Raw genomic sequence first — 110,467 nt, 5'->3', positions numbered from 1 at the left:
GCAGGAGGCTGCCGCAGCCTGGGCGCTGATCCTTCGATCCTTGGCGGACGGCGATGAACTGGAGCAGGCTGCGGCAAGCCATGCCCACAGCTTCGGGGCCGAGACGCGTGACGCCATTCTGCGCGGGCTGCAGACGCCCGCCGATAGCCGCCCCGAGACGACCGAACAGCTCGGTGGCGGCTGGATCGCCGAGGAGGCATTGTCCATCGCCATTCATGCCTGCCGGTGCGCCAGGGATCTGGAACACGGGCTGGCCGTCGCCGTCACCCATTCCGGCGACAGCGACAGCACCGGTGCGATCGCGGGCAACGCGCTCGGCCTGATGTTCCCGGGGCAGGCCCGGTCACACAGATGGGCCGCACAGGTGGAGTGCCAAGACCTGATCGAGCGCTTGGCGGCGGATCTGGCCTTGGCTATCTCCGGCCAGATGGATGATCTGGTGACACGTTACCCTGGAGCCTGAAGAATGGATGACAATTGCACGTCAATCGATGCGCCGCGCAGCCTCAAGAACCCGACCGCCATCGCCGCCCGCCGCGCGATGCTGGACCGTCCACAGATCGCTCCGCTGAGGGACTATGCAGCATGGCTCCGCGCTGAACATCTTGGAACCGTCCCCGAGTTCGACCCCATGGACGGCGGCACCAACGCGAGGTTGCTCTTCCTGATGGAAAAGCCCGGCCCGATGACCGATGACCGGGCGAGGACCGGAAAGACCGGCTCGGGCTTCATCTCCCGTGACAATGATGATCCTACCGCCGAGGCCATCTTCAACTTCATGCGCCAAGCCGGTATCGCGCGTGAGGAAACGGTTCTGTGGAACGTCATCCCTTGGTGGAACGGGTCGCGCAAGATCACGCCGCCGGAGATGAACGCAGGTCTTCGACAGTTGGACGCGCTCATGAATCTGTTGCCCAAACTGACAACCGTCATTGCAGTTGGCCGTCGGGCTGCACGGGCCAAAGCTCTCGTCGAAAAGCACCGCCTTGCATTCTACTGCTCTGCACACCCCTCCCCGATCAACCGTGCCGCGCGCCCAAAGTTTTGGAGCGCCATCCCAGACATTTGGGCAGAGGCGGCGGCTCGGCGATGAAGAGGAACCTTCCTCACTGTTCCCGGCCCGAGGACGAAGCCGCTCGCGCGGCAGTGGCGCGTGTTGTTGAGGTCGCGCGCTGATCTGACCGTCTTGCATTTGGGAATGGGCGATCCTGCCTGACGATTGGGGCCTTCTCAATCATCAGACAGGAGGTTCCCATGACAGAGGAGAGAGTATCCCCGTTGCGGCAGCGGATGATCGAAGACATGCGCATCCGTGGGATGGGCGACAAGGCACAGAAGTCGCACATCCGGGCAATCAGGGATTTCGCGGGTTTTCTCGGGCGGTCACCCGATACGGCGACGCCGGAGGATCTGCGCGCCTATCAGCTCCACATGACCAACACCGGGGTCACGCCATCGACGTTCAACGTGCGGATCGTGGCGCTTCGGTTCTTTTTCGGCATGACCTGCGGGCGGGAGGAGATGAAGCGCTACATGCAATTCCGCACCGAACCGCGGAAGTTGCCCGTGGTGTTCAGCGTCGAGGAAGTGTCCGACATCCTGATGGCGGCGCCGGGGCCAGGCCTGAAGTATCGCGCCGCGCTCAGCATTTCCTATGGCGCAGGGCTCCGAGCCGCCGAGGTCTGCAACCTCAAGCTCGGCGACATCGACAGTGATCGAATGCTGATCCATGTCGAGCAGGGCAAGGGCCAGAAGGACCGCAAGGTGATGCTGTCGCCAGGCCTGCTGAACCTTCTGCGCGACTGGTGGCGCGAGGCCCGGCCGGAGGGTTGGCTGTTCCCCGGCAAGCCCAAGATCAACCCGATCTCGCCGCGCCAACTGAACCGCGCCTTCACCTCGGCCAAGCATATGGCCGGGGTCAAGAAGCCCGCCACCTTGCACACGTTGCGCCACAGCTTCGCGACGCATCTGCTCGAAGCCAACACCGATGTGCGCGTGATCCAAGTGCTGCTCGGGCATGCCAAGCTGACGACCACCGCCCGATACACTCATGTGGCGACCAAGACGATCCGTGACACCGTCAGTCCCTACGAGATGCTGGCCAAGTTGCAGGACCAGACCGTGAAGCGAAGCCTGGAGTGATCGGGCGCCGGGGTGTCCCGGCCATTGCTGGAACTGGCTGACATCTTCCGTGCCCATGGCCCTGCGTGGCGGCAGGCCAATGCGGGGCATGTCAGCCTGACCCAGCTGAAGGTGATGTCAGCGATCGAGGCCTGCCGGACCGAGGCACTCGGTGGGCATGTGGCCGGTTGTGCCAACTGTGGCCACCACCACATCGCCTACAACTCCTGCAAGAACCGGCATTGCCCGAAGTGCCAGGGGCCAGCGGCACGGGACTGGATGGCCGCGCGCGCCGAGGATCTCCTGCCGGTGGAATACTTCCACGTCGTCTTCACCCTGCCGGCTGAGATCGCGCAGATCGCGTTCTGGAACAAGAAGGCCATCTACGGGCTGCTGTTCAAGGCATCTGCGGAAACGGTCATGACCATCGCTGCCGACCCCAGGCGTCTCGGCGCAAGGGTCGGCATGACCAGCGTGCTGCACAGCTGGGGATCGGCGCTGACCCATCATCCCCATATCCACATGATCCTCCCGGGCGGCGGCTTGTCGCCGGATGGCACCAGATGGGTCGCCTGCCGCCCCGGGTTCTTCCTGCATGTGCGGGTTCTGTCGCGGCTGTTCCGACGCCTGTTTCTGGAGGGGCTGAGGGATCTGCACCGGGCCGGTCAGTTGGCCTTCTTCGGCGATCTGGCTGAACTGGCCAGCGCGGACACCTTCAGAGCTTGGCTCGCCCCATTCCGCAAATCCGAATGGGTGGTCTATGCCAAACCGCCCTTCGGCGGACCCAAGGCCGTGCTGGCCTATCTGAGCCGATACACGCACAGGGTCGCGATCTCCAACACCCGCTTGGTCAGCGCGGATGCCGATACCGTGGCGTTCCGCTGGAAGGATTATAGGATCAAGCGCGGCGACCGCTCGAGGGTGATGCGGCTGGCCACGTCAGAGTTCATCCGCCGGTTCCTGATCCACGTCCTGCCCGATGGTTTCCATCGCATCCGGCATTTCGGCCTGCTCGCCAGTTCGACCCGCAAGGCCAACATCACCAAGATCCGTGCCTTGCTCTGCGTCCAGCAGTCTGAACCGCCTGCCGTTCCAGAGCCAGAGCTTGAGATCCCCCCGCTCACCCTGCGCGCACCATGCCCCTGTTGCGGCGGTCCCATGCGGATCATCGAGATCTTCAGGCGGGGACAGAAACCGATATCGCGTGCACCACCCAGGGAGCAGGCAGCATGACATATCGCCCGTCATCCGTCACGAAACAGCACCGGCTACACTCCGCAGACCCGGTCCGAACAGCGCGTGCTCGTCTACTTCCAACCCGGCAGAGGGCGGCAGTATGTCCAGAGCACACCGCCTTGTTGGGAGCATCCGCCGGGTTTGAGACCGTATCTGGCGCCTGCCTCGCCATTAGCAGCGCCCAGAATACAGCCGCCGCCGCAACCGTTCGAGCATTTTCCCCATAGCCTGATCCAAGACCCCCGCGGCTTCCACCTTGGGAGGTTTCCCAACGCGGGTCGTGGTCGCGCCAATGAACAGCGTTCCAACGCGACCCGCATCGGAAAACCTTCACCATAGCGGACACTCGAGCAGCTCGTGCACAACGTCCGCTTCTGTGCTAACTGCCGTTTCGCAAACCTTAGCATGCGTCACCTCGTTGTGCCGCCGAGCACCAAACGATCGACGTTTTGCCTTCTTTTTCATTGCGCTGACGAATTCACCGTGCTTGGCTCGTACTGGTTTCAACACAATCAATTGAGCTAACGCTGACCCGCCATGCAAACACATGATCCCGCAAGACAGATAAGCTTCATCCAACAAGCTTTATCGCAGAACCGCAAACCGGTCGGCTTCTTCATCGGTGCAGGGTGTCCGCTCTCAGTACGGGTTGAGACGCAAGTAGACGGAAAGGCGGTTAATAACGCACTGATCCCAGACGTCAGCGGGCTCACGACAATCATCGCAGAGCAAATGACCAAAGATCCCGTGCTCGCCGACTCGTGGCTCCTTCTGACTAACGCGGTAAAAGACGACGGTCAGGACAATGAGAACATCGAGCTGCTTTTGAGCAGAATACGCCAGTTGCACGGTGTCGCAGGTAGGGGAAAGGTCAGGGATTTGTCTGCCGATGAGCTGATCACACTGGACGAGAAAATATGCAGCGTGATTTCCGATCAGGTCAACCGCGAGCTCCCGACAAGGAACACGGCGTATCACGACCTTGCCGTCTGGACCCGATCAGTGAATCGCGCCCAACCCGTCCACCTGTTCACCACGAACTACGACCTGTTGCTTGAACAGGCGATGGAGGAGAGCTCTGCGCCGTACTTCGACGGCTTCATAGGGTCCCGGCGTGCCTTCTTCGATCTTGGCGCCGTAGAGGACGAGGGACTGCTCCCCGCCCGGTGGACACGCCTCTGGAAGGTCCATGGGTCATTGAACTGGCGGCTCGACAAAGGCTCTGTGGTCAGAACTACCGACAAACTCGGGGGCTCCTACCTGATCTATCCATCGCACCTCAAGTACGATCAGAGCCGCAAGATGCCCTACCTGGCGATGCTCGATCGCCTGAAGTCTTTCCTCCTCAAGCCTTCTGCGGTGCTCTTCATCTGCGGGTACTCATTCGCCGACGACCACATCAACGACGTCATCATGAGGAGCCTCGAGACGAATGCGACGGCCCATGTCTTCGCGTTCATGCACGGCGAACTCGGCGACGACAAATATGCGAAGGCCCGCGAATGCGCCTTTGCCACCCCGAACCTGAGCATGATCGGTTTCGACAGCGCGATCGTGGGTCGTATCTCCGGCGTCTGGCGACCTGAGCCAATTGAGGGCATGGTGCTGCCGCAGAACGTTTTCGTCACCGACAACACCACCGCGTCAGTCAAACTTGGCGATTTTGCCGTCGTTGGTAGTCTGTTGCGCAGCCTTGCGGGCACTCAGGAGCAGACCGATGACGCGTAGCGGACCTGGCGACGCCACGGTCATCGGGGCCGTTCAGGACGTGAGCGGCACGTCCGTTAGCGTCACTTTGCGTGCGGACCGGTTCTCAGGGCTGAGCTTCGTCGACGGCCAAGGTTATCGAATTGGCCAGATAGGCAGCTTCGTAAAGATTCCTGTCGGCTACGTCGACCTGTTCGGGATCGTTTCGCAAGTCGGTGCCAGCGCAGTCCCGGAAAATCAGGTCAAGGCAATGCCCAATGGACAGCGCTGGATGACGGTGCAGCTCATCGGCGAAGGATATCGTACAGGGCGTTTCCAGCGCGGCATTTCGCAGTACCCGACCATCGACGATGAGGTGCACTTGGTCTCTGAGATGGACCTGCAGGCCATCTATGGACGTTCAGGTGCTCAGAACCACTTCGTGCGCGTTGGCCACGTCGCTGGCAGCGAGTCGATCGATGCTTTGGTCGACATCAACAAGCTCATCACGCGGCATTCGGCTATCGTCGGAACCACTGGATCGGGCAAGTCGACCACCGTGGCAGGCTTGCTCAACATACTCTCAGATGGAGCTCGCTTTCCTTCCGCCCGCATCGTCGTGCTAGATTTGCATGGCGAGTATTCACGCGCCCTAGGGGATCGGGCGGCCGTGTACAAGGTCAACCCTGACCCTCACCGCATCACCGAGAGCAGACTTTGCATCCCATTCTGGGCGTTGAGCTTTGATGAGATGCTGCGCGTCACTTTCGGCCCCCTTCCGGCGGACGGGAAAGCGCGTAACATGATCCTCGAAAAAGTCATCGAGGCGAAGGCTCAGACGCTGACGGCCAATCCCGTACAGGGCGTCACGCCGGACACGGTTGGGGCGGACAGCCCGGTGCCGTTCTCACTGAACAAGCTCTGGCACGAGCTTTATTGCACAGAGTTCGGCACCTATTATTCGAACCAAGGGAGCCATGTGGATCGCGCGAACTGGGCATATGAGCTCGACGCAGCGGGCAACCCACTTTTAGGGGACGCTGACGCGGGCATTCCACCGAGGTTCAAGAAGGTGAAGAACGCCGCAAAAGATACGGAGAAGATCCAGTACATCCCTGACGGCCTGAACCTCAGGAGCCAACTTGAATCTCTCGGCTCCAAGCTCAGGGTCTCACGCTATGACTTCCTGCTGCGCGCAGGAGATTGGCACCCAAATCAGGACGGCGCAGTCGCACAGGATCTGGCGGCGTTGATGCTGAGCTGGCTTGGCAGCGATAAGCCAGTCACGATCCTCGACCTCTCGGGCGTACCGTCTACCATGACGAACGACATCATCGGCGTCGTGCTGCGCGTCCTGTACGATGGTCTCTTTTGGGCGCGCAACCAATCGGAGGGCGGTAGGGAGAGGCCCCTGCTGGTCGTGATGGAGGAGGCCCACACCTACCTCAACGACAACTTCGATAGTGCCGCCTCCATCGTGACCCAGCGGATCGTGAAGGAAGGCCGGAAATATGGCATTGGCGCGATGATCGTTAGCCAGCGCCCATCAGAGATCAACCCTACCATCCTGTCTCAATGTGGAACGTTCTTCGCAATGCGATTGAGCAATGCCTCCGACCGTTCTCATGTGACTGGCGCACTGTCTGATAATCTGGACGGATTGACCAACATGCTCCCAATTCTTCGGACGGGAGAAGCCATCGTGTTGGGGGAAGCTGTGGGGCTGCCCATGAGGACGATGATCCAGGCGCCGCCGAAGGACCGCAGGCCGGACAGTCAGGACCCTATCGTGTGCGACGAACTCGCGCCCGAGGAATCCCTCACACCTGGAGGCTGGAACATCGCTCGGCCGGAAAATCCAGATTACTCGCCCTTTGTGGAGACCTGGCTCTCCCAGAATCCCGTTCTTGCCAAAAGACCCAAACAAGGAGAATAGACATGGCTTGGGAAGAGTTTCCTCAATTCGACTCGTCCAACATACAGGCGATCCGTTACGATCCCGACCAGATGCTGCTTGAGGTCACCTTCAAGAATGGTGGAATCTACGAGTACTTTGACGTCGATGCGCGAGTGATCGAGGAATTCAAGGCGTCCGACACCATGGGCGGCTTCCTAGCAAAGCGCATCAAGGGCCACTACCGCTACAGCAAAGTTTGAGCATGGGCATAGTCAGCTTGGATCAGAAGGCGGGAAGGGTTCAAATCTCGTCCTTCGAGGTCGAGAACAAGATACTCTTCGAATTCTTCAATCGGGTTGGCACCGCCGACCGCGACGACCAGCTCCATCGGGCTCTCTACATCGGTGTGCTCGCGCTGATGGAGGATCGGCTATCTACCTTCCTGGCTCGAACCAGCAACGAACTCGGTACCGAGCTCGAGAGCCTCAAGATGATCTTCGACATGAAGAAGGAGCTCTTCTATCGCTCATCGGTAAAAGGCGTTCTCGCCGAGGAGGACATCGCCGAATTCTTGGTGGAGTTCCTCGAAAAGCAACGACTGCCAGATCGCGTTGAGCTGACCGGCGATACCGCCGGAAAGCTGCATCGCAACAAGACCGGTGACATCGTCTGTCATTTGAACGGCGTTGGCGGCAAACGCATCGCCATCGAATGTAAGTTCGACAAGGGCATTCGGCTCGGTGATATCCAGACCAAGGACGTGTTCACGAGAAAATCCGACACCGCATGGAGCCAGCTCCTCGAGGCTCAGGCCAATCGGGATGGCAGCGCCGGCATTATCGTGTTTGATCTTTCTCTGGTAGACAACTCCATCCTGAACGCGATCCAGGACGTGCGGTTTCTTCCCGCGGTTGGATTCGTGGCCATCATCGACTCGCAAAAGGGCGACTACAAGAACCTTGCGATCGCCTACACGCTGGCTCGGGACCTCGCGCTGAACACCAAGGAAGTTTCACTCGATTCCGATGTGTTGAACGTGATCGTCAACCGGATCATCAAGGATCTGGTGGACATCGCATCGATCAAGGCATTGGTCCATGCCAACATCGAAAATAGCAAGAAGATCCTCGCCCAGATCGAGAAGAGCATGATGCTGATGGAATTCAGTCAGCGCTATCTGGCGAAATTCCTATCGGACGGAACGCTGTCTAAGCAGGATCTGCTCGACTTTTATGCGGGGGAGGAACTGAAGGACCGCTTCCGTTTGATCGAGCGGGAGATAAGTGATCTGGCGCAGTAGACCGGAAGCCAAGCCACAGGAGATCCCACCGACCAAGCGGTCGCAAATTGCCGTAAATCGGTGGCCTTTTCGGGTTAGACGCGCTCTTAGTCGTATTTGCAGGTTTTATCGAAAGCTTCACCAGTAGTGGAAACGCGGTCGACGCCACGAACCAGCCCTTCGAACCTATTGTCGCGACCGTCCGCTTTCCGCCCGACCTGCTGGTTGATCGCGCAATTCATAGACCATCGTTTCGTCCTCACAGACGATGGCGCGCGTCGAGGTCGCGCGCGTCGTTGTGATGATCCAGCATGGCGCGAAAATATTCGTGGCGGTCGCCACGCCGATCCGGATCGAACCGGGCACGGGGATTGATCTTACTGGACGCCGCACGGATCACGGTCCGGTGGCTGGCGCTGACCGGGACATTCAGGCGGCAATAGGCGGAAAAGCTGTGCATGACTGTTCTCCGTTATAGGGTGATGCCGGCTTTCAGATTGCCGTCCCGGTCGAGTCAGCCTTGTGCTCCGGCGCAAAGGATGCAGATGCAGGTGCCTGCCGGATCGCCGGGCAGGATGATCGGGGCGAGATAGGCCATCGGATTAACGCTGCCGCATTTGCGGCAGGTCAGGTTGGCGAGGGGAAGGGGGCCGCTCAGGCGGCCACCTCCTGTTCGCTGAGGTCAGCTGGCGCGCTGCGCATCAGCCAATCGGCGGCTTTCTGTGCCTCGGTCGCGGCCTTGAAGATGAACCGCTTCTCGGATTTCAACGCCCGCAACCAGCTTTCGACATAGGCTGCCGTCTGCCCGAAATCCGGTGTCACGCCGATCTGCGCGCAGACCATGGCGCTGCCGATTTCGGCCACCAGTTCCTCGAACGCCCGATCCGTGCGTCCATTGAACCGGGTGAAACGATCCAGCCGATGCACCGCGCCAGCGGCGTGACAGGCTTCATGCGCCAGCGTGGCATAATATCCGGCTGCGTCATGAAACGTCGCGACGGGCGGCATGTGAATGAAATCGCCCGCCACATCATAGAAGGCTTCGGGTCGCTCGCTTGTGCGCCGCTCGATGCCGGTCGCATCAAAGAAGGCGTCAAGTGCCGGATCGGTTTCGGTGCCGAGATCGCGCGGGGCCTCGATGGGCTTGGCCTGAAAGTCTTCGGGCAAGCCGTCGATTTGGTCAGCATTGAAGACGCGATAGGCTTTGGCATAGCTGATGGTCTTTTCTTCGCCGGTCTCGGCATCAGTGCGATCAACGGTGCCATACTTCACGACCGTTGCGGATTTCTCGCCCTTGCGGACCTGCGCGCCTGCCTCCTGCGCCTGACGATAGGTAAACCAATGGGCGCTGCGATAGCCCTGTTCAGCGGCCCGCGCCCAGAGCATCAGGATATTGATACCACGATAAAACTCGCCGGTGCTGCGGCGGGGAAAGGGAATGCCGCCCTGATCGCCGGTCCATGGCTTCCGCCAGACCGGGGTGCCATCCTCGATGCTGGCAATGATCTGGTCTGTGACATGCTGGTAAACATCGAACTGGGCCATCATGCGCCCTCCTGAACGGGGCGCTCCACGGCGCTGACGTCGATGCCGCAATCGTCGCAGGTCGTATCGTCAAAGACGTTGGAGAGTTTCCACTCTTGCGTCTCGACATTCCAGCTGGCGCAGGTGTCGGCCAGAATGTTCTGGCCTCCGCAATGCGGGCAATGAATGGTGATGGGGTGATCGGGTTCACGCGCGGGCATGGTCGGCCTCCACGGTAAACACGACGGTTTCGCCTTCGACGCGATAGTCGATCTTGCGCAGCAGCACCTGTTCCAGTGCCTCACGCGGGACGCCGGGATAGGTTGCGGCGATCACGTCCAGCAGCTGCGGGCGGTCGTCCTCGAAATAGTAGCCGTTGATCGCCCATGCGATCAGGCCGGGGCTGTGAACGAGGGGGGATGATCCCAAGCGATAAGTATCAGCCATGTGTGGCCTCCTTTTTGCGACGGTCCCGCCTTGATCTTTGCCGTGGTCGGGGTGCCCATCATGGGGCGGGGTTTCGGGCGAGGACGCGGGAACCGCGCGCCTCTCCTGAAACCCTGCCTCCCGGCGAGGGCAGGAGGGGGACCCGATCAAGGGTCGGCGGTAGGGGCGAGGGGAGGGGGATCACCCGGCCTGCACGGAGCGCGCAGCGCGAAGGAAGGCTGGGGATACCCCTCGCCCCGTAAAGCCGACGCGCCCTTGATCGGGGGAACCGGCGGTTCCCGACACCGGCCGCGGCAACGCGGCCAAAAGCAAAAGCCTGGGCGTTCGGCTTCGTCCGAATCCCCCGGCTGGCGTGGCCCGCGATATACGGGCCTCCATCGATCTTGCTGGCCGCAGGCTGCCCGCGTGAGCGACTGGATGGAACGGCAAAGGGGCGGCTTGCGCCGCCCCTGCCGTTCACTCCTGGTCGTCGTCCCGTTTCGGGAAGGCGACCATATCGACGGCGGGGAACATGTTGTGGCGTACCTGAATGGAGGTGATGTCGCCGGCGGCGTTGCGGTTGATGAAGAGGACACCGCAGCTGTCCCAGAAGTTCTTGCCGTCTTTCTCGCCGGTTTTCACGCGGAGCTTCATGCTTTCGTTGGCCATTTGGTTTTCCTTTCCTGCTTGGCGTTTCGATGAAATTTCCGGGACGGGGCAGGAAGAGCGCCGGTCAATGAGGAATTTGTCTTCCGCGCGGAATGGCCGAGAGGCCAGGGGAAATTCGTCGTTGAAGGCCGCAGGCCGTCCGGCGCGCTGCCCTGTCATATTTCATCGATGAGAAACGCACCCGCCGGAAAGGACCGGGTTGGCCATGACAGCAAGCGACCGCGCAACCCGCGAGCGAGAAACACGGCAAGAACGGGACCGGCTACCCGTCTACGGTTCAACCGCAATGCTGCCGGGGTGACTGCCCCCCGACAGCGACAGCCACGACCTGTTCCCCCACGAGATGTCTTGGCGCGTCCGTACAGACGGACCGGGATTGGCAGCGGCGGTGACAGCTGCCCGATGATCCGGTTGGGAACGCGACGGCTGAAAGCCAGCCCGCGTCAGCGGCCCTGACCCGAATGGGCCGAGACGAGCGGGGCAGGGCGCCCCGGACCGACGGGCGAGGATCTGGCTGGGGACGAGACAGACCGCAGGCGCCGGAGCCGGGCGCATCGCCCTGACTGGCTTGGGTCCGGCTTGAGCCGGACTAGGACGCGGTGCCCGCCTACGGGCAGACGCCTGAATTCATTTTTGACGAAAGCAGTCTATATTCTCGATATCATCACCTGTTCACGCATCTCATTTTTGGGCATCGCCAATGAAACATGACACCCGCCCACCGTTCCGCTCCTTGCGCGATGTGGTGCTGAAAGAGCTACAGGGCAAGAAATCCCTCTTGTGCTGGAATGACGACACGAGCTTTGCCCAGGAGACGCTGGACGGCATTCTCGATGGCGAAGCCTATATTCTGGACCGATACGCACATGCGTATCTCCGGGATCTGGCGATGAATTTGACGGTCGAGGATTACTTCCTGTCGATCGCCAATACCCGAATGCCATTTCCCTCGGTGTGGGTGGAAGCCATATTCGATTTTCCAGAGGATCATGGCGAGATCACCTACGGTGCCCTGGTGACGGATCAGGGCGACGGCATAAAGGTTTTCCAGATGCAGCTGCTTCACAAAAACAGGCCCTGGTTGCCCACCTATTGCGGAACTGAGGTGGTGTTTCATCGCGACGGCAATGTGTCCTGCAGCAAGACGCCGATGTCGAAGCTCTATGAGCGAATGGCCGAGGTCGAAGGCATCTCACCGGATGACCATATGAATAGCGAGATCGAAAAGGCCCTGCGGATCGGGGGAGTTTTTGCGGTGCTCTGTGCTGCCCTGGCACGACCGAAGATTCTTGACCGCGATGCGCCACGACCTTTGCGGAAGAGTGAGGCCAAGGCATTCGCGGCCGCGAACCGCAGGGCGCCTCGCTTCGCACCGTCTATCATCCGACTGTCAAAGGCTGGGCGGGCGGAAAGAGACGCTAACGAGGCTGGCGTAGCGGCGGGATATTCGGCCAAAACAGCCCATTGGGTCAGGGGCCATCTGTTTCTGGCCCGCAACGGAAGGCTGACCTGGCGCCGCGCGCATGTGCGTGGCGGCGGTGATCCGATGGAACGCGTGCATTACGTCACCGAATGATACCGAATGATAAGGATACCACAGCCATGACCCTGCCCATGGAAGGCGGGTTGATCGCGGAAACCAGCGACGGCAGTGAAATCCATCTTGCGGCAGGCGAGGGCCAGCGCGTTTTTCACGCGCTGGCCACGCTGGCGCAGACGCCGGTTGGTGCGCATATCACGATCCGTGCGCTACGCACGTCAGACGGCGAAGAGCTCTGGCGCTCGCAGGTAACAGAGCAACGCTGATGGCCGCTTCCGCAAAACCCGCCGACCAGATGGCCGGCCCCCGCAAGCTGGGCCCCTATCCTGATCGGGACCTCGATTGCCAGGAAAGCCTGGAGACGAGGTTTCTCGCGCTGGTCGACCAGGCGGAAGCGGCGGGATGGGTCAGGATCGAGATCTATGATGCGCTGATCGAGCTTATCGAAAACCATGCCATTGGCGATCACACGCTGGAGGCGGACATGGATGCGGTCCAGCGAGCTATTCGCGACCGGCGCTGACGCGCCGGCGGCGCGTCTCGGCGCGAAGCGCACCGGCCTGGCCAGTCCCCGGCACATAGCCGGGGCCGGTCAGGGCAACTGACGGCACACTGGCAAAAAAGACCCCGCGCGAGGCGGGGCCAGTTGAACCTTCGTCGCAGAAGGAAAGAGGTCGGCGGGCGCTTTACTCTTGGGTCTAATCCCTCTCGCGCCCGTGTGGGTCGATGATCCAGCCCGTACCATCGCGCCGGATAGTGGCGGTTGCACCATGTTGCCGAATGAACGCCCGATCCGCCTCAGCGCCGCGCGCATCGTGCAGATCGGCGGCGCGGTGGCCGCTCGGGCGCTTGCACCAGGCGCCAGTACCGGCGCGGCAGGTTGGGCAGGGCACGGCCAGCACCGGATGGCGCCATGTGGTGAAATCCACCGCAGGGGCATCGCCAAAGCTGTCCCAGATCGCCTGCGCCAGCACGCGGTCGGCGCTTGGTATCGGTGAAGGGGTGGCGGGTCGATCTGATGAAGCACATGGCTCAGTATCCATCAGGATATTTGGTGGCCAGCGCCTCGATCTCGGCCTTGATGCGGCGCAGATCGGCGATTTCCACCTGGTCGCCAGCCGCTTCGGCGCGATCCAGATCGACGGCAAGGCATGAGAGATTGGCGGCGCGGGTCGCGTCAGGGCATCCGAGGGCATGGCCGACGCGGTATCCGCCCCCGCAGCAGCAGGACAGCCCGTGCCATGCCTTTTCTTTGAGGTAGTCACTCTGCTTGAAATCATTGGTCATAGATCGATCCTCCATGATGGGCCGGGGCGCGCGTCCCAAGCGCGCCCCGCCTCGCTCACTCCATGCCCTCGGGCAGCCACGCGGCAATCCGGGCCTCCTGCGCCTCGCTCACGCCATGGGCCTTGCGGGTGGCGGGGTCCGCGAACAGCTTTTCCAGTTTCTCGGCCTTCTCGCCCTTTTTCAGCTTGGCGAAGGTGGTGGCGGTCGGGTGTTCTTCCTTCAGGTCCAGCAGATCGCGCCACAGATCATTGAGATAGGGGCCTCCGACGCGGCTGAAGAAATTTGCTGCCGTGGGGGTCCAGACCTCGCGGATCGCGGGCTTGGTGTCCTTGTCGACCAGTGCGCGCAGTTCATCAGAACCGCCGCGATAACGGGCCGCAAGGAAGCGGGCGAGTTCTCCGCGAATGTGATCCTCGCCCCTCTTGCGGAAGGCGCGGAAGGATTTGGCAAGGTCCTTGGCGTGCATGTCGGGCGGGGTGCCGGTGGTCAGGCGTTCGTCCAGGCCATAGCCTTCCGCAGCCGTGGTGGGCCAGTTCGGCACGTCCTCGGTCGAAAGCCCAAGCGGGTTGCGCCATTGCAGATCATGGCTCAACTGATAGGCCAGCAGGGCGATCAGCAGGTCGGGATCACGCAAGACGGCGTGTTGCCGTGCACCGGCGGCGATCCGGTTCAGATCGTCGCGCAAGGCATTGCTGATGGGCGATTTCGGCGCGGCATCGGCGGCGCTGCCGCTCTGCCCGCGCGTGGCGGCATGGCCGGTCAGAACCTCTGCCGCGATGGCGGCTTCGCGATCCTCGGACCGGACAAAGGCGGCTTGCACGGTCAGTTGTCCGTCGCGGGCCACGAAGATGAACAGGCCAGCGTGTTCGCGCTGCGTGTCGGTGAAATCACCGTCACAGATCGCTTGGAGCGCATCCAGTTCGGCCTGACCGGCCTCGTCCAGTGCATCGACCTCCGCCAGTTCGGCCAATTCATCGTAGCGGCTGGCCTGTTTCTCGGTCAGGTCGCCCTCGACGCGATAGATGCGGTCCAGCTTTGACGTGACCTCATAGGAAATATACTGATCGTCGCTCGTCTCGACCCATTTCCAGCCATTTCCGAGCATTTCGGCGTCCATGGCCAGTTTTTCGGCGAAGAGCCGGTCCAGCAGACCGGCATCGGACAGAAAAACGTCGTCTGCGAAAAGATCGCGGGTCAGTTCACCGCCCGCGCCCTCATAGGCATCCAGCCCGACATAGACGACGCGACGATCAGATTTGCCGATGGCTTCCGGCTGCAACATCTGTTTCAGCCGCGCGACGGAATAGTCCTCGCCGCGCACCCGGTCCAGAACCTCCAAGGCAAGCGCCTCGCTCTGGGCCACGGTGAAGCATTCAGCAGCACCAAGGGTCAGTTCTCCGGCTTTCAGCGCATCCAGCACGGGAACGGGCAGGGCGGCAAGCGCAAGGCGGCGATAGACATGCTTTTCCGTCTGACCGAACACGCGGGCGATGGCCGGGACGGTGCTGCCGCTTTCGGCCATCCGGCCATAGGCGCGGATTTCATCGGCGGGGTGCAGGGCCTCGCGGGCAGTGTTTTCGATGCTGGCCCATGCCCGCGCCGTCGCTTCATCCGGCGCGATCCGCACTGGGATTTCCGCCAGCCCGATAGACGCCATGTCCTCCGGCGACAATTCCGTCATGGCCAGCAGGCGACGGCCCCCGGCGACGATGCCGACCTTGCCGTCCTCATCCAGATGCCCGGCCAGGTTCTGGATCAGACCGGCGACCTTGAAGCTTTCGGCCAGCAGGCGCAGGCCATCCCAATCGGCGCCGTTCCGGGTGCGCGGGTTCATTGGCGAGAGATAGAGGTGATCCAGCGGGAAATACTGGATCGGGGCTTTGTCGATAGCACTCTGTTTCATGCTGTATATCCTTGTTTGCGACATTGGTTTTGTGGTATCGGTGCCCCGGCCCGTATGGGCCGAGGCGAGGGGGTCACATGACCCCGTGCTGGATCAGGAAGGCGCGGCCGATCTTCGCGGAATGTCCGCCCTTCCTGATGAGCGCCCACGCTTCGGTGATGCGCTGTTCAAGCCATTGGTTCGTTCCTCTCACCTCCTTTCACGCTGTGATGGTCGGGGGGGACGTTGGCCGTCCCTTCCCCTTTGGCCCGCTCGACAGGCCAGCCCCGGCCCGACCGGAGCGGATCGGGCCGATCCGATTACCACCAACAGGAATAGGCGACGGCGTGGCCCTCGCTGATTTCAGCTTTGGCCCATGCACAGAACGCGAGGTCCTGATCGTGATAGGCGTCCGCCTGTTCCTCTTGCGCTTGGTGGCCGTAGAAAAATCCGCCGTGACAGACGGGCAGGGCCTTCTCGCGGATGGCGGTTTCCAGCGTTGTCAGGTCCGCTTCGGTCAGCCGCAACTCACCGCAATTGAGGTTGTCGGAATGAAGTCCGGTGCGGGCGGTGTAGAGGGCTTCCATCCACGTTTGCAGCCGGGAATGCTTGCGCCACGTGAACTGCGGCACATGGCCACCCTCTGCGGCATTTTCCTCGGAAATGCTGTAGGCGTATTGGTCCAGACCCATGGTCATTTTCCTTTTTGCGACGGTCCCGCCTTGGTCTCTGCCGTGGTCGGGATGCCCATAATCGGGCGGGGTTTCAGAAGAGGACGCGGAACGCGCGCCTCTCCTGAAACCTTGCCTCCCGGCGAGGGCGGGAAGGGGGCCCGGCAACTTGAAAATCCAGTCGACAAGGGGGTGGTGCGGCCCGCAGGCGCAGCCGAGGACACGGCCCCGCAGGCGGCGCAGCATTTTCTGGTTGACGGGGAAACCGGCGGTTTCCAGACGGCCGCGCCCTGGCGCGGCCAAACAAGGGCCAGGGCGTTCGGCTTGTCCGAATCCCCCGGCTGTCGCGGCCCGCGACACACGGGCCTCCTGATCCTTGGATGGTGCAGCTTGCCCACAGGCTGACGCTAAATCCCTGGCGTCTCGCTGTCAGCCTGCAAGGCCCTCGGCGCTGCGCTCCGGGCTGGACAACCTGTCGGCACCGCTGCGCCCGCGACAGGGATTGATGCGTGAATGGGCCGAGATGCGCGTAGCGGGGTCTAACTGGGTGAGCCCCGCCAAACTCAGCATTGTAAAAAAATTGTGAGGTACTCTTGATGCCGTTGGGGCCGTTTCCCAGTTCGATGCTGCCGACGCTGCCAGAGCGGGCCGGCATGATCAAGGAGCGCTGCTTCTTGGCGCTCCTCCTACCCATATTGCTCAATGCAAGGAGGATATGACGATGAGAACCGCATACGATTTTTCGCCGCTCTATCGGTCGAGCATTGGTTTCGACCGCGTCTTCAATCTGCTGGACGATGCAAGCAAGGTAACGACTGTCGACAACTGGCCACCTTACGACATCGCGAAACTGGGTGATGACGACTATCGCATCACGGTCGCGGTTGCCGGCTTCACCCAAAGTGATCTGTCGATGACGCAAGAGCAAAACCTGCTCATGGTCAGTGGCCAGAAGTCCGAGGAGGCAGAGGGCGAGTATCTTCATCGTGGCATCGCCGGGCGCGCATTTGAGCGTCGTTTCCAACTGGCCGACCACGTGAAGGTCACTGCTGCGACGCTGAAGGACGGCTTGCTGACAATCGAGCTCAGGCGCGAGATCCCCGAAGAGATGAAGCCGCGCCAGATCGAGATTGCCGGTGAGAAGTCCGCGCCAAAAATCGAACGCTCGACTGTCGAAGCCAAGGCCGAGCAAGAGGCCGCCTGATCAATTCATGACGGCAATCTGAATGGCGGGTCGGGGTCTTGTCCGGCCCGCCAGGGATCAACCATCGGACTGCGTCCCGACGGATTATTCGACGCATCGATAACGACAAGCGACCCTTATTGCATAGGGAATTACGGGCTCAGCCCTTCTCGAAGAACCCCGGATGGTCTTGTTGCACGCCGTAGGTCACGAACGAGCTGATCCGACCGATCCATGCGAAGGGGCGAATGCCCGTCAGCATCGAAGCCGGTGACTATGAGTCCTGGTTGTCGGGCGATCCGGATCAAGCCTCTGCGCTGATCCGAAGTTTCCCGGCCGACAGGATGCGGATCGTTCTGCAAGGAGTCGAGGAAAAGGCGGATCGCGGCTCAGTCATTTGATTGTGCCGCAAGCCCATCATCTCAAAATCGTGTGACGGTCGCGCGGCTGACCGCCAGCCGCTTCGCGATCTTGGAAATGGAGTCGCCCGCTGCCAATGCGGCCCGCGCGTCCTCTTCGGCCTTAAAGCATTGCGCGAAAAGGTGGATACCGGCTTTTCGCATAAAGCAATGCGACAACAAGGATCTACAGCGTCGCACCGATTCAGGTTTGGACCGCGACACTGTAGGTGAAAGGGCGCGAGGGCTGACCTGCCAACGGGGCATCTGGACGGGCGCTGACCCTCAGGCCGCGTCGCGAGGATCGTGACCATTGGGCTTGCCGTAGAGACCAATGTAGGCATCCCCCCACTCCTTCAGGGCGAGCAGGATCGGCTCCATTGTCCGGCCCAGATCGGACAGCGAATATTCCACCTTCGGCGGCACCTGGGCATAAACCTTGCGCGTGATTAGCCCGTCCTGCTCCATCTCGCGCAACTGGTTGGTCAGCATGCGCGGGGTGCAGGTCACGCGGTTCGCGCCCCTCCAAACATCGAGCAGCATTAAGCACTGCGGGCACAAAGGCGCAATTGGACCGAAACTGGATAATATTCGTTGCAGAATCTTGTTGTCACCGGCTATCCGCCCGCCGGCAACGCCGGCATGTCATCATCTTGTGCGGACCAGATCCAGGCTGGATAGACGCCTTCGCCCGCGATCTCGACCAGATCGCGTTCAAGTTCGGGTTCGATTGCCTGCGACGGGCAATAGAGCGCGGTCGGTGGTGAGGTGTCGAGCAACAAGGCGTTGGCGATCGGGGCGTCCTGGCGCATGTTGTAGCGCAGGCTCTTGGAGAAATGGCGGTCGCGCATCCCCTCGATCAGGCGCAACTCGCGATCATGATCGAAGGGAATCCATTGCGCGGTGACGGGCATGACGGCGATCAGCCGGATTTCGGCGTAATTTTCGCGCATGTTGAAGGTGGCGATGACGATGGAATGGGCGCCCTCGACGGCTTCGACATCGCGGATCTTGTCGCCGGCGATCTTGTCGAACCGGGCACACAGTTCCTCGTCCATGAAGAAGACCATGTCGGGCAGGTGCTTGAACCGAATCCTCCGGCCATATTGGGACGGCTCCATGTCCTTCAACTCGGCCACAAGCACGCCAATGGGCATCGGCTTGCCCTTGACGGCTTGCAGGTGATGCAGGAAGCGCCGCCGGGCAGCAGCCAGCTCTTCTTTTTTCTCGACGGAAAACATGGGCGGCACGAACAGGACCGAGGACAGCGGCATGGATTTCGCACTGGTGCGCTCGGCCGCGGCGGTCAGTTCGCGATGAACTATCCACCAGGACCGGCGCGCATAGGCGGGGCGCCACATCGTTAGGCCGGCGGCATCCCAGAGAAAATGCAGCACGCCAAGCAGTCCCAGCTTGCTCGGGCTGGCCTCGGCCACAGTGGGTTCGTGATCACCGGCATCCGGTGCGACGTCCCGCCGGCCACGGACCGATAGGGGAAAATCCAGCTTGAGGGTGGTTTCGCCGCTGTCATCGGTGGCGCTGGCCTTGCCCTCGACCTGGCCGAAACCTGATAGCTCAGGCGGCATGGCGAAGCTGTCGCAAGATGGATCATGAGCATGGCCGGTGCCGGGCATCCGCTTCAGATAGTATTTACCCTGGATCTTGGCGACATACATGAGCGGCGATGCAGCCGAGCAGAGGCAGGCAGGTCGGGATTTGTTCTGATGCGCGGCGCCGAGGATGCTTTGCCAGTCAGGCGATCCGGCATCGAAGGTATCAGCACCGAGCTGATAGCGGCTGGCGGGGACGGCAATATCGGCTGAACGCATAAAGATTACCTGTCGAGAATCACTGACCTCGGGAATTGCAGAAATCTATCCTGATGTGTATATATCTATCATACAATAGAGGATATACACATGGCAATCCTGATCAGAGGAGACGAGATCGACGCATTGGTCGAGAAATACTGCGCCATGACGGGCCAGAGCAACAAGAGCGAGGCGGTGCGCCGCGCGCTGGCAGCACAGATCGAGGCGCTGGCGGCCAAGGAAAGCCTTGCAGACCGCGTTACGAAGATCCAGCGGCAGGCGGCTGACGGCGGGTTTGTCGCGGCGAAAAACTCCGACAAGGCGTTCATGGATGAGATGTGGGGCGAGGACTGATGTTTCTCGATGCCAGCGCGGTGGTCGCAGTGCTGCTGCGGGAATCGGACGGCAACGCGCTCCTGAAAGCAATGGAGGCCGCACGCGGCAAACTGCGGTTCTCGCCGGTGGTGCGGATGGAGGCGGTGCTGGCGCTGGTGCGCGCGCGGATCGAGACGCGCGGCAAGGGGCCGGCCTCTGCCGCCGACTATGCCGATGCGACCGGGCTGGTCGATCAGCTGCTGGAAGCCCTTGAAGCGCAGGAAATGCCGATCACCAGCGAGATCGGCAGGGAGGCGATTACCGCGCTGGCGATCTACGGCAAGCAGGTCGGCCATCCAGCCCAGCTGAACATGGGCGATGCGCTGTCCTATGCCTGCGCGAAGGCCGAACAGGTTCCGCTGCTCTATAAGGGGCGTGATTTCAGCGAAACGGATCTGGCATAGTAACATAGATGGGGTTGCTTATGACAAATACCGCTCCAGTGATCATCTCGCTGTCTGCGCTTGGAGTTACGGGGGTAGCGCTCTGGGGACAGATACAAAGCTCATCCGAGACGAACGAAAGAGAGCAGCTTGTGGCGCAAATCAACGCATGCGTGGCTTTATCACAGCATCACTATAGCCTACCCGTTGGAAACGACGGCGGACCATGGGCAGACAAAACAAGGGCACTGGCTATTTGCCTTTCCAGCCCGGACCCATCTGCCTGCCGACTCGAAGTTAATCAGGCTGATGATAAGGATCTGTGCTGACGATCAATGGATCAGCAGCTGAAATAATGTGCGCCAAAGAAAAGGCCGCCCGAGGGCGGCCCAAGTGAACCTTCGTCGCAGAAGGAAACCCTGAAAAGCGGGATCAATGATCCCCTTTCGTTCTTGTGCAGAATAGGCGCCGCAGCGACCTGCGTCAATCGCATTGCCAGACGGTGTGAGCCTGGGCTGGCGCGGTGCTGCGCAGCAGCTCGCGTGTCCGGGCGCGGGCCTCTTCTTCGGCCTCAGCCGCACGGCGGGCGGCGTCCTTCTGCTTTGCGAACGGATCGCCGTGAAGGCCGTAGAACACTGGCGCAGCCGCCGTATAAGCCTGCTCGAACACGTCCAGCGAAAGGCTGCTGCCGTTGATGACGCGCCCGGCAATGCCGCGCGTGCTGATCTGGATAAAGGCCATGTGGAAGGTGCTGCGGGACAACTCCATAGCTTCCACCCAGATATGCCGTGCCGGATCGAAGCCCTGGCTTTCCAGCGCATCGGCCAGCGCCAGCACCATGCCGCCGGCACCGGCTGCGGGTTCGGACACGGTGATGAAGCCCTGCGCCTCGATCTGTTCACGGGCATCCCCAAGGCTCATTTCGGCCATCAGGCGGCTGACCTCATAGGGCGTGAAAAACTGCCCGAGGCCGGCATCAAGCGCACCGATCTCGGCCGCCACCTGGCCGATGAAGTCGATGCCGCCGCCGGCAATGGCTTCGATGGCGAGGGCCATCATTTCGGGCATCCGGCGCACATCGTCCTTCTTCGGGAACCTGCCGACACAAGCCAAATAGGCCGCTTCGAGCCGGTCCCGCTGATCGGCAAAGGGCGAGGCGCGCTTGGCCAGCGCGCAATAGGCCATTTCGCAGAACAGGCGAAAGATCTCGGTGCGGGTTTTCGAGCGGTCGAATTGATCGAGGGCGCGCAGGAATGCACTCACGGCGGGATGGGCCATGTCAAAATCCTCATGGGGATGGGGCAGGGTGCCGCGCCGTCAGGCGCGGCGCGGGGACATCACTGGTCGCGCGATGCGCTCAGGGCCAGCATGATCGCGGTCCTGTTGGCGGCCACATCATTGCGGATCTGATCATAGGGCTTCGACCAATCGACCGGCGTTTGCAGAAGGGCGTCCATGATCGCGAAAGCACCTTTCCGGGTGCGGCGATCGCCGCCCCGTCCGCTGCCGATGCTCATGCCGGATGCGACATGAACGACCTGCCAGCGTTTGTGCTGCTTAAAAACGCCAAGCCCCGACCGGCAATAGGCGGTCACGGTCTGGTCGCCATAGAGGCTGTTCGGGATGGTGATCATCTGTTGTGCATGGGTCATGGAATTGATCCTTGAATGTCAGAGGATGCAGGTGCCGCCGCGCCACGCGGCGCGGCGCTGCCGGGTCAGATGCGGGTCCAATCGCGGGACATGATGTTGCTGATGGAATAGCGACCGCCGGTTTCGGTGCTGATGAACACCGTCCGGCTGCTGCGCCCCCATTTTTCCTTTGCGACGCGGAAGGTCTGCAACTCGGCCCCGTCTGAAAACCGCAAGGCTGTCGTCAGGCGGATCAGGTCGCCGGCTTTCAGTCGCCGATTGCTGCGTGCGGCATGGTCGCGGCAGCGCTGCCGCCAAGTGAGGGCAAATTCGGCACTGGTCGGTGACAGCAGGTCCAGCAGCTTCGCCGGAGCCTCGGCGTGATTGGGGCCGCTGGTTTCGTCCATGTCCTTATAGCCCCACTCGCCCTTGCTGGTCGTGGTCAGGAACACTGCGGCGAAGGTATAGCCGCCCGTGGCATCGGTCTCGAAATGCCCGGTAGGGTCGCGACCGCTGTCCAGCCGGCCGGCGGCAGGTTCAGCGCGGACCGCCGCATACCAGACCGATCCCTTGCGGCTGATCAGGACGGGAAAACCCCGCCCTTTCTCGCTGTCCCAGGTGCAGAGCCGGGCGATTTCATCGCGGATGCAGGACGGGGTGTCGGGATAGATGAGCCAGCCCATATCAGCCCCTCCGCGCGTTGAGGGCGAACAGGATCAGGTCGCGCAGTTCTTCCAGCGGATGCGCGTCGGCGTAATCGATGCGCGAGTTTGGGTCATCCTGATCAGGGATTTCATCCAGAATGCGCTGTGCCAGCAGGTCGACAAGATCGGGCAGGCGGGTATTGGCATAGGCATGGGACAGGTCGCGGTATTCGACCAACTCGCCGGTCAGGTCCACGATCCGGGCGAGGGTTTCACCGATTTCGCCCCAAGGGGCATCATGGACAATCTGCCATTCCTCGGCGTCCCGGTGAAACCCATAGACCGACCAGAAATCATGCTCGCCGGGATCGCAGACCTCGGCGCTGCCACCCATGTCGCGGACGGGCGACACGCGAAAGCCGGTGAAATCAAAAATGGTCGTGCCGCGCGGCATCCCATTGAAATTCTGCGCCAGCGCGGCTTGGTCAATCTGTTGACCAGCGCGGCGATACTGAACGGCGCTGATCCATTTGCCAGCATCCGCTGCTTTCGCGCGCAGATCATCCAGCGTGAAGGTGCCGAGATATTCGCCGGTCACATCAAACGCGGCCCAGAGATTGAGCCAGCGACCATCATTGCGGGTCAGGCCATCAAAATTGTGAAACATGGTAGATTTCCTTTTTTGCGACGGTCCCGCCTTGGTCTTTGCCGTGGTCGGGGTGCCCATCATCGGGCGGGGTTTCTGGCGAGGACGCGGGAACCGCGCGCCTCTCCTGAAACCCTGCCTCCCGGCGAGGGCAGGAGGGGGACCCGATCAGGGGTCGGCCGCAGGGGCGAGGGGAGGGGGATCACCCGGCCTGCACGGAGCGCGCAGCGCGAAGGAAGGCCGGGGACACCCCTCGCCCCGTCAAGCCGACGCGCCCTTGAACGGGGGAACCGGCGGTTCCCATGACGGCCGCGGAAAGCGGCCCAGCAATAAGCCGGGGCGTTCGGCTTCGTCCGAATCCCCCGGCGGTCGCGGCCCGCAAGAAGCGGGCCTCCATCGATCTTCCGGGCTGTATGGAAAAGCTTGTTCCGCGATCAGAAGTTGCCGATGATCATCCGATGCTCAGCTGGGCGGTTCCCGACTAACCAGATATCGACCACTCGACCCCCAATATGACCGAGCAGAGCGAAGGGGCGACGATGCGGGGGATGTGGAAGATCATGGCGGACAAAGTTGCGCTCGATGACTCACCCCGTGCAATCGCACAGAAATTCTCCGTGCGCGATTCCGGCTCACAAGTCACGAGCGCCAGCCTGAAGGAAATCCTGTCAGATTCGCTCAGCGGCGGCCTTGGCGGACCCGAGATCAGTGGATCGTCGGCCGGGTGATTGGTCTCGCCTCGCGCATCTGCCGCCGGGCCCGGCTGCAGGACAGGACCGCCTCATGGATCTCGGTTTCCATGATCCGGGTCAGGTCGCGCATATGCCTGAATGTTGCCTCGAGTTCGTTGCGGTCACCGGCCGAGGGATCACGTGCCACAAGGTCCGAGATGCCGGCCATCATCGCGCGCAGTTCGCCCAGATGCCCGACAGCCTCATGGGCGCGCTCAGGCAGATCGATGGCATCCTGCCCGTTGAAGATCCCCTCGACAAACCCATCCAGCTCCTCACGGCGCACGCGGGCAAACTGGCCCAGATTTGCAGCAGTGGCGTCAGGTGGCAGCCGGGTGAGCCGAAACGGCTGGCTGCGCTTCTGATGTCGGGTCAGGTCGTTCCACAATCCCTGCACCAAAACGTCAAGGAGCTCGTTGAGCTCGTCCATGCTCTCGAAGCTGGGGAGCACACCGCCCCACAATCCCTTGATGACCGGCAAGGGCGAAACCGACATCGCCGGCGTGGCGATGCTGCCGAGAAATCGCGTGCGCACTTCGTGAAACGGCACCGGGCATGCATGCCTTTGCAGCACGGCCCGAGCGACCTTCTCCAATGCTACCTTGGCACTCGTCTTCATGGCGGCCCCGAACAGTTCGGTGAAACCCGTCGCCGGGCGACGGCGGATCACCAATTGATAGGCGCGCACCTGCCAGAATCGCAATGCCGGAATCACGCGCAACCCCGCCCGGCAGATTGATTATGTTCCTGTTATGTTCTATGCTCGATAGCAAGCCAATCAGGGAGTATCGTCGTGGAGACCACAAGCTTCGCCCTGCCCGCCACGCCCCGGCAGATTGCCTATGCGCGCTCCTTGGCACTGCGGAACCAGACCCTCCTTCCTTGGGAGGTCCAGCAAGACCGCCGGACCATCAGCGCATGGATCGAGGCCCAGGCCGGGCGGAAGGCTGTCCCCCGGGACAATCGGCCATCCTCGAAGCAGGTTGCCTTTGCCGAGCGCCTCGCCCGGATCAAGCAACGTGCCGTTCCTCACGAATGCTTCCGCGACAAGGGGCTGATGTCGAAATGGATCGACGGAAACAAGTGACCCTCGTCGTGGCCTTCTGTGCCCGTCCCGACGGACGAGACCCGCTGATCGAGGCGGGTCGCGTGATGCGAATGGCGCCCGGCGCAATCATCAGCCGGCCGAATCCATCCTGCGGCACCGATTCAGGAAAGTCATTGGACGCGGCGTCAGTGCCGCAGGCAATCTGCCGCCATGCATGATTCTGTCCATCTGACCCGCTGTGATCCGCTGTGCAACATGGCACGGTTCTACCGGCTGGAGATCGCCCCCGATCTCTTCGGCGGAGCGGTTCTGCTGCGCCAATGGGGCCGGATCGGGACCGAGGGCCAGGGCCGGCGCGACTGGTATTCCGAAGCCGGGGCCGCCCGCGCTGCCTGCGATGGCTGGATCAGGCGCAAATGCGCCCGTGGCTATCAGGCCGGTGGTATGTGACGGCCTCACGCCTTTGCCGACGGGCCGCAGTCCTGATCGAGCTTCCATCGCCTGAGCGCCGTGAGACTTCCCCGCAGGTTCAGTTGCCCACGCTGTGCGCTGCGGGTCAGGACCCGCAGCATGGCACCGGGCTTTCGCACCGGATTGGCGGTGCGGAAGCGATTGGCATCGACGATCAGCACGACCAAGGCCGCGGCGAGATTGCCCATGGTTTCGGCTGCCTCCTCCCAGGCAGAGGGATGAATGCCGAGATCGGGCAGGATCGCGATCGCCGCCCTGATGAACGCCAGCTCGGTCAGCATGCCATCCCCTCGGTCAGCCATATCGAGGCAGAGCCGCATGTCTTCAGAGGCCATCCGGTAGAGCTGGTCGGCACTGAAGGCTTCGGGGGCTTCGGGCCTGCAGCGGGTTTCTGGAGGCGACGCCCGTCTGACGGTGCGGCTTTCTGCGGCCGGCGCGTGATCCGCAAGGCCGCTCATGGTTCTCCGCCGTGCCTCGGGCAGCCGTCTGGCACTCGAGCCGCCAGAAGAGACAGATATCTTTAGGATTGTCTTTTGTATCGCCGGAACCCCGGCTTCCGCCACGCCGGAAGATTCTGCGCGACATGCCTGCGCTTCGGAGAGCCTGTCGCAGGCAACCTGGATCTCCTGCAGATGGGCCTCGAGGCCGGCGATCGTCCGAAACGACGCGTAGCGCCGTGGCCAGCTGGCATAGGATCTGAGCGCCTCGGTCACGGCCGGATGCTTCGGGTCCGTTTCGAGCATCTCCTCGACCCTGCGCCGCAGATCGCGCTTCAGGGCCGAACATTCGAGGCGCAGGGCCTGGAACCGGCGCCCTTCCGCCCGCCGCAAGGCATCGATCTCCATCAGCTCAGCGACCCGGCCGATGAGCGGGGCAAGGTTGAGGCCAAGACGGCGGCCGCTCGCGAGTTCAACTCCGGACCGGTGGCCATCGGCGGCGGTATCGATTTTTAGAAGCCCAATGGCTTCCAGCTGGCGCTCATGGGCGCGCAGCGCGCGATCGGTGATGCCGAGTTCGGCGGCCAGATCCTGTTGCGCGCGAAAGCACACCGGATCGCGGCCGGGATCGGTCCAGTCCTTGACGGCGGTCGAGCGCATCATTCGCAGAAGAGCCTCACGGCGGGCAAAGCCAATGCCAAAGGCGCGGCAGGCATGGCGCTCGATCAATTCGACCAGGTGGTTGAAGCTCAGGGCGTCCGGCAAGACCGGCCGAGATGCTCTGGCTGTGGCGGTGTCTGCGTCGCTGATGATCATCTTGCTGCTCCCGTCAGGATCAGGCGCAGGAGGACCGGGCAGATCTTCTCTGGTCGCGCGGGCGCGTTCTGCTTGATCTGCGTGTCGGGAGGGGCTACACTAAACCCTGTCGTCTATGCTTTTCAGGTTTGCACACCTGATTGCGTGATCCCCCCCGCCGGGTTCCCCGCGCGGGGGTTTCATTTTTCGGGCTCTGGTTGGTGCTCTCGCTCTGTTCTGTCTCTTCTGTGCCGTGAAGGTTTCGGCAGCATGGGGGCAGGAAGTGCAGATCCTGCAGCTTGGGACTGCTGCCGTGTCTAATAGCGAACCACCTCGAAGCCATGCGTGCCGAAGCTGTCGGTCCATTCGACGCCAACCCCGCGATAGCGGCCAGCCGCCATGCAGGGCCAATCGGGGTGCAGGTTGGTGTCGAGCCAGGCCGGCGCAGCGGTGATGCTGAACCCCGCCCAACTGAAATCACCTTGCTGATCATAGCTCCCGAGCCGGGTCCTGGCCTTCTGCCGGTGGCAGACATCGCGTTCGCCGTTGCTGGTCGTGCCGGCAAAGGCGTACCAGTCGATGTCATAGACCTTGATCGACCGAACGACATCGAAAGCCGGGTCGGCAATGTCGACATCGGCGGCCGGGCTGCCGGCGATATTGACTGCGAGGTCCCGCGCAAGTCGGCCCTCCGGCATCTCGATCTGCGCAGGAAGGGCTGTTGCGGCAATCGACCAGATGCGATCAGCCGGTGATTGCGACCCGAAACTTGCCCGCATCGGGCAACGCCAGATCTGCAGGGGTGGCTCAATGGGCCAGGGGGTGATCCGACGGACAAACTCTGCGCGGGCGGCCGTGCATTCGACTGAGCCGGGCCAACCCCCTGACAGGCACAGCAGGATGGCGCAATCGATCGGATAGGCGTCCACCTTGCTGGGTCCGACCGCCGGCACAAGACCTGCCGCGATCACCGCGGCCAAACCATATCCTCTCCGCGAAACCATGTTTCTATTCCTCTCATTGGCCTGAAGTTCTTCTCGCGACCTCCAGACGGTGCAGGAAATTCTGGTAAGCACCTGTCCGGCGCTGTGCGAGCAGGAACGCCTCGTGCCGGCTTCGGTCCATGCAGTCGAAGTACGTCGTTATCTCTTTGAAATAGATTTCGAACTCCTCCTCGATGATCTCGGCATATTCGACCAGAAGATCATCCGATTCAGGCACGATCGGGTGGTCCGGCGGGATGCAGATTTCGACCGCAAGACAACTTGCCGGCAGCACGATGCAGATCGCGCCAAGGGCAAACGTCGAAAGATGTCTTCGGCACGCGACGGTGGTCGTCGTCACGGGATCGCGGCGTTCGGTCGACTTTCCTGAATCTGGATGTTGATCATGAAGTGCTTCCTCTCAGCGTCTTGGATTCAATATTGCAGTATTGCTGCGTATCTGCAATATTGAATCTTGCTGAGGCGGTGCTGGGCTGGCTGCTGACAGTTGCGGTGGCGCCTTGTCCCACATGACCTGCAATGATCCATCGTTCCAGAGATAGAGCCAGCCTTCGGCTGTCGGTGTGGAGATCCGTTGAACAGGGTTCGCGAAAAGGCGCTTCTCTGTCATCACCATAACCTCTGGTTGCAAATACCAGAGGGCATAATCGAACTGGTTGTGAAAGCCGAAAATCAGACATGTGCCTTTTCGGACAATCCATTCGGGCAGTTCAGAGATAGTTCCGGGCAACCGCAAGCGCGACAGCCTGCGTCCGTGTCTTCGCATTGAGTTTGGCGCATGCCTTCACCGCGCGCTGCTTGACCGTCGATTCCGAGATGCCGAGGGTCTCTGCGGTCTCGGCCTGCCCGAGACCATCGCGAAAACACCGCAGCACATCGATTTCGCCATCCGTGAGCGAAGCCCGGTTTACGACGAGGTCGTTCCAGAGGGAGAACTTGGCTTGGGTGGTGAGGATTTCATCGTCCCGGAACTCACGGTCGGCGCGCGATATCGTCAGAAATGACCGTTTCCGAGCCACCTTTCGCGAGATCGCGACTCCGTAGTTGAGGCCGAACTTCCGCGCTTCCGGCATCACCCCCCGCATGTCGGGGATTTTCACCTCCGACCAACGGATCGCGCCCTCGTTGAGCATCGTCCAGGCCGCGATCGGGTCACCAAAGAAATAGTTGCGCTCTTCATAGATCTTTCGCCAGCCGTCCGGATAGCCGTTGTGCAGGTGCTCAGGACCCCTGTAGGTCAAGTTGAAGCCCATGATCCAGCCCGACGGTGCCAGCTCGTTCAGCTTTGCAACCTCAGCGTCAAAGCTTGGAATAAGGTCATGGAGCATCGCAATCTCCCGGAATATGCCCAAACGGTATGTCTTATCGGACTAACTGAAAAGTCATTTCTGCAGTTTTGCTAGAGACAACCTACGATGTTGTCGTTTAGAAAGGCAATCAACTGCAGGAAAACATCGGTGGCGCCATGAGCTTGACGAGAATCCTGACCGAAGCGGAGTTCACCAAAGACATGGTGGAGACCATGCTCGAGTATTTTGACCAGTATGCAGTCGATGGTGTCCTCCGCGTGGAGGTTACGAATCGCGGGCTTTGGTTGCCAAATCCTATCGTACCCGGTCGGCAGTTCCTCGGCCTGGCACGACTACCAGACGAGTTGAGGCACTAAATCCTGGGCATGCACCTGCGACCGATCAATGCTGATACCACCTCGGAGGTGCGTATTGAGGTGATTACCCTCCCCGGGGATCTGGCCCGGTACCATTTGGTCGCAGCCTTCTTGCGCATGCGGAAAAAGGTCTTCGTCGACCAGAAAGCCTGGCGCCTTCATCATGCCGAAGACATTGAATTCGAACAGTATGATACCTTCGACACGACCTATGTGATCGCCCATCAGAACGGTCGGGTCGTGGGTGGCGCGAGGCTGAAGCGCACAGACCGTAGCCATGGCTGGGGTTCGGTCGTCTACAGCTACATGATCCGGGATGCCTATCTGGGGCTGCTGCCCGGACTTCCACAAGATTTGTGCAGCAACAACCCTCCCATGGACGACAGGACCTGGGAACTTACCAGGTTGATTGCCGATCCCACACTCGGCATCGTCGAGGCGATCCTTGAGGTTGCGAACGCCTATCTGTTCGCGGTTGGCGCGGGAAAATGCCTCTTTCTCGGATCCCCCGCTTTCATGCGGATGGCGACCAGGCTCGGTTGGTCGCCGATGCGGCTCGGTGAGGTCGTCCAGAACGAAAGTGGCCGGTTCATTGCCTTCGGTTGCGACGTCATTACGCCGGCCGAGGCAAGGGCCGGCAAAACGAGAGATTCTGACAAGGTCCGTCAAAGCTAACTACTGCTGATGGTTGTAGAAAATTGCTCGTGCGCATCGGCGAGTCCTTTCTTGGCAAATCTCTGCAAGTCTCCTAGTTTTCCTCAAAAGGCACCAAGATGTGCTGGGAACTGAAACTAGGGCCTTGCATTTCTGCAGTTTTGCGTTGAAACTGCAGAAATGCGGGCGGTGAGAGGCTGACCCGTGACCGACAACCACACAAAGCTTGGTGGCGCACCCTATGCGGTCAGTGAAAGCGGAATCAGACAGCTCCTCGGCGAAGGATGGCGGCTGGAAGCCGAATGCATCGAATCAGCCGCCGAACGACATTCAAACATCTTCGGGCGTTGGGCGGTTCGAATCGTCGCGCCAGACGAGTCGATTGCCCGCTATCTCACAACGACACGCAACATCATGGAAATGCGTCTTTTCAAGACGACCAATGGGCTTATCTCGTTCATGGACGGCCTCGGCGTGGCTGGCCCAAGAGTACCCATGCGAAAAGGCGAGATCTTCGTCCAGAACCTTTCCGGGCCGGAAGCAGAGTAGAGAAGCGCCTGCGCTGCCCAAGCGGACCCGCTGTTTCGGTCTGCTCCTGGTTGCGGTGGTCGTCTCGTCCTTTTTTGTCTTGCCGGCCAAGGGCAAAGCCGACGTCATCCGCTTCGGCGCCACGACCGAGGGCGCGGCAACCTCGATCGACCCCCGCCAGCGTGCGGTTTATCGCTACGATCGGCGCGGCGAACTGATCCCGCCGCCGGAACCGGAAGGCGCGTCTCCGGACGAACTGGCGCCGTCGGGCAGATCCACGTCCGGCCAGATGAACTTCACCGCGGGAGAGATCCCGGTCGGCAGCTACCCGACGGCGCTGGAGGGGGTGCGGGCGACGGCGGCGCGCTACCAGAACCACCCTGCGATCACGGCGGCCGGCTTGAGCCGCGGCGAATGGATGGCGCTGTTCCAGGCGATGATCTGGCAGGAATCGCGCTTCAATCCGGGGGCGGTGAGCTCCAAGGGGGCGCGGGGCCTGGCGCAGCTGATGCCCGGCACCGCGGCGCGGCTTGGGGTCAACCCGCGCGACCCGATGCAGAATCTCGATGGCGGGGCGCGCTATCTGCTCACCCAGCTTGGCACCTTCCGCTCTCCGATGCTGGCGCTGGCGGCCTATAACGCCGGCCCCGGCGCCGTGCACAAATATGGCGGTGTGCCGCCCTACCCGGAAACCCGGACCTATGTGCGGCGCATCCTGTCCCATCACGCAAGGCTGATAGGGTCCCGATGAGGGGGTGGCACATCTGATACCGGCCAGGGCGGTCCAAGGTGTGGGGACCGGTCCGCCCCGGCCTTCGATCCACGAAACCAGAAAGGAATCGCAGATGCGAATTCTTATCACGACGCCCTGCGCAGAGACAAAGGCCGCCATCCGGTCCCGGTGGAGATCGGGGAGCGGGGTAAAAGCCCTGGTCCTGGCCATCCTGCTCCTCGCGGCCAACCACGCCCTGGCCCAGACAAGCGGCAGCGGGGGCGGCGTGCAATTCTCGAAGATCGACACGCTCGGCACCAGCTTTCTGACCTGGCTCAAGGGCAATCCGATCACGCTCTTCTTCACCGTGGCACTGATCGTGACCGGGCTTCTGGCGGCCTTCAACCGCATCAGCTGGATGTGGGTGCTGATGATCTGCATCGGCGCCTTCTTTGCCTTCGGCGCGACCAATATCGTCAACCAGCTGAAAGCGGTGTTCACCTGATGAGCGAGCGCACTCCGGTCATTCTCGGCCTTTCGCGGCAGGCCAGCCTCGCCGGCCTGCCCATGCCCTATACGCTGGCGGTCGGGGCGCTGGTGATGCTGCCCTTCATCTGGTTCAAATGGATGCCCTGGCTCATGACGGGCCTCATCTGGTACCCGGCCGCCCGCATCGCCACGATCATCAACCCCCATGGCCACCGGGTCCTGGCCGTCATCCTTCGGCGCACGCCGCCGCGCCTGGCTGCACGGCGGGCGAAGCGGGTGCGGCGCCATGTTTAATGCCCGCGACCTGAACGAGCTGAGCGAACGGGCCCGCGCAGTCCTGCCGGCCGACCTGAAGCTCTATCGGCACCTGCCCTATGTGCTGGAGATCGATGACGAGACGATCCGCACCCGCGAGAACGGGCTGCTGATGGCGCTGGAGGTGACCGGGATCGACGGCACCACCAGTTCGGATGGCGATATCCACGAGCTGCGGCGGGCCTTCGCCCATGTCCTCGACGGGCTCGACGAGCGTTTCACCATCTATCTCCACCGGATGATGCGCCCGGCCGCCCTCGGGCTGACGCCGATCCGCGGCGAGGGCTTTGCGGCGGATGTCGATCGGGCCTGGCAGGCGCATCTCGAGCGCAGGAACCTGCACGAGTTCGTGCTGGTGCTGACGGTCGTCCGCAACCAGGTGCGGCCCTTGCGGGTGCCGCTCTTCGGGACGGCCGCCAGCCGTCTCTTCGACAAGAATACCGCCCGGCGGCTGCACGAGCTGCGCGAGGTCGTGTCGATCATCGAGACCAGCCTTGCGGTCGGTACCCGCCGCCTGAAGATCGGCGATGGCAGCCTGCTGGGCTTCCTCGCGGCCATCAACACCGCGGTTTTGCGCAAGGACTATCGCGGCGCGCGCACCCTGATCGCCGAAGATCTGTCCCATATCGCCCTGGCCTTAGATCCGGCCCGAGGCACGATGACGGTCGAGGAAGGCTTCGACCGGCCGCGATACGCGGCGACGCTGGCGATCTGGAAATACAGCGAGACAACCTGGCCGGGCATGCTCGATGCGCTCGACACGTCCATTGATACGGTGATCTGCCATTCCTTCACCCCGGTCGCCAATCACAGGATATCCGGGCGGGTGAAGCGCCGGGTCAACCAGATCCGCGCCGCCGGCGACCTGGTGCCGACGATCGAGGCACAGCTGCTGCAGGCGGCCGATGATGTGGAGACCGGGAAACTCGGGATCGGCGCGCATCAACTCTCGATCACGATCTTCGCGGACAGCCAGGCGGAACTGGACGCCCGCGTCGCCCATATCCGCGGCATCGCCGAGCGGATGAAGGTGACGCTGACGCGCACCATGCGCGCCCAGGAGGCCACCTTCTTTGCCCAGCATCCGGGCAACCAAGACTATCAGTGCTTTGAGATGGCCGTCAGCACGGTGACCTTTGCCGATATGGCGTCTCTGCATATGGAGGATGCCGGCACGCCAGCCTCCGGCCTGCCCTGGCAGACGCCGATCACGGTGCTGGAGACGGCGGGCGGGTCTGCCCATCGCTTCAGCTGGCACCGGCCCGGCAAACCGGCGCCTGCCGATCCGACGCTTGGCCATACGCTGGTCCTCGGTCCCTCCGATGCCGGCAAGTCGACGACAATGGCGTTCCTCGCCAGCCAGGCGATGCGGGCCGGCATCCGTCTCATCCTCTTTGACAAGGATAAGGCCCTGCGCCCGGTGGTGACCGCGCTTGGCGGCTCCTATGCCGTGATCCTTGCCGGCCAGCCGACCGGGCTGAGCCCGCTTCTGACCGAAACCGGCCCGCGCGGCGAGGCCTGGCAGATGGACTGGCTCTCCACCCTGGTCGAGCGGGGCGGTGCGCCGCTGACGCCGCAGCAATCCGAGGCGCTGAAATCCGCCATCCGGCAGAACGGGCAGGCCCCGGCCGAGCTTCGCGACTTCCGGCATTTCCAGGACCTGATCGGCGATGTGAATGATGGCCGCAACCTGGCCATGCGGATCGGCGAATGGGGACCGGCGGGCCGCTATGCCTGGGTCTTCGGCGCGGCCGAGCGACCGATTGTCGATTTCGAGGAGGCGGGGACCGTGCTCGGGATTGACCTGACGGAAATCCTCGACCTGCCGGTCGAGCGCATGGCGGTGCTGAGCTATATCTTCCGCCGTCTCGACCTCATGTTCGAGGATCACCGGCCAACCCTGGTGCTGATCGACGAGGCCAGCCGGGTGATGGACGACGCGTATTTCTCGCGGCGGGTGCCGAAATGGCTGCCGACGGTGCGCAAGCAGAACGTGGTGATGGTCCTGATGACGCAGTTCCCGAGCCAGATCCGGGACAGCAAGGCCAAATCGATCCTCGAGGGCCTGCCGAACCGGATGCTGTTTCCGAACAGCCGGGCGACGGAACGGGATTATGACGGGTACAACCTCACCGAGAACCAGCTGAGCTTCCTGCTCAGCGGATCGCGCGGCGCGCGCGAGGTGCTCTGGGCCGGCCCGACCGGCGCGACGGTGCTCAATGCCGATCTCTCCGCCCTCGGCCCGCTGCTGGCAGCGCTTGGCAGCGATGCGGCGGCGAAACAGGCCTTTGGCGAGGATTACGCAACGAGACCGATGTTCTGGAGGAGGGATTAGATGAGGACGGCGATGATCCTGCTCATGGCCACCCTGCCGCTCCTGGCAGGTTGCGGCGAGACGCCGATCAGGAAGAGCAATTGCTGGACCAGCATGACGCTTCTTGCCGCGGGTGATTGCGATTTCCGCCATGTTCCTGCGGTGGAGTGATCTGCGGCTCGGGCGGGCCGGCCGCCTCGCGCTGGCGGCCGGCCTGGCTGCGGCACCGCTTGCGGTGCTGGCCCAGGGCGTGCCGGATATCGACGCCAGGGGCCTGCTCGCGATCCTTCTCCAGCGTGACACCGGGCGCGAGACGCGGGCCGCCGAGGCCGGAGAGACCGCGCGGCAGGCGGCGCTCCTGGCGCGGGAAGCGGAACAGCTGGCGGCACTCGAGGACACGCTGGACCTGCTGACCGGCACCAGCGCGTTTATTCCGGGCCTGGAAGAGGGTGGCGGCGCAGGCAGCGCCGATGCGGCCTCGAGGGTCTATGCCATCGACGACAACAACCCCTATGCCGACCGGATCATGGGCGATGCGCCGGTGACGATCGAGCAGATGATCGCGGAGACGGCGATCCGGTTCGGCGGGCATCCGGCGCTTGGCCGGGCGGGCATCAACGCAGTGGAGTTCCGCTGCTGGTTCCAGGCGCTGGTGAAGCAGGAATCGAATTTCTCCATCGGCGCGAAGAGCCCGAAAGCGGCTTTCGGGCTGACCCAGATCATTCCCGGCACGGCGCGATATCTGGGCATCTATCCGGCCTATTACGACGATCCGCGGCTGCAGCTCGAGGGCGGGGCCCGTTACCTGCTGGAACAGCTGGGCAGGTTTGGCCGGATGGAGCTGGCCTTGGCCGCCTATAATGCCGGCCCCGGCGCCGTCCAGAAATACAATGGCATCCCGCCTTACAGGGAAACCCAGGATTATGTGCAGAAGATCAGCGGCACCTACAGCCGCTACGCCGCGCGCATGGGCGGGGCTGCCGATGCCCTCGGCACACTCGATCCCAGGGACCTGGCGATTGCCGAGGCCTCGAACCTCTCGGATGCCGGGACGCATTACGCCGTCTCCAGCATGGAGACGATGCGGGCCTCTGCCACGCGGCTGCGCTCGATCCTGAGCCAGCTCGAGGCCACCGGCTCGGTCAAGGAGGCGATGGATCTGAACAGCTATGCGCGGGGCGAGGTCGCGCGGATGGGCATGATCCTGATCCGGCTGCGGGCCACGCGGCAAAAGATCGAGGCGGCGCGGAACGCGCTGCTGGTCCAGGCCTATCTCGAGGATGAGCGCTATCTGCAGGTGAGGGTGGAACCATGAGTTTGACGAGGATGGCAGGCGGGCTGGCCATGCTGTCGATCACGGCCCTCCTGGCCGCGCCGAGTGCGGTCGGCCAGGGCGTGCCGACGATCGATGTGACCAGTATCGCGAAACTGCAGGAGATGATCGCCGAGCAGAAGCTTCAGCTGCGCGAACAGATCGCGCAGAATGTGAAGCTGGACGAACAGACGCTGAAACTGGTCGAGCAGATCAGGACGCTGGACGCCCAGCTTGATGCGCTCCGCGATGGCTTGACGCTGGCTGATCTCGGCCTCGATCCCGCCAGCTTCCTCCGCGACATCCTGCCCGGGTTCTCGGACCTGTCGAGATCGCTCGAGGCGGCCAGGGCCGGCAACTGGTCCGGGGTGCTGGCCAATGCCAGCCAGATCGGCGGCAGCAGTGTCAGCGGCTATGTGGACAAGACCTTCAAGCAATCCGGCATCGCGCGCAGCGATGTGGATGCGCTGGCGGAGAGCGAGGACCCGTCGGCGGCGCGGATCGGCAACCAGGCCAATCTCGGCGCCTTCCTGTCGGTCGCGGCGGAAAGTTCGTCGCAGGCGGCCCGAGAAAGCCTGACGCGGATGGACGGGTTCATGCAGCAGATCGGCGATACCGGGAACCTGAAAGAGGCCATCGATCTGAACACCCGGGTGACCGGGGAGCTCGGCATCGCGCTGGCCAATATCTGGGCGATGGAGGCGGTGCAGACGGTGAGCCTCGGCGAGGCCGGGATCATGGATGCCGCGACCGCCGCCGAAGAAGAGAAATACCTGACCATCAAGCTGCCGGAGGATTGAGATGAAGAAACGCATGATCCTGGGCGGAACCGCGCTCCTTGCCCTCCTGGCCGCGATGGCGGTGGCGCAGATGCGACCGGGCGAGGACCCCGCGCCCGATGGCCTGGTGGCTGGGGAAATGGCGACTGGGGGAGTGGCGACTGGGGCGCCCGTGACCGCGGCCGAGGACAATCCCTTTGCCGGGCTGGACGAGATGTTCAACGAGCCCGGCCCCGATCTCGGCATGACGGAGGAGCAAGTGCAGGCCGAAGACGATTACCTGCGCATCACCCCGCCGGCGGGTGAGACCGGCGATGTGCCCGAGGCGCTGACCGAGAACGTGCCTTACGAGACCTGCGAGAAGGTGCCGGAAGTCAGGTCAGCCGAATATGAGGCAAGCAACGCGGAGGCGAGTGCCACCCGCATGATCTATAGCTACGTGTTGATGCGACACACGCTGGACAGTCGTGACTGCAGCTGTGCGGGCAAGGTCGCGCCCTTCGACGAAGTTCGAAAGATCAAGGAGCAGATCGCCGCCGAACATGGTGCCGACTGGAATCGCGCCAAGTTCGGCAACGACTTCTTCAGCCAGTCGCGCAGATTGCGCGATCAGGTCGAGGCCATGTGCGGGGGCAAGTTCTGATGGGCATTGTCACCGACATCCTGACCACCATCGACACCAGCGTCATGACTGCCGGCGAGCGGTTTTTTGAAAGCACCGCCGCGGGCATGTTGCCGGTCATGACCATCGCGACCACCATCCTGCTTATCCTGGTCGGCATGAACATGGCGCTCGGGGTCTACCAGATGACGGCGCGGGACTCGCTCCAGCTCACGGTGCGGATCGTCATGGTCTATCTCTTCGCTTTCAGCTGGTCGAGCTTCGGCACGATCTATGACGCCTTCGCCACTGCCAGCGGCGACATGGCCATGCGCTTCTTCGACATTGCCGCGACCACCGGGGAACGCAACACCTATGAGGCGATGGACAGGTTTGCCTCCCAGATGGCGGATACGGCCGATGGTGTGGCCAAGTCGCAGGGCTCGATCTTGCGGGGTGTGCTCGGCGCCTTCTTCTTCGCATTGTTGGCGCTGCTGATGGGCATCTATGTCCTCATCGTCGGCTTTGCCAAGATCATGCTGGCCTTCCTGATCGGCATCGCCCCGATCGCCATGGTGGCAACCCTCTTCGAGCGGACGAAGAACATGTTCGAGGCCTGGCTCAGCAGCTTCGTCGGCTACCTGATCTACCCGATTGCCGCCTCGGCCGTGATCGCCACCATCGTTGCCGTGGCCCAAGAGCAGTTTCAGCCGCAGGAGAATGTGGACACGATCAGCCAGATCATCGGCTTTCTGGTGATCGTCTTCGTCGGCATCTTTGCCCTGAAGGCCATCCCCTCGGCGGCATCGAACATCACCGGGCATTTCCACCTGGCCAATATCACGCCACAGGCGCTGCGCCTCGGACAGGGCGGGCTCGGGGTCGCGGCGCGGAACCTGCCCGGCAGCTCGACGATCCGCGATGCGGCGACCATCGCCAGCGCGATCCGCACGGGCAGCCCCGATGATCCGAGGCTGCAGGCCCAGAGGCGCGACCGCGAGCTGCGCGAGCGCGGTGCGGCGATCCGGCAGAAGTTCAACGACATCCGCCTGCTGCGCGGCGGCAAGGACTGAGCAGAGCGGGCCCAAGTGCCAGCTTCAGGAGGTGAGGGAATGACAGACCGACTGCCTGAACAAAGGACGATTCTCGAGAGCGAGCTGATCTTCGGGGCCAGGCGCAGCCTGCGCACGGCCTGGGGGGTGGCGGGTTTCACCAGCCTGATCGCACTCGGTGAGCTGACCGCCCTGGTCATGCTGCTGCCGCTGAAGGAGACCCAGGCCTACCTGACCATCGTGGATCGCGACACCGGCATTGCCGAACGCGCGGTCGCGATCGAGAAGGCGACGATCGAACAGGCCGACGCGGTCAAGCAGAGCCTCGTCTTCAATTACGTCATGGATCGCGAGACCTATGACGCCAATGACAATGAACGGCGCATCCTCAAGGTCTATCGCCAGTCGGCGGGCCTCGCGCAGCAGGGGCTTCGCGCGCTCTGGACCGAGGGCAATGCCGATTATCCACCCGATCTTTACGGGACGACGGGCAAGATCTCGATCGAGGTGTTGAGCGTCAACCCGATCGACGAGGACACGGTGCAGCTGCGCTTCACCAAGACCCTGACCCGTCCCGGCGAGGATGACCGGATCGGCAATTTCTACGCCACCGTCACCTGGCAGTTCGTGCCGACCCAGCAATCGGCGGTCGAACTGGTCTGGGAAAACCCCTTCGGCTTCACGGTGACGGATTACCGGGTGAGTGCCGAATCTCTCGAAGCCCAGCAGGAAGGAGGCAACTGATGCTGAACCCGATCCATGGCGCGGCCGCGCTGGTGGCAGCCCTGGCCCTGCCGGGCCTCGCCCAGGCCGAAGCGCGACCACAATCGGGAGCGCGCGATCATCGCGTGACCTATGCCACCTACCAGGAGGGGCAGGTCTATACGGTCGCGACCCGCCTGCGCAACGTCACCCTGATCGAGCTTGGCGCCGGCGAGCGCATCCAGTCCATCGCCATCGGTGACAGCGAAAGCTTCCAGGTCGACAAGCTGGAAGGCGCCAATGTCTTCACCGTGAAGCCGGTGATCCAGGGCGCCGCGACCAATATGACCGTTGAGACCAACCGGCGCTTCTATTTTGTGAACCTGGTCGAGACCGGCTTCGGCACGCCCAACTGGTCGGTGAAATTCACCGTGCCGGGCGAGGGCGGTGGCCCGCGCGCGGCGGGTGCCGCTGCGAGGGTGGCGGCCGCGACCCTGCCGCCGATGCGCTATGCGGTCACGCGCAGGGTGAATGGCGCCACATTCGCGCCGACCGGCGTCTCCGATGACGGCAACAGGACGTATTTCCAGATCCCGCCCGGCGCGCCGATGCCGAGCGTCTTCCGGGTCGATGGCAAGGGGCTCGAATATGCGGTGAACAGCACGACGAAGGGCACCGTCATCACCGTGGCCGGCCGCTCGGAACGCTGGGTGCTGCGTTACGGCGATCATTCTGTCTGCGTGACCGGCAGGGTCGCGCGGGCCGGGTCGTGAGGAGGCCACGATGGCGAAGGGGAGCGATGAGAGCGGCATCGAGGAACGGTTGCAGCGCCTTCAGCGCAAGCCCGGACGGATGAACCGCTGGAAGCCCTGGGCGATCGGCGCCGGCACCTTCACCGCCGGGGCGGCGCTCGCCAGCTATGCCTTCCTGAGCGCAACCGATGCGCCGCCGCAAGGGACGTCGCTGAACCTGCCCACCTCGCAGGTGACAGACTTCCAGGACGGCAGTGGCCTCGATGGCTTCACCATCACCCGGCCGCGTCCCGAGCCGCCGGTGCCGGAAGCCCCGGCCCCGCGAAGGGAAACAGTGGAAGTGGTCGACCAGGCCCGGATCGACGACCTGGCGGCCGAACTTGAAGGGCTGCAGCTGAAGCTGACCGAGGGCGAGACCGCCCGCGACGCGCTTCTGGCCGAACTGGACGAGATGAAGGGCGATGCGGCGCTGAAGGAGGAGGCGCTGGCCGAGGCCGAGCGCGCAAACCTGCGGCTGCAATCGCAGCTCGAGACCCAGGACCAGCTCTTCGGCCAGGAGGAGGCCGCGGCCGCGCTGGCCGCAGAGCGCCGGGCGGCCTACGAGGCTCGTCGGGCGGAAGAGGAAGCCCGCCGGCAGGCCCAGATCGCCTCGCCCATGGTGGCCTGGCGCGCCAGCGGCAGCTCTGCGGCAACGGCGGGCGGCGAGTCCCTGGGTGATGGGGTCCTGGGTGATGGGGCCGGCGATAACTTCCTCCGGGCCGGGGCGAACACGGCACGGGTGAGCCAGAGCGAGGTCATCGGCAGCCCGTCCAACACCATCATCCAGGGCACGCTGATCGAGGCGACGCTGGAAACCGCGATCAACAGCCAGTTGCCCGGCAATGTCGCGGCCAATGTCAGCTATGATGTCTGGTCCATGGACATGAGCCAGGTGCTGATCCCCCGCGGCTCGAAGCTCTATGGCCGCTATGATGCGCAGATCGAGCGCGGACAGCGCCGGGTGATGATTGCCTGGGACCGGCTGGTGACCTCGGACGGCCAATCGGTGCAGCTCGAAGGCTATGGCACGGACCGGATCGGCCGGGCCGGTATGACCGGCAAGGTCAACAACCACACGCTGGCCCGCTTCGGATCGGCCGCGGCGGTGTCGATCATCGGCGCGCTTCCGGAGATTGCCGTCGCCAGGATCGAGGAGAAGGACGGCAGCGAGACCACGCGCGATACGGTCGAGAATATCGGCCAGGGTGCCTCTGATGCCCTCGATAAGGTCATGGCGGACTATCTCGACATTCCGGCGACGATCTCGGTCGATCAGGGCGCCGTGGTCATGGTCCGGGTCAATGCCGATCTCGAGATGTTCTGATGGCCGGCTATCTCGATCATTACCTGCAGCGCCTCGATCGGGTCCTGGGCGATCCCCGGGTGATCGAGCTGGCGATCAATGGCGATGCCGGCCTCTGGGTCGAGAAAGCCGGCGCCGCCCATATGAGCCGCTGCGACGGGATCAGCATGAGCCCGTCCGATGTGACCGACCTGGCCCGGCAGATCGCCAATGCCGCGGAGCAGCCGCTGACGGCGGCCTCGCCGATGATCTCGACCACCGTCCCCTATGGCGGGGCGACGTTGCGGGTGCAGGCGATCATTGCCCCGGCAGCCTTCGGCGGCACGGTGCTCTCCGTCAGGGTCTTCCGCCAGCGCCGGCCCTCCGAGGAACCGAAGAGATTCGGCTTCCTCCGCCCGCAGGGGATCTCGCTCGAAACCGAACGGCTGGCGAAGATCGACAAGATTCAGTGCCTCGCGGCCGGTCTCGGCCTGGGCGGCGATGCCGATGCGCTCCTCAAAGCCTGCGTCGATCTGAAGCTGAACCTCATCCTCTCCGGCCCGACCTCGGCCGGCAAGACCGAACTCGCACGCCGGCTGATCTGGATGATCCCCGATACCGAACGGCTGGTGCTGATCGAGGATTCGGCCGAGGCCCTGCCGCATCAGCCAAACCATGTCAGCCTGATCGCCGCGCGCGATGACGCCTCACCACGCGCGGCCGACAAGCTTCTTCAGGCCACCCTGCGGCTGCGGCCCGACAGGATCATCCTGGGCGAGGTGCGCGGCGGCGAAGCCGCCACCTTCCTCGGTGCGATCAATACCGGCCATGAGGGCAGCTTCACCACGCTGCATGCGGCCAGCGGCCGCAAGGCCATGGACAAGATGGCGCTCCTGGTCATGAACACCGGCACCCAGCTGAGCTACCGCGAGATCCTGCGCTACCTGCGCGGCTCGATCGATGCGGTGATCCAGACCGGCCGCGACGGAGAAACCCGCGGCATCATGGAAGTCTATGTCCCGGCGCTGGACCAGGACCTTCTCCGATGAGCACCGATCACCCTTCCTTTCCCCGGCAACAAAAAGGAGCATTGCCATGACACAGGCCTATTACCGCATCACCGTCCCCGTCGAGGGCAGCGACGGCAAGACCCGCTTCCGCCCGGTCGGAACCCTATTTGCGCAACGCGAGGACGCCAAAAGCGCCTTCAAGATCAAGCTCGACTTCCCCGTAGGCGCCACGGAACTCGTGGTCTTCGATCCAAAACAGGTCAGCGACGACAATCCCGTTGAGTGAAAATGCCGGGGGGCTGGCGCAAGTGGCCCCCTGAGCAACTGCGACGAGAGCCCCACGCGATTGCAGGAGGCCGATGACGGGAGCGCGACGGCGCCATCAGGTGTCGCGTCTCTCGGGCGGGGGGGTGGTCTTGCGGCGCTCGAGTTCGCGCTCTGCGCCGCAACCTGATGTGAAGGAGTGACAGATGGACAAGGAGACCGAAGACCTGGCCCGGCGTCAGCGGGAGGCATTGGCCGAGGGGCGTGCGGCGGAAGTGGCAGGGGAGCCTGTCATCTACATTCATGGTCGCCCTTACGCGGACCCTGCCAATGGCCCCTCCGCATTCAGCGCAGGGGCGCGCCCGACGGCAAGCCCCGCGGCGCGCGATGCCGACGATGAGCGCCTGAGGGACATCCAGACCGACAATGCATCGATGATGATGACGCTGGTTGAATGCACCGCCGAAAACATGGCCTTCATCCGCGAGAATCTCTCGCAGCTGGCCGAACCGGATCGCGGGGCCATCGCGGCGGCATATGGCCGGATCGTCGCCGAGGCCGCCAGGGACCATCGGCACAGCGTTGCTCCAAGGACGCATGATCTGGACATGGATCTGTAGGAGGCAGGCCTGTGAACCGGACCTTGATCGCCCTGCTGCTCAGTATCATCAGCGGTGTTATCATCGGCCTGATGCTTGGGGGCATGTGGGTCCAGCATCAACTCGGGGCCAATGCCGCCTCCGCCGACATGTTCATCCTCGTGAAGCAGTTTCCGGGCTTGGCACGCGGCATGACGCAGCCTTGGCTGACGGGCTATCAAATTGCCGCGGCGGGCCTGGTCGCGACCGTACTGTTCACACTGGCCCTGTCCTTCACCGAGACGCTGACCCAATACGGCAAGGCGCATTTCCAGTCTTCGGCCGAGATCAGGAAGAACGGTCTCCTGCAAAAGATCGGTGGCGGCCTGGTCTTTGCCCGGCTCAGGCCCCACAGCATCCTCGGCCGCATCCTCGGCAGGTCACGGTTCATCGCCTCGGGTTGGGACAAGTTCCCGCATTGCCTGGTTGTCGCGCCGACGCGGGCCGGCAAGGGTGTCGGCTATGTCATTCCGAACACGCTCTTGTTTCCCGGCAGCTGCGTCATCCTCGATGTGAAGGGGGAGATCTTCGAGGCCACCTCCCGCCACCGCCAGCGCCAAGGTGACGAAATCTTCTACTTCGCGCCCTTCGACTTCGAGCATGCCTCGCATCGCTACAACCCGCTCGAACGCATCGCCGCGCTGGCCAACCCTGATCAGCAGTTCACCGAGCTGAGCAAGCTGGCCAGCTATTTCCTGACCACCAGCGAGAAGGGCGGGGCGGCGGATTTTATCGTGGGCGCAAGGGAGCTGTTCGTCGCCGGCGGAATGCTGGCGATCGAGCGCGGAACGCCCTCCATCGGCGAGATCACCCGCATCCTTTTCGGCGGCGCCGACAAATCTGAGGTCTACCTGGCCCGGGCCGACGAGCTGCGTCACCGCCAGGCCCGGTCGACCTTCGTCGATTTCAGCGGCTATGCCGATCGCACGCTCTCCTCCTATATCTCGGTCCTGAAGGGCGCCGGCCTCGGGCTCTGGCTGAACCCGCAGGTCGACCGTGTCACCAGCGCCAGCGATGTCAGCTGGCAGCGCATCCGCATGAAACCGCAGACGGTCTATATCGTCGTCAACAGCGACGATATCGTCACCCTCGCGCCGCTGATGCGGCTGCTCTTCGGCGAGTTGATCGCCACCTTGCGGTCGTCCCTGCCGAACCAGAAAACCGAGCCCTGGCCGGTGCAGATCATCCTCGACGAGTTCGACCAGCTGGGCCGGATGCCGATCGTCGTGCAATCGCTGAAGCAGCTGGCCGGCCATGGCGGGCGTGTCTCGATCATCACCCAATCCATTCCCGGTCTCGACACCCTTTATGGCGAGAATGACCGACTGTCGCTCGAATCCGGCGCTGGCATGAAGTTCTTCATCAGCCCGAACGAGAAAAAGACCGCCGCCGAGGTTTCCGAGGCCCTGGGCAAGACGACCCGGCTCTCGGTCAGCGACAGCCTGTCCTCCGACGGGTACGGCTGGCGGCGGCGGTCGCTGTCTCGCCGGAACGAGGAGCGGCCGCTGATGAGCCCGGACGAGGTCCGGAAGCTGGATGCCTCCAGGGTCATCCTGATTCCCGAGCGCCAGAACCCGATCCTGGCCGATCGTATCGTCTATTACCGGGACCGGTACTTCTCGAAGATCATGGCAGCACAGGCTGGGCCGCTGCCCTATCCCGGTGAGCGGCATCAGATCAGGTCGATGCGTGCCGCGATCGAGAAACTGCAAGTCCAGGTGGCGCAGTTCCGGCCGCTGGCCTATGCGCCGCCGGCGGGTATCACCGCAAAAGCAATCATCGCCGAGGTCGAGGCTGCACGACCTGCGATGACGGACGCGGCGGTGCGGGAATCCCTGCGTCCCTCGGACAAGGAGGTCATCGGGAAGGCATCGGATTTCCGGAAGAAGATAAAGGCGAAGCTTCCTGACGCGTGACGTTTGTGCGCACAAACCCGACCTGCGGCATCGCGCTATCCTCGTAATCAGCCGGAGATGAACAGCATCCAATCTCGGCCCAAAGCCGCCGTTCGACCTCGCCCCAGGCTGTCTGGCCCCATCGCTCTTGTGCAGGCGACGCCCGCCTGGGAAAGCGATGCTGTTGAAAGCCAGGCCGCCCTCACACGTCGCTAGTCCTGCCGTTCCCTTGTGCTCACTTGCGTCAGGCGCGTTAGCTGCAGGCACCGCTTATCACGCAGCTTCGATCGCAGGCGCGATTGCCCGGGAAGCCCAAGCTGCCAGCGTTTCGCAGTCTGGTGGCAGGCGGCTGGCCAGTCCTCCGGCAAACTCCTCGAAGCTGGCGAGGTTCAAGCCATTCACGCCGACGATCACGGGTATCCCCAGTGCCAGTGCCTCGGCGATAACCGCGCGAAAGCCGCGACCTTCGGCTTCATGTTTGCCGAATTTGTTGATTATCAGAACATCTGCGCCACCCGCGAGGCTGGCTGCAACCAACCCGACAGCTGTTTCCAATGCGGTGGGGTCAAGCCTGCAACCGCGTGCAGACGGGCCGAGGTCCTGACTTATACGCAGAACTGGGCCATCTGGCAGAACCTGGACATCCATGTCGCAGGGGCCGGAGTCTGCCCGCTCGGAATTGATCTGGACGGTGCCGCAACATCTGAGACCACACGCGCCAAGATCGGCGGCGAGTTTGTGGAGAATGAGGTCGGTATCACCCCGGCCGGGCGCCATCGTGTAGGCAAGGTTCATCTTGGTAGTCCTCAGTTTGGGCAGAAGGGCTGGAATTCGACCAATGCCCCAGCGGGAAGAATGTCAGCATCGGCGGGTAGGTAGATCAGGCCAGACGCCATGGAGAGGCCCGCCACACGAGAGGAATGCGTCTCCGGCTCAAAGCCTACGACTTCCCGTCCGTGCGGATCAAAACCGGTGCAATACGCGGGGCGAACCTCGCAACGCCCTGGATTGCGGGTGATGTCCTGTGAGATGACGACAAGCCTGCGTGCGACGCCGTGGCCAATCTCGCCAGTCATGCGCCTGACCAGCGCCTCGCCGAACAGATGCCAGGTGATGAAGGCAGACAGCGGGTTGCCGGGAAGGCCAAGCCACAGGGCCCCCCGGACCTGCCCGAACGAGACCGGTTTGCCCGGTTTGATTGCGACACCACTGAAGATGATATCGGCCCCCATGGCGGTGAGGGCAGGCTTCACATGATCCTCTTCGCCAACCGAAATCCCGCCCGTGGTGATCAGCAGGTCAGCGATTTCCGCCAGTTCGGCGATCTGCAGGAACAGCCCATCCCGGCTGTCGAGACCCGTTTCAACGGCGACCAGATCGATGTCCGGTCGCATCAGGGCCGCGCGCAGCATTGGCGTGTTCACGTCCCAGATCTGCGCCGCCGACCGGTCTGCGCCCGCTTGCCGGATTTCATCTCCGGTCACCAGAAGTGCTACGCGCAGGGGTCTGCGGACGCGCACCTGTGCCGCCCCGGCTGCGGCACAGACCGCGATTTCGCGGGTGCCGAGGCGTCTCCCCTTTTTCAGGACGAGGGCGCCCGCAGCCATCTCGCTGCCCGCGCGGCGGATGTTCAGGCCAGGCGGCGGGCGGTGGTCGATGCGGATGGTTGTTCCGGTCCGCTGGACGTCTTCCTGCATTACAACCGCATCCGCGCCGACCGGGATCGGGGCGCCGGTGAAGATGCGACTGGCCTGCAGGCCTGACAGCGGCGCGGCCGTCTGCCCGGCTGGAATGCGCGCGGCGACCGGCACGTCCCACGGTCCCTGACCGGTCAAGGCAGACGTTGCGACCGCATAGCCGTCCATCGCGGAATTGTCGAAGGGCGGTGTGGGTAGAAGCGCTGTGACAGGATCAGCAAGGATGCGGCCAAGGGCGTGATCGGTCGCAAGAAGCTCGGTTCCCGTGACCGCAGTCGTCCGGTCGCGGATCAGCGCCAGGGCGTCATCGACGCTGAGGAGGGCTTTGGCCGTGTCGCGCCGGTCGCAGCCACAGCCCGACGTGCCGATGGGTTGCAGGATGGTCATTCCGCTGCCTCCTCTTTGAAATGGCCCGGCCCGATAGTGCAGTCCAGATCGCGCAGGCGGCCGTCCTTCAGGCCGTAGATCAGGCCATGGATGCGGACATTCGCGCCGCGCCGCCGCGCCCGCTGCAGGATCGGCGTCTCGCAGACGCGGCGGACACCTTCGACCACGTTGAATTCGGCCAGACGGTCCCGTCGGCCTTCCAGGTCCGGCTCGCGGCCCAGATCGACGGCATAGGCCCGCGCCAACCGCCGGATCGGTTCAAGCCAGTGGTCCACCAGACCATGCGGCAGGTCCTCGGTCGCGGCCTTGATCCCGCCGCAGCCGTAGTGGCCACAGACGATGATTTCCCGCACTTTCAGCGCCTCGACCGCGAATTCCAGCGCCGACAGAAGGTTCATATCCGACGAGTGGACGATGTTGGCCACGTTTCGATGGACAAACACCTCGCCCGGATCAAGGCCCGCGACTACGTTGGCCGGAACCCGGCTGTCCGAACAGCCGATCCAGAAGAATTCGGGCGCCTGCAAGGCTGCAAGACGGGTGAAATAGCCCGGTTCCTGCGCCTGCCGCTTGGCCGACCAGTCCCGGTTACGCTGCAGAACATCATTCAGCATTCGGGGTCTCCGAAAGTTGGGTCAGCCCCCGTCGCGCCCGCATATGTGCGGACAGCCTTGCCAGATCGGCCCGGGTCAGCCGGGCGCGGGCGATGGGCAGCAGGATCGCATTTTCGGCGACAAGATGACGGCGCACATGCCCCGCGAAGCTCGTCAGCATCGCACGCCCCTCGGCCGAAAGATCGGACCCGGCATCAAGGCAGTCGGCAAGCGTTGCCCGAACGTCGGGCAAGAGGCGCAGAGCTTCATTCTGATCGATCCTGATCCGGTTGATTGCGCTTTCGATGCAGTCCTCGGCCGTGCAGCGTTTCGCAAGAAGCGGAAACAGATCCTCGGCCTCATCGCGGAGATGCACATTCAGCTCTTCGTTCAGAAAGCGCAGCACGGTCAGCGCGGACAGTCGGTCGAGGTGCGCGGCCAGTGCAATTGCGTCAATCACCGCGCAAATCTGGCGTTCGCGCAGATGATCTTCGCTGATGAAGTCGAGAGGCCGACCAAGAAGGCCGGGATGCGTGGGCGCATCCCCGCTGCCGCGTCGCACTGGCTCTGCCGTCTTCATGATGCGCCCTTTCGCGTGGCTCAGATCGGGGCGAGGCTTGCGCCGGTAATCGTCGCCCCTTTGGCAAGCGTCTCGACGAATCCCCGTGATGCGCGCGCCCAGGCGGCCTTTTCCAATGCCTGTGCGATCTTTGGACGGACCGTTTCATAGGGCAGAACCTGCCCCTGGGCGGTGGCGTTCAGGCGGATGATGTGCCAGCCGTGCCGCGACAGGACCGGGGCGGGTGTCATGCCGCCTTCGGTCAGGGTGCGCAGCGCCAACTCGAATTCGGGCACGGTATCGCCGGGGCCAAGCTGGCCAAGATGCCCGCCCGCTGCCTTTGATCCGCAATCGCTTTCGCGGGCGGCGGAGGCAAAGCCTTTGGCGTCGCCCTTCAGCCGCGCAAGGATAGCCTGCGCGCGGGCGCCTGCCAAGGCAGACTCGGCGTCGTCACGCGGATCGCAGGCGCACAGGATGTGCGAAACGTCCCACAACGGGGCCGAGCGATAGCGGCCAGGGTCGCGCGCCCATTCGGCGCGGATGGCTTCCTCCGTCACTGGAGCGATGGACAGCGCGTCGTCCAGAAGCGCGCGGATCAGTGCCTCATCTTCGGTCTCGACCCGGCCGGGGGACAGCTCTTCCGGGTCCGGCTGCAGTCCGCGCGCCCGAGCCTCTTGCAAGAGAAGGGTTCGGATCGCCAGTGCCTGCGCCGCCTTGCGCCAGGATATGCCGGGCTTGTCCTTGGGCGCGCTGTGGTTCTGGGCCTCGGCAGCAATCGCCGCCGAGGGGATGGTTTCGCCGTTCACGGTGACATCAGGGAAAAGGGCGATGTTCATGGCAGTTACTCCGCCGGAGTGGTGGCTGAAGGGCCGGGCTTGGCCTGCCGTGCGTCAAAGGCACGGCGGCGTTCTTCCAGCGGGCGGCGGCGGCGCGACCGCACGATCTGATAGCCGGGCCGCGTCAGAAGATAGCGGAAGGGCGCGGCGAAACCGGACCAGATATGAACCAGCCGGGTGAAGGGAAACAGCATGGTGATGATCAGGCCAAGGAAGATGTGCAGCTTGAACAGCCAGTGCACGTCGACCACGGTGACCCAGGCGTTCACGTTCCAGGTGACCACGCTTTGCGACCATTCCATGAAGCGGATCATCTCGGCGCCGTCCATGTGTTGCAGCGACTGGGTGATGGTCAGAAGGCCAATGGCCAGCTGCAGCCAGATCAGCAGCAGGATCAGGATGTCCAACGTGGTCGAGGTGGCGCGGATGCGCGGGTCGGTCAGGCGGCGGTGGATCAGCATCGTGCCGCCGATCAGCGCGGCAAGGCCCGCCGGCCCGCCGATCAGCACGGCCAGCCATTGCTTCAGCCCGTAGGGTACGCCAAGCGCATCCAGCACCCAGACCGGGGTGAAAAGACCGACAAGGTGGCCAAAGAACACCGTCAGGATGCCGACATGGAACAGGATCGAGCCCCAGATCAGTTGCTTCTTGCGCAAAAGCTGGCTGGAGGAGCTTTTCCAGGTGAAGGGGTCGCGTTCATAGCGCGCGATGGAGCCGACAAGGAACACGGTCAGCGCGACATAGGGCATGACCCCGAAGATGACGAAGTTGATGTCGAAATCGCCGAACATGTCATGCGCTCCTGTTCAGGGGGGTGGGGGCTGGCTTGTCCATGGTGGCCAGCATGTCGCGGACCTGCGGGCAGCCAGCGTTTGGGTCGGGCCCGAAGGTCACTTCGGTTTCCTCCCACACCGCATCCAGCGCGGTGAGATCGGTCGGATCGTCGTCGGCCTGCGCCAGCATTCCCGCCACGGCTTCGACATCGGCCTGTCCGCCTGCAAGCTGGGAAAGAGCGGCGAACGCGGCGTCATATCCGCTTTCGCGCCGGACCAGCCGGGTTGCGAGAGCGTCAAGGATATGCGCCGCGTCCGCCAAGGTTTCCTGCGCTTCGGCGAAGGGACGCGTCGACAGGAATTCCAGCAGCACCGGCAGGTGGTCGGGCAGTTCCGTGGTGGCAGGCTCAAAACCCGCCGCCCGGTAGGTTTCGATCAGGCTGACCATCGCACCGCCCCGGTCCCGGCTTTCGCCGTGGACATGTTCGAAGAGGTTCAATGACAGCGTGCGTGAGCGGTCGAACAGCATGACATAGCTTTCCTGCACGTCGAACAGGTCACCCTGTCCGAGGTTGCTGGTCAGCCGTTGCAGCGCGGCGCGGGTTGCAGGTGTCAGCCGGGGATCGGCGGCGAGGATGGCCCCGATTTCCGGCATAGCCTCCTGCAGTTCCGCCGTCGGATAGCTGAGGATCAGTGACAGTGCCTTGAGTGTGCGGTCCATCAGAATGACTCCAGCGGAAGGGCGAAGGACTTCTTCTTGCCGCCGAACAGGCTGGTCTTGCCGGTGTCGCCCGAGGAACAGCCGTTACCGTCGGTAAAGCCGCAGCCGCCCCGGATGTCGGCCCCCGCTTCGTTCTGTTCGCGGTGCGCGGTGGGGATGGCGAAGCGGTCCTCGTAGTCGGCGATGGCCATGATCTTGTACATGTCCTCGATCATCCGGCCCGACATGCCGACGCGGGCCGCGATGCCTTCGTCGCGGACGCCGTCCACCGTCAGCGCCCGCATGTAGAGGCGCATGGCTGACATGCGCTCCAGCGCGTGAACGATGGGTTCTTCGTCGCCTGCAGTAAGCATGTTGGCCAGATACTGCACGGGAATACGCAAGCTGCGCACATCGGGCATCTGGTCGCTCATCGCGATCTGACCCGCTTGTGCTGCGTTTTGGATCGGCGACAGCGGCGGGATGTACCAGACCATCGGCAGGGTGCGGTATTCGGGATGCAGCGGGAAGGCGACCTTCCATTCCATCGCCATTTTCCAGATCGGGCTGACCTTGGCGGATTCGATCCAGTCCTCCGGCACGCCATCACGGCGGGCGGCGGCGATCACTTCGGGATCGTTCGGGTCCAGGAACACGTCAAGCTGAGCGCCATAAAGGTCGGTCTCTCGTTCGCTGCTGGCAGCCGCCTCGATCTTGTCGGCGTCGTAAAGGATGACGCCCAGATAGCGGATGCGCCCGACGCAGGTTTCCGAACAGACGGTGGGCTGGCCGGACTCAATCCGCGGATAGCAGAAGGTGCATTTCTCGGATTTGCCGGATTCCCAGTTGTAATAGACCTTCTTGTAGGGGCAGCCGGTGATGCACATCCGCCAGCCCCGGCACTTTTCCTGGTCGATCAGCACGATGCCGTCTTCCTCGCGCTTGTAGATCGCGCCCGAGGGGCACGAAGCGGCGCAGGTCGGGTTCAGGCAGTGTTCGCACAGCCTGGGCAGATACATCATGAAGGTATTCTCATACTCTCCATAGATCTGCTTCTGGATGTTCTCGAAGTTGTAATCCTTGGACCGTTTCGAGAATTCGCCGCCCAGGATTTCCTCCCAGTTCGGGCCCTTTTCGATCTTCTCCATCCTTCCGCCCGTGATCTTGGAGCGGGGGCGCGCGGTGGGGAAGGCGTTCATGTCGGGCGCGGATTTCAGGTGGTCATAGTCGAAATCGAACGGCTCATAGTAGTCGTCGATTTCCGGCATCGAGGGGTTGGCGAAGATGTTCGCCAGAATCCGCCATTTCGAGCCCTGCTTGGGGTGCAACTTGCCCGATTTCGACCGCGACCACCCGCCGTTCCAACGCTTCTGGTTTTCCCAGTCGGTCGGATAGCCGGTGCCGGGCTTGGTTTCGACGTTGTTGAACCAGGCGTATTCAACGCCTTCGCGGCTGGTCCAGACGTTCTTGCAGGTGACGGAACAGGTGTGACAGCCGATGCACTTGTCCAGGTTCAGAACTTTGCCGATTTGCGCGCGAACTTTCATTCCGCTGCCTCCACATTGCGGGTTGCGGGCGTATCCAGCCAGTCAACTTTCTTCATTTTCCGCACGATCACGAACTCGTCGCGGTTGCTGCCGACGGTGCCGTAGTAGTTGAACCCGTAGGACAATTGCGCATAGCCGCCGATCATGTGGGTGGGCTTCAGCGTTGTGCGCGTGACCGAGTTGTGGATGCCGCCGCGATTGCCGGTCTTTTCCGAACCGGGCGTGTTCACGATCTTTTCCTGCGCGTGGTACATGAACAGCGTGCCCTGCTTGATGCGCTGGGACACCACCACCCGCGCGGTCAGGGCGCCGTTGATGTTGTAGGCCTCGACCCAGTCGTTATCGACAAGGCCCGCTTTTTGGGCGTCGATCTCGGACATCCAGACCACCGGGCCGCCCCTGTTCAGCGTTAGCATCAGAAGGTTGTCGGTATAGGTCGAGTGGATGCCCCATTTCTGGTGCGGCGTGATGAAGTTCAGCACCACATGCGGATTGCCCTCGGCCGCATCATTGTTGACGGCCTTGGTGATGGTCTTCAGGTCCACCGGCGGGCGATAGCTGACGAAACCTTCGCCAAAGGCCCGCATCCAGAGGTGATCCTGATAAAGCTGCTGGCGGCCGGTCAGGGTGCGCCACGGGATCAGTTCGTGGACGTTGGTGTAGCCCGCGTTGTAGCAGACCGTTTCCGATTCAATCCCCGACCAGGTGGGACTGGAGATAATCTTGCGCGGTTGCGCCGCGATATCGCGGAAGCGGATCTTGGTATGATGCGCGCCTTCGGCCAGGTGGGCATGGTGGCGGCCGGTGGGTTTTTCCAGCTCTTCCCACGCCTTGACGGCCACTTCGCCGTTGGTTTCGGGGGCCAGCATCAGGATCATTTCCGCCGCCTGAATGGCGGTATCCAGCTTGGCGAGACCATGCGACACGCCCTCATCCTGCACCACGCCATTCAGATCGCGCAGCAGGCCAACCTCGACCTTGGTATCCCAGTTGATCCCCTTGCCGCCGTTGCCGAGTTTTTCCAGCAAGGGCCCGACCGAGGTGAACTTCTTGTAGAGGTTCGGATAATCCCGTTCGACCGCGATATAATTGGGCGCGGTCTTGCCGGGGATCAGGTCACATTCGCCCTTCTTCCAGTCGCGGACATGCGCCTGCGCCAACTCGCCGGGGGTGTCGTGCAGCAGGGGAAGCTGGACGATGTCGGTCTCAACCCCCAGCACTTCCGGGGCGACTTCGCTGAACTTCTTCGCGATGGACTTGAAGATTTCCCAGTCGGATTTCGACTCGTAGGCCGGGTCCACCGCCGCCTGCAGCGGGTGGATGAAGGGGTGCATGTCGGACGTGTTCAGGTCGTCCTTTTCGTACCAGCTGGCCGTCGGCAGCACGATGTCGGAATAGACGCAGGTGGTGGACATCCGGAAGTCGATGGTCACCAGAAGGTCAAGTTTGCCCTTCGGCGCCTCGTCATGCCAGACGGCCTCGACCGGCTTGGCATGGCCTTCCTCGCCCAGATCCTTGCCCATCACGCCGTGATCGGTGCCCAGAAGGTGCTTGAGGAAGTATTCGTGCCCTTTGCCGCTGGACCCCAGCAGGTTTGACCGCCAGACAAACAGGTTGCGCGGCCAATTCTCCGGGGCGTCCGGGTCTTCGCAGGACATCTGCAGACGCCCCGCCTTCAATTCTTCGGCCACATAGGCCGGAATGGCCTTGCCTGCGGCCTTGGCCGCTTTCGACACCTCCAGCGGGTTGGTCTTCAGCTGCGGCGCAGACGGCAGCCAGCCCATCCGTTCGGCGCGGATGTTGTAGTCGATCAGGGAGATATCCCAGTCGCCCTTGGGCGCGGTCGGCGACAGGATTTCGCCCGCGCGGAGCGTCTCATAGCGCCACTGGTCGGTATGGGCATACCAGGCTGAGGTCGAGTTCATGTGCCGGGGTGGGCGGTTCCAGTCCAGCGCGAAGGCCAGAGGTGCCCAGCCGGTCTGCGGGCGCAGCTTCTCCTGCCCCACATAATGCGACCAGCCGCCGCCTTCCTGACCGATGCAACCGCACATCACCAGCATGTTGATGATGCCGCGATAGTTCATGTCCATGTGGTACCAGTGGTTCAGACCGGCCCCGAGGATGACCATCGACTTGCCATGGGTTTTTTCGGCATTGCCCGCAAATTCCCGCGCCACGGCGATGATCTTTTCCCGGTCGACTCCGGTGATCTTTTCGGCCCAGGCGGGGGTATAGGGGCTGTCGTCGTTGAAGTCCTTGGACACCCATTTGCCGCCAAGGCCACGGTCCAGCCCGTAGTTGGCGCAGAAGAGGTCGAACACCGTGGCGACCAGCGCCGTCTGACCGTCAGCCAGCGTGACGCGGCGGGCAGGGATCTTGCGGGTCAGCACCTCCGGATGGTCGCATTTCACGAAATCGCCGGTTGCGACGCCGCCGAAATAGGGGAAGTCGACGCCGACAACCTCGTCGTGATGCTCGTCCAGGATCTGGCTGAGCCGCAGGTTCGCCTCGGCCCCCTTGGCGCGCTGTTCAAGGTTCCACTTGCCTTCCTCGCCCCAGCGGAAACCGATGGAGCCGTTGGGGGCGACGATCTGGCCCGAAGCCTCGTCATAAGCGACTGTCTTCCAGTCGGGGTTGTTGGTTTCGCCCAACTGACCCGCGAAATCCTCGGCGCGCAGCATGCGGCCGGGGACAAGGTGGCCGTCGCGGTCTTCCAGCCGGACCAGCATCGGCATGTCGGTGTATTTGCGGGCGTAGTCCTCGAAATACTCGGCCTGCCGATCCAGGTGATATTCGCGCAGGATCACATGGCCCATTGCCATCGCCAGCGCCGCATCGGTGCCCGCCTGCGGGTTCAACCAGATGTCGCCGAACTTGGCGGCCTCGGAATAATCCGGGCTGACCACGGCGGACTTGGTGCCGCGATAGCGGACCTCGGTATAGAAATGCGCATCCGGCGTGCGGGTCTGCGGCACGTTCGAGCCCCAGAGCATCAGGAACCCGGCGTTGTACCAGTCAGCCGATTCCGGCACGTCGGTCTGTTCGCCCCAGGTTTGCGGGCTGGCGGGCGGCAAGTCGCAATACCAGTCGTAGAACGACATGCAGGTGCCGCCGAGCAGCGAAAGATACCGCGATCCGGCAGCATAGCTGACCATCGACATCGCGGGGATCGGCGAGAAGCCGAACACCCGGTCCGGGCCATGGGTCTTGGCGGTATAGGCATTGGCTGCGGCGATGATCTCGGTCGCCTCGTCCCAGGTGGCGCGCACAAAACCACCCTTGCCGCGCGTCTTGGTATAGCTGGCGCGCAATTTGGGATCATTCTGGATCGCGGCCCAGGCGGCCACCGGAGCCATGGTGGGCCGCATCTTGCGCCAGGCGCGCATCAGCGCGCCCCGGATCAGCGGGTTCTTCACCCGGTTGGCGGAATAGAGATACCAGCTGTAGGACGCCCCCCGCGCGCAGCCGCGCGGTTCGTGGTTCGGCAGGCCCGCCCGGGTGCGGGGATAGTCGGTCTGCTGGGTTTCCCACGTCACGATGCCGGATTTGACGTAGATCTTCCACGAACAGGACCCGGTGCAGTTCACCCCATGGGTTGACCGCACGATCTTGTCGTGCCGCCAGCGGTTCCGATAGGTGTCCTCCCAGTCGCGGTTTTCCCGCGTGGTTTGACCCCAGCCATCCGAGAACTGTTCCAACTCCTTGCTTTGGAAGAAGTTTAGTCTGTCGAGAAGGTGGCTCATCTTGGCGTCCTTTCGTTATTCTGCGGGATGGGCAGCGGCGCCCGAAGAGGCACGGCCGCGCTCGATATCGTGGAGAAGCCCGCCGGGGCGCGTGTAGACGACCCAGGTGATGGCAAGGCAGACGACGTAGAAGGCCAGGAACAGCCACAGCGCGCCGATCGGGCTGCCGGTCATGGCGATGGACGAGCCATAGGCCTTGGGGATGAAGAACCCGCCATAGGCCCCGATGGCGCTGGTGAAGGCGACGATACCGCCCGATTCCATCGCGATCTGTCGGGCGCGGTCTGCCCCGGCCAGCTGCGGCATCAGGCGCGGCACTTCGCGGCCCATGATCACCGGGATCATCTGGAAGGTCGACGCATTGCCGACCCCGGTGAAGAAGAACAGCGCCATGAACCCGGCGAAGAACCCGGCAAAGCTGCCCGCCTGCAGCGACAGGATCACACCAAGGACCGAGGCGATCATGCCGACGAAGACCCAGAAGGTGACCCGCCCGCCGCCGAACTTGTCAGACACCCAGCCCGTACCCGCGCGGGACAGCGCACCGACAAGGGGACCGAGGAAGACGTATTGCAGGGCGTTGATGTCCGGAAAGGCGATCCGGCTCAGCAGCGGAAAGCCAGCCGAATAACCGATGAAGCTGCCGAAGGTGCCGATATAGAGGACGCACATCAGCCAGTTGTGGGTGCGTCCGAAGATCACCGATTGCTGGGCAAAGCTGGCCTTGGCGTCGGCGATGTCATTCATCCCGACCCATGCCGCGATGGTCGAGATCAGGATGAACGGCACCCAGATGAACCCTGCGTTCTGCATCCAGAGCTCGCCACCTTCGGTCAGGGCTTGCGGTGCCCCTCCCATCGCTCCGAAGACGCCCACGGAGATGACCAGCGGCACCAGGAACTGCATGACGCTGACGCCAAGGTTGCCAAGGCCTGCGTTCAGCGCCAGGGCGTTGCCCTTTTCGGCCTTGGGGAAGAAGTAGCCGATGTTGGCCATGGAGGAGGCAAAGTTGGCCCCGCCAAGCCCGCACAGCAGCGCCAGCACCAGGAAGATGAAGTAGGGGGTCTCCGGGTTCTGCACCGCATAGCCGATCCCGATGGCAGGCAGCATCAGTGAGGCGGTGGACAGCGTCGTCCAAAGCCTGCCGCCAAAGATCGGCACCATGAAGCCGTAGAAGATCCGCAGTGTCGCGCCTGACAGGGCGGGCAGGGCCGCCAGCCAGAACAGTTGCTCGGGCGTGAAGGCAAAGCCGATCAGCGGCAGCTTGGCTACGACCATCGACCAGACCATCCAGACCGAGAAGGCCAGCAGCAGCGCCGGGATCGAGATCCAGAGGTTGCGACGGGCAATGCTGCGGCCCTTATCGGCCCAGAACGCGGGTTCTTCGGGACGCCAATCCTCCAGCACGCGGGGCATGGTGGTGCGGTCCGGGTGGTGGATGGCCTGCATTTCCGGCAGTTGCGGCAGGCTGTCCAAGGCCTCGCCATGGGCGGCACGTTCCATCGCGCGGACCGACAGGTGCATCCAGGTCAGGGCCAGGGCGACCAGCACGAACAGCAGGGCAAAGCACGAGGTGTAGATGCCGGTCAGGTCCAGAAGCGCGCCGAAGGCGATGGGCAGAACAAAGCCGCCAAGCCCGCCGATCATGCCGACAAGACCCCCGACTGCGCCGACATGGTTGGGGTAGTAGACCGGGATGTGCTTGAAGACCGCCGCCTTGCCGAGGCTCATGAAGAAGCCAAGCGCGAACAGGGTGGCGATGAAGGGCCACAGGCCCATGCTGGTCGAAAAGGCGATCGGGCCGTCCTTGCCCTGGATGATGTAATCCGTTGGCGGATAGGAGAGCATGAACAGGAACAGCATGGAAAAGCCGAAGGTCCAGTACATGACCGACCGCGCGCCGAACTTGTCCGAGAGGTGCCCGCCATAAGCGCGGAACAGGCTGGCCGACAGGCTGAAGGACGCGGCCGCCATACCCGCCGTGCGCACATCGACGCCGTAGACGTCGATCAGATAGTGCGGCAGCCACAACGCCAGCGCCACGAAGGCACCGAAGACGAAGAAGTAGTACAGCGAGAAACGCCACACCTGCAGATTCTTCAGCGGCGCGAACTGCTGGGCAAATCCAGGAGCCTTGGCACCGGATTTGCGACGCTCCACCAGCGCGGGGTCGTCCTTGGCAAAGACGAAGAAGATCACGCCCATCAGGGCAAGTGCCGCGGCCCAGGTGTTGGCCACACCCTGCCAGCCATAGGCGACCATCACGAAGGGGGCGACGAACTTGGTCACCGCCGCGCCGATATTGCCCGCGCCGAAGATGCCCAGGGCCGTGCCCTGATGGCCCGCGTCATACCAGCGGCTGACATAGGCCACGCCGATGATGAAGGACCCGCCGGCAAGACCCACGCCCAGTGCTGCGACCAGATACATGACGTAGCTGTCGGCGAAGGTCAGCGCCCAGGTGGCCAAAGCCGCAAGGATCATCTGCGCCGAGAACACTAGCCGTCCGCCGTATTTCTCGGTCCAGACGCCGAGGAAAATGCGGGTCAGTGACCCTGTCAGGATCGGCGTGGCGACCAGCAGGCCGAACTGGGTGTCGTTCAAGCCCAGCTCGCCCTTGATGGCGACGCCGATGATGGAAAAGATCGTCCAGACCGCGAAACAGGCGGTGAAGGCTATGGTGCTCAGGCCCAGAGCGCGGTTCTGATCGGCGCGCGAGGCAGTGGCGTGGGACTGCATGGCAGGGGCCTCCGGCGGAATGGCGTGGTCACCCCGAGGCGGGGATTGGCACCAGACCTGCGGGCAAGGCGGCCCAAAGAGTTTGATCTAGATCAAATCACACAAAATATGCTGAAAAATAAATGAGTTATCGTAAATTATCATCTGCGCGCGCAGGCTTGGTCAAGTACAATTCTGCGCTGGTCAATTCATCTCTTGACAAATATCAAGCGCCGAATGGATGCTGGCGTCGTTCGACAGGGGAGTGCAGCCATGCCAGAACAGCATTACCCCGAAGTTCGGGCACTTGGCCTGTTTTCAGGAATGACCGATGAGAATTTCTTTGCGCTGATGCGCGGCGCCTATGTGCAGAACTTTCCCCCGCATATCGAACTGATCAGCGAGGGCGAACCCAGCGACTTCCTGCACGTCGTTCTGTCCGGCTCGGTCGATCTGTTCTCGACCTGGAACGGCCGCGACACCAGTCTTGCGACCGTGCGGCCCGTTTCGACCTTTATCCTGGCAGCAACGATCAAGAACGCGCCCTATCTGATGTCGGCCAGAACGCTGGAAAAAAGCCGGATCGTCCTGATCCCCAGCCAGGACGTGCGGGCCGTCTTCGACGTCGACGGCAGTTTTGCCCGCGCGATCGTGACAGAGCTGGCGCAGTGCTATCGGTCGGTCATCAAGGCTCAGAAGGACTTGAAGCTTCGGACCTCGCTGGAACGGCTGGCAAACTATCTGCTGCGCTATCAAAAGCGCGCCGGTGGGGCTGCCGCGTTCGATCTGGATTTCGAAAAGCGGCGGCTGGCTTCCGTGCTGGGCATGACGCCCGAGAATCTGAGCCGCGCCTTCAAGGGGTTGCAACCATACGGCGTCACGGTCGAGGGCACGCGCATTGCGATTGGCGATCAGGCCGATCTGGAGAGGTTCGCAAGACCCAATCCCTTAATCGACGACCATTCGACCTGATGGTCACGGCAAGGGGCTGACCCCGAAGAGTAACGGGTGCGCGGCGATCAGCAGCAGATAAAGGGCCAAACCCGTCACAAGGCGCAGCAGCGGCAACGGCAGGGGTGCCGCGCCTTTGACCTTTGCGGCCAAAGCGTCCCAATCCTTGCCCATCTCGCGCCGTTTGCGACGGTCGATCAGGCGTCGCCCAAGAAGTGCGAAACCGGTGAAAGTGCCGAACAGGATCACATGCGCAAGGTCACCGTTCGGCACGACATGGACCGTCCCCCACAGCGCCAGCGCGAGAAGCAGCGGATGGCGGTTCAGGCGCACGATCCCCGGACGGGCCGGATCGAACGTCTCGTTCCGGGCTCCGCCAAAGGAAAACGGATTGGGGCGCGCGATGGCCAGTGACAGGATCAGGCAGACCGGCAGCATGACGACAAGGGGGACAAGATACTGCCAGGGGGCCCAGGTCCACAGCGGCACATAGGGCGCCCGGCCCGCGGCCGCGATCAACCAGCCCAGGACGGCAAGCGACAGTGCCGAATAGGCCAGCGTGAAACCGCGTCGGCCGAGGGCCCGCTGAAGGTGCGGGCGCACGGCCGGTCGCAGCGGTAGCGAGTGGGTCAGGAAGAACGCCGCAAACGCTGCCGTGAATTCCAGCCAGTCCATGGCGTTCCTCAGATGCGCTTTGCAGCAGGCAGGCGCAGAAGCAGGCGGCCATAAAGCACCGCAAATCCCGCAAAAGACAGGATCCACGCCATGCCCGCAACCATGTGCAGGACCGACGCTTGGTTCGGCCAGATCCCTGCGGCAAACCGGGCCAGCACCGCCACGACCAGCGCCGCATAGACAAGGACCGTACCGGGCCCGGCGGTCAGGGTCTGTCCGGTGTGGCCAAGCGTGGCCCGGGTCATCACGGCCAGCGTCATCAGTCCAGCCGCACCGCCCATCCAAAGGTGCTGCGCTGCCGCCATGCCAATCAGGCCGGGGGCAAGGATCTCTGCACCCAGTGCCAGGGCGCCGAGCGGCAGGAAAGCATAGCCAAGGTGCAAGACCGCGACCAAGGGTTCGGCCAGCGTCCGGTCCCCAGCCCAGCGCGCCAACCGGACGGCGTGCAGCGTCCCCGCCGTCAGCAGCAGCGCGCCGGTCACCAGGTGATCTGGCAAGACGACCCAGGCCAGAAGAGCGGTCAGCAGGGTCAGAAGCGCTGCCTTGTCGAACCTTTGCATCGGCGGCACGGGCAGCCGCCCCGGCCCGCGCTTGACCAGCCAGTTGCGCGTGAAGGACGGAACGATCCGCCCCCCGATCACCGCAATCATCATGACCATCGCGCCAAGCCCGATCTTCAGACCGTAGCCTTGCGCGGCATAGTCTCCACGCGCGGCCTCGAGATGGAAGATGCCGTTGCCAAGGGTCAGCACGCCCAGCATTGCCAGCACGATCAGGTTGCGCCAGTTCCTGCCCGCCACGATCTCGCGCCCGATCACGGCGGCAAGCGCAACCGGCATCGCAAGGTCGGCCAGCGCCACGGCAATGGGCGGCAGGTAAAGCGATGCCGCAACCGCCAACCGCCCGATCAGCCACAGCGTGAACAGGGCACCGAGCGGCCAGCCGACTATCGGCAACCTGCCGGTCCAGTTCGGAACCGCTGTCAGCAAGAACCCCGCGATGACGGCAGCCACATAACCGAACAGAAATTCGTGCGCATGCCAGGACACCGGGTCAAAGGCGGTCGGCAGGGTCAGATGCCCCGACAGCATCGGCACCCACAGGGCCATCGCCAGAGCGGCCCAGACGCCAGCGCCGAAAAAGAAGGGGCGAAACCCGTAGGTCAGGAGGGCCGGCCCACGCCAGGCGCGCATCTGTTCGGCAGAGCTGGTCATGGGTCCTCGCGCTGAAACTGAACGCCCGCTTCGGTCAGGATGACATCCAGCGGAATGTCGTGAGGCTGGGGAAAGATGGTGGACAGCTGCGCCGCCTGCAATCCGATCCCGATGGTAAATGGTCGTGGCGCCAGCCTGGCCAGGGTGCGGTCGAAATACCCGCCGCCATAGCCCAGCCGGAACCCGGCGCTGTCCCACCCGACGACGGGTGCCAGCGCCACATCGGGTGCAAGTCGGTCAGCCTCGGGTGGGGGCACGGGTATGTTCCAGTTCCCCCGGATCATGTGCAACCCGGGATGCCAGCGACGAAAGACCAGCGGGCTGGCCCGCACTTCCACCACCGGCAGCGCGATGATGACGCCTGCCTCGTGCTGTTCGGCCATCAGTCCGCGCAGATCGGGTTCACCCTTGATCGGCCAATAAGCAGACAGGACCATCCCCGCCGCGCCGTCGAACCTGTCCGACAGGACCTGCCGAAGCTGCTGCGCCAATGCGGCACCTGCGGCCTGCCGGTTAACCACAGAAAGCGCGTCCCGTTCAGCCCGCAGGCGGATTCGTTCGGCCCGTCGCCAGCGCGCCACGTCGCGGGCCTGTTCGGGGTTTGTTGCCAGCGGGTCAAAGTAGTCGGGCGCGATCTCGGCAGCCAGACAGGGTGGCGAGGCATAGCGGACCGGATCAGGCATCGGCACGCCCGGCGGGTTCGAACGGCGGAAACAGCACCTCGTTTTCCAGCCGCATATGTTCGGTCAGGTCGTCGATGAAGTCGGCCAGACCTTCATAGAGCCGCGTCCAGGTGCCGCAGGCCCCGTCGGGCAGGGTCAGGTTGCCAGTCCGGCGCCGGATCTCGGCCACTTCGCGGTCATGCCCGGCGTGATCCGCCCGCATCACCGCAATCGGCGCCTCGATTCCCGGCATCCCGCCGCGGCGGATGGCGGGAAAGAGGATCAGCTCTTCCTTCTTCATGTGGATTTCCATCTCGCCAATCATCTGCTGCAAAAGTACCGAGAGGCCATCTGGCACACCGTCATCGCCGAAATGCACATCCTCGACCCGCTCGGCCATGGCAGCCAGCATCGGCAACTGCTCGCGATGGCGCGCGTGATAGCGCGTCTCGATATAGTGGGTCAGGGCTGCGGCGTCGTTGATCGGGACGGTTGTCATCGTGATGCTCCTGTCATCAGAACAGCTTGGGTGGCGCGGCCGGGCAACCTTGGGCGGATACAACCGCGATATGCAGGGAATGGGCTATCCGTTCGGCGCGCTCCATCACATGGGCCGCGCCTGCCGGAGTGCAGGTCTCCTCTGCCGTGGCGCGGAACAGCGCCAGCCACCGGTCGAAATGTGCGGCGTCGATGGGCAGGGGAGTGTGCGCTGGCACCGGGCGGCCATGATACTGACCAGTCATCAGCGCGACCGATGACCAGAATGCGACCATACGTTCCAGATGCGGGGTCCAGTCGGTGATCCTTGTGGCAAAGATCGGTCCCAGCATCTGATCGGCGCGGACCCTGCTGTAAAAGCGGTGCACAAGCTTGCGCAGCACCGCCTCATCCAGCCCGGTTTCCGCCATCAGCGCGGCCGTCATCCCCGGGCGTGCTGAAATGGAATTTTCTAGTGGAGCGACCGTTTCCATCTGAGTCTCCGTCTTGCGGTTTGGAATAGACCTGCTAATAGGTATTGTAAATACCAATTCAAGGATGCTCACCGGCATGCGCCTGACCTCGTTCACCGACTTCGGCCTTCGGATGTTGATGCGCATGGCGGGCGATCCCGCACGGGCGTTTTCCACCTCTGAGCTGGCCGAGGATCTTGGGCTGTCACGCAACCATCTGGCCAAGATCATGCAGCATCTGTCTCGCGCCGGGTTCATCGACACCCGGCGTGGTGGCGGTGGTGGTGCCGTGCTTGCGCGACCGGCGGCAGATATCCGTCTGGGCGACATCGTGTGCCTGCTTGAGGAAGGTCAGCCGCTGGTCGAGTGCTTTGGGGCCGGGACAGGAACCTGTTCGATCGACGGGCGATGCGGCCTGAAGCCCCGTCTCAGGTCGGCGGAAGTGGCGTTTCTGGACGATCTGAACCGGTCGACCCTGGCCGATATCGCGCTGGCACCGCAAAGTCCACTTGGCTTGGTGGGTCAGCCGTGAACCGGATCGAACGCGATGGTGAGGGCTTCGTCATTCCGGCTGTCCTCCTGGCTGAAGCCTTCAGGATGACCGAGGACGATGTGCGCCTTGCGATGCGCGAGGGCACTCTCACCTCACTTTGCGAAGCGGGGGAGGGCGAAGATGCGGGGCGCTGGCGGCTGACGTTTCGTCATGCTGGCCGGGCCTGCAGGTTCACCCTTGATGGGGCGGGCGCGATCCTTTCCACGTCGCGCTTTCCCGTGCGGTCACCCCCTCGCGCTTCGGCCTAAGTTTGGTCCGCTGATCTCTGCAAGCTTTTCCACAGTCGGATTGACTCTTGCGCATGCTTTAGTTAGTATTCACTCACTTACTATTTCAGGAAACCCCATGCGCAAATCGGCAGACCTTCGCAAGGCCCAGATCGTCGCGGTGATCCTTGATCTTGCCGACCGGATCGGACCGGACCGGGTGACGACAGGCGCCGTCGCGGCAGAAGTCGGGGTAACACAGGCTGCCATCTTCCGGCATTTTCCGACCAAGGCCGAGATGTGGGTGGCTGTTGCCGATCATGTAGCGGGCCTGCTCACGGCGGCCTGGGCCGAAGCACTGAAAGAAGCCAACCCGCCGGTCGAACGCCTGAAGGCGTTGGTTGGTGCGCAACTGGACCAGATCACGGCGCACCCCGCGTTGCCCATGCTCTTGTTCTCGCGCGAACTGAACGTCGAAAACGCCGCCTTGCGTGCAGCGTTCCGGGATCGTCTGGCTGCGCTGCACGGACTGTTGATGCAAGAAGTCATCGCAGGCCAACGGGACAACGCTCTGCTCAAGGATGTTGCTGCCGGGGATGTGGCCGTACTTCTGACGTCCCTCATTCAGGGATTGGCGATCCGTTGGTCGCTGGGCGCGCGGGATTTCGTCCTGCGCGACGAAGGACTGCGCCTTCTGGCTGTCCAACTTCGGCTGCTAGGAGTGAGAGGGGGCTGAGTGATGCAAAAGGCATGGTACATCGGGGCTGTGGCAGTATTGGCCATCGGGGCAGGCGTTCTGTTCATGACAGAGCGGCCGCTGACCGTGACGGTCGTGGAGCCTGAACCTGACGTGGCCCTGCGCATCTACGGCCTTGGCACCGTTGAGGCGCGGGTGCTGACGCGGGTTGGCTTTGAAGTCAGCGCCACGCTTCTCTCCCTCTCGGCCGACGCGGGCGACCGCGTTGCCAAGGGGCAAATCCTCGGCGCATTGCACCAGGGCGAACAGGAAGCGCGCGTTGCCCGCGCCCACGCCGCTGTTGCGGCCAGCCATGCCAACCAGGCCAAGGCAGAGGCTTCCGTTGTCCGCGCAAGGGCCATTCTGGCGCAGCGTGAGACAGCAAATCTGCGTCTGCTGGAACTGAGCCGTCAGGAAGCCGCAAGTCTTCAGCGCGCCGAAGAGGCCCAGCGAGACGAGGATGTGGCCCGGGCCGACGTGGCCGTGGCCGAGGCCGAGCGCGACGTGATCCGCGCACAGGCAGTGGACGCCGCCGCCGCCCTTCAACTTGAAGAGACACTGCTGGCGCATCACCGGCTTTTTGCGCCCTTTGACGCAGTCATCGTTGCCCGCCACGCTGAAACGGGGGCCGTGGTCCGGGCGGGCGATCCGATCTTTACCCTCATCGATCCCGCCACCATCTGGATACAGGCCTACATCGACGAAGAGCGCGCAGGTCAGCTTGCCCTGGGCCAGCCCGGCACCATTCGCCTGCGGTCGCAGCCCGCTGGCGAATTTCACGGCACCATTGCCCGCATCGGTCTTGAAAGCGACCGGGTGAACGAAGAACGCCGGGTCTTGCTGACCTGCGCCGATTGCCCGGCCGAAATGTTTCTGGGTGAACAGGCCGAGGTGCGCATTCTGACTGGCACACGGGCCAGCGCCTTGATGGTGCCCGAAGTGGCGATTTCCGGTTTTGATGGTTTTCAGGGCCAAGTCTGGACGGTGCAGGACGGGCGGCTGGTGCGCGCAGAGTTGACGTTCGGCGCACGCGATGACCGTGGCCGGATCGAGGTGACGGGCGGCCTGCCCGAAGGCGCGCAGATCGTGGCGAACCCGCCGCAGGGCGCGGACGAGGGACGGCTGGCCCGGATCGGGGATACGCCATGAACCTTGCCATCCGCGACATCCGGCACGGTCTGTTCCGCTTTGTCCTGACCTGCTTTGGTCTTGGGCTACTGATGACGGTCGTGCTGGCGATGATCGGCATCTACAACGGGCTGGTGGCCGACGCGTTGGCCGTCGTGAAGGCCCCCGCAGCCGATGTCTGGGTGGTCGAGGCGGGCACGCAAGGCCCGTTTGCCGAGGCCTCAAGCATCCCTGCGGACACGCGGGACGCCGTCGCCCGCATGCCCGGCGTGGCCGAGGCGGGTGCCATCACCTTCCAGACCATCGAGGCCGCCCATGCGGGCCGGACCTTGCGGCTTTACGTCATCGGCTTTGAACCCGGCCGTCCCGGTGGACCGCAGCGCATTGCCGAAGGGCGCGGATTTGGTAGCAGCCATTTCGAATTGATCGCCGACCGCAAGACCGGGCTGGTGATCGGCGACCGGATCCGCCTTGGCCGCGACCGGTTTACCGTCGTGGGTCTGGTGGAAAATGCGATGAACTCGGGCGGGGACCCGGCGGTCTATGTGACCCTTGCCGACGCCATTGCGTTGCAGACCGCACTGGACCCTGCCGCCGCGCGCGTGCAGGCCGCACGGGGCGCGGGTGGTGCCCGCCTGCCCACCGTGGCCGCCGTGATCGCGGTGCTGGAACCGGGCGCGGATGTCGCATTGCTGACCGCGACCGTGCGGCAATGGAAGCACCTTTCCGCCCTCAGCCAGGCCGAACAAGAGAATCTGCTGCTTGCTTCGGTCGTGGACAGGGCACGGCGCCAGATCGGCCTGTTCCTTGCGATCCTGCTGTCAGTCAGCGCGGTGGTGATCGCCCTCATCATCTACACGATGACAATGGAGAAGCTGAAACAGATCGCCACGCTCAAGCTGATCGGCGCGCCGGACCGCACCATCATCGGGCTGATCGTGCAGCAGGCCCTGATCCTTGGCGCATCTGGACTTGGCATCGGGCTGGCGCTGATCCTGCTGGTCAAGGACAACTTCCCCCGCCGCGTGGTGCTGGAGCCATTCAACGCGCTGGTGCTGACTGGAATCATCCTTGTGGTCTGCATCGTTGCATCGGGCCTTGGCGTGCGCGCGGCGATGAAGGTCGACCCTGCCACCGCTCTGGGAGGCTAAGGCCATGACCCGGGGCGATGTTCTGGTAACGGTGCAGGGCGTGGCAAAGCACTACGGCTCGGGCGAAACCCGCGTCGACGCCCTGCGCGCCGTCGACCTGCAAGTTCGCGCGGGCGAGGTGATAGCACTTCTGGGCCCTTCCGGCTCGGGTAAAACCACGCTTCTCAACATCATCGGCTGCATCCTTGCCCCGTCAGCGGGCCAGGTGGAACTGGACGGTGACCCGGTGTTTGACGGCAAATGGCTGCGCAGCGACCTGCGGCGGCTGCGACTGGACAAGATCGGCTTCATCTTTCAGGCGCACAACCTCTTGCCCTTCCTGACCGCCGAAGAAAATGTCTCCGTCGTGCTCGACCTTGCCGGCTGGCCTGCCGCCAAGGGCCGCGCCCGTGCGCGTGAGTTGCTTGACTACCTCGAAGTCGGACATCGCGCATCGGTGAAGCCAGCACTTCTGTCGGGAGGAGAAGCGCAGCGTGTGGCCATAGCACGCGCCCTGGCCAACCGACCACGGATCATCCTTGCAGATGAGCCGACCGCTGCCCTGGACAGCGGGCGCGCGCAGCTTGTTATGGACCTCTTGCGCAAGCTCGCGACCGAACAGGAAGCCTGCATTATCGCCGTCACCCATGACGAAAAGATCTTCGACCGCTTCGACCGCCTGATCCACCTGCGCGATGGTCGCCTCGTGGACAGCTGAACAAAGGAGAAGGCCATGTCACCCCGCACCCGTTCTGTCACTGCTGCCGCCATAGTTGCCTTCATTTTCGGGCTTTTGACGATCTTCTCCGGCGGGCGCGCCCTCTTTGGGGGGGCCGACATGGGCGCTGTCGTGCCCTTGGTGCTGTGGTTCAACTTCCTCGCCGGGTTCGCCTATGTCGTCGCAGGTCTTGGCCTTTGGTATCGCGCAAGCTGGGCGACCAGCCTTTCGATCGTCATCGCCTTGGCAACCGCAGCCGTCTTCGCCACCTTCCTCTGGAAGGTCTGGAGCGGGACACCATACGAAGCGCGGACCATGGGTGCCATGGGGCTTCGCCTTGCCACTTGGGTGGCAATCTCGATCGTCGCTGTCAGAGGCGGTCAGGCGCGCTGACGTTAAGCGACTTTGCGTCCTGTTGACGAGTGGCGGAGCCAGAGGCGCATCAGACGCAAGCCACCGTGCTGTCAATCATCTTGGGCGTGGGGAATCAGTTTGTATCGTTCATCGCCTCCATGGTCGCTTCCGATAGCCCGGCTTGTGCACAGAATCGAAAGCAGCAGTGGCAGCGAAGGTCAGCTTTCCGCCCGATCTGCATGAAGCCCGCGAGAAAACTTACCTTCAAACGACCCATCGTTGTCGACACAGGTCATGCTCATGCGGCGAAGGGATTCCTGATCGTGATCCTGTCGGCCACCCTGAACCCGTCCTGCATGTCCTCGGAAAGCACGGTGTCGCATCCCGCCATCAGCCCGGCCGCGACGATCATCGCGTCATAGACAGACAGCGCGTGCTTCCGCGCCAGGGCGATGCCCAGATCATGCGTCTCATAGGTCAGCGGCTCGACGGTCACGAACTCACGGAGCATGAGTAGAAATTCATCGCTCTGCGCCCAGCTCATCCTGAACTTCCGCCGCGTGACATTCGCAATCTCGTTCAACACCTGCACACTGACGGTTCCGCCGCCGCGCAGCAGCCCTTCGGCGATGTCGGCCTTGGCACGGTCTTCAGAGAGCAGGTAAAGCAGGACGTTCGTGTCGAAGAACCTACCTGGCATTCGCCTCGTTCCGGTCGAACCGATAGCCCTTGGGCATCAATCCGCGAAACTCGCGCAGGCGAGCCAGGATTTCTTCGGGATCGCGGTGGCGATGAACCTGAAAATGCCCGGCATCGGCCGCGGTGATCTCGATCTCGTCACCTGCCTTCAGCCCGAGCTCCTGGACCATCCGCGCAGGCAGGCGGACGGCCAGAGAATTGCCCCATTTCGCGATCTGCATATGTTTGGCCCCGCCTTGAATGATACACATAACCAGTAATGTATATCTTGCTGCCCGGCGGTTCAATCGGTGATGCGACTACAACTCGTGCCCGTGATCCTTGCCGCGGGAGCGATGCTGCTCACCGGCCTCCTGCTCGGCCATCTTCTCCTTGGCCTGCCGGGATTGGGCGAGGGTCATGCCGACCGACTGATGGGCTTCGCCCGCCGCCACCACGGCCCGCGCGATCGCCCGCCGCTGCGCGGCGTCCGGGAAATCGACGGCCAGGGCATTGGTGTCACCCGCCGCGATCCGCGCCAGGACAGGCGCGCCATAGCGGTCACGGAAATCGGCGCCGAAACGCGCCGCGTGCTCGTCATTCTGGAACTCGACCTTGCCATGCTGGGCATGCGCCTCGGCCATGGCGGACAGCGTGCGGGTGAGCTTGTCGCTCGATACCTCCTGCTCGATCGGTACCGCGCGGGAAATGACACGCGCCGCCGCCGCATAGAAGGTATCGACCAGATCGGCCGCCCTGCCCCGCCCGTCCTCGGAAGCGAGATCGATCTTCTTCGCGTCGGCTACAGCCAGGATATCGGCCTTGATCCACGCGCGCTCCTGCCAGGCATTCGCGGCCCCGGTCTCCATCCGGGAATGGATCACGCTCGGATTGATCCCAGCCTTCTCTGCGGCTGCGCCGATCTGCGCGGCCATCTCCTGCGTGCCATCCGGCCCGATGACCTTCTGCTTGTCCTGGACAGCGATGCGATCCCCGTCCATCTGCGCCTGATAGACCGGCATGCGCGGGGCATGGTGCATCAGCTGCGCGCCGCGATTGTCGCCCAGATCGCGTACGATCTCCGAGGCGATGCCGTAAAGCTCTTCACGCAATTCACGCCGCTCCTGCACGGGCAGGCGCGAAATGTCCCTCTCGCTCTCGTCCAGCCAGGTCCCGAAGGCAGTGGCCAGATCGCCGCGGTTGCGGATGGTATCGAGGTCCATGACGATCTCCTGATTGCGGTGATGGATGATGCCGCCCTGCTCCAGCAACCTGGCCGCGGCTTCGATTTTTTTGGCCAGGTCCTCATCGCTGATGAGTGTCGCCAGGACGGCGAGACTGCGCAGCACCTCGATATTGCGCTGGATCTGGTCGAGCGCATCGCTGAGCGCCCTGCCCTGCCGGCGGTTCTCGATCGGCGCCCTGCCCTCGCGCGCCGCCCGCTCGATCTCGGCGCGCGTCGGCCCATAGGTCAGGATGCCGCGATCCAGACGGCTGCTCTTGTCCAGAAACAACCCGTGCTCGCCGGCGATCTCGACCAGCCGCTCCTTCATGAAGTCCAGGTTGAAGACATGGTCCTTCGCCATGAAGAACCAGTCGCCATGCTCCAGGCCCCGGTTGTTCACCACGACATGGACATGCTTGTTGACCCGATCGGTATGCAGGGCCGCGACATAGGCCCATTCCTCACCGTCCGAATGCAGCCCGGACTGGAACAGCTCCATGCACCATTCCTCCACCACCGGACGGGCGCGCTCGGCGCTGACATCGACGGGGAAGGAGACCAAGAGATGCGTGGTCTGGCCGTTCTTCGGATCACCGGTCCATTCATCCGACCACTGATCGACGATGGCCCTGCGCTGATCGCCGTCCAGCGTCCGCTCGGACGGATCCAGATCGGCCATGTTGCCGAAGACCGCCGCCGCCTTGGAAAACAGGTAATCCAGCTGATTGCCAAGCTGCTTGCCGGTATGGGTGCCACCATTGTGGATCTTCTTCAGCACCACCGCATTCGAGCCCTGGGCGACGCGCCACAGACCCGCCGCCCGCCCGGAAACCTTCGGCCTCGGCGTCATGAACCGGTCGAACGCGCGCGCAACCTCGGCCTGCTGGCGCGCCAGCAGCGCCGCCCCGCCCTGCCAGATCGGAAACTCGATCTCGCCGATCAGCGCCTCGGCCAGCCCGACGGAGGTCATGCCTCACCCTCAACAAAGGCCTTGAACAGCCGCACCCCGCGCCGGCGCTGCTCGGCAACCACCGCCTGAAGGAAAGTCCGCACCCTCGGCATGGTCAGCCGCAGATCGTCCAGGGCCCGCATCTCGCCCTTCGCCAGCTTGATCTTCCGTGTGTTCGCAGCGAAGGCGATCTGGTTGATGTTCACCCCGATCTTGTGCAGCTCATGCTTGATCGCCTGCAGCTCCGCCGCCTGTTCGGGCGGAAATTCCAGCATCCCGACGCTCGACCGCAGCAGGCTGCGCAACACGTCCGACCTGCTGTCCGTGCCGAGCACGTCCTTCAGCCGGTCCAGCTGCTGCACTTCCTCCGGGGACAGGCGCACCGCCACGGCGCTGCCATAGGTCGTAGTGGCCTCGGACTGACGCAGCTTGAGGGCCTTTTCCGTCTTGATCGCGTCCCGTTCAGCCCCGACAGCATCGGCCACCGTCGAAACAGCCCCGCCCGCCTTCACCTGGCGGATCGTCTCCGCCTTCTGCTCTCTCGTCAGCGATCTACGCGCCATCAGAGCCCTCCCGGCAATGGCAATCGGATGGTCTGTAAACATTCGGCATTTCCTGCCACTTCCCCCTATGTGCCAGGGTAACCCAGGATCGCCCTGAAAACAACCCAGAGTTGACGCCGGAGGCGACATGACACGCGGCGATCACAGGGATGCTCGGTGCGGCACATGGGGTCCGTTTGCTTCGCTGAAAAACAGCGCCGGCAGGCCGGCACCGCTGCAGGCGCCAACCTGGCGCCGTCGCCTGTGACCGGATGAACCCTGGGGTGATCTGCAACTTGCCGTGGGAAGCCCGTCAGTCGATTGCCGATCGCGCTGTTACCATCCGGGCCGTCACACAAGGCCTGTAGGAAAGGCTGGCGTTCCCGGTCGGCTGGCACTGCTGCCAGTCCTCCCAAAAACGGCACAGAGGCCCCTGCCCTTCGGCCAGCATCGATACGGATGGAACCGGAACCATGACAGACCCAGGCCATGACAGAGGATCGTGCGCCTGCGGCGCAGGATGATCGGACAGGAGAGTGGAAGGGGCGTTGCCCCTCGCCGCAGCAAGGGCAATCGACAGAACCGGGTCCTCGCCGCTGACGCGGCTGCGGGCCGCACCACTTCCATCGATTGCCCTTGCCCCAGCTACCCTCAGTCTCGGCGACGGCCAGACCCCGAAAACGAATGTTTTCGGGGCTGTCCCCATTGCGGAGTGCCCCTTACCGGTGGAGAGGAAAATGGCCGATGCTGCTGGACGGGATTGCGAAGAGATGAGCCCGGGACTGCGCCTGTCGCGTGTGGCGGACCTGATCGATGCGATCCATGCCTGCCATCCTGACGATGCCGAGCAGATTCTGTCGGTCATCCTGGAGGAATGGCAGACCGGGGCGCCCATGCCGCCCTTCCTTGACGCCATGAGCGATGCAGAGTTCTGGGCCCATGCCGCGACCTTCGAGGAGCTGCGCGCTGTCTTCCTGGCCGCAGGACAGAAGCTGGCGCGGTACCCGCTCGGGCCGCAGGGCCGGATGCGCATGATCCGGAGATTGATGGATGGTCTGAGTGATGACGAACGGCAGGAGATCATGGGCCCGGGCTCGGCAGAACGCGATCAGGAATGAAGGCGTTCTGAGTTACGAAGCCGGGATGTGCGCGCAAGGTTTCGTTCGCGGAGGGCCTGCTGTCAACTGCAGATCCGTCGGTAGAGATCGGCGAAAGCCACCCCCTGATCCGGTTGCCCCGGCGACGGCCCAGGGCCAGGAGACGCGCATTGCAGCGCCGACCTGAACATCGGTTCGATATTTGCTGAGAATCAGGCGGTGGCCCGCATCGCTGCTCCTATCAGAGCCCGTCGCGGCCACCGCCTTTCCTTCCGCCCAGTTCCCGCCAGCGGCACTTCGCCGGACGGGAAACACTCTTGCGCATCTTCAGGCCCTTCCAGACGGGGTGGATCAGAAAAGCCCCTGCGCAAGACCCAATGTCGACACGGCGCTGGTGGTGACATTCGCAATGCGTTGGTGCCGATTGATTGGCTCTGGACGTCCCAACTGTGCTCCCGATGCCGTGTCGGCGCGAGAAGCCGGTTTGTCACCTCCGGCTACAATTATGCATCACGGCTGCCCCGTTCCTGCTCCAGTCTTACGGCGATTGCGCGATCGATAGCGCGCCGGGCAGCGGGCCTCTCGATCGCCGACGGCACCATCGCTGGTCACAGCCTTGTGCCTGCCACCTCGGGCCGACATTCGGACAGCTTGTCGGCGGGCGTATGTTCCCATTATGTTCCAGCCATGCCGTCGATACCCTCAACCAACAGATTCGCCAACCGCTCGATCCGCGACTGTGCCCGCGACCATATGCTCATGGTGATGCGCTGCGATCGCTGCGGCCGGACGGTGAACTATTGGGCCGAGGATCTGGCGAAGGTCATCGATGACCCGTTTCACGAAGCGCATGTGCCGCCCTGGGGCTGCGGCCAGTGCCGGACGATCGACTATATGTCGATCCACTGGCACTTGCCGAGCGCCCAAGAGCTGGCGGCAGGCTTGACCGTTCGCAGGCCGGTCAGGCAGGTTGTCAAATGGATCTGGCGCGATGAAAGGGTCTGACGATCTGCAATCTGTATAACAACGGCACCACGCAGGAAATGATGCGCCGGCTCTTCCCCGGCGTGACGGACCGTGCCGGAAATCTGCAGCCGGGCCGGGTCTATCCCGACCAGCCCGGTGCGATCGTCCGGCATGATGGCGACGGGTTCGAGCTGGTCACAGCGCGGTGGGGTCTGCCCTCGCCGAAATTCGCCCTGAAGACGGAACGCGACCCCGGCGTGACCAATATCCGCAATCTTGGATCGCCGCATTGGCGCCGCTGGCTCGGTCGGGACAATCGCTGCCTGGTCCCGCTGAGCGCCTTCGCCGAGCCCCGCGGCAAGGGGAAGGGCAACCAGTGGTTTGCCGCCACGAACAACCAGCCAATGTTCTTTGCCGGCATCGAGATCCGCGACTGGACCTCCGTCCGCAAGGTGAAGGACGGCGAGACCACGGATGATCTCTATGCCTTCCTGACTTGCGAACCGAATGCCGAGGTCCGGGCGATCCATCCCAAGGCAATGCCGGTGATCCTGACCCAGCCCGACGACTGGACGGCCTGGATGAACGGGGCTCCCGCTTCGGAGCTTCAACGGCCCCTGCCCGACGGATCCCTTGCATTGCTGGACGAGGCCGAGCTGACCTGACCGGATAGACGACTGGCCCTGACTACCTCAGCAACGCCCCCGGCACGGCGAGCCTGCGCGATCGACAGCGCCATGACATCCGGCAACCTGGCCATCACAAACATCTCCGGCGGCGCGGATCAGTCTGGAATTGATCTCGACGAAACCGAGGAGCGAGAGACAAAAAGGTCATGGGTGTCGGTTCCAGAGAAGCCGCCTTTATCGGCGATCGCGAAGCCCGCCCGATCGCAACCTGGACTGCAGCGGGAGCGCGACGTGAAGCGCATTGGATCCCTAGCAACCAGTCAACCCCAGGTGCTTCCGAAAGGTCGAGAACGCATCGGAAAATTCATCCCCGGAATCATCCACAGAAACTGGGGATAAGTCTCGCCGCCCAAAAGACACCGCTCGAGGCGGGGCAGGGATGAACAGTGCCGCAGTCTTCAGCGCAGCAGTTCCACCCGTTCCTCATTCGTCATTTCACCGAGGAGGCGGCGCATGAGGCGCATGCGTCCCCGTGCGCCAAGCCGGCGCGCGCTCAGGCGCGCGCCGCTGGCGAAGAAATAGGCCGTCAGTTCCGGCAATGTCGCAAAGGCTGCCCAGGCTTCCGCCTCCTCCTCGATGGCCCTCAGAGCGGGCAGCGGCGGGCCCGCGCCCATCTCGGCCAGAATCCCCGACAGGATGAATTCCGCATCGGCGCGGTTGCAGGCCGCGATGGCATCGAACAGGGCCTGCCTGCGTTCCAGGCGCGTTGGATCGGGGCCGGCCATGAGCTGACCCTCAGGGCCGGATCCGCGCCGGCAGGTCGCGCCCATGGTGGTGGTGATGGAGCCTGGCGCGACCATCGTCATGGCGGTCACCGCGCCGGGCCGGATCGAACCGGGCGCAAAGATTGATCCTCATGACGGCCGCCCGGATCACGGCGCCGCCGCCGGATGAGATCAGAACCTTGAGGCGGGAATATCGGGCAAGGATGGGCATGATTGCTCTCCCATGGGGCCGCCTAGGTGGCGGCCCTGTTGCTGGTTTCGGGGATTTCGGCGGGGGCGGTGCGCATCAGCCAGTCGGCGGCTTTCTGCGCCTCGGTCGCGGCCTTGAAGATGAACCGCTTCTCGGACTTCAATGCTCGCAACCAGCTTTCCACATAGGCCGCCGTCTGCCCGAACTCCGGTGTCACCCCGATCTGTGCGCAGACCATGGCACCGCCGATCTCGGCCACCAGTTCCTCGAAGGCCCGATCCGCCCGCCCGTTGAAGCGGCTGAACCGGTCCAGCCGATGCGCCGCGCCCGTGCCGTGGCAGCTCTCATGGGCGAGCGTGGAATAAAATCCGGCGGCATCATGAAAGGTCCCGACCGGCGGCATGTGGATGAAATCGCCCGCCACATCATAGAAGGCTTCCGGTCGGTCGCTGCTGCGGCGTTCAATGCCGGTGGCATCAAAGAAGGCTTCAAGCGCCGGGTCGGTCTCGGTGCCAAACTCGCGAGGCGCCTCGGCGGGCTTGCCCTGAAATTCTTCGGGCAAGCCGTCGATCTGATCGGCATTGAAAACGCGATAGGCTTTGGCATAGCCGAAGGTTTTTTCTTCGCCGGTCTCGGCATCCTCTTGTTCAAAGGTGCCGTATTTGACGACCGTGGCGGATGTCTCGCCCTTGCGGACCTGCGCGCCGGCCTCCTGCGCCTGCCGATAGGTGAACCAATGGGCGCTGCGATAGCCATGTTCAGCCGCCAGTGCCCAGAGCATCAGGATGTTGATGCCGCGATAAAACTCGCCGGTGCTGCGGCGAGGGAAGGGGATACCTCCTTGATCGCCGGTCCATGGCTTTCGCCAAACCGGGGTGCCAGCCTCGATGCTGGCCATGATCTGGTCGGTGACATGCTGGTAAACATCAAAGCTGGCCATCATGCGCCCGCCTGAACGGGGCGCTCGACGGCGAACACGACGGTTTCGCCCTCGACGCGATAGTCGATCTTGCGCAGCAGCAGCTGTTCCAGTGCCTCACGCGGGACACCGGGATAGGTCGCGGCGATCACGTCCAGCAGCTGCGGACGATCTTCCTCGAAATGATAGCCATTCAACGCCCATGCGATCAGGCCGGGGGTATGAACGAGAGGGGAGGATCCCAAGCGATAGTCAGCCATGTGTGGCCTCCTTTGCGACGGGCGGCGAGGTCCTTTCCCCTTTCCGCCGATGGGCGGACCTTCCTGCTCTGCTTTTCTCGAAAGGCCCATGCCTTTCGGAAAGCAGGAGCGGGAAGGGCATCGCCCTGCCCGCGGCCCTGGGGCTGACTGTCACGGGGTCGGGAAGGCGGGGTGGTGCGGCCCGCAGCGCGGCACGCGCGAGGACACGGCCCGCCTGGACGACGACGCGCGGCTGGCGCGGCGCTTGCCCCTTGACCGGCAGAGGCAGGGATGCGTGGCGGACGAAACAAAGAGATATGGCGTCGGGTCGGGGGTGAGCCGGGCTTGCCCGGTCGATCCCCCGGCACGGCCACCGATCATCCTGGGCCGCAAAAGCGGGCCTCCATCGATCTTCCTGGCCGCAGGCCGTCGCGTAAGCGACTGGATGGAACGGTAAAGGGGCGGCTTGCGCCGCCCCTGTCGTTCACTCCTGGTCGTCGTCCCGTTTCGGGAATGCATGCGCGGTCTTTGCCTCGCTGTCGGCGCGCGTCGGATCCATCGGCTTTAACAGGCTCGGCGGCTGGATCAGCTATCGCGCGGCGAAGGCTGCGCAGAACCAGATCATCCGCACCGCGTCTATTGAGATCGCGCGCATACAGAAGCAGCATATCGTCGTCGCGCTGCATCCCGGCACGGTCAAGACAACGCTGACCCGCGACTATGCCGCGCGCCATCCGACGATCTCGCCTCGGCAATCCGCCGAAGCCCTGTTGGCCGTGATCGACCGCCTGACGCCCGACGACAACGGCAGTTTCTGGGACTGGAAGGGCGAGCGCGTCGAATGGTAAGCTCCACGCCCCAGATCCTTCAGCCGCCTCGCGACCATCGCCCGCGCAAGAGATAGCGTGCGGCCAGCGCCGCGATCCCCAGAGCGGCCAGCAGCGCGACATGGCGATACTCGGCGCACCAATTGACGGCGACGATGCCGATCAGCGCCCAGCAGACGGCGATGGAATAGGTGAACATGGTAGGCCGGCGCGACTGCACCCAGAACGCGACCGCCAGCACGGCAAGGATCAGCAGGATCGCGGCCGGACCCGCCGACATGATGCCATAGCCGCTGAGCAGAACGGCAATCGCGACGCCCGTCGCTGCGGTCAGCCAACCGGCATATAAGCCGACCGGACCGACCTGCCAGAACGGCTGCCCGTGGCCCGCGTGCAAAAAGGAGATGATTGCTGCCACAGCCATCACGATGATCATCACCGTCGCCAGAGTGGGCGAGGCATTCGCGGCAGCGATCCAGAACGTGCCAACGAACAGGCTGATCAACAACGGCATGCGCATCGCTTGCCAGTCAGGATTATCAGATGCCTTCCAAAGACCCCAGGCGCTGCCTGCGATCAGCCACAGATAGATCAGCCCCCAGATCGAAAAGGCCCATCCGGCTGGCTGCACCGGCCAGCGCTCCTGCACTACGGGAAACTGCTCCGGCGTGAAGCCGTTGAAACTGTCACTGGCTAGTGGCGACAGCGCAAAAAGGATCGCGAAAAGCAGCGTCAGATGCGGCAGGTATCGGGTCATCATCTTACAAGTCTCTTGGTCAGGCGCAGTGCCAGCCCATAGGGCAGCGCGCGTAGAAGTTTCAGGGGCAGCGTCAGACGGCGCGGAAAATGCACCTCGAATCCGCCTTTATTGAGGCCGTTCATAATGGCCTCAGCGGCGGCGGCGGGTTGCATCAGCGCGGGCATGTCGAAATCGTTCTTCTGCGTCAGCCGCGTATCGACAAAGCCCGGACTGATCAGGCGGACATCAACATCATTGGCAAGTTCGGCCCGCAGGCTTTCCGCCAGATTGATAACACCCGCCTTGGTCGCGGAATACATCTGGCCCTGCGGCAGACCAAAAAAGCCCGCAACTGATCCGGTCAGGGCAAGCTGCCCGCCCTGACGCAGCAGCGGCACGGCGGCGCGGGCGAAGTTAAAACTGCCGGTCAGGTTCACGTTGACGATCCGTGCCGACTGATCAGGGTCCAGTTCCATCACCTTCCCGGGGTCATAAAGCGCGGCCAGCGTGATCGCCCGGTCCAGCTTGCCGCCATCGATGATCGCTTTCGCGACCGTATCTAGGCTGTCGCGGTCGGTCACGTCGCAAGGCAGGACCTCTGCCCCGCCCAGTTCCTGCGCTAGATCGGCCAATTTGTCTGCGGACCGCGCTGAAAGGATCACATCCGCGCCCCGCGCCGCCCAAAGATGGGTCAGCACCGCGCCAATCCCGTCCGAAGCCCCCATGATCCAGATCCGTTCGCTCATATCTCGCCCTTTCTGTGCAGGAAGATCAAAGCCGTGACTGCGACCCCACGCAGAACCAGCGGCAGCGCGGCGTAGAGAAGCAGCAGCGCCTGCAAGGAATGCGTGTCGTTCACCTGTGCCGGACGAAAGCCCGCCAGTTGCAACAGCGCCAGCGCAACCGCGCCCGCCAGCGCCAGCGCGAGTTTCGTCAAAAAGCCAAGCGCGGCATACGCGCGGGTCGCGGCGGCTTGCGTCGATGTGGCCTCGATCCGGTCCGAAAGGATGGCGGGCGGCAGGACCAGATCGGCGCCGAAACAGAAGCCGGTGGCAAGGCAGATGGCGAAAAAGGCGGCGACATCGCCCGGGCCCAGCATCATTGCAAATGCGAAGCCCGCCATCGACAGGATCAGTGCCGCCGACCAGACCGGCACCCCTCCTATACAACCGGCCAGCCAACCGGCCACAGCCGCGCCGGGCAAGGCGGTGGCGAAATAGGTTAGCAGAAAGGCACCCGCCAGCGCCTCGGCCCCCAGCACGTCCCGCACCAGCATCAGGATCAGGGCGGCGGGGAAGGCCGCCGACAGCAGCACCAGCGCAGCCACGGCATAGAAGGGCATCAGGGCGTGCCAGTCCGGCCGCGCATCGGGCGGAACGGCGATCTGCAATCGGACCGAGGCCAGCCATCCGCGAAAGATCGGCAGCGCTATCAGCAACGCAACCGCCAGCACCGCGGCCAAGGCCAGCAACGCCGCCTGACGCCCGATCAGCTGCTGCAATGCCGAGGGTAGCACCACCGCAAGGATAAGGCCGACCAATCCGAACCCTTCTCGCGCGGCGCTGATCCGCGATTTCTGGTCCGGTTCGCGCCGCCACAGGCCGCCAAGCGTCATCAGGTTGACCGAGATCAAGCTGTGCCCAAGACTTGCCAGAGCCATCGCCAGAGAGAACCAGATCAGCACCGGCAGCGCGGGCGGCGCGAACAATGCTGCGCCCCCGCAGGCCAGCAGAGCCGCGCCTGTGATGATCAGCCCGCCCCTTGAATGGGGCCAGCGGTCGCCAGCCCAGCCCGCCACCGAGTCCACCACCGCATCGAAAAGTCGCAGCCAGAACAGCGCCAGCCCAAGCACGGCCAGCGGCACGCCCCTTTCGGTTGCGAAAAAGTCAGGCGCGTGTATGTAAAGCGGCAAGCCGCCGAAGGCTAGGGGCAAGGCCAGCACACCATAAGCCGCCACTTCGCGACGGCTTGGGGCGATCTCAGGCATGGGCCAGCCGATACTGCATCACATCGGTCCGGCCGACCGCGAAGGACGCAATGCAGGCGGCCAGATAAAAGCGCCAGATGCGGATGAAGGCCTCGTCAAAACCCATCGCCTGCACATCGGCCCGCTTTGCGTCGAACTGATCCAGCCAATGCGACAGCGTGCGGGCATAATCGCGGCCAAAGCCGAACATGTCATCGACCCGCAGCCCGGCGCGTTCGGCCTCGGCCCGGAACCGCGTGGGCGAGGGCAGCATGCCGCCGGGAAAGATGAAGCTGCGCACCATGTCGCCGCCTTTGCGATAGCGGTCGAAATAACGGTCAGCGACGGTAATCGTCTGGATCATCGCGCGCCCCTGCCGCGTCAGCGCCTCAGCCAGCTTGCCAAAATAGACGGGCCAGAACCTCTCGCCCACGGCCTCGAACATCTCGATGGACACGATGTGATCGAAGCGGTCCTTTTCGTCTCGGTAATCCTGAAGCGCGATCTCGGCCCCCGGACCCAGACGGACGCGGGCAAAGGCGGCCTGCTCGGTCGAAAGCGTCAGCCCCTTCGGCGCGAAATCGCCACGCTGAAGCACGCGTTCGGCGAAGCCGCCCCAGCCGCAGCCGATTTCCAGCAAACGGCCCGATCCGCCAGCCAGCCCCTCGATGATGCGGTCGTATTTCCTGCGCTGCGCCATCGCCAGATCGTCGCCTTCGGCAAAGATTGCCGAGGAATAGGTCATCGTTTCATCCAGCCACAGCGCATAGAAGTCATTCCCCAGATCGTAGTGGGCCGCGATATTCCGCCGAGAGCCCGTCCGCGTATTGCGGTTCAGCAGGTACAGCAGCCGCATCGCCAATGCCTGAAGGGGCTTGCCATAGATGTAGCGGTCAAGCGCATGCTCGTTCCTCAGCCCCAGGGTCAGCAGCGCTGTCATATCTGGCGTATTGCACCAGCCGTCGCGATAGGCCTCGGTCAGGCCGATATCGCCCTTTGCAGCAAGCGCCGGCACCATGCGCCAGTCGTGGATCGTCAGCGCCGCCGCCGGTCCCGGCTGGTCGCCCGCGAAAATGCGGGTCGCGCCGTCGGGCGTTGTCAGGCGCAACTTGCCAAAACGGATGCCGTCAAGGCTGCGCAGGAATTCCGATCTGATCCGATCTTCAAACATCCGGTCTCTCTTTCGTCGCTTCTGAGTGGCGTATCTCAAGCTGTGTGGGTTTGGTGCGATAGCGCACACCGCACAAAAACAACTTCACCGCCTGCCAGTGGATCAGCCCGGTCACGCGCAGTGGCTGAAACGCATGGCGCAAAGCGGCGCGGCGCAGGGACGCGGCGGTCAGCGCGCGCGCCTTGCCGGTCATCGAGGTTTGAAGACGCAGATTGCCATCCTTGCCGAACCAATCGACCCAGGCGCCGAACCGAACTGGACCGGAATCGAAGCGAAAGACATAATGCCCCTCGCGCGGCAGAAAGGGCGAGACGTGAAACAGCTTTTCGCCGGACAGCCGATCGCCCGGTTCGATCACGCGATTATTCGCATGACGACAAAGATACAGATGGCTTTCGCCGAAGGTGTTCGACACCTCGGCCAGCACCGCCCGCAAGCCGAGATCATCCCGCGCCAGCCAGAAGCTGACCGGGTTGAAGCCGTGAAGCAAACCGCGCGGCATCGTGACCAAGGCGGTCCGGCAATTTGCCAGACCGACCGGCGCCAACTGCGACTGGATGAAGTCGGTCAGCGGGCTGCCATCGCGAGCACCGTGATCGAGCCGTCGCAACCGCCAGAGCCCCAGTATGTCAGGTCGCAACGGCAGGCGACCGGCCTCCAGCGAGTCAACCGGCAGCGCCGCGTAAAGCGAGCGATAACGGAACTGCCGCGCGACATCGCCCGCCCGTGCGTGCCAGATCGCGGCGTCGATCAGCGCGCCATCCCACAGATCGGCCATCACGCGGCCACCTGCTTCGGCGTGGCCCAAGGGTCGGGGCAGAGCGGCCATTCGATCCCCATCGACTGCGCGACGCGCAGGGCCGACAGCAAGCCATCTTCGTGAAAGCCGTAACGCGTCCATGCACCGGCATAGTGAACACCTCCGCGTCCCTGTATCTCGCTCAGCCGGGCCTGCGCGGCAATCGCTGCCGCGTCGAATTGCGGATGGGCGAAGCTGGCCTCGTCATGGACGTGATCCGGCTCGATTTCGGGATTCAGTGTCACGATCAGCGGGCGGGGCGTGTCGAGGTTCTGTAGCCGGTTCATCCAGTAGGACAGGCTGATCGGCTGGTCCGTGGCGGGGGTCGCCCCCCGCGTTACATAGTTCCACGACGCCCAGACCGCACGCCGTCGCGGCATCAGCCGGGGATCGGAATGCAGCACCATCCGGTTCGCCTGCGTTCGCAGGGCACCAAGTATCGCGGTTTCATCCCTGTTGGCATCTTCCAACATTGCCAAAGCCTGCGGCGCATGTGTCGCAAAGACAACCCTGTCGAAACGCTCCTCTCCGCGCGGGCTGGCGATGCTGATGCCACCGCCATCGCGCCGCACGGCATGGACCGGGCTGTACAGCCGGACATCGCCTGAAACCCGTTCAAGGATCCTGTCGACAAATACCTGCGATCCACCCTTCACCGTCAGCCATTCCGGCTGGCCATTCACCGACAAAAGCCCGTGATTGTCGAAAAACCGCACGAAGGCGCTTGCCGGGAAATGCATCATTCCGGCAGTTGGCGTCGACCAGATCGCGCCCGAGATGGGCAGCAGGAAACGGTCGCGGAACTCATCACCCAAACGCAACGCGCTTATCAGATCCCCGATGCTGCCCTCATGCGCAGAATGGGCAGGTGCCTGGCGAAAAAAGCGCAGGATATCGCGGATCAGCCGCCAATGCGCGACATCCATCAGACAGGCCGGCCGCGCGAACATCGCGCGGATCGAAAACGTGCCGTATTCGTATCGCCCACCTGCGAAGCTGGCCGAGAATGACATGTCGCTTGGCCCCAGCGGGACACCAAGCTTTTCCATCAGCGGCACGAACAGCGGATAAGTTCGGCGATTGCAGACGATAAACCCGGTATCGACATCCACACCTTCCGCCCGAACGGTGCGCGCATGGCCACCGGGACGCGGCTCTTTCTCGAACAAGGTGATGTCGTGATGCGGATCAAGCAGCCATGCGGCCCCCAGACCCGAGATTCCGCTGCCAATGATCGCGATCCGCAAGCGCTTCAGTTGGTTCACCATCACCCCGTGACATCTCGTGTAAAATCCGGGCGCAGCATCGCTGTCGCCCGGATAAGTCGAACGCCTTGCGACGATCACATCGCAGGCAGAAGCACGCCGTCGATAACATGCACCACGCCGTTGCCGGCCTGCAGGTCCGCAGCCGTGACGGTCACGCTGTCGTTGATCTTCACCATATCACCGTCCAGCGTCAGGTTCAGGCTGCAGTTGCCCATGGTCGTGACGGGATGGGTGCCGCCATCATCGGCAATCATCTGGGCCACATCGGCAGCCAGCGCTTTCGCCTCGACCACATGGCAGCCAAGGATCTGGACCAGCTTGTCCCGGTTTTCGGGCATCAACGCTTCTTCAAGCGCGCCCTCCGGCAGGGCCGCGAAGGCCGCATCGGTGGGCGCAAAGACAGTGAACGGGCCTTCGCCCATCAGAGCCTCGCCCATTTCGGCAGCGACAACGGCCTGTTCCAGGGTGGTGTGGTCTGCAGACTCCATCACAATATCGGCGACGGTTGTCGGCATATCCTGAGCAACGGCGGCCGTGGCCGCCAGAGCAAACGCGGTGGTCACAGCAAAATTCAAGACTTTCATTCCATCCTCCTGTGGTTGGTAGTGAAGAGACGAGGCTTAAATGACTCTTGTTGCACAGCTCACGCTTTCGTGAAAATCGAGAACGACTTGCGGCGTTCAATGTGCTGTTGCAACCTCAAAGACAGCTAACCGGAGCCATCGATGACTTCAGATGCAGCAGAGCTTCAGGAACTGCTCGCTCGCGTCGCCCTGCGGGACCGGGCTGCGTTTCGGCAGCTTTACCAAATCGCCTCACCGAAACTTTTCGGGATCTGTCTACGTATCTTGAAGGATCAGGCAGAGGCGGAAGATGTGTTGCAGGAGGTGTTCATAAAGATCTGGCACAACGCCGATCGTTATGCCTCGCAGGTGGCAAGTCCGCAGGCATGGATGAACGCCGTCACGCGCAATCTGGCAATCGACAACCTAAGGCGGCGCAGGCCCAGTGGCGGTGATCTGGACGCGGCAGAACGACTTGCGGAAGACAGCCCCGGCCCCGAGGATGCGGCTGTGCTGCGATCCGAGGGCCGAAGGATCGAAGCCTGCCTTGCAGAGCTGGAGCCAAGCCGAGCCGAAGCATTGCGCCTCGCCTATGTCGAAGGCGAAAGCTATCTGGAACTGGCCGAACGCTTCGGTGCGCCCCTGAACACCATCAGAAGCTGGCTTCGGCGCAGCCTGATCAAGCTAAGGGAGTGTCTGACCAGATGACCGATGACGCCCCGGAACTTGATCCCCACGACATTGCCACGGCTGGCGAATATGTCCTTGGAACCCTGCCCCTTGCCGAGCGCGAAGCGTTCCAGCGCCGCCTGCTAAGCGAACCGACCCTTGCCACCGAGGTCGCCAGATGGCAGACGCATTTCGACCCGATCGCGGATGAGGTCCGACCGGTCAGCCCGCCCGCCAAGGTGTGGAATGAGGTCGAACGGCGGCTGTTCCCCGACCCATCCCCGCCTGCAAGCTCTGTCAGGTTCTGGCAATGGCTTTCCATTGGTTCTGTTCTTGCATCAATGGCGCTGCTTGCCCTGCTGTGGCTGGGGCAGCCGGGTCCTGACGCCGAACCGCAGCTTTGGGTTTCGGAAATGGTATCAGCCGACAACAGCGTTCGCCTGACCGCGCTCTATGACGAAACCGATGGCGAGATGCGGGTCTCGGTCGCGGGGCAGCCGCCCGCTGCGGGCCGCGATTTCGAGCTTTGGCTAATTCAGGGCGATCGCGCACCCATCTCTCTGGGCATCATGCCGCATGAGGGGCAGGCCGCGATGCCGATCCCGGAGGATCTGCGAATTCTGGTCGCGAATGCCACCCTTGCCATCACCGACGAACCCGCCGGTGGCGCGCCGGGTGGCATTGCGACGGGACCGATCGTCGCGCAGGCCGAAATGCGCAGGATCTGACATCAGTTTGGCAAGAACGGGCAGGTTTGGATTTTTATTCATAGTCCAACGATCGGTTTCGTCTAGCGTATGGTGCGTTGCATCGCAGCGCGTCATTTGCTGTCCGCCTGCATTATTGCTAGGTAGTGCCCTTACCGGCAAGCCTACCCCGAGGTTCCGCCACCTTCCGCCTCCCTGCCGGTCCACGCTGCGATGTATGACTTGCCTTGCGCGCGAGCCTGAGCCTTGTGTTGGATGCAAGAAGTAGGCGCTGGTCATGGTGAAGCGATTGAGACTGAACGAGAAATCGGTGCGGGAAGCAGCGCCGAAAGCGGGCCGGGACTATCAGATTTTCGACAGCGAGGTGCGGGGATTTGCCATCTGCATTTACCGCTACGGTAACCGGGCCTTCACGCTGGATTACCGCCATGCCGGACGGCAATGGCGGATGACGCTGGGGCTGGCCGGAATGGTCGACGGCGGCGGCGCGGGAGCGGGCGAAAGAGCTGCGCCGCGATATCGATGCCGGTGGCGATCCGCTGGGGACCAAGGAAGGCGGGCGGGACGCGCCCCGGTTCAAGGATCTCGTTGAACGCTATGTCGAGGTGCATCTGCCCAATCTCGCGAAGACCAATGCCTCGGATCAACGCTCCATGCTGATCAAGCTGGTCGGACCGGACTGGAACAACAGGCTGGTGACCGAGATCACGCCCTGTGACGTGGAAAAGCTGCTGAGCCGCATTGCCGAGGGCCGCGCCCGACCGCACAAGGAGAAGCCGAACAATCCCGCCCGGAAGCTGCAAGGCGCAAAGCCCGCGCCGGTGCGTGCCACCCGTGTCGGCGAGGTGCTGCGCAAGATGTTCACCTATGCGCAGAGCTGGGGCTGGCGCGAGGACAATCCGGCCTCTGGCTTCCGCCGCCGGATCGAAAACCCGCGCGAACGGTTTCTGTCGCAGGAGGAGATCAGGAAGCTGGCTGCGGCGCTGGACGCGGCCGAGGACGAGCGTGCTGCCGACATCATCCGGCGCTGCATGCTGACCGGCGCGCGGGTCGGCGAGGTCCGGCAGGCGCGGTTCGAGCATTTCAATCTTGAACATCTGAGCTGGTCCAAACCCGCCAGGATGAGCAAGCGACGGAAGATCCACCGGCTGCCTATCTCGGACGAAGCCGCGGCTATCGTCCGCCAGCGCCAGTTGCTGGTGCCGCGCGGGTCCCCGTTCCTTTTCCCGGGCGACGTGCCGGGCCAGCCGGTGAAGGAAATCCGTCGCTTCTGGCACCAGATCCAGAAGCAGGCGGGCACCCGCGCAATCTGAATGACCCTCATCTGCGCCGCGACCAGGTCGAGGAGCTCGCTGACGTCCTCGCCCACCACTCGCAGGTCTCCCCCACAATCGGGGCAACAGGAGCCAGGGTCGAGCTCCCGGCGTTCGCGAGGTGTTGCGTCCGACACGCGCGGACGTCGGCGGGGCTTCGCCCCGGCAGCAGGAGCATCGACCGCGGCTGGCTCATCATCTTCGACCGGCCCGTCGCGCTGTTCGGCGGCTGCGACCAGCAGATCCTCCAGCGCCAGCTCCAGCTGGGCGATCTCGCGCTCAATCTTTTCAGAGGACTTGCCGAAGGCCTGCTTCTGCAACTTGGCGATCCGCAGGCGAAGGGCCTGAACCAGTTGCTCGTGGGCCTGGAGCGTGGCCGACATGCGCGCATTCTCTGCCTGAAGCGCAGCGATCATCGCCTTCAGGACCGCGGGGTCGTCAGAGAGAATGTCGGCATCATCGGACATGGTGACTGATACCATGCGCAGGCATGTGAGGCCAATAAAACAAGAAGATTCAAACGGATAATCTACCCGACCCGGGCGGGCGGTGCGCCCCAGTCCGGTCGCCGCCAGTCTATCCCCTCCCACAGCATCGCCAGCTGGGCGGAGGTCAGCCGCGCTACCCCGGCCTCGGTGTTCGGCCAGGGAAAGCGCCCGCGCTCGAGAACCTTGTAGTAGAGGCAGAAGCCTTGGCCATCCCAGTAGAGCAGCTTCAGACGATCCCCCTTGCGCCCCCGGAAGGCAAAAACCGCACCGCTGGTTGGCTTCTGGCGCAACACGTCCTGAGCCAGGGCCGAAAGGCCGGCAATTCCCTTCCGCATGTCCGTTGCGCCGCATGCCAAGTAGACGCGAACGCCGGTGCCCGGACCGATCATGCCGCTTCCACCGCACGGATCAGCCGGGTCAGTGCCTCGCCATCCATGCTGCTGTCGAAACGAAGGCAACGACCATTGGAAAGCCGCAGTTCCACAAGAACAGGCCGAGAGGGTGCAGGGGATTGTGCGGGTTCGGAATGCGGTCCGAAATCGACCGGCAGAAAAACCGCGCCCAGATCCGGCGACCAAAGCCCCTTCTTCTTCAGGTCACGGCGCCAGCTATAGATCTGCGACCCCGTGAGCTCGTGCCGTTGGGCAACCTGCGTGACCGAGGCCCCGCCAACACCCACCTCGAGCACGATCTCGAGCTTCTCGTCATCACTCCACCGCCGGCGCCGCTCAACGCCCAGAACCTCGCCCAGCATGGCCTCTCCCACTAAGACACGTGCATAACTACGTCTTTATGCACGTGTCTTAGCTCACCCTGCCTTCGTCAGGCAGGCGGCCTCAATCGGGCGGTTACCGTTGATCGCCTGAAGTCCCGCGAGGTTGGCGCCGCTCTTGTCGATGACGACCCAATCCGGCATGCCATTGCTGTTGATGACCTTCTTGAAGAACCGCCGTGCTTCGGACAAACTTCGCCGCTCGGAGAGCATGAAATCCAGCGTCTGCCCATATCGAACAACCGCGTGCTAAAGATAGGTCCATTGGCCCCGCACCTTGGCAGTGTCCCCCATCCTTGTCATCTCAGCGACTGGAAACTAAGCACTTGGTTGCTGCGCGTCGAAGCTTCGGACTGAAACGCTACCTACGACACCGGCAACTTCACAAGCCGTTGCATGGCCACAACAAAGTCGTCCCACCCTCGGCTCGTTCCGGTCCAGCACTCATGCGAGCGTGATCCCCACCTGAATGCGTGGCATCGACAAGACACTTTCCTTGCTGAAAGATGGCTTGCATCCCGGCCCCGCGCCGGCCGATCCCGCGACGGAGCCACGATGACCGACAAATCCCCACCCGCCAGCCCCACTTCGGGTCGCCAGGGCGACCGATACGCCCGCGAGCTGGAGCGGCATCTGGACTGGCTGGATACCTTCACCTCGACAGCCCTTGGGGTGCTGGCCTCGGCGTCTGGGATCTATACTTATCTGGGGGTGCGCACGCTCTTGGATCAGCCGGGCATCTGGACGACCTTCGCCGCGCTGGCCTATTCGATTGCTGTCTCGGTCGGGATCTTCGTCTTCTGGTCCTATTTGCTGCGGCTTCTGCCGGCGGTGCGCAGTGCAGCTTCTCGTCTGGGGCTTTTGCTGGCGATGGCGCTTGGGTGCGTGGCAATCATCGCCATGTCGTCGTGGTTGAACGCGGCGGCGCTGGCGGGCAGTGCGGCGGTGGAAACCCACATGGCCGCGACGGTGCAGAATTATCAGGCTTCGCTAGAGCGCGCTCATGCCAATGCAGTTGCCGGCCAGTCGCTGACCCGCGACGTCGCCCGCGTGCGGCAAAGCTTTGACGATCTGTCCCAGCAGGAAGAGGGCGGCTCGCTTTCGGGCTTTTCGGGGCGCGGGGCGGTCTTTCGTGTGCTGACTCAGAAAGAGGCCGAACTGGGCGCGCTGGAAGCCCAGTTGGCCGAGGCCGACGCGCCCATCGAGGAAACCTTTGCGCGCGGAAATACCATCCTGTCACAGATGCGCGGCATTGCCGTGGGTGCAGGTCGGCTAGAGGATCGCACCGTCCAGTTTTCCGAAGATGCGGTCGAACTGGCGGGACTTATCACCCAGCTTCGCCAGTTGAACCCCGCGCCGCTGGTCAGCCGCGCGGCGCAGGATCTGGCAGATGCGGTGGTCCTGCCCGAGCTGGACGGATCAACCGCTGCAATCCAGCAAGGCCAATCCAGCACCATCACCTCGGTCCTGAGCCTGGTCGAAGCCCGCGCCAGAACCCTTGCCGGTGCCGCTGCTGAGGTCGAGGCCATGCCGGTTCCCGACGAGGCCGTCTATACGCCGATGTCGGCGGCGGACGCGGTGATCGCCTATGCCCGCAATTTCGTGCCGGCCTGGGCGGGGGCGATTTCCATCGATCTATTGCCCGCCGTTCTGGTCTTCATCATGATCGTGGTGCAGGCCGCCATTCGCAGCGGTCGCGGCGTGCATCACAGCGACGACCGTATGACGGTTGGCGAATTGCGCGCGGCGCTGGCCGCCGCCGATCTCTTGCGCGAATATGAAGAGGGCATCTCCCGCACACCCTCACCACCGCCCGCCGAGCGCGACCTCCGGTCGTTGCCTGCGACTAATAGGGCCGATTCAAGATCACAGGCTGAGGGCTGAAATGCGGTTCTTTTCTTCGCCTCAGGCAGCGATCAAGGCGGTGCTGTTGTCGCAGGTGATCCTGGGGGCGGGCATTGTCTATCTGGACATGCTCACGGATTCCAGCCGCTCTGCGCCCAGCCTGTTTGCGCCCGAGGATGGCGCCGGCATCCGCCCCTATCGCCCCGATCTGCGCACAGCGCCGGACCCTTCGCAGCCCGGTGCGCCGGCGATGCGGCCGATGCCGACGGCGCTGGAATTTGCGGAAACCGAAGGCGCCATTCGGCTGGACGGCCAGATTGCCACCGGTGATGCCGACCGATTCGCCGCCTGGATGGACGAAGCGCGCCCAACAGCGACGCTGGTCTCGCTGGACAGTTCCGGCGGCTCTGTCTCCGATGCGCTTGCCATCGGACGCACCATTCGCGCGGCGGGCTTCGATACTGTGGTCGAGGACGGTGCAGTCTGTCTTTCGGCCTGCCCCTATCTACTGGCGGCCGGCGTCAATCGCCGCGTCGAACCGGGCGGCTTTGTCGGCGTGCATCAGCATTATTTCGGCAAGAACACCATGTTGCCCGCCTTTCTGGCGGTCTCGGATCTGCAGCGCGCGCAAGCCAGCGTCATGGTTTACCTGACCGAGATGGGCGTCGATCTGCGGCTGATGGTCCATGCGCTGCGGACCGAGCCCGACGAGATCAACATGCTAACCCCCGACCAGATGCGCGATTTGGGGTTGGTCACCGTGTCGCAAAGCTGATGGCGATTGCCAGGGCCGTCATTGGGCCTTGTTGCAGAAATCGGTTGGGGGATTCACTGCGTGAATCCAGCATGGTAGCTCGAGGGCATGAGCAGTTGGGCCCCTACGAAGTACAAGACCACGAACTGGTCGTCCTATAACGAAGCGTTGAAGCAACGAGGATCGCTGACGATCTGGTTCGATCCCGACATGGTGTGGAAGCCGCCTCCAACCGGAAAACGTGGGCGGCAGCCGAGTTTCAGCGATGCCGCTATCCAGACCTGCCTGACCATGAAGGTGCTGTTCGGCATGCCGCTGAGACAGACGACAGGGTTCATGCAGAGCATTCTTCGGCTGGTCGGGATGGACTGGACCGTGCCGGACTTCAGCACCCTGTGCCGTCGCCAGCGGAAGCTGAACATAAGCATCCCTATCTCGGCGGCACGGGTCCGCTGAACCTCCTGATCGACAGTACCGGCATCAAGGTCGAGGGTGAAGGTGAGTGGAACGCCCGTAAGCACGGCGGCCCCAAACGACGTATCTGGCGCAAGATACATATCGGCATTGATGAGGAAACGCTGGAGATGCGGGCCGTCGAGATCACCGGCAGCAACATCGGTGACGCACCCGTCCTGCCTGACCTGCTCGATCAGATCCCGGCATGTTGATTTCCACCCAGAAGTGAGCCGGCATTTCCATCGAGAAGTGAGCCACCTCTGACTATGGATTTCCGTTCATTCAGTGGTCAAGGCGCTATTGTCCTCCTTCTTCTGGCGCGCTGCGGCGGCTGAACTGGCCTTGAAGCGGAAGCTGTTGTTTCCCGTCTCAAGGATGTGGCAGCGGTGGGTGAGGCGGTCGAGCAGTGCGGTGGTCATCTTGGCGTCGCCGAAGACCGTGGCCCATTCGCTGAAGCTGAGGTTGGTGGTGATAACGACGCTGGTGCGTTCGTAGAGCTTGCTCAGCAGATGGAAGAGCAGCGCCCCGCCTGATGCGCTGAAGGGCAGATATCCCAGCTCATCGAGGATCACGAGATCGAGGCGGGTCAGGCTTTCGGCAATCTGCCCGGCCTTGCCCTTGGTCTTCTCCTGTTCCAGGGCATTGACCAGTTCGATGGTGGAGAAGAAGCGGACCTTGCGGCGGTGGTGCTCGATGGCCTGAACGCCGAGGGCGGTTGCGGCGTGAGTCTTCCCCGTGCCCGGACCGCCGATCAGGACCACGTTCTGAGCCCCGTCCATGAACTCGCAACGATGCAGCTGGCGCACCGTGGCTTCGTTGATCTCGCTGGCCGAGAAGTCGAAACCCGAGAGATCCTTGTAGGCTGGGAAGCGCGCGGCCTTCATGTGATAGGCAATGGAGCGGACCTCGCGCTCGGCCATCTCGGCTTTCAGCAGTTGGGACAGGATCGGCACGGCGGCTTCAAAGGCCGGCGCAGCCTGTTCGATCAGGTCCGTCACGGCCTGCGCCATGCCATGCATCTTCAGGCTGCGGAGCATGATGACGATGGCGCCACTGGCAGGATCATGACGCATGACGGCCTCCTGCAATGGGGGTGCGCAGGCCGTCATAGCGTTCGACATTGGCCTTGGGCTCGCGACGCAGGGCCAGGGCCTGCGGGGTATCGAGCGGCGGCCCGCCAATGACCTTGCCGTCGACCAGCCGGTGTAACAGGTTCAGCACATGGGTCTTGGTCGCCACGCCCTCGGCCAGGGCCAATTCCACAGCATTCGCGACACCACCTAGCAGAAAGACTCTCCGTTGAACGCTGATCTGGATCAGCATGGAAGCGGCTGACCTCGGCGATACTCTCAAATTGCACCGATGCGGACCTGCGTGGCCCTCGGAATCCTGGCCCGCGACGCATGCGGTCTTCGCCTCGTCGAGGCGAGAGAATTTTCCACGTACACAAAACACTTAGGAGAACACCATGGCGAAGGGCAAAAGCCGTCGCGGCCGAGAAGACAAGAAACCGAAGCAGAAGAAGGCTGAACCGGCGCCGGCGCCGTCCTTCAGCAAGGGCCTGACGATCGACACAAAGCCGAAGGGGAAAAAGGCCTGACCCGGCTCGTCTTGCGCGATCGCCCGGGCCTGGGCGCAGAACGTGCATCCAAGCGGCAAGTCGGCAAAATTGCCCACTTGCCGACAGGATTCTAGCATGAGGGCCTGGACGCTACCTCGACTCGACCTCCGCGGCACCCGCACCTCACCCTGGAAGAGCGTCGCGCCGGTGCGCGCGGAGCTTTTCGGTATCGAAAGGCTGGAGCAACACGCCGCCAGCCTGGCGGAGGTCCAGCGTATATGTGCCTCTTCACCGCGTGTCGCGTCACTGCGCCAGCGACTGGACGATAATGCGACGGCTCTGAGGGCCACTCGCAAGGCCTGTCTCTCAGAGTTGGCGGCGGGAAAACCTATTGTCCCTGCTGCCCAATGGCTGGTGGACAATTTTCACAGGGTCGAGGCGCAGGTGCGCGACTGCCGTACGGATTTGCCGCCCAGCTACTACAAGCTTCTGCCGAAACTCGCCCAAGGGCCGTTTCACGGTTATCCACGAGTGTTCGAATTGATCTGGGCCTATGTCGCCCATACGGACAGCCATCTCGACGCCCCCGCGCTGGCCCGCTTTCTGCGCGCCTATCAGCAGGTCCAGCCCCTGACCATAGGGGAGCTCTGGGCGGTTCCGATAACGCTCCGCCTCGTCCTTCTGGAAAACCTGCGGCGGTTGGCCGACCAGATCACCTTCGGTCACAGGATGCGCCTCTCGGCGGATACCCTTGCAGATCGGCTCCTGGAGGCCGACCAGACCGGGATGCCTGCAGATATTGGCGCGTCCGAGCCACTTTCTGAGATCTTTGCCGCCCAGTTGGCGAAACGGCTACGCGACTGCGACCCTGTCACGACCCCGGCCATCGGCTGGCTGGAGGATCGGCTGGCCAAGCAGGGGTCGAATGTCGACCTGGCGGTCCGGCATGCACAGGAGCGTCAGGGCGCCTCGAACGTCACGGTTCGAAACGTCATCACCAGCCTGCGCACGATCGCAGAGACGGACTGGCCAGAGCTCTTTGAAAGTGTCAGCCTGGTCGATGCGAAGCTGCGGGAGCATCCGGGATTTTCGGCGATGGATTTCGCCAGCCGCAACCTCTATCGCGATGCCCTCGAGGATCTCGCTCGTCACAGTGACTACAGCGAATTGGATCTGGCCGAGCAGGTGCTGGCGACGGCGGTGGCTGCGCCGGAAGCGGATGGCGACCGGATTTCCGAGCCGGAAATCCTGCGGAGAAGCGATCCGGGCTGGCATCTCCTCGCCGAGGGCCGGGAGGCGTTCGAACGCCAGATCGGCTATCGATACAGAGGATGGCATCGCCCGCAGGTCCGACCCGGTCTCGCAGGATACCTTGGCAGCATTCTTTGTGTCACTCTTGGGCTGCTCGCGCTGAGCGCATGGAGTCTGGTGCCTCTTTCCGGCCCATCCGCGTCATGGACCATGCTTGCGCTCTGGCTCCTCGCAGCGGTCATCCCGGCCAGCGCCGTCGCTCAACTTATCGTTGATCGCATGGTGGCCTGGGCCGTACCTGCCACGGCACTGCCGGGACTGGCGCTTGAGAGCGGCGTGCCGTCTTCGCTGCGCACGCTCGTGGTTGTGCCGACAATGCTGACAAATGGCGCAGAGCTGACCGAACAACTCGAAGGGCTGGAAGTCCATTATCTGTCCGGCGCCCAAGGAGACGTGACTTTTGCAATCCTGACCGACGGGCTGGACGCCCCCGGACAGCACATGCCGGAGGATGCGCCACTTGTCGCGTTGATCGACGTCGAGGTTGCCCGACTGAACCAGGTCTACGGCGCGGGTCCCGCCGGTGCCCGCTTTCTGCACCTCCATCGTGACCGCCGTTACAACGCCGCCGAACAGATTTGGATGGGATGGGAGCGCAAACGCGGCAAGCTGCACGAGCTCAACCGTCTGTTGCGCGGTACCGATGATACCGACTACCGCACGGCAGAGGGTCATGTGCCAGCCGTGCCCCCCGGGGTGCGCTACGTCCTGACGCTCGATTCCGACACCCGGATGCCGCGTGACGCGGCCTTGCGGCTGATCGGCAAGATGGCGCACCCGCTGAACCAGCCGATCTTCGATACGGCCCTCAGCCGGGTCAGTGCTGGTCACGCCATACTACAGCCGAGGATCACCCCCGCCCTGACACCGGAACGGCACGGCACGGCATTTCAGCGCGCGACCTCGGGTCCGGGCGGGATGGATCCCTATGCTGCAGCTGCGTCGGACGTCTATCAGGATCTCTTCGGCGAGGGCTCCTTTACCGGCAAGGGCATCTACGACGTCGATGTCTTCCAGGAGGCGATGGCCGGGCGCGTGCCCGAAAACGCCCTTCTCAGCCATGACCTGCTTGAGGGCATCTTCGCCCGGGCCGGGCTCGTCTCGGACGTGGAACTGATCGAGTCCTTCCCCGACCGACAGGACCTCGCTGCGCGGCGCATCCATCGCTGGTGTCGCGGCGACTGGCAACTGCTGCCCTGGCTTGGCCGGGAAGGCGGGCTGGGCGCGCTGGGACGGGTCAAGGTGCTGGACACGTTGCGCCGCTCGTTGTTGGCCCCGGCCACGCTTGTCCTGTTGACACTGGGGTGGCTTCTGCCTGGCCCGGCGGCCTTGCTGGCGACGGCTCTGGCACTGGTCGCCATGAGCCTGCCCGCTTTCCTGCACGCGGCCCTTTCCGCCGTTCCGCATCAGCGCCGCCTTCACATGCGCAACCACCTGCGCCTGATGCAGGAAGACCTGTCGCTTGCCGTGCTGCAAACCGGGCTGGCGGTCAGCTTTCTCGCCGACGCCGCCTGGCGCGCGCTCGATGCCATCGCCCGCACACTCTGGCGATTGACGGTTTCACGGCGGCATCTCCTGGAATGGACCACGGCGGCCTCGGTCTCGGCCGCTCCGCGCCCCGATCTGCGGGGATTTTCCCGTGCCATGGCGCCGGGGATCCTGCTGGGACTGTCGACCACAGGCCTGGCCGGCTTGGCCGCCCCCGGTGCGCTCCCCCTGATCCTGCCCTTTGCAGCCCTCTGGCTTGCCGCGCCGCTCATCGCCTTTCGAGTCAGTCAGCCTTCCCGCGCACAACCCGACGCCGCCCTTACCCCGCAGGACGCCCAGGAATTGCGCCTGATCGCACGCACGACATGGCACTATTTCGAGACCTTCGTCACGCCAGAAGACAGCCATCTGCCCCCCGACAACTTTCAGGAGCAGCCACACGCAACGCTCGCCCACAGAACTTCGCCCACAAATATGGGGATTTATCTTCTGTCCACTGTCACAGCCCGCGATTTCGGCTGGATCGGCCTGCGTCAGGCGGCCAGCCGGATCGCCGCGACCCTTGGCACGATGCAAGCGCTGCCGCGGGTAAAGGGGCATTTCTACAACTGGTACGACACGCGAGACGGCAGGGTTCTCGACCCGCCCTATGTCTCGTCGGTGGACAGCGGCAATCTGGCCGGCCACCTGATCGCACTGGCCAACGCCTGCGAGGACTGGGCCGCGCATTCCGGCGCGACGCCACGTCAGAGATCTCAGGGGCTGACCGATCTTCTTGACCTGGTGGAGCGTGACGCAGAGCGGTTAATGTCCCCGCTCAGTGACTCCTGCTCCGAGGCGATCGGATCGCTGCGCGATGGCCTGAAACAGGCTGAAGTGAACTGGCCCTTCCTGCAACGCCTGGCGGCTAAGGCCGAACGCGCCACTCCGCCTCCGGCGGCTATGCCCCCCCATGCGCCCCGATGGCTGTCCTTGCTTCGCGACGGCTTGGCCGAAGCCGCGACAGATGCCGCGTCAACTGAGGCCGACCATGCCGCTCTGGCCGCAGAATTGCATCGGCTGGGAGTGCAGGCCCGTGGGCTCGCAGTGGACATGGATTTCGGCTTCCTGCTTGACCCCGAGCGCAAGCTGCTGTCCATCGGCTACTCGGTCCATGAGAGCAGTCTCGATCCGTCCTGCTATGACCTCCTGGCCTCCGAGGCGCGTCTGGCCAGTCTCTTCGCCGTCGCCAAACAGGATCTGCCGCTGCGGCACTGGTTCCGTCTGGGGCGGACGGTCACCGCAACCCGTGGCGGCGCCGTTCTCGTCTCCTGGGCCGGCTCGATGTTCGAATACCTGATGCCTGGGCTGGTGCTGCAAGAACCCGAAGGCGGTCAGCTGGGTCACACCTGTCGATTGGTCGTCGAGAGACAGATCGCCTACGGACGGGCGCAAGGCGTCCCTTGGGGCATTTCGGAATCCGGTTTCAACGCGCGGGATGTGGATTTCAACTATCAGTATTCCACCTTTGGTGTGCCGGGGCTTGGGCTCAAGCGCGGACTTGCCGGGGATCTGGTGATCGCGCCCTATGCAACCGGGCTGGCCGCGATGCTGGATCCCGGTGCTGCACGGCGGAACTACGACGACCTGGAGGCCATGGGTGGCCTTGGGCTCTGTGGCTTCTATGAAGCCCTCGACTTTACCCCCGACCGTGTGCTGCCGGGTCGCCGCGTTGCCGTGGTGCAAAGCTACATGGCGCATCATCAGGGGATGACCATCGTGGCCATCGCCAACGCCCTGACCGGCGGCCTGATGCGCCAGAGGTTCCACCATGAACCGATGATCCATGCCAGCGAACTGTTGCTCCAGGAACGGCTGCCGCGCGATATCGACCGCGCCTTGCCGCCGCTTGAGGACGCCAGGCCCGGCGGTCCGACGCCGTCCGAAGCGGACCGGGGCCGCCGGATTGCCGGCCCCCCGGGCGGCCCCGCGGTCACTCATCTCATGTCGAATGGACGCTACGCGGTTATGCTGACCGCCACGGGCGGGAGTTACAGCCGCTGGGGCGATATTGCGCTCACCCGCTGGCGCGAGGACGCGACCCGGGATCCGCATGGCGCCATCCTCCACATCCGGAATCTCTCGGACGGCTCTGACCAGAGGTTCGGACCTGGCGCGCCGGATACTGCCGACGCGCAGGACGTGCAGTTCTTCGAGGATCACGCGACTTTCACCGCCCGGACAGGCCAGCTCGAAACGGTGCTGGATGTTCTCGTTTCGGGCGAGGCGGATGCGGAGGTGCGACGCCTGTCGGTGACCAATGGCGGGCGCAAACCCCGGGAACTGGATGTAACCTCCTACGTCGAATTGACGCTGGCGGATCCGGCCTCAGAACTGGCGCACCCGGCCTTCTCGCGGATGTTCGTTCAGACCGAGTTCCTGCCCGAATACGGCGCGTTGATAGCGTGGCGCAGGCAGCGCAGCCCGGAGGAACCGGAAATCTGGGTGGCGCAGTTCTCCGTGGTCGAGGGGACGACCGTCGCGCCGCTGCAATATGACAGTGATCGCAACAGCGCTTTCGGCCGCGATCATGACCAGGCCCAGCCGCGCGCCATAACCGATCCGGCGCCTCTCGCCGGAACCACGGGCACGGTGTTGGATCCGGTTTTCGCACTGCGCAACCGGCTCCTGATCGCGCCTGGGCGCACCGCACGGATCCTGGTCTGGATGGTGGCTGCCGACAGCCGCGAAGCGCTGATGGATCTGATGGACCGGCATCACGACCGCAGCGCCTATGACCGCGCACGGACCCTGGCCTGGACCCAGGCTCAGGTGCAACTGCGCCATCTAGGCATCTCGCCGACCGAAGCCGCCGACTTCCAACGCCTCGCCGCCCCTGTCCTCTATCATGATCGCCGATTCCGCCTGCCGTCTGCCACCTTGTTACGGGGCTCCGGACGTCAATCCGGCCTTTGGCCGCTCGCGATTTCCGGCGATTTGCCGATCGTGGTGCTGCGCATCGACGATCCCGCCGATATCGGACAGGTTCGTGCCTTGCTACAGGCCCACGAGTACTGGCTGGGAAGGCAGCTTGCGGTCGATCTGGTGATCCTCAACGAGCACCCGGCCTCCTATGTCAAGGATCTGCAGACCGCCATCGACATCGCCTTGCGCAGCAGCCATTCCCGTCCCGGCGACGACACGCGACCGGCCCGGGGCGCCGTGTTTGCGCTGCGCTCCGACCTGATCGCACCAGATACGCGGGCGCTTCTCCTGGCTGCGGCGCGGGTTGTGATGCTGGCCCGGCGCGGCATGATTGGCGAACAGCTCGACGCCCTTCTTGCCGATCCTGTTACGGCTGACACCATGATCGCAGACACGCGACAGATTGGCCCCGCCCCGCAACCCGCCAATGCGCTCCGACTGCGCGCAAACAGACTTGACAGAACCGCCCCGCAGCGGGACGAGGCCAGGCCGCCATCCGACCGCCCGAACCTCGAGTTCTACAATGGCACAGGCGGGTTCGACCGGGAGGGACGAGAATATGTCATCCGCCTTGGCCCACCGGACACTACGCCTGCCCCATGGATCAACGTGATCGCCAATCCGGACTTCGGATTCCAGGTGTCGGCCAGCGGCAGCGGTTTTACCTGGGCCGAGAACAGCCGCGACAACCAGCTAACGCCTTGGTCCAATGATGCTGTGGCAGACCCTCCGGGCGAGGCAATCTACATCGGAGACGACGACAGCGGCGTGTTGTTTTCACCGACTGCGCGCCCTCTGCCGCTTTCTGCAAGGGCCGGTCCGCACATCGTGCGCCACGGCTTCGGCTACAGCCGGTTCGAGCATCAGGCGAATGGCATCGACTGCGAATTGGTACAGTTCGTGCCGCGCGCCGATCCGGTCAGGGTCTCGCGGCTGTTCCTGCGCAATACAGGGACGCAGCCCCGGAGGTTGAGCGTCGTCACCTATAGCGAACCCGTCATGGGTCAATCGCGCGCCGCCTCGGCCCCGTTCCTCGTGACCTCGCACGAGCCGGAAACTGGCGCGCTTCTGGTCCAGAATCCATGGAACACTACCTTTCCCGGCCGGGTGATGTTCGCGGCGCTCAACGCGCCTTCCGGTCCGGCCGAGGCCTGGACAGGAGATCGCACCGAATTTCTGGGCTCGGGCGGCAGCCATGCCGATCCCGCCGCACTACGCCGGGGCGCCGTCATGTCGGGGCGGGTCGGAGCGGGGCTCGATCCCTGCCTCGCGATGATGAAGACCCTGACCTTGGCCCCTGGCGAGAGCATTGAGCTCGTCCATCTTCTCGGCCAATGCGCAGACGCGGCGGCGGTCGTCCCGCTTCTGAAAAGGCTGCGGTCCGCCGACATGCAGGCCGAACTGGCCGCGGTACAGACCTATTGGGACGACACGCTGGGCGATCTCCGGATCGAGACGCCGGACCGGGCGATGGATATCATGGTCAACGGCTGGCTGCCCTATCAGGCGCTCGCCTGCCGGATCGAGGCGCGCGCGGCCTTCTACCAGGCAAGCGGCGCCTACGGGTTCCGCGACCAGCTGCAGGACAACATGGCCTTCATGCTGACGCGCCCCGACCGCAACCGCGCGCATCTGCTGCGGGTCGCCGCCCGCCAGTTCCCGGAAGGCGACGTGCAGCACTGGTGGCTGCCGCATTCCGGCCAGGGGGTACGGACGCGCATTTCCGACGATTGCGTTTGGCTCGGCCATGCTGTCGCCGCCTATGTGACGAGTACGGGCGACAGGGCGATACTGGACGAACAGGTGCCCTTCCTCGAAGGGCATCGCCTCGGAGAGACCGAGCACGACGCGTTCTTCCTGCCCGACGATGCGGGCCACGGTGCGGCGCTGTTCGATCATTGCGCCCTGGGGCTGGACCGCGCACTCAGCCTGACCGGGGAGCACGGTCTGCCGCTGATCGGCAGCGGCGACTGGAACGACGGGATGAACCGCGTCGGCGCCGCCGGCCGCGGCGAAAGCGTCTGGCTGGGCTGGCTGCTGCTGCAGACGCTCGGCGCCTTCGTGCCGCTTGCGGAAAAGCGCGATCCGGCCCGGGCACGGCGCTGGCTCGAGCAGGCCGAAACGCTGCGCCTCTCCATGGAGACCCATACCTGGGATGGGGACTGGTACCGCCGCGCGACCTTCGATGACGGAACATGGCTGGGAGCGGCCGGCTCCCCGGCCTGTTGCATCGACTCGATCCCGCAAAGCTGGGCGGTGTTGTCCGGACAGGCAGATCGCGACCGCGCGCGGCGCGCGATGGAGTCCGTCGACAGCCTTCTGGTCGATCGCGAAAACGATCTGGCGCGGCTGTTCACGCCGCCTTTCGGGATCGGTCCCGACTCGGGCTCGCAGGATCCGGGCTACATCGCCGGCTATCCGCCGGGGCTGCGCGAGAATGGCGGGCAATACAGCCATGCCGCGATGTGGGCCATTCTGGCCTGGGCGCGACTGGGGGATGGAGCGCGCGCTGCGGAGCTCTTCGCGATGCTCAATCCGATCAATCACGCCCGGTCGCCTGAGGACGTACAGCGCTACAGGACGGAACCTTATGCGGTCGCCGCCGATGTCTATTCCGTTGCCCCGCATATCGGACGCGGCGGCTGGAGCTGGTACACGGGCGCGGCCGCCTGGATGCACCGTGCGGCCATCGAAGGCATCCTCGGCGTGACCCGGGACGGAGACCGTCTGCGGATCGCCCCCACCATGCCACCCGACTGGCCGGGATTTTCCATGACGCTGAGGGTGGCGGGCACGTCTTGTAGGATCCGGATCGAGAGAGCGGATCATCCGAGAGCCACGCTGGATGGCCACCCCATCACGGCCGGGCCGGCGGTGTTCCTGCCGCTCGACGGCGGGTCTCACGACCTGAACCTGACTCTCGGCCCCCTTGTGTCGACCGAGACGTCAGCCGAAATCGACAGTTCTGTGCTCCCGATCCCGCCGGATTGACCGCCTGTCCAACCGACGCCACCCCACCGACCCGACTCCGGGTGACCGCATTGCAGCCGAAAGGCACCTAACGTGACCACGCTGATGACCTATCACAAGACCGAATACCGCTACGGCGAACCCGTTCTGCTTGGACCTCATCGAATGATGCTGCGCCCGCGCGAAGCCCGGGACCTGCGGCTGCTGTCGCATGAGATCATCCTCACGCCCCATGCCGATATCACCTGGGCCCATGACGTTGCGGGCAATGCGGTCGCCACGGCGCAGTTCAATCAGCCGAGCGACCATCTGATCATCGAAAGCCGTGCAACCGTCGATCTGACCGCCGCGGTGTGGCCGGTATTCGCCATAGCGGCGGAGGCAATCAGCTTTCCCTTCCTTTATTCAGGCGACGACTGGGCCGACCTCGGCGCCCTGACGGCGCCACAATATCCCGACCCTGACGGCAAGTTTTCCAGCTGGGTCGAGGGCTTCGTCCTTCAACGCCCCACGGATACGTTGTCTCTGCTCAAGGATATCGCCAACGGGGTGTCGACGCAGATCGCATATCAGGGGCGAGAGATGGAAGGGACACAGTCGCCGCTGGAAACATTTTCCCGCGGTTGGGGCTCATGCCGTGACTTTGCGGTGTTGTTTGCCGAAGCCGCGCGCACGCTCAGTTTCGGTGCCCGCATCGTTTCCGGCTATCTCTTCGATCCCGAGACGCGCCTTGTCGGATCTGAAGGGGCGGGTTCTACCCATGCCTGGGCCGAAGTCTTCATTCCCGGTGCCGGCTGGGTCGCGTTCGACCCTACAAACCGGAGCGTCGGATCAAAGAACCTCATTCCCGTGGCGGTCGCCCGTGGCATTCATCAGGTCGTCCCGGTCACTGGGAGCTTCACGGGGTCGGGAAACACCCAGCGAAGCATGACCGTTGAGGTGCGCCACGTGGTCATCGAATACTGATCACCGCAACCCCGGTCCGCGGCGACCGATCGAGGAGCGCTCCGCGTCGGTTTTCGGGGTAGAGTGAGAACGAAAGACCACATATTGCGCGACGTCAGGACCTCTCCGCCGTCAATGCACTGGAGACTCCGGAATGACACACCTGCCCACCTACGAGCCTTATCTTGCGCTCGCGCTTCTTCTGGTTCTCTTCGCGGGTTTCCTTTATGAGCGGTTCGCCCCCGAGGTGACGGCCGCAGCGGTCGCGGCGTTGTTTGTCGTTTTTGGACTGGTGCCTCAAGACACTGTTCTGTCGGTTTTTTCGAATCCCGCACCGATCACCATCGCCGCGATGTTTATCCTCAGCGGCGCCCTCGTCCGCACCGGGTTGCTCGATGTACTGGCAAACCGGGTCGTAGCCGCCGCCGGCCAGCGCCCCATTGCGGCAACGGGCGTGTTTCTGGCTTCGACCCTCGTGGCCTCGGCGCTCATGAACAACACACCTGTCGTCCTGGTGCTGATCCCGGTCGCCATAAGACTGGCCCAAAGCCTCGGCCTCGCAGCGACACGCCTGTTGATCCCGCTCTCTTACATGGCGGTGCTCGGCGGGACCTGCACGCTGATCGGAACCTCGACCAATCTGCTGGTCGATGGCGTTGCCAGAGAGATCGGGCTGGCGCCCTTCTCAATTCTGGAAATCACACCGGTCGGTCTGGTGGCCGCGGCCACCGGCGGATTGACCCTGCTGCTACTCGGACCGCTCCTGCTTCCCAACCGCAAGGATCAGACGGATCTGGGTGCGGCAGGTGAGGCGGATTTCCTGACCGAGTTGCGTCCAAAGGATGATTTCTGGGGGCTGGGTCACGCCTTGGGGGATATCGATGATCTGACCCGCCCGGGTGTGACGGTGGTCGGAATACGTTCCGGTGCAGAGGTTAGGCGTGACGACGTGCTCGATCACATCCTTGCCGCTGGTGACCGGCTGATCGCGGTTATCCGCACCTCCGAACTGCTGACGTTGAGAAACAGGAAAGGATGGGATGTCGGACTGCGTCAGGGGCCGACAGCCGGGGATAGTGCCGAAACAACAGTCGCGGAGGCGATCGTCACGCTCTCGCATCGCAGCCGCGGTGTACGGATCGCGCAACTGACCATCGGGTTCAGGTATGGCATGCGTGTCCTTGGGGCACATCGTCATGGGGAAAGCCTCGGCCCCGACCTCTCGACCACGCTCCTCAGACCTGCGGACAAACTGCTATTGGAGGGAACCGACGAAAGCTACGACCGCCTGATCGAGGCCGGGGACCTGGCTGGCGTCACGATGGCCGGAGGGCGCCCCTTCCGACGCGGCAAGGCCCCGCTCGCGCTTGCGGCACTGTTTGCAGTGGTGGCCCTGGCCGCCATCGGTGTGGCGGACATCAGCCTTGTTTCCCTCGTCGCCGTGGCCTTCATCCTCGTCCTGCGCTGCATCGACAACGATGAGGCCTGGAGTTCCATCGACGCGGGCGTGCTCGTTCTGATCTTCTCGATGCTGGTGGTTGGTGCGGGGCTGCAGCACTCGGGCGCGATTGCCTTGATCGTCGGTGCCATTGCCCCGCCGCTTGCGGACATGCCCCCGATCATCGCCCTGGCCGCGGTCTATTTGCTCGCTTCGACCTTGACGGAGGCGGTCACCAACAGTGCGGTCGGGGTCGTCGTGACCCCTCTGGCGATCGGACTGGCGGACCAGATCGGGGTTGATCCACGCCCCTTCGTTGTCGCAGTCATGTTCGGAGCGAGCGCAAGCTTCGCGACCCCGATCGGCTATCAGACCAACACACTGGTCTATGGTGCGGGCAACTACAAGTTCACGGACTTCATCAAGATCGGTCTCCCAATGAACATCATCGTGGGGGCCGCCGCAGTTCTGACAATTCCGATGTTCTTTCCCTTCTAAATCAGCCGATGAAAGAGCAGCCCGGAAACTTTCTAAGATGGCGAAGAGTGATCACGACATGTGCATAGTCTCGATACCTCCCGGTCAAAACCGCTGTGCTGGGGCCGAATTCGACTGCGTTCAGTTGAACGAGAGCTAGTCGTGAACAAGATCGAGCTGCGCCAAGCGCCCGGGCTAATCTGCGTCAGTGCCGCCAAGTTCTGAGAAGCCGTATATGGAGATGTGCCCACCGTACTTTTGGGGGCACAGTATTTCCGAGTACCTGAGAGGCGCGGGGGCATACTTTTGGTCGTGTCTCGGAAGTGGTGGAAATTTGAAGGCGGCGTAATCTCCGGGTGAACATCCACCCACCCAACCGGCGGCGGCAACCGCCAGGGAGATCACGCCATGAACCAGATTACCGACACTGCGAGCTTTGCGCTACTGGCCGGGGAGGCCGGGTTCGACCCGATCGAGGAGCGGCTCCGGGCCAACGTCCGCGCGACCATCGAAGCCGTTTTCGAAGAGGAGCTGGCGGGCTTTCTCGGCCGCCTTCGCTACGATCGGGGCGACGGCCCGGCGAAAGGCTATCGCCACGGGCACCGCGAACGGCAACTCACCGGCACCTTCGGGACTGAAACGGTGCGGGTGCCGCGCGCCCGGATCGAGGACGACGCAGGCAAGGTAACGGAATGGCGCTCGAAGGCGCTGCCCCGTTATCAGCGGCTGACAAAGAAGGCCGAGGCCCTGATCGCCGCGGTCTATCTCGCCGGCACCAACACCCGGCGCGTGAAGCGGGCGCTGTTCGGGCTGTTCGAGGGCGCCGTCAGCAAGGACGTGGTGAGCCGCGCCTGGCGCAAGGTGAAGGTGGACTGGGACGCCTGGTGTGCCCGCAGTCTGGCCGATGAGGACATCGTCCGTCTGATCCTCGACGGCACCGTGATCAAGACCCGGCTCGACCGCAAAGCCACGAACATCTCGGTGCTGGCCGCCATCGGCGTGCGCCGCGACGGGCAGAAGGTGCTGCTTTCCATCAGGAACATGGGCGGGGAGAGCACGGCAGCCTGGCGCCAGTTCCTCGATGATCTTGATGCCCGGGGCCTGAAACGGCCCGAATTCGTGATCGTCGACGGCGCTCCGGGGCTGGAAGCCGCGCTCGTGGCACTCTGGGGCGACGACCTGCCGATTCAGCGCTGCACGGTTCACAAGCACCGAAACCTTCTGGCCCATGCCCCGAAGCACATGCACGACGAGCTGACCGAGGACTACCGGGACATGATCTACGCCGACACCTCCGCCGAGGTGGAGCGCTGCCGCAAGGCTTTCCTGCGCAAGTGGCGGCTCAAGTGCCGGGCGATGGCCGACAGCCTTGAAGAAGCCGGGGCGCGGCTGTTCGCCTTCACCCGCCTGGATCCGTCGCAATGGAAGTCCGCCCGCACGACCAACGCCATCGAACGTCTGAACGAGGAATTCCGCCGCCGCATCAAGACCCAGACCGTGCTGCCCTGCGCCGAGACCGTCCCGATGCTGCTCTGGGCGCTACTCGCTTCCGGACAGATCCAGATGCGCAAGGTCGATGGATGGGAGACCCTGTCTCAGCCCATAGAACCGATGCCTCTTGACCTCGCCGCCTGAAAAACCGAGCCTGCACATGCCCGGACCGCGCCGCCAGGGAATTTCCACAGCATTCGCGACACCACCATACTTTTCCCAAAAGGTCGGTATGTCCGTGCGCTTCTTATTTCCCGGCAGATCAATGAAAGGACAAGATAATGACGATGGATATGAGTAGACCCTCCCTGAAGATGAAATCCGTCGAAACCGCGTGCAATGACGCGCCTGCAGGTTCGAAGAAAGATGCCGCGCTCCAGCACCTACTCGCAGCTCAAAAAGCTCGAAAAGAAATGAGCGAAGCCGAGACGAACGTGGAACTCGACGCCGCCAGAAGCGCGCTTGAGTAACGGTCAAGCGCCTGCCGCGACCTTCTGAGACGCTTGCTGAAGACTGAGGGCGACTCTATCATTTTAAAAGCGGCCCGGTCTGATCCAGATACGCCGGATCAAACTCGGCGAGATCCACCAACCCGCTGTAGTCGTGAAACGTCACGTGACCGTCCCGGAAAGTCACCAGACCGCTTTCGCGCAATTGCCGCAACACACGGTTCACATGGACAGCGCTCAATCCAAGCGCGTCGGCAAGGTGATATTGCGTAAGCGGGCAGTCGTACCCCTCCTTACTCCCCATGCCCACCAGAGCCAGTCGCGATCCCAACTCCAGCAGGAAATGCGCCATACGCGCACCCGCTTCCCGCCGCCCAATCCCGACGAGATGTTCAACCACCATCGCCTCATCCCGCGATGCCGCCCAAAGGATGGCCGTTGCGAGCCGCGGTGTCTGCGCGAACGCCTCGAGCAGATCGCCCGTCAAGACTTCGGCAGCCTCTACGTCCACGACAGGCTCGAAACTGTGGTCTGAGGTACGCAAAAGCACGCTTCGCAATCCCAGAAAATCGCCGGGCACCTGAAAATCGACGATCTGCCGCGTTCCATCCGGTTGGATCTTGTAAGAGCAGACCCAGCCAGCGGACAGGATGAAGGCGGCCTGATCCGATTGCCCCTGATGCGCCATGTCTCGCCCGGCGACAAAAGACCGCCGACGCCCGTGCAGACGCGCTAGCACCGCAAGTTCGGCCTCTGACAAAGCGACAAATGCCGAGAGTTTTCGGGTGAGCGGGCTTGCCGCGAGCGGTGTCATGACCCTTTCCTTTCGGTTGCGGAGGATCTGCCGAGATCAGCTCAGGGACTGCTTTCGATCAGCCCAGCATAGAGCATTTCATGCGAACATGAGGAATTCATCAGACTGGTTTCACTGCCAGATAGTGATAGGATGATAGGAATACACCGGATGTCTACATCGAATAACGCTGCAGGACTGGCCGCCCTTTCGATCTGCGAGTCACTTCTGCTGGCCATGAACGATCGCGGATTGCTGCCGGAGAATGAGATCGTCGGGGTGCTCCGCGACGCTGCGGCCACCCACGAGAACACCATCGACACTGAGCCTGACGCGGAAATCCACCGGGCCGCAGCGGCGCTCATCAACCAGATCATCGCGGGGGGCAATTCAGTGCGGAGACCACCGGCATGATGCATCCAATCGCAGTGGAGCTGCACCACCCATGACGTTTTCGTCCTGCTCAGACACCAAGCAGCCACAACAGCCTAGCCAATGGAACGCTGCCGAAAGCGAAAGAGGCGAACATGGTGCCTCCGCTCTCTGCCCAGGGGGTGCCGCATCGCAAGCAGACGCCGCGTCAAGTGCTGGCCGTTCATCAATCGAGACCGACCGCGCATCGCAGGAGTTACAGTTCACCCCATCGGACTGGACACGAACGCTGGCGGCGTATCGACAGCCTATCCCGTCGCGTAGCGTTTTTGAACTCGCGATCACAGTGGTGCCGTTCGTGGTGCTCTGGGCTGTAGCCTGGTGGGCGCTGTCGATCAGTATCGCGCTGGCAATCATTCTGGCGCTAACGAATTCGGCCTTTCTCGTCCGTCTGTTCATGCTCCAGCATGATTGCGGCCACGGGTCGCTGTTCCGGAGCCGGCGCCTCTGCGACTGGATCGGGCGGGTGATCGGCGTTCTCACTCTGACTCCCTACGATGTCTGGCGCAAGACGCACGCGCTCCACCACGCCACGACCGGAAATCTGGACCATCGGGGCGTCGGAGACATGCCGATCCTGACGGTCAGCGAATATCAGGACATGAGCCGAGTTGGCCGGGCAGGCTATCGGCTGATCCGCAATCCGTTGTTCCTGTTCGGCGTGGTGCCGTTCTATACATTCTTCCTGCAAAACCGCCTGCCCGTGCACTTGATGCGATCCGGCTGGCGCTACTGGCTGAGCGCGATGGGCACAAACCTCGCCATTGGCCTTTCACTGATGACGATCATCTGGCTGGGCGGCTGGGATGTTCTGCTGTTCGTGTTCCTCCCGACGATGCTTCTGGCAGCGGTTACCGGCATGTGGTTCTTTTACGTGCAGCATCAGTTCGAAGATACAAGCTGGCAGCACGACGGGGACTGGAACATTCAGGACGCGGCCCTGCACGGAAGTTCACACTATGCGTTGCCCGGTATCCTGCGCTGGATCAGCGCAAACATCGGCGTTCACCATGTGCATCATCTGGCCAGCCGCATTCCCTTCTACCGTCTGGACGAGGTTATCCGGGATCACGATGTCCTGGCGCAGACCAAGCGCATAACACTTTGGGAGAGCTTCCGCTGCGCGCGCCTCCACCTCTGGGACGAGCAACGCCATAGACTTTTGTCGTTCGCGGAAGCTCGGGCGCTTTCTGCCTGAGACTGAGCGATTTGGCCGAGGGAAAAGGAAACAGACCCTGGTTGCGTGTGCGGAGTCACTGTCCCTCTGAGTGGAAAAAAGGGGAAAACGGTCCAATGATCGACAAACTAGCATCTCTGCCCCATGAGGCCGCCGACACGCTCGCGCGACCCTTCGCACGCTTTCTGAAAATCGAGGCGGCAGCGGGTGCCCTTCTTTTCCTGGCGGTGTTGCTGGCGTTGGGACTGGCGAATTCGCCTTGGCACCGCGTTTTTCTGGATTTCTGGGAAACTCGTATCGGCCTGACATTCGGCTCATGGGATTTCAGCCGCTCCCTGCGCCACTGGGTCAATGACGGATTGATGACGCTCTTTTTCTTTGTGCTCTCGCTCGAGCTCAAGCGGGAAATCGTTCTGGGAGAATTGAGAAATCCTCGACAAGTCGCCTTGCCTCTGGCGGGGGCCGTGGGCGGCATGGTGGTTCCGGTCGCAATGTATTTGGCGTTGATGTCCGGAGAATCCGGACTGCATGGTTGGGGAACCGTTATGGCAACCGATACGGCATTCGTAATCGGGTGCCTCGCGCTATTCGGAAACCGGGTTCCACCTACCCTGCGTCTCTTTTTGCTCTCGCTGGCGATATTCGATGATGTCGGCGCGATTCTCGTGGTCGCGCTCGGGTACGGAGAAGCCCTGAACTGGTCGGCACTCGGGGTGGGTCTGCTGGGAATTGGTGCCGTTGCAAGCGCCTCGCGGCTCGGAATCAGAAGTGTTCCGGTCTATTCATTGCTGGGAGTTGGAATCTGGCTAAGTGTTGATGCATCCGGCGTCCATGCGACCATCGCTGGCGTCATTCTGGGCCTCATGACACCCACCCGGGTCTGGGTCAGCGATGCACGTCTACGGGGGATCCTGGGGCGGTTGCTGGCCCATCCTGCCGGCGAGCATTGGAGTGGCGATACCACAGAACGCCATGACCTTCTCCAGGCAGGGGCAGCGGTCACGGAATCCGTCTCTCCAGTCGAGCGTCTCGAGATGATACTGCACCCTTGGGTCGGCTTTGCAATAATGCCGATCTTCGCGTTGGCTAATGCCGGCATGACGTTTCAGGGTGCTGATTTCCAACAAACAGTCACTCTGGCGGTCATTGCCGGATTGGTATTGGGAAAGCCGATCGGCGTACTCGGTTTCAGCTGGCTTGCAGTTCGTTCCGGCATTGCGGTGCTTGCGCCGGGCCTGTCCTGGCCCTTCATCGTGGCCGGCTCGTTTTTGGCGGGGATTGGGTTCACGATGTCGGTCTTCATCGCGGATCTGGCCTTCGATGCGACGATGCTTAACGCTGCCAAACTAGGAATCCTGTCAGGATCGGCCTTCGCTGCGACAATCGGCACACTGATACTGCTTCAACTGACACGGCTCGAGACGAGGACATGATACGCAAGGCATGACGACGCTCAGAGACCGCAGCCTTGGAGTGCCCGGGATTTTGGATTTGGGCCAAAGCCGGACAATCCGCTGGTCACCCGCGCCCTGACGAGCGGACAGGTTGCACCGCCGTTTGCCATGAGCGCGACGCTTTGCACCGCCGACAAATCCGCTCCCCGAAGCCTTCACTCGGAACGGGCGTGCGGCAACGGAGACAAAGACGCTCTTTCGGGACATCATCGATGGCCCGCACAGGCCCATTGTCCTGATCCACGAGTTCGGTCATCGATCTGCGCCATCCTCTTCAATCAGCCGTGCCAGATCACCAAGCGTGCGCTCGATGAGTTCCTGTCGCCGGGCGTCACTGGCTTCGGCGGTTTCCGAGTAGCGCCGTATCAGATACTGCGCTTTGAGCGCTGCCTCATGCCAGTTGGCGGCGGGTTGGGCGAGGAGCTGTACTTCGAGTTCCTCCTGCCGCAAGCGGAGCGCTCTTTGATCGGCTTCGAAATCCTTCAGGGAGTGTCGCCGGATGTCGGCCGCGATCCGGCCTTCGGCGCTTCGCCTTGTATCGAGGTCAACCGGATCGTCGGTCATCGCTATTGTCTCCCTGGTATCATCGTTCGACCAACGCTTCGGCCCCTGCACGGGCAGGGTCAGCCCCTGCGCCTGACGTTTCTCCTTCCATTGCCCTCAGGTATCCGAAGAGATCGCTGTCGGTCGTGAGAACAAGTGTCGTTCCGCCCGAGATCATATCCTTGTAGGCCTGCATGGTTCGCGTGAACGCGTAGAATTCAGCGGCCTCGGGAGTGATGTTGTAGGCTCTTGCATAGATGTCCGCCGCCGAGGCATCTGCCAGGCCCCGGATTTCTTCCACCTCCCGGTAGGCTTCGGATTGGATCTTGTTCAGGTCGCGCACGCGGTTGCCGCGGATACGCGCGGCTTCGCCATTGCCTTCGGACAGGAAACGCTCGGCGATCTGTCGTCGCTCCGAGATCATGCGATCATAGATCTTCGGACGCACGCTTTCGTTGTAGTTGATCCGCTTGAAGCGGATGTCGAGGAGTTCTATCCCGAATACACGAACCTTCTCTGCGGCAGCCGCGAAGATCTCCTGCTCCACCATTGCCCGGCCCTTTTGTATGGGGACCAGCGCACCGATGTCCTGCGCGCGCTCTTCATCCGTCAGGAGCGTGTCCCGCAGCGGCACCCTGCCTTTCGTTGTTCGAATGATCTCGATCAGCTCGTGCTTGGCGACGGCATTGCGGGTCTCGCTGCCCAGAATGTCGTCGAGCCGCGATTGCGCGCTTCGCTCGTCGCGCAGGCGCAGGAAATACTGCAACGGATCTGTAATTTTCCAACGGGCGAACAAGTCCACGGATATA

General features: G+C 63.2%; 117 protein-coding genes and 6 pseudogenes (2 of these 123 only partly in view). 63 read left to right on the top strand and 60 right to left on the bottom strand.

From position 1 onward, the window contains the following. The 8 genes from CX676_RS21370 to CX676_RS21340 all read left to right on the top strand — a co-directional run. Positions 1-463 carry the 3' end of an ADP-ribosylglycohydrolase family protein gene (locus CX676_RS21370; protein ID WP_232816728.1) on the top strand. The gene continues 563 nt to the left of window position 1, outside the view, so 463 of the gene's 1,026 nt are visible here — the last part of the coding sequence; the start codon falls outside the window, past its left edge; it ends in the stop codon at positions 461-463. Between the two features lie 3 nt (positions 464-466). Beyond that, a complete protein-coding gene (locus CX676_RS21365) occupies positions 467-1,093 on the top strand; it encodes a uracil-DNA glycosylase (protein WP_198590382.1) in 627 nt (208 codons plus the stop codon). Positions 1,094-1,254: 161 nt separating this feature from the next. Continuing rightward, entirely contained in the window at positions 1,255-2,142 is an 888-nt protein-coding gene (locus CX676_RS21360) for a tyrosine-type recombinase/integrase (protein WP_101753536.1), read from the top strand. Positions 2,143-2,154: 12 nt separating this feature from the next. After that, on the top strand, positions 2,155-3,354 hold the full coding sequence (locus CX676_RS21355; RefSeq protein WP_101753537.1) for an IS91 family transposase: 1,200 nt from the start codon (positions 2,155-2,157) through the stop codon (positions 3,352-3,354). 540 nt (positions 3,355-3,894) lie between these two features. Then, positions 3,895-5,085, top strand: coding sequence for an SIR2 family NAD-dependent protein deacylase (locus tag CX676_RS21350; RefSeq protein WP_101754807.1), 1,191 nt, complete (start codon positions 3,895-3,897; stop codon positions 5,083-5,085). Continuing rightward, complete coding sequence (locus tag CX676_RS21345) at positions 5,075-6,979, top strand: ATP-binding protein (RefSeq protein ID WP_181746398.1); 1,905 nt, start codon at positions 5,075-5,077, stop codon at positions 6,977-6,979. Before CX676_RS21350 ends, CX676_RS21345 begins: the two co-directional genes overlap by 11 nt. A 2-nt stretch (positions 6,980-6,981) precedes the next feature. Next, on the top strand, positions 6,982-7,200 hold the full coding sequence (locus CX676_RS22825; protein WP_181746399.1) for a KTSC domain-containing protein: 219 nt from the start codon (positions 6,982-6,984) through the stop codon (positions 7,198-7,200). Positions 7,201-7,202: 2 nt separating this feature from the next. Further along, entirely contained in the window at positions 7,203-8,240 is a 1,038-nt protein-coding gene (locus CX676_RS21340) for a hypothetical protein (protein ID WP_101754806.1), read from the top strand. 238 nt (positions 8,241-8,478) lie between these two features. On the opposite strand, the gene CX676_RS21335 is transcribed toward CX676_RS21340, so the two are convergent. The 5 genes from CX676_RS21335 to CX676_RS21315 all read right to left on the bottom strand — a co-directional run bounded on the left by CX676_RS21335 (position 8,479) and on the right by CX676_RS21315 (position 10,838). Beyond that, entirely contained in the window at positions 8,479-8,679 is a 201-nt protein-coding gene (locus CX676_RS21335; protein ID WP_101754805.1) for a hypothetical protein, read from the bottom strand. A 194-nt stretch (positions 8,680-8,873) separates the two neighbouring features. Then, entirely contained in the window at positions 8,874-9,764 is an 891-nt protein-coding gene (locus CX676_RS21330) for an ArdC family protein (protein ID WP_332872959.1), read from the bottom strand. Then, positions 9,764-9,964: a hypothetical protein gene (locus tag CX676_RS21325; RefSeq protein WP_101754803.1), complete on the bottom strand. Its 201-nt coding sequence runs from the start codon at positions 9,962-9,964 to the stop codon at positions 9,764-9,766. The genes CX676_RS21330 and CX676_RS21325 overlap by 1 nt, the downstream gene beginning before the upstream one ends. Further along, positions 9,951-10,190: a hypothetical protein gene (locus tag CX676_RS21320; RefSeq protein WP_101754802.1), complete on the bottom strand. Its 240-nt coding sequence runs from the start codon at positions 10,188-10,190 to the stop codon at positions 9,951-9,953. Before CX676_RS21320 ends, CX676_RS21325 begins: the two co-directional genes overlap by 14 nt. Before the next feature lie 456 nt (positions 10,191-10,646). Next, positions 10,647-10,838, bottom strand: a complete 192-nt coding sequence (locus CX676_RS21315) for a hypothetical protein (RefSeq protein ID WP_101754801.1) — start codon at positions 10,836-10,838, stop codon at positions 10,647-10,649. Between the two features lie 700 nt (positions 10,839-11,538). On the opposite strand from CX676_RS21315, the gene CX676_RS21310 reads away from it, so the two are divergent. The 3 genes from CX676_RS21310 to CX676_RS21300 are packed head-to-tail and all read left to right on the top strand — an operon-like array spanning position 11,539 to position 12,901. Next, positions 11,539-12,414, top strand: a complete 876-nt coding sequence (locus tag CX676_RS21310; protein WP_157936037.1) for a hypothetical protein — start codon at positions 11,539-11,541, stop codon at positions 12,412-12,414. A 26-nt stretch (positions 12,415-12,440) separates the two neighbouring features. Then, complete coding sequence (locus CX676_RS21305) at positions 12,441-12,644, top strand: hypothetical protein (protein ID WP_101754799.1); 204 nt, start codon at positions 12,441-12,443, stop codon at positions 12,642-12,644. Beyond that, positions 12,644-12,901 (top strand): hypothetical protein, encoded by a 258-nt coding sequence (locus CX676_RS21300; protein WP_101754798.1) that lies wholly within the window; start codon positions 12,644-12,646, stop codon positions 12,899-12,901. Before CX676_RS21305 ends, CX676_RS21300 begins: the two co-directional genes overlap by 1 nt. A 175-nt stretch (positions 12,902-13,076) precedes the next feature. Here CX676_RS21300 and CX676_RS23370 read toward each other — a convergent pair whose 3' ends face one another. From CX676_RS23370 to CX676_RS21280, 4 genes are all read right to left on the bottom strand, one after another. Continuing rightward, a complete protein-coding gene (locus tag CX676_RS23370; RefSeq protein ID WP_456299518.1) occupies positions 13,077-13,421 on the bottom strand; it encodes a zinc finger domain-containing protein in 345 nt (114 codons plus the stop codon). Then, complete coding sequence (locus tag CX676_RS21290) at positions 13,411-13,665, bottom strand: hypothetical protein (protein WP_101754797.1); 255 nt, start codon at positions 13,663-13,665, stop codon at positions 13,411-13,413. The genes CX676_RS23370 and CX676_RS21290 overlap by 11 nt, the downstream gene beginning before the upstream one ends. 55 nt (positions 13,666-13,720) lie before the next feature. Further along, on the bottom strand, positions 13,721-15,568 hold the full coding sequence (locus CX676_RS21285) for a ParB/RepB/Spo0J family partition protein (protein ID WP_101754796.1): 1,848 nt from the start codon (positions 15,566-15,568) through the stop codon (positions 13,721-13,723). Positions 15,569-15,867: 299 nt separating this feature from the next. Continuing rightward, a complete protein-coding gene (locus CX676_RS21280; protein ID WP_101754795.1) occupies positions 15,868-16,239 on the bottom strand; it encodes a phosphoglycerate kinase in 372 nt (123 codons plus the stop codon). A 700-nt stretch (positions 16,240-16,939) separates the two neighbouring features. Here CX676_RS21280 and CX676_RS21275 point away from each other — a divergent pair. Next, complete coding sequence (locus tag CX676_RS21275) at positions 16,940-17,422, top strand: Hsp20 family protein (protein ID WP_101754794.1); 483 nt, start codon at positions 16,940-16,942, stop codon at positions 17,420-17,422. 227 nt (positions 17,423-17,649) lie between these two features. Continuing rightward, entirely contained in the window at positions 17,650-17,802 is a 153-nt protein-coding gene (locus CX676_RS22695; protein ID WP_157936036.1) for a hypothetical protein, read from the top strand. 282 nt (positions 17,803-18,084) lie between these two features. Here the strand turns inward: CX676_RS22695 and CX676_RS21270 are convergent. Together CX676_RS21270 and CX676_RS21265 are read right to left on the bottom strand one after the other, a co-directional pair. Continuing rightward, positions 18,085-18,300: pseudogene (locus CX676_RS21270) on the bottom strand (winged helix-turn-helix transcriptional regulator); the annotation flags it as partial. Positions 18,301-18,416: 116 nt separating this feature from the next. Next, positions 18,417-19,628, bottom strand: coding sequence for a DUF1173 family protein (locus CX676_RS21265; protein WP_101754792.1), 1,212 nt, complete (start codon positions 19,626-19,628; stop codon positions 18,417-18,419). 90 nt (positions 19,629-19,718) lie between these two features. On the opposite strand from CX676_RS21265, the gene CX676_RS21260 reads away from it, so the two are divergent. Both CX676_RS21260 and CX676_RS21255 read left to right on the top strand, forming a co-directional pair. Beyond that, complete coding sequence (locus tag CX676_RS21260; RefSeq protein ID WP_101754791.1) at positions 19,719-19,964, top strand: type II toxin-antitoxin system VapB family antitoxin; 246 nt, start codon at positions 19,719-19,721, stop codon at positions 19,962-19,964. Then, positions 19,964-20,389, top strand: coding sequence for a type II toxin-antitoxin system VapC family toxin (locus tag CX676_RS21255; protein WP_101754790.1), 426 nt, complete (start codon positions 19,964-19,966; stop codon positions 20,387-20,389). The genes CX676_RS21260 and CX676_RS21255 overlap by 1 nt, the downstream gene beginning before the upstream one ends. A 462-nt stretch (positions 20,390-20,851) precedes the next feature. Here the strand turns inward: CX676_RS21255 and CX676_RS21250 are convergent, their stop codons facing one another. The 4 genes from CX676_RS21250 to CX676_RS21235 all read right to left on the bottom strand — a co-directional run bounded on the left by CX676_RS21250 (position 20,852) and on the right by CX676_RS21235 (position 23,310). Continuing rightward, on the bottom strand, positions 20,852-21,646 hold the full coding sequence (locus tag CX676_RS21250) for an N-6 DNA methylase (RefSeq protein WP_101754789.1): 795 nt from the start codon (positions 21,644-21,646) through the stop codon (positions 20,852-20,854). A gap of 59 nt (positions 21,647-21,705) precedes the next feature. Then, positions 21,706-22,020, bottom strand: a complete 315-nt coding sequence (locus CX676_RS21245) for a hypothetical protein (RefSeq protein ID WP_101754788.1) — start codon at positions 22,018-22,020, stop codon at positions 21,706-21,708. 65 nt (positions 22,021-22,085) lie between these two features. Beyond that, entirely contained in the window at positions 22,086-22,682 is a 597-nt protein-coding gene (locus tag CX676_RS21240) for a DUF6927 domain-containing protein (RefSeq protein ID WP_101754787.1), read from the bottom strand. A gap of 1 nt (position 22,683) precedes the next feature. After that, positions 22,684-23,310 (bottom strand): hypothetical protein, encoded by a 627-nt coding sequence (locus CX676_RS21235; protein WP_101754786.1) that lies wholly within the window; start codon positions 23,308-23,310, stop codon positions 22,684-22,686. 491 nt (positions 23,311-23,801) lie between these two features. Here CX676_RS21235 and CX676_RS21230 point away from each other — a divergent pair, with 491 nt between their 5' ends. Further along, on the top strand, positions 23,802-24,017 hold the full coding sequence (locus CX676_RS21230) for a hypothetical protein (RefSeq protein WP_101754785.1): 216 nt from the start codon (positions 23,802-23,804) through the stop codon (positions 24,015-24,017). Here CX676_RS21230 and CX676_RS21225 read toward each other — a convergent pair. Next, a complete protein-coding gene (locus CX676_RS21225; protein ID WP_232816711.1) occupies positions 23,995-24,735 on the bottom strand; it encodes a hypothetical protein in 741 nt (246 codons plus the stop codon). The genes CX676_RS21230 and CX676_RS21225 overlap by 23 nt on opposite strands. Before the next feature lie 78 nt (positions 24,736-24,813). On the opposite strand from CX676_RS21225, the gene CX676_RS21220 reads away from it, so the two are divergent. Together CX676_RS21220 and CX676_RS21215 are read left to right on the top strand one after the other, a co-directional pair. After that, a complete protein-coding gene (locus CX676_RS21220; protein ID WP_101754784.1) occupies positions 24,814-25,107 on the top strand; it encodes a hypothetical protein in 294 nt (97 codons plus the stop codon). A gap of 171 nt (positions 25,108-25,278) precedes the next feature. After that, positions 25,279-25,518: a WGR domain-containing protein gene (locus CX676_RS21215; protein WP_101754783.1), complete on the top strand. Its 240-nt coding sequence runs from the start codon at positions 25,279-25,281 to the stop codon at positions 25,516-25,518. 5 nt (positions 25,519-25,523) lie between these two features. Here the strand turns inward: CX676_RS21215 and repC are convergent, their stop codons facing one another. The 5 genes from repC to CX676_RS21195 form a co-directional block, all read right to left on the bottom strand. Beyond that, positions 25,524-26,792, bottom strand: coding sequence for a replication initiation protein RepC (repC, locus tag CX676_RS21210; protein WP_101754782.1), 1,269 nt, complete (start codon positions 26,790-26,792; stop codon positions 25,524-25,526). A gap of 296 nt (positions 26,793-27,088) precedes the next feature. Then, a complete protein-coding gene (locus CX676_RS22690) occupies positions 27,089-27,469 on the bottom strand; it encodes a hypothetical protein (protein ID WP_157936035.1) in 381 nt (126 codons plus the stop codon). A 319-nt stretch (positions 27,470-27,788) separates the two neighbouring features. Then, positions 27,789-28,115, bottom strand: coding sequence for a hypothetical protein (locus CX676_RS21200; RefSeq protein WP_101754780.1), 327 nt, complete (start codon positions 28,113-28,115; stop codon positions 27,789-27,791). Between the two features lie 60 nt (positions 28,116-28,175). Then, complete coding sequence (locus tag CX676_RS23130; RefSeq protein ID WP_232816710.1) at positions 28,176-28,385, bottom strand: DOMON domain-containing protein; 210 nt, start codon at positions 28,383-28,385, stop codon at positions 28,176-28,178. Positions 28,386-28,485: 100 nt separating this feature from the next. Further along, positions 28,486-29,103 (bottom strand): LuxR family transcriptional regulator, encoded by a 618-nt coding sequence (locus CX676_RS21195; protein ID WP_101754779.1) that lies wholly within the window; start codon positions 29,101-29,103, stop codon positions 28,486-28,488. Between the two features lie 347 nt (positions 29,104-29,450). Here CX676_RS21195 and CX676_RS21185 point away from each other — a divergent pair, with 347 nt between their 5' ends. The 18 genes from CX676_RS21185 (at position 29,451) to CX676_RS21110 (ending at position 44,800) form a co-directional block, all read left to right on the top strand. Further along, entirely contained in the window at positions 29,451-30,116 is a 666-nt protein-coding gene (locus CX676_RS21185; protein WP_101754777.1) for an acyl-homoserine-lactone synthase, read from the top strand. Between the two features lie 183 nt (positions 30,117-30,299). Further along, entirely contained in the window at positions 30,300-30,644 is a 345-nt protein-coding gene (locus CX676_RS22685; RefSeq protein ID WP_157936034.1) for a hypothetical protein, read from the top strand. Between the two features lie 55 nt (positions 30,645-30,699). Beyond that, the gene (locus CX676_RS21180; protein ID WP_408634506.1) at positions 30,700-31,374 is read left to right on the top strand and encodes a lytic transglycosylase domain-containing protein; all 675 of its coding nucleotides are present in this window, start codon (positions 30,700-30,702) and stop codon (positions 31,372-31,374) included. Between the two features lie 94 nt (positions 31,375-31,468). Further along, positions 31,469-31,840 carry a TrbC/VirB2 family protein gene (locus CX676_RS21175; protein WP_101754776.1) on the top strand — a complete coding sequence of 124 codons (372 nt, stop codon included), beginning with the start codon at positions 31,469-31,471 and terminating at the stop codon, positions 31,838-31,840. Then, entirely contained in the window at positions 31,840-32,118 is a 279-nt protein-coding gene (locus tag CX676_RS21170) for a VirB3 family type IV secretion system protein (protein ID WP_101754775.1), read from the top strand. The genes CX676_RS21175 and CX676_RS21170 overlap by 1 nt, the downstream gene beginning before the upstream one ends. After that, positions 32,111-34,474 carry a VirB4 family type IV secretion/conjugal transfer ATPase gene (locus CX676_RS21165; protein WP_157936033.1) on the top strand — a complete coding sequence of 788 codons (2,364 nt, stop codon included), beginning with the start codon at positions 32,111-32,113 and terminating at the stop codon, positions 34,472-34,474. Before CX676_RS21170 ends, CX676_RS21165 begins: the two co-directional genes overlap by 8 nt. A gap of 12 nt (positions 34,475-34,486) precedes the next feature. Further along, the gene (locus tag CX676_RS22680) at positions 34,487-34,624 is read left to right on the top strand and encodes a hypothetical protein (protein WP_157936032.1); all 138 of its coding nucleotides are present in this window, start codon (positions 34,487-34,489) and stop codon (positions 34,622-34,624) included. Further along, positions 34,605-35,768 carry a lytic transglycosylase domain-containing protein gene (locus CX676_RS21160; RefSeq protein WP_101754773.1) on the top strand — a complete coding sequence of 388 codons (1,164 nt, stop codon included), beginning with the start codon at positions 34,605-34,607 and terminating at the stop codon, positions 35,766-35,768. Before CX676_RS22680 ends, CX676_RS21160 begins: the two co-directional genes overlap by 20 nt. After that, entirely contained in the window at positions 35,765-36,565 is an 801-nt protein-coding gene (locus CX676_RS21155) for a type IV secretion system protein (protein WP_101754772.1), read from the top strand. Before CX676_RS21160 ends, CX676_RS21155 begins: the two co-directional genes overlap by 4 nt. 1 nt (position 36,566) lies before the next feature. Next, positions 36,567-37,187 (top strand): hypothetical protein, encoded by a 621-nt coding sequence (locus CX676_RS21150; protein WP_101754771.1) that lies wholly within the window; start codon positions 36,567-36,569, stop codon positions 37,185-37,187. After that, positions 37,187-38,218 (top strand): type IV secretion system protein, encoded by a 1,032-nt coding sequence (locus CX676_RS21145; RefSeq protein WP_101754770.1) that lies wholly within the window; start codon positions 37,187-37,189, stop codon positions 38,216-38,218. Before CX676_RS21150 ends, CX676_RS21145 begins: the two co-directional genes overlap by 1 nt. A 39-nt stretch (positions 38,219-38,257) precedes the next feature. Beyond that, positions 38,258-38,941, top strand: coding sequence for a virB8 family protein (locus tag CX676_RS21140; RefSeq protein WP_101754769.1), 684 nt, complete (start codon positions 38,258-38,260; stop codon positions 38,939-38,941). Beyond that, a complete protein-coding gene (locus CX676_RS21135) occupies positions 38,941-39,672 on the top strand; it encodes a TrbG/VirB9 family P-type conjugative transfer protein (RefSeq protein WP_101754768.1) in 732 nt (243 codons plus the stop codon). Before CX676_RS21140 ends, CX676_RS21135 begins: the two co-directional genes overlap by 1 nt. A gap of 10 nt (positions 39,673-39,682) precedes the next feature. Further along, positions 39,683-41,014 carry a TrbI/VirB10 family protein gene (locus CX676_RS21130; protein ID WP_101754767.1) on the top strand — a complete coding sequence of 444 codons (1,332 nt, stop codon included), beginning with the start codon at positions 39,683-39,685 and terminating at the stop codon, positions 41,012-41,014. Beyond that, positions 41,014-42,021 carry an ATPase, T2SS/T4P/T4SS family gene (locus CX676_RS21125; RefSeq protein ID WP_101754766.1) on the top strand — a complete coding sequence of 336 codons (1,008 nt, stop codon included), beginning with the start codon at positions 41,014-41,016 and terminating at the stop codon, positions 42,019-42,021. The genes CX676_RS21130 and CX676_RS21125 overlap by 1 nt, the downstream gene beginning before the upstream one ends. 46 nt (positions 42,022-42,067) lie before the next feature. Continuing rightward, the gene (locus CX676_RS21120) at positions 42,068-42,268 is read left to right on the top strand and encodes a hypothetical protein (RefSeq protein WP_101754765.1); all 201 of its coding nucleotides are present in this window, start codon (positions 42,068-42,070) and stop codon (positions 42,266-42,268) included. A gap of 184 nt (positions 42,269-42,452) precedes the next feature. Beyond that, complete coding sequence (locus CX676_RS21115; protein ID WP_101754764.1) at positions 42,453-42,866, top strand: alpha/beta hydrolase family protein; 414 nt, start codon at positions 42,453-42,455, stop codon at positions 42,864-42,866. A gap of 11 nt (positions 42,867-42,877) precedes the next feature. Then, a complete protein-coding gene (locus tag CX676_RS21110) occupies positions 42,878-44,800 on the top strand; it encodes a type IV secretory system conjugative DNA transfer family protein (protein WP_101754763.1) in 1,923 nt (640 codons plus the stop codon). A gap of 252 nt (positions 44,801-45,052) precedes the next feature. On the opposite strand, the gene CX676_RS21105 is transcribed toward CX676_RS21110, so the two are convergent. The 10 genes from CX676_RS21105 to CX676_RS21060 are packed head-to-tail and all read right to left on the bottom strand — an operon-like array spanning position 45,053 to position 58,353. After that, positions 45,053-45,574 carry a DUF2478 domain-containing protein gene (locus tag CX676_RS21105; protein WP_101754762.1) on the bottom strand — a complete coding sequence of 174 codons (522 nt, stop codon included), beginning with the start codon at positions 45,572-45,574 and terminating at the stop codon, positions 45,053-45,055. An 11-nt stretch (positions 45,575-45,585) separates the two neighbouring features. Beyond that, a complete protein-coding gene (locus CX676_RS21100; protein WP_101754761.1) occupies positions 45,586-46,863 on the bottom strand; it encodes a molybdopterin molybdotransferase MoeA in 1,278 nt (425 codons plus the stop codon). Further along, complete coding sequence (locus CX676_RS21095; protein WP_101754760.1) at positions 46,860-47,477, bottom strand: carbonic anhydrase; 618 nt, start codon at positions 47,475-47,477, stop codon at positions 46,860-46,862. The genes CX676_RS21100 and CX676_RS21095 overlap by 4 nt, the downstream gene beginning before the upstream one ends. Next, entirely contained in the window at positions 47,467-48,036 is a 570-nt protein-coding gene (locus tag CX676_RS21090; RefSeq protein ID WP_101754759.1) for a hemerythrin domain-containing protein, read from the bottom strand. The genes CX676_RS21095 and CX676_RS21090 overlap by 11 nt, the downstream gene beginning before the upstream one ends. A gap of 20 nt (positions 48,037-48,056) precedes the next feature. Continuing rightward, positions 48,057-48,851, bottom strand: coding sequence for a peptidylprolyl isomerase (locus tag CX676_RS21085; RefSeq protein WP_101754758.1), 795 nt, complete (start codon positions 48,849-48,851; stop codon positions 48,057-48,059). A 5-nt stretch (positions 48,852-48,856) separates the two neighbouring features. Further along, a complete protein-coding gene (gene narI, locus CX676_RS21080) occupies positions 48,857-49,642 on the bottom strand; it encodes a respiratory nitrate reductase subunit gamma (RefSeq protein ID WP_101754757.1) in 786 nt (261 codons plus the stop codon). Between the two features lies 1 nt (position 49,643). Next, positions 49,644-50,345, bottom strand: coding sequence for a nitrate reductase molybdenum cofactor assembly chaperone (gene narJ, locus CX676_RS21075; RefSeq protein WP_101754756.1), 702 nt, complete (start codon positions 50,343-50,345; stop codon positions 49,644-49,646). Beyond that, on the bottom strand, positions 50,345-51,871 hold the full coding sequence (gene narH / locus CX676_RS21070; protein WP_101754755.1) for a nitrate reductase subunit beta: 1,527 nt from the start codon (positions 51,869-51,871) through the stop codon (positions 50,345-50,347). Before narH ends, narJ begins: the two co-directional genes overlap by 1 nt. Then, positions 51,868-55,614: a nitrate reductase subunit alpha gene (locus tag CX676_RS21065; RefSeq protein WP_101754754.1), complete on the bottom strand. Its 3,747-nt coding sequence runs from the start codon at positions 55,612-55,614 to the stop codon at positions 51,868-51,870. Before CX676_RS21065 ends, narH begins: the two co-directional genes overlap by 4 nt. Before the next feature lie 15 nt (positions 55,615-55,629). Then, positions 55,630-58,353, bottom strand: a complete 2,724-nt coding sequence (locus CX676_RS21060) for a nitrate/nitrite transporter (protein WP_101754753.1) — start codon at positions 58,351-58,353, stop codon at positions 55,630-55,632. A gap of 252 nt (positions 58,354-58,605) precedes the next feature. Here CX676_RS21060 and CX676_RS21055 point away from each other — a divergent pair, with 252 nt between their 5' ends. Further along, a complete protein-coding gene (locus CX676_RS21055) occupies positions 58,606-59,304 on the top strand; it encodes a cyclic nucleotide-binding domain-containing protein (protein WP_101754752.1) in 699 nt (232 codons plus the stop codon). Positions 59,305-59,307: 3 nt separating this feature from the next. Here the strand turns inward: CX676_RS21055 and CX676_RS21050 are convergent, their stop codons facing one another. From CX676_RS21050 to CX676_RS21030, 5 genes are read right to left on the bottom strand one after another with little or no spacing between them, the layout of a single operon-like run. Then, a complete protein-coding gene (locus tag CX676_RS21050; RefSeq protein WP_101754751.1) occupies positions 59,308-59,958 on the bottom strand; it encodes an NnrU family protein in 651 nt (216 codons plus the stop codon). Between the two features lie 8 nt (positions 59,959-59,966). Then, on the bottom strand, positions 59,967-61,172 hold the full coding sequence (locus CX676_RS21045) for an NnrS family protein (protein WP_101754750.1): 1,206 nt from the start codon (positions 61,170-61,172) through the stop codon (positions 59,967-59,969). Continuing rightward, a complete protein-coding gene (locus tag CX676_RS21040; protein ID WP_101754749.1) occupies positions 61,169-61,855 on the bottom strand; it encodes a 5-formyltetrahydrofolate cyclo-ligase in 687 nt (228 codons plus the stop codon). The genes CX676_RS21045 and CX676_RS21040 overlap by 4 nt, the downstream gene beginning before the upstream one ends. After that, a complete protein-coding gene (locus CX676_RS21035) occupies positions 61,848-62,333 on the bottom strand; it encodes a hemerythrin domain-containing protein (protein ID WP_101754748.1) in 486 nt (161 codons plus the stop codon). Before CX676_RS21035 ends, CX676_RS21040 begins: the two co-directional genes overlap by 8 nt. Before the next feature lie 16 nt (positions 62,334-62,349). Beyond that, positions 62,350-62,931 (bottom strand): group III truncated hemoglobin, encoded by a 582-nt coding sequence (locus CX676_RS21030; RefSeq protein ID WP_332872960.1) that lies wholly within the window; start codon positions 62,929-62,931, stop codon positions 62,350-62,352. Here CX676_RS21030 and CX676_RS21025 point away from each other — a divergent pair. From CX676_RS21025 to CX676_RS20995, 7 genes are all read left to right on the top strand, one after another. Then, positions 62,882-63,316 (top strand): RrF2 family transcriptional regulator, encoded by a 435-nt coding sequence (locus tag CX676_RS21025; RefSeq protein WP_101754846.1) that lies wholly within the window; start codon positions 62,882-62,884, stop codon positions 63,314-63,316. The genes CX676_RS21030 and CX676_RS21025 overlap by 50 nt on opposite strands. Then, on the top strand, positions 63,313-63,585 hold the full coding sequence (locus CX676_RS21020) for a DUF6522 family protein (protein WP_101754746.1): 273 nt from the start codon (positions 63,313-63,315) through the stop codon (positions 63,583-63,585). The genes CX676_RS21025 and CX676_RS21020 overlap by 4 nt, the downstream gene beginning before the upstream one ends. 97 nt (positions 63,586-63,682) lie before the next feature. Continuing rightward, complete coding sequence (locus tag CX676_RS21015) at positions 63,683-64,279, top strand: TetR/AcrR family transcriptional regulator (RefSeq protein WP_101754745.1); 597 nt, start codon at positions 63,683-63,685, stop codon at positions 64,277-64,279. 66 nt (positions 64,280-64,345) lie between these two features. After that, positions 64,346-65,428 (top strand): efflux RND transporter periplasmic adaptor subunit, encoded by a 1,083-nt coding sequence (locus CX676_RS21010; RefSeq protein ID WP_232816726.1) that lies wholly within the window; start codon positions 64,346-64,348, stop codon positions 65,426-65,428. Continuing rightward, positions 65,425-66,558, top strand: a complete 1,134-nt coding sequence (locus tag CX676_RS21005; protein ID WP_101754743.1) for an ABC transporter permease — start codon at positions 65,425-65,427, stop codon at positions 66,556-66,558. The genes CX676_RS21010 and CX676_RS21005 overlap by 4 nt, the downstream gene beginning before the upstream one ends. 4 nt (positions 66,559-66,562) lie before the next feature. Then, complete coding sequence (locus tag CX676_RS21000) at positions 66,563-67,255, top strand: ABC transporter ATP-binding protein (RefSeq protein ID WP_101754742.1); 693 nt, start codon at positions 66,563-66,565, stop codon at positions 67,253-67,255. Between the two features lie 15 nt (positions 67,256-67,270). Further along, positions 67,271-67,648 carry a hypothetical protein gene (locus tag CX676_RS20995; protein ID WP_101754741.1) on the top strand — a complete coding sequence of 126 codons (378 nt, stop codon included), beginning with the start codon at positions 67,271-67,273 and terminating at the stop codon, positions 67,646-67,648. Between the two features lie 259 nt (positions 67,649-67,907). On the opposite strand, the gene CX676_RS20990 is transcribed toward CX676_RS20995, so the two are convergent. From CX676_RS20990 to mobC, 4 genes are all read right to left on the bottom strand, one after another. Further along, complete coding sequence (locus CX676_RS20990) at positions 67,908-68,309, bottom strand: PIN domain-containing protein (RefSeq protein WP_101754740.1); 402 nt, start codon at positions 68,307-68,309, stop codon at positions 67,908-67,910. Next, the gene (locus tag CX676_RS20985) at positions 68,299-68,529 is read right to left on the bottom strand and encodes an AbrB/MazE/SpoVT family DNA-binding domain-containing protein (RefSeq protein ID WP_101754739.1); all 231 of its coding nucleotides are present in this window, start codon (positions 68,527-68,529) and stop codon (positions 68,299-68,301) included. The genes CX676_RS20990 and CX676_RS20985 overlap by 11 nt, the downstream gene beginning before the upstream one ends. Positions 68,530-68,607: 78 nt before the next feature. After that, the gene (locus CX676_RS20980; protein WP_101754738.1) at positions 68,608-70,482 is read right to left on the bottom strand and encodes a relaxase/mobilization nuclease domain-containing protein; all 1,875 of its coding nucleotides are present in this window, start codon (positions 70,480-70,482) and stop codon (positions 68,608-68,610) included. Beyond that, positions 70,479-71,066 carry a plasmid mobilization relaxosome protein MobC gene (gene mobC / locus CX676_RS20975; RefSeq protein WP_157936031.1) on the bottom strand — a complete coding sequence of 196 codons (588 nt, stop codon included), beginning with the start codon at positions 71,064-71,066 and terminating at the stop codon, positions 70,479-70,481. The genes CX676_RS20980 and mobC overlap by 4 nt, the downstream gene beginning before the upstream one ends. Before the next feature lie 707 nt (positions 71,067-71,773). Here mobC and CX676_RS20970 point away from each other — a divergent pair. The 4 genes from CX676_RS20970 (at position 71,774) to CX676_RS22675 (ending at position 74,094) form a co-directional block, all read left to right on the top strand. Then, positions 71,774-72,121, top strand: coding sequence for a hypothetical protein (locus tag CX676_RS20970; protein WP_157936030.1), 348 nt, complete (start codon positions 71,774-71,776; stop codon positions 72,119-72,121). Positions 72,122-72,787: 666 nt separating this feature from the next. Further along, a complete protein-coding gene (locus tag CX676_RS20965; protein ID WP_101754735.1) occupies positions 72,788-73,105 on the top strand; it encodes a hypothetical protein in 318 nt (105 codons plus the stop codon). A 41-nt stretch (positions 73,106-73,146) separates the two neighbouring features. Then, positions 73,147-73,731 (top strand): SOS response-associated peptidase, encoded by a 585-nt coding sequence (locus tag CX676_RS20960; RefSeq protein WP_232816725.1) that lies wholly within the window; start codon positions 73,147-73,149, stop codon positions 73,729-73,731. A 72-nt stretch (positions 73,732-73,803) separates the two neighbouring features. Continuing rightward, positions 73,804-74,094: a hypothetical protein gene (locus CX676_RS22675; RefSeq protein WP_157936029.1), complete on the top strand. Its 291-nt coding sequence runs from the start codon at positions 73,804-73,806 to the stop codon at positions 74,092-74,094. A gap of 59 nt (positions 74,095-74,153) precedes the next feature. Here the strand turns inward: CX676_RS22675 and CX676_RS20955 are convergent, their stop codons facing one another. From CX676_RS20955 to CX676_RS20910, 11 genes are all read right to left on the bottom strand, one after another. After that, positions 74,154-74,480: a hypothetical protein gene (locus CX676_RS20955; protein WP_157936028.1), complete on the bottom strand. Its 327-nt coding sequence runs from the start codon at positions 74,478-74,480 to the stop codon at positions 74,154-74,156. 10 nt (positions 74,481-74,490) lie between these two features. Further along, a complete protein-coding gene (locus CX676_RS22670) occupies positions 74,491-74,691 on the bottom strand; it encodes a hypothetical protein (RefSeq protein ID WP_157936027.1) in 201 nt (66 codons plus the stop codon). 22 nt (positions 74,692-74,713) lie between these two features. Then, the gene (locus CX676_RS20950; protein ID WP_101754732.1) at positions 74,714-75,613 is read right to left on the bottom strand and encodes an ArdC family protein; all 900 of its coding nucleotides are present in this window, start codon (positions 75,611-75,613) and stop codon (positions 74,714-74,716) included. Continuing rightward, a complete protein-coding gene (locus CX676_RS20945; protein ID WP_101754731.1) occupies positions 75,610-75,849 on the bottom strand; it encodes a hypothetical protein in 240 nt (79 codons plus the stop codon). Before CX676_RS20945 ends, CX676_RS20950 begins: the two co-directional genes overlap by 4 nt. Before the next feature lie 846 nt (positions 75,850-76,695). Further along, a complete protein-coding gene (locus tag CX676_RS20940; RefSeq protein ID WP_101754845.1) occupies positions 76,696-77,412 on the bottom strand; it encodes a tryptophan-rich sensory protein in 717 nt (238 codons plus the stop codon). Further along, positions 77,412-78,140: an SDR family NAD(P)-dependent oxidoreductase gene (locus tag CX676_RS20935; protein WP_101754730.1), complete on the bottom strand. Its 729-nt coding sequence runs from the start codon at positions 78,138-78,140 to the stop codon at positions 77,412-77,414. Before CX676_RS20935 ends, CX676_RS20940 begins: the two co-directional genes overlap by 1 nt. Then, the gene (locus tag CX676_RS20930; protein WP_101754729.1) at positions 78,137-79,381 is read right to left on the bottom strand and encodes an MFS transporter; all 1,245 of its coding nucleotides are present in this window, start codon (positions 79,379-79,381) and stop codon (positions 78,137-78,139) included. Before CX676_RS20930 ends, CX676_RS20935 begins: the two co-directional genes overlap by 4 nt. Next, the gene (locus tag CX676_RS20925) at positions 79,374-80,531 is read right to left on the bottom strand and encodes an SAM-dependent methyltransferase (protein ID WP_101754728.1); all 1,158 of its coding nucleotides are present in this window, start codon (positions 80,529-80,531) and stop codon (positions 79,374-79,376) included. The genes CX676_RS20930 and CX676_RS20925 overlap by 8 nt, the downstream gene beginning before the upstream one ends. After that, positions 80,524-81,309: a DUF1365 domain-containing protein gene (locus CX676_RS20920; protein ID WP_101754727.1), complete on the bottom strand. Its 786-nt coding sequence runs from the start codon at positions 81,307-81,309 to the stop codon at positions 80,524-80,526. Before CX676_RS20920 ends, CX676_RS20925 begins: the two co-directional genes overlap by 8 nt. Continuing rightward, positions 81,309-82,598, bottom strand: coding sequence for an NAD(P)/FAD-dependent oxidoreductase (locus CX676_RS20915; protein WP_198590386.1), 1,290 nt, complete (start codon positions 82,596-82,598; stop codon positions 81,309-81,311). Before CX676_RS20915 ends, CX676_RS20920 begins: the two co-directional genes overlap by 1 nt. 74 nt (positions 82,599-82,672) lie before the next feature. Continuing rightward, a complete protein-coding gene (locus CX676_RS20910) occupies positions 82,673-83,182 on the bottom strand; it encodes a fasciclin domain-containing protein (RefSeq protein ID WP_101754726.1) in 510 nt (169 codons plus the stop codon). Between the two features lie 141 nt (positions 83,183-83,323). Between CX676_RS20910 and CX676_RS20905 the strand changes: the two genes are divergently transcribed. The 3 genes and pseudogenes from CX676_RS20905 to CX676_RS20895 all read left to right on the top strand — a co-directional run. After that, entirely contained in the window at positions 83,324-83,869 is a 546-nt protein-coding gene (locus CX676_RS20905) for a sigma-70 family RNA polymerase sigma factor (RefSeq protein WP_101754725.1), read from the top strand. After that, complete coding sequence (locus tag CX676_RS20900) at positions 83,866-84,558, top strand: anti-sigma factor (RefSeq protein WP_101754724.1); 693 nt, start codon at positions 83,866-83,868, stop codon at positions 84,556-84,558. The genes CX676_RS20905 and CX676_RS20900 overlap by 4 nt, the downstream gene beginning before the upstream one ends. Positions 84,559-84,814: 256 nt before the next feature. After that, a pseudogene (locus CX676_RS20895) lies at positions 84,815-85,832 on the top strand (tyrosine-type recombinase/integrase); the annotation flags it as partial. Between the two features lie 2 nt (positions 85,833-85,834). Here the strand turns inward: CX676_RS20895 and CX676_RS20890 are convergent. From CX676_RS20890 to CX676_RS20875, 4 genes and pseudogenes are all read right to left on the bottom strand, one after another. After that, positions 85,835-86,317, bottom strand: a pseudogene (locus CX676_RS20890) (IS66 family transposase zinc-finger binding domain-containing protein); the annotation flags it as partial. 62 nt (positions 86,318-86,379) lie between these two features. Further along, a complete protein-coding gene (tnpB, locus tag CX676_RS20885; RefSeq protein WP_075777488.1) occupies positions 86,380-86,727 on the bottom strand; it encodes an IS66 family insertion sequence element accessory protein TnpB in 348 nt (115 codons plus the stop codon). Continuing rightward, the gene (tnpA, locus tag CX676_RS20880) at positions 86,724-87,092 is read right to left on the bottom strand and encodes an IS66-like element accessory protein TnpA (RefSeq protein ID WP_198590385.1); all 369 of its coding nucleotides are present in this window, start codon (positions 87,090-87,092) and stop codon (positions 86,724-86,726) included. Before tnpA ends, tnpB begins: the two co-directional genes overlap by 4 nt. A 99-nt stretch (positions 87,093-87,191) precedes the next feature. Next, a pseudogene (locus CX676_RS20875) lies at positions 87,192-87,425 on the bottom strand (DDE-type integrase/transposase/recombinase); the annotation flags it as partial. Positions 87,426-87,665: 240 nt separating this feature from the next. Between CX676_RS20875 and CX676_RS20870 the strand changes: the two are divergent. The 3 genes and pseudogenes from CX676_RS20870 to CX676_RS20860 all read left to right on the top strand — a co-directional run. Further along, positions 87,666-88,994, top strand: coding sequence for a hypothetical protein (locus tag CX676_RS20870; RefSeq protein ID WP_232816724.1), 1,329 nt, complete (start codon positions 87,666-87,668; stop codon positions 88,992-88,994). Position 88,995: 1 nt separating this feature from the next. After that, positions 88,996-89,730, top strand: coding sequence for a COG3904 family protein (locus CX676_RS20865; RefSeq protein ID WP_101754723.1), 735 nt, complete (start codon positions 88,996-88,998; stop codon positions 89,728-89,730). Positions 89,731-89,817: 87 nt separating this feature from the next. After that, a pseudogene (locus CX676_RS20860) lies at positions 89,818-90,368 on the top strand (IS5 family transposase); the annotation flags it as partial. Between the two features lie 75 nt (positions 90,369-90,443). Here CX676_RS20860 and istB read toward each other — a convergent pair. Continuing rightward, positions 90,444-91,238 (bottom strand): IS21-like element helper ATPase IstB, encoded by a 795-nt coding sequence (gene istB, locus CX676_RS20855; protein WP_101754722.1) that lies wholly within the window; start codon positions 91,236-91,238, stop codon positions 90,444-90,446. After that, a pseudogene (locus CX676_RS20850) lies at positions 91,228-91,440 on the bottom strand (IS21 family transposase); the annotation flags it as partial. The gene istB and the pseudogene CX676_RS20850, both read right to left, overlap by 11 nt. Positions 91,441-91,633: 193 nt before the next feature. Between CX676_RS20850 and CX676_RS23245 the strand changes: the two are divergent. The 6 genes from CX676_RS23245 to CX676_RS20825 all read left to right on the top strand — a co-directional run bounded on the left by CX676_RS23245 (position 91,634) and on the right by CX676_RS20825 (position 105,280). Further along, complete coding sequence (locus tag CX676_RS23245) at positions 91,634-91,765, top strand: hypothetical protein (protein WP_096804700.1); 132 nt, start codon at positions 91,634-91,636, stop codon at positions 91,763-91,765. A 96-nt stretch (positions 91,766-91,861) separates the two neighbouring features. Continuing rightward, entirely contained in the window at positions 91,862-100,480 is an 8,619-nt protein-coding gene (locus CX676_RS20845) for a GH36-type glycosyl hydrolase domain-containing protein (RefSeq protein WP_232816723.1), read from the top strand. Positions 100,481-100,552: 72 nt separating this feature from the next. Next, positions 100,553-101,425, top strand: coding sequence for a transglutaminase family protein (locus CX676_RS20840; protein WP_101754720.1), 873 nt, complete (start codon positions 100,553-100,555; stop codon positions 101,423-101,425). Between the two features lie 133 nt (positions 101,426-101,558). Further along, entirely contained in the window at positions 101,559-103,340 is a 1,782-nt protein-coding gene (locus CX676_RS20835; RefSeq protein WP_101754719.1) for an SLC13 family permease, read from the top strand. Between the two features lie 387 nt (positions 103,341-103,727). Beyond that, complete coding sequence (locus CX676_RS20830) at positions 103,728-104,954, top strand: IS256 family transposase (protein WP_101754718.1); 1,227 nt, start codon at positions 103,728-103,730, stop codon at positions 104,952-104,954. Between the two features lie 137 nt (positions 104,955-105,091). After that, positions 105,092-105,280 carry a hypothetical protein gene (locus CX676_RS20825; protein WP_101754717.1) on the top strand — a complete coding sequence of 63 codons (189 nt, stop codon included), beginning with the start codon at positions 105,092-105,094 and terminating at the stop codon, positions 105,278-105,280. A gap of 58 nt (positions 105,281-105,338) precedes the next feature. Here the strand turns inward: CX676_RS20825 and CX676_RS20820 are convergent, their stop codons facing one another. Beyond that, a complete protein-coding gene (locus tag CX676_RS20820; RefSeq protein WP_101754716.1) occupies positions 105,339-106,073 on the bottom strand; it encodes a Crp/Fnr family transcriptional regulator in 735 nt (244 codons plus the stop codon). A gap of 150 nt (positions 106,074-106,223) precedes the next feature. Here CX676_RS20820 and CX676_RS20815 point away from each other — a divergent pair, with 150 nt between their 5' ends. The 3 genes from CX676_RS20815 (at position 106,224) to nhaA (ending at position 109,094) form a co-directional block, all read left to right on the top strand. Beyond that, positions 106,224-106,466 carry a hypothetical protein gene (locus CX676_RS20815; protein WP_101754843.1) on the top strand — a complete coding sequence of 81 codons (243 nt, stop codon included), beginning with the start codon at positions 106,224-106,226 and terminating at the stop codon, positions 106,464-106,466. A 31-nt stretch (positions 106,467-106,497) separates the two neighbouring features. Continuing rightward, the gene (locus CX676_RS20810; RefSeq protein WP_101754715.1) at positions 106,498-107,682 is read left to right on the top strand and encodes a fatty acid desaturase; all 1,185 of its coding nucleotides are present in this window, start codon (positions 106,498-106,500) and stop codon (positions 107,680-107,682) included. Positions 107,683-107,777: 95 nt separating this feature from the next. After that, complete coding sequence (nhaA, locus tag CX676_RS20805) at positions 107,778-109,094, top strand: Na+/H+ antiporter NhaA (protein WP_028095102.1); 1,317 nt, start codon at positions 107,778-107,780, stop codon at positions 109,092-109,094. 273 nt (positions 109,095-109,367) lie between these two features. Here nhaA and CX676_RS20800 read toward each other — a convergent pair whose 3' ends face one another. Both CX676_RS20800 and hflC read right to left on the bottom strand, forming a co-directional pair. After that, positions 109,368-109,679, bottom strand: a complete 312-nt coding sequence (locus CX676_RS20800) for a hypothetical protein (RefSeq protein WP_028095103.1) — start codon at positions 109,677-109,679, stop codon at positions 109,368-109,370. A gap of 19 nt (positions 109,680-109,698) precedes the next feature. Then, positions 109,699-110,467: the 3' portion of a protease modulator HflC gene (gene hflC / locus CX676_RS20795; protein WP_101754714.1), read on the bottom strand. Its footprint extends 251 nt past the window's final position; only the last 769 of its 1,020 coding nucleotides appear in the window; its start codon lies beyond the right edge, outside the window — the gene reads right to left on this strand; the stop codon is at positions 109,699-109,701.

Source organism: Paracoccus zhejiangensis, from assembly GCF_002847445.1.
Lineage (GTDB): Bacteria > Pseudomonadota > Alphaproteobacteria > Rhodobacterales > Rhodobacteraceae > Paracoccus > Paracoccus zhejiangensis.
Note: the sequence above shows the minus strand (reverse complement) of the source record. Positions and strands in the feature narration are given on the sequence as shown.

Bases quoted from the DNA above. Each gene is read 5' to 3' on its own strand.
- CX676_RS21165 (WP_157936033.1), top strand. From the start codon at position 32,111: ATGTTTAATGCCCGCGACCTGAACGAGCTGAGCGAACGGGCCCGCGCA.
- CX676_RS21215 (WP_101754783.1), top strand. From the start codon at position 25,279: ATGCATGATTCTGTCCATCTGACCCGCTGTGATCCGCTGTGCAACATG.
- CX676_RS20820 (WP_101754716.1), bottom strand. From the start codon at position 106,073: ATGACACCGCTCGCGGCAAGCCCGCTCACCCGAAAACTCTCGGCATTT.
- CX676_RS21350 (WP_101754807.1), top strand. From the start codon at position 3,895: ATGCAAACACATGATCCCGCAAGACAGATAAGCTTCATCCAACAAGCT.
- CX676_RS20985 (WP_101754739.1), bottom strand. From the start codon at position 68,529: ATGCAGATCGCGAAATGGGGCAATTCTCTGGCCGTCCGCCTGCCTGCG.
- istB (WP_101754722.1), bottom strand. From the start codon at position 91,238: ATGCGTCATGATCCTGCCAGTGGCGCCATCGTCATCATGCTCCGCAGC.
- CX676_RS21030 (WP_332872960.1), bottom strand. From the start codon at position 62,931: ATGCGCATCAACATCCGAAGGCCGAAGTCGGTGAACGAGGTCAGGCGC.
- CX676_RS21260 (WP_101754791.1), top strand. From the start codon at position 19,719: ATGGCAATCCTGATCAGAGGAGACGAGATCGACGCATTGGTCGAGAAA.
- CX676_RS20835 (WP_101754719.1), top strand. From the start codon at position 101,559: ATGACACACCTGCCCACCTACGAGCCTTATCTTGCGCTCGCGCTTCTT.
- CX676_RS20900 (WP_101754724.1), top strand. From the start codon at position 83,866: ATGACCGATGACGCCCCGGAACTTGATCCCCACGACATTGCCACGGCT.
- nhaA (WP_028095102.1), top strand. From the start codon at position 107,778: ATGATCGACAAACTAGCATCTCTGCCCCATGAGGCCGCCGACACGCTC.
- CX676_RS21135 (WP_101754768.1), top strand. From the start codon at position 38,941: ATGCTGAACCCGATCCATGGCGCGGCCGCGCTGGTGGCAGCCCTGGCC.
- CX676_RS20845 (WP_232816723.1), top strand. From the start codon at position 91,862: ATGAGGGCCTGGACGCTACCTCGACTCGACCTCCGCGGCACCCGCACC.
- CX676_RS20950 (WP_101754732.1), bottom strand. From the start codon at position 75,613: ATGATGGCCAGCTTTGATGTTTACCAGCATGTCACCGACCAGATCATG.
- CX676_RS21100 (WP_101754761.1), bottom strand. From the start codon at position 46,863: ATGACCATCCTGCAACCCATCGGCACGTCGGGCTGTGGCTGCGACCGG.
- CX676_RS21050 (WP_101754751.1), bottom strand. From the start codon at position 59,958: ATGGACTGGCTGGAATTCACGGCAGCGTTTGCGGCGTTCTTCCTGACC.
- CX676_RS22695 (WP_157936036.1), top strand. From the start codon at position 17,650: ATGCCCGTCAGCATCGAAGCCGGTGACTATGAGTCCTGGTTGTCGGGC.
- CX676_RS20800 (WP_028095103.1), bottom strand. From the start codon at position 109,679: ATGACCGACGATCCGGTTGACCTCGATACAAGGCGAAGCGCCGAAGGC.
- CX676_RS21045 (WP_101754750.1), bottom strand. From the start codon at position 61,172: ATGACCAGCTCTGCCGAACAGATGCGCGCCTGGCGTGGGCCGGCCCTC.
- CX676_RS20995 (WP_101754741.1), top strand. From the start codon at position 67,271: ATGTCACCCCGCACCCGTTCTGTCACTGCTGCCGCCATAGTTGCCTTC.
- CX676_RS21090 (WP_101754759.1), bottom strand. From the start codon at position 48,036: ATGAAGACGGCAGAGCCAGTGCGACGCGGCAGCGGGGATGCGCCCACG.
- CX676_RS21330 (WP_332872959.1), bottom strand. From the start codon at position 9,764: ATGGCCCAGTTCGATGTTTACCAGCATGTCACAGACCAGATCATTGCC.
- CX676_RS21245 (WP_101754788.1), bottom strand. From the start codon at position 22,020: ATGACCCATGCACAACAGATGATCACCATCCCGAACAGCCTCTATGGC.
- CX676_RS23245 (WP_096804700.1), top strand. From the start codon at position 91,634: ATGGCGAAGGGCAAAAGCCGTCGCGGCCGAGAAGACAAGAAACCGAAG.
- CX676_RS21240 (WP_101754787.1), bottom strand. From the start codon at position 22,682: ATGGGCTGGCTCATCTATCCCGACACCCCGTCCTGCATCCGCGATGAA.
- narH (WP_101754755.1), bottom strand. From the start codon at position 51,871: ATGAAAGTTCGCGCGCAAATCGGCAAAGTTCTGAACCTGGACAAGTGC.
- CX676_RS21160 (WP_101754773.1), top strand. From the start codon at position 34,605: ATGTTCCTGCGGTGGAGTGATCTGCGGCTCGGGCGGGCCGGCCGCCTC.
- CX676_RS20960 (WP_232816725.1), top strand. From the start codon at position 73,147: ATGCGCCGGCTCTTCCCCGGCGTGACGGACCGTGCCGGAAATCTGCAG.
- CX676_RS21365 (WP_198590382.1), top strand. From the start codon at position 467: ATGGATGACAATTGCACGTCAATCGATGCGCCGCGCAGCCTCAAGAAC.
- CX676_RS22670 (WP_157936027.1), bottom strand. From the start codon at position 74,691: ATGCCCATCCTTGCCCGATATTCCCGCCTCAAGGTTCTGATCTCATCC.
- repC (WP_101754782.1), bottom strand. From the start codon at position 26,792: ATGATCATCAGCGACGCAGACACCGCCACAGCCAGAGCATCTCGGCCG.
- CX676_RS21265 (WP_101754792.1), bottom strand. From the start codon at position 19,628: ATGCGTTCAGCCGATATTGCCGTCCCCGCCAGCCGCTATCAGCTCGGT.
- CX676_RS21025 (WP_101754846.1), top strand. From the start codon at position 62,882: ATGCGCCTGACCTCGTTCACCGACTTCGGCCTTCGGATGTTGATGCGC.
- CX676_RS20930 (WP_101754729.1), bottom strand. From the start codon at position 79,381: ATGCCTGAGATCGCCCCAAGCCGTCGCGAAGTGGCGGCTTATGGTGTG.
- CX676_RS21145 (WP_101754770.1), top strand. From the start codon at position 37,187: ATGGGCATTGTCACCGACATCCTGACCACCATCGACACCAGCGTCATG.
- CX676_RS21340 (WP_101754806.1), top strand. From the start codon at position 7,203: ATGGGCATAGTCAGCTTGGATCAGAAGGCGGGAAGGGTTCAAATCTCG.
- CX676_RS21325 (WP_101754803.1), bottom strand. From the start codon at position 9,964: ATGCCCGCGCGTGAACCCGATCACCCCATCACCATTCATTGCCCGCAT.
- CX676_RS21320 (WP_101754802.1), bottom strand. From the start codon at position 10,190: ATGGCTGATACTTATCGCTTGGGATCATCCCCCCTCGTTCACAGCCCC.
- CX676_RS20935 (WP_101754730.1), bottom strand. From the start codon at position 78,140: ATGAGCGAACGGATCTGGATCATGGGGGCTTCGGACGGGATTGGCGCG.
- CX676_RS20815 (WP_101754843.1), top strand. From the start codon at position 106,224: ATGTCTACATCGAATAACGCTGCAGGACTGGCCGCCCTTTCGATCTGC.
- narJ (WP_101754756.1), bottom strand. From the start codon at position 50,345: ATGGACCGCACACTCAAGGCACTGTCACTGATCCTCAGCTATCCGACG.
- CX676_RS21065 (WP_101754754.1), bottom strand. From the start codon at position 55,614: ATGAGCCACCTTCTCGACAGACTAAACTTCTTCCAAAGCAAGGAGTTG.
- CX676_RS21115 (WP_101754764.1), top strand. From the start codon at position 42,453: ATGGACAAGGAGACCGAAGACCTGGCCCGGCGTCAGCGGGAGGCATTG.
- CX676_RS21085 (WP_101754758.1), bottom strand. From the start codon at position 48,851: ATGAACATCGCCCTTTTCCCTGATGTCACCGTGAACGGCGAAACCATC.
- CX676_RS21105 (WP_101754762.1), bottom strand. From the start codon at position 45,574: ATGAACCTTGCCTACACGATGGCGCCCGGCCGGGGTGATACCGACCTC.
- CX676_RS20920 (WP_101754727.1), bottom strand. From the start codon at position 81,309: ATGGCCGATCTGTGGGATGGCGCGCTGATCGACGCCGCGATCTGGCAC.
- CX676_RS22675 (WP_157936029.1), top strand. From the start codon at position 73,804: ATGACATCCGGCAACCTGGCCATCACAAACATCTCCGGCGGCGCGGAT.
- CX676_RS21360 (WP_101753536.1), top strand. From the start codon at position 1,255: ATGACAGAGGAGAGAGTATCCCCGTTGCGGCAGCGGATGATCGAAGAC.
- CX676_RS20825 (WP_101754717.1), top strand. From the start codon at position 105,092: ATGACGATGGATATGAGTAGACCCTCCCTGAAGATGAAATCCGTCGAA.
- CX676_RS21055 (WP_101754752.1), top strand. From the start codon at position 58,606: ATGCCAGAACAGCATTACCCCGAAGTTCGGGCACTTGGCCTGTTTTCA.
- CX676_RS21285 (WP_101754796.1), bottom strand. From the start codon at position 15,568: ATGAAACAGAGTGCTATCGACAAAGCCCCGATCCAGTATTTCCCGCTG.
- narI (WP_101754757.1), bottom strand. From the start codon at position 49,642: ATGTTCGGCGATTTCGACATCAACTTCGTCATCTTCGGGGTCATGCCC.
- CX676_RS21035 (WP_101754748.1), bottom strand. From the start codon at position 62,333: ATGACAACCGTCCCGATCAACGACGCCGCAGCCCTGACCCACTATATC.
- CX676_RS20870 (WP_232816724.1), top strand. From the start codon at position 87,666: ATGACCGACAAATCCCCACCCGCCAGCCCCACTTCGGGTCGCCAGGGC.
- CX676_RS20865 (WP_101754723.1), top strand. From the start codon at position 88,996: ATGCGGTTCTTTTCTTCGCCTCAGGCAGCGATCAAGGCGGTGCTGTTG.
- CX676_RS21290 (WP_101754797.1), bottom strand. From the start codon at position 13,665: ATGACCAATGATTTCAAGCAGAGTGACTACCTCAAAGAAAAGGCATGG.
- CX676_RS20925 (WP_101754728.1), bottom strand. From the start codon at position 80,531: ATGTTTGAAGATCGGATCAGATCGGAATTCCTGCGCAGCCTTGACGGC.
- CX676_RS21095 (WP_101754760.1), bottom strand. From the start codon at position 47,477: ATGCTGAATGATGTTCTGCAGCGTAACCGGGACTGGTCGGCCAAGCGG.
- CX676_RS20915 (WP_198590386.1), bottom strand. From the start codon at position 82,598: ATGGTGAACCAACTGAAGCGCTTGCGGATCGCGATCATTGGCAGCGGA.
- CX676_RS21060 (WP_101754753.1), bottom strand. From the start codon at position 58,353: ATGCAGTCCCACGCCACTGCCTCGCGCGCCGATCAGAACCGCGCTCTG.
- CX676_RS21170 (WP_101754775.1), top strand. From the start codon at position 31,840: ATGAGCGAGCGCACTCCGGTCATTCTCGGCCTTTCGCGGCAGGCCAGC.
- tnpA (WP_198590385.1), bottom strand. From the start codon at position 87,092: ATGCTGGGCGAGGTTCTGGGCGTTGAGCGGCGCCGGCGGTGGAGTGAT.
- CX676_RS21235 (WP_101754786.1), bottom strand. From the start codon at position 23,310: ATGTTTCACAATTTTGATGGCCTGACCCGCAATGATGGTCGCTGGCTC.
- CX676_RS20910 (WP_101754726.1), bottom strand. From the start codon at position 83,182: ATGAAAGTCTTGAATTTTGCTGTGACCACCGCGTTTGCTCTGGCGGCC.
- CX676_RS21280 (WP_101754795.1), bottom strand. From the start codon at position 16,239: ATGGGTCTGGACCAATACGCCTACAGCATTTCCGAGGAAAATGCCGCA.
- CX676_RS21120 (WP_101754765.1), top strand. From the start codon at position 42,068: ATGACACAGGCCTATTACCGCATCACCGTCCCCGTCGAGGGCAGCGAC.
- CX676_RS21010 (WP_232816726.1), top strand. From the start codon at position 64,346: ATGACAGAGCGGCCGCTGACCGTGACGGTCGTGGAGCCTGAACCTGAC.
- CX676_RS20970 (WP_157936030.1), top strand. From the start codon at position 71,774: ATGAGCCCGGGACTGCGCCTGTCGCGTGTGGCGGACCTGATCGATGCG.
- CX676_RS21275 (WP_101754794.1), top strand. From the start codon at position 16,940: ATGAGAACCGCATACGATTTTTCGCCGCTCTATCGGTCGAGCATTGGT.
- CX676_RS21155 (WP_101754772.1), top strand. From the start codon at position 35,765: ATGAGTTTGACGAGGATGGCAGGCGGGCTGGCCATGCTGTCGATCACG.
- CX676_RS22680 (WP_157936032.1), top strand. From the start codon at position 34,487: ATGATCCTGCTCATGGCCACCCTGCCGCTCCTGGCAGGTTGCGGCGAG.
- CX676_RS20965 (WP_101754735.1), top strand. From the start codon at position 72,788: ATGCCGTCGATACCCTCAACCAACAGATTCGCCAACCGCTCGATCCGC.
- CX676_RS21195 (WP_101754779.1), bottom strand. From the start codon at position 29,103: ATGCTCCATGACCTTATTCCAAGCTTTGACGCTGAGGTTGCAAAGCTG.
- CX676_RS21005 (WP_101754743.1), top strand. From the start codon at position 65,425: ATGAACCTTGCCATCCGCGACATCCGGCACGGTCTGTTCCGCTTTGTC.
- CX676_RS22690 (WP_157936035.1), bottom strand. From the start codon at position 27,469: ATGCCGGAGGGCCGACTTGCGCGGGACCTCGCAGTCAATATCGCCGGC.
- CX676_RS21015 (WP_101754745.1), top strand. From the start codon at position 63,683: ATGCGCAAATCGGCAGACCTTCGCAAGGCCCAGATCGTCGCGGTGATC.
- CX676_RS21305 (WP_101754799.1), top strand. From the start codon at position 12,441: ATGACCCTGCCCATGGAAGGCGGGTTGATCGCGGAAACCAGCGACGGC.
- CX676_RS21230 (WP_101754785.1), top strand. From the start codon at position 23,802: ATGACCGAGCAGAGCGAAGGGGCGACGATGCGGGGGATGTGGAAGATC.
- CX676_RS22825 (WP_181746399.1), top strand. From the start codon at position 6,982: ATGGCTTGGGAAGAGTTTCCTCAATTCGACTCGTCCAACATACAGGCG.
- CX676_RS21335 (WP_101754805.1), bottom strand. From the start codon at position 8,679: ATGCACAGCTTTTCCGCCTATTGCCGCCTGAATGTCCCGGTCAGCGCC.
- CX676_RS20955 (WP_157936028.1), bottom strand. From the start codon at position 74,480: ATGGCCGGCCCCGATCCAACGCGCCTGGAACGCAGGCAGGCCCTGTTC.
- CX676_RS21315 (WP_101754801.1), bottom strand. From the start codon at position 10,838: ATGGCCAACGAAAGCATGAAGCTCCGCGTGAAAACCGGCGAGAAAGAC.
- CX676_RS21345 (WP_181746398.1), top strand. From the start codon at position 5,075: ATGACGCGTAGCGGACCTGGCGACGCCACGGTCATCGGGGCCGTTCAG.
- CX676_RS20905 (WP_101754725.1), top strand. From the start codon at position 83,324: ATGACTTCAGATGCAGCAGAGCTTCAGGAACTGCTCGCTCGCGTCGCC.
- CX676_RS21310 (WP_157936037.1), top strand. From the start codon at position 11,539: ATGAAACATGACACCCGCCCACCGTTCCGCTCCTTGCGCGATGTGGTG.
- CX676_RS23130 (WP_232816710.1), bottom strand. From the start codon at position 28,385: ATGACAGAGAAGCGCCTTTTCGCGAACCCTGTTCAACGGATCTCCACA.
- CX676_RS20940 (WP_101754845.1), bottom strand. From the start codon at position 77,412: ATGACCCGATACCTGCCGCATCTGACGCTGCTTTTCGCGATCCTTTTT.
- CX676_RS20990 (WP_101754740.1), bottom strand. From the start codon at position 68,309: ATGCCAGGTAGGTTCTTCGACACGAACGTCCTGCTTTACCTGCTCTCT.
- CX676_RS20810 (WP_101754715.1), top strand. From the start codon at position 106,498: ATGACGTTTTCGTCCTGCTCAGACACCAAGCAGCCACAACAGCCTAGC.
- CX676_RS21300 (WP_101754798.1), top strand. From the start codon at position 12,644: ATGGCCGCTTCCGCAAAACCCGCCGACCAGATGGCCGGCCCCCGCAAG.
- CX676_RS21040 (WP_101754749.1), bottom strand. From the start codon at position 61,855: ATGCCTGATCCGGTCCGCTATGCCTCGCCACCCTGTCTGGCTGCCGAG.
- CX676_RS21255 (WP_101754790.1), top strand. From the start codon at position 19,964: ATGTTTCTCGATGCCAGCGCGGTGGTCGCAGTGCTGCTGCGGGAATCG.
- CX676_RS23370 (WP_456299518.1), bottom strand. From the start codon at position 13,421: ATGGATACTGAGCCATGTGCTTCATCAGATCGACCCGCCACCCCTTCA.
- tnpB (WP_075777488.1), bottom strand. From the start codon at position 86,727: ATGATCGGTCCGGGCACCGGCGTTCGCGTCTACTTGGCATGCGGCGCA.
- CX676_RS21000 (WP_101754742.1), top strand. From the start codon at position 66,563: ATGACCCGGGGCGATGTTCTGGTAACGGTGCAGGGCGTGGCAAAGCAC.
- CX676_RS21185 (WP_101754777.1), top strand. From the start codon at position 29,451: ATGCACCTGCGACCGATCAATGCTGATACCACCTCGGAGGTGCGTATT.
- CX676_RS20945 (WP_101754731.1), bottom strand. From the start codon at position 75,849: ATGGCTGACTATCGCTTGGGATCCTCCCCTCTCGTTCATACCCCCGGC.
- CX676_RS21130 (WP_101754767.1), top strand. From the start codon at position 39,683: ATGGCGAAGGGGAGCGATGAGAGCGGCATCGAGGAACGGTTGCAGCGC.
- CX676_RS20980 (WP_101754738.1), bottom strand. From the start codon at position 70,482: ATGACCTCCGTCGGGCTGGCCGAGGCGCTGATCGGCGAGATCGAGTTT.
- CX676_RS21250 (WP_101754789.1), bottom strand. From the start codon at position 21,646: ATGGCCCATCCCGCCGTGAGTGCATTCCTGCGCGCCCTCGATCAATTC.
- CX676_RS21125 (WP_101754766.1), top strand. From the start codon at position 41,014: ATGGCCGGCTATCTCGATCATTACCTGCAGCGCCTCGATCGGGTCCTG.
- mobC (WP_157936031.1), bottom strand. From the start codon at position 71,066: ATGTTTACAGACCATCCGATTGCCATTGCCGGGAGGGCTCTGATGGCG.
- CX676_RS21140 (WP_101754769.1), top strand. From the start codon at position 38,258: ATGACAGACCGACTGCCTGAACAAAGGACGATTCTCGAGAGCGAGCTG.
- CX676_RS21175 (WP_101754776.1), top strand. From the start codon at position 31,469: ATGCGAATTCTTATCACGACGCCCTGCGCAGAGACAAAGGCCGCCATC.
- CX676_RS21150 (WP_101754771.1), top strand. From the start codon at position 36,567: ATGAAGAAACGCATGATCCTGGGCGGAACCGCGCTCCTTGCCCTCCTG.
- CX676_RS20830 (WP_101754718.1), top strand. From the start codon at position 103,728: ATGAACCAGATTACCGACACTGCGAGCTTTGCGCTACTGGCCGGGGAG.